Annotated in this window: 107 protein-coding genes, 2 tRNA genes and 1 riboswitch (2 of these 110 running past the window's edge); of the genes, 47 read left to right on the plus strand and 62 right to left on the minus strand. The window is 71.2% G+C overall.

The window, feature by feature from the left end; translation table 11 throughout:
- The 10 genes from OH804_RS27400 to OH804_RS27445 form a co-directional block, all read right to left on the minus strand.
- On the minus strand, positions 1-158 hold the 5' end (the start) of the coding sequence (locus OH804_RS27400) for a DUF4178 domain-containing protein (protein WP_406060405.1). The gene continues 427 nt to the left of window position 1, outside the view; the window shows 158 of its 585 coding nt (coding positions 1-158); the start codon lies at positions 156-158; its stop codon lies beyond the left edge, outside the window.
- A gap of 82 nt (positions 159-240) precedes the next feature.
- Positions 241-1,095 carry a hypothetical protein gene (locus tag OH804_RS27405; protein ID WP_406060407.1) on the minus strand — a complete coding sequence of 285 codons (855 nt, stop codon included), beginning with the start codon at positions 1,093-1,095 and terminating at the stop codon, positions 241-243.
- Positions 1,096-1,164: 69 nt separating this feature from the next.
- Positions 1,165-1,545, minus strand: coding sequence for a hypothetical protein (locus OH804_RS27410; protein WP_196920484.1), 381 nt, complete (start codon positions 1,543-1,545; stop codon positions 1,165-1,167).
- 113 nt (positions 1,546-1,658) lie between these two features.
- On the minus strand, positions 1,659-3,251 hold the full coding sequence (locus OH804_RS27415) for a polyamine aminopropyltransferase (RefSeq protein ID WP_196920483.1): 1,593 nt from the start codon (positions 3,249-3,251) through the stop codon (positions 1,659-1,661).
- A gap of 52 nt (positions 3,252-3,303) precedes the next feature.
- Positions 3,304-3,726 carry a DUF350 domain-containing protein gene (locus OH804_RS27420; protein ID WP_196920482.1) on the minus strand — a complete coding sequence of 141 codons (423 nt, stop codon included), beginning with the start codon at positions 3,724-3,726 and terminating at the stop codon, positions 3,304-3,306.
- Positions 3,727-3,759: 33 nt separating this feature from the next.
- Entirely contained in the window at positions 3,760-4,185 is a 426-nt protein-coding gene (locus OH804_RS27425) for a DUF4247 domain-containing protein (protein ID WP_196920481.1), read from the minus strand.
- Positions 4,182-4,694: a DUF2617 family protein gene (locus OH804_RS27430; protein WP_196920480.1), complete on the minus strand. Its 513-nt coding sequence runs from the start codon at positions 4,692-4,694 to the stop codon at positions 4,182-4,184. The genes OH804_RS27425 and OH804_RS27430 overlap by 4 nt, the downstream gene beginning before the upstream one ends.
- A 1-nt stretch (position 4,695) precedes the next feature.
- Positions 4,696-5,322, minus strand: coding sequence for a DUF4178 domain-containing protein (locus tag OH804_RS27435; protein ID WP_406060410.1), 627 nt, complete (start codon positions 5,320-5,322; stop codon positions 4,696-4,698).
- A gap of 174 nt (positions 5,323-5,496) precedes the next feature.
- Entirely contained in the window at positions 5,497-8,088 is a 2,592-nt protein-coding gene (gene clpB / locus OH804_RS27440) for an ATP-dependent chaperone ClpB (protein ID WP_196920478.1), read from the minus strand.
- A gap of 85 nt (positions 8,089-8,173) precedes the next feature.
- Positions 8,174-8,818: a TetR/AcrR family transcriptional regulator gene (locus OH804_RS27445; protein WP_196920477.1), complete on the minus strand. Its 645-nt coding sequence runs from the start codon at positions 8,816-8,818 to the stop codon at positions 8,174-8,176.
- A gap of 85 nt (positions 8,819-8,903) precedes the next feature.
- On the opposite strand from OH804_RS27445, the gene OH804_RS27450 reads away from it, so the two are divergent.
- The 3 genes from OH804_RS27450 to OH804_RS27460 all read left to right on the plus strand — a co-directional run bounded on the left by OH804_RS27450 (position 8,904) and on the right by OH804_RS27460 (position 11,987).
- The gene (locus OH804_RS27450; protein ID WP_196920476.1) at positions 8,904-10,040 is read left to right on the plus strand and encodes an epoxide hydrolase family protein; all 1,137 of its coding nucleotides are present in this window, start codon (positions 8,904-8,906) and stop codon (positions 10,038-10,040) included.
- A 226-nt stretch (positions 10,041-10,266) separates the two neighbouring features.
- Positions 10,267-10,767, plus strand: coding sequence for a cation:proton antiporter regulatory subunit (locus OH804_RS27455; RefSeq protein WP_030332098.1), 501 nt, complete (start codon positions 10,267-10,269; stop codon positions 10,765-10,767).
- 5 nt (positions 10,768-10,772) lie between these two features.
- The gene (locus OH804_RS27460; protein ID WP_196920475.1) at positions 10,773-11,987 is read left to right on the plus strand and encodes a cation:proton antiporter; all 1,215 of its coding nucleotides are present in this window, start codon (positions 10,773-10,775) and stop codon (positions 11,985-11,987) included.
- On the opposite strand, the gene OH804_RS27465 is transcribed toward OH804_RS27460, so the two are convergent.
- Complete coding sequence (locus OH804_RS27465; RefSeq protein WP_196920474.1) at positions 11,976-12,434, minus strand: GNAT family N-acetyltransferase; 459 nt, start codon at positions 12,432-12,434, stop codon at positions 11,976-11,978. The genes OH804_RS27460 and OH804_RS27465 overlap by 12 nt on opposite strands.
- 172 nt (positions 12,435-12,606) lie before the next feature.
- Between OH804_RS27465 and OH804_RS27470 the strand changes: the two genes are divergently transcribed.
- The gene (locus OH804_RS27470) at positions 12,607-13,038 is read left to right on the plus strand and encodes a hypothetical protein (RefSeq protein WP_196920473.1); all 432 of its coding nucleotides are present in this window, start codon (positions 12,607-12,609) and stop codon (positions 13,036-13,038) included.
- Between the two features lie 152 nt (positions 13,039-13,190).
- On the opposite strand, the gene OH804_RS27475 is transcribed toward OH804_RS27470, so the two are convergent.
- From OH804_RS27475 to dnaK, 5 genes are all read right to left on the minus strand, one after another.
- Positions 13,191-13,385 (minus strand): hypothetical protein, encoded by a 195-nt coding sequence (locus OH804_RS27475; protein ID WP_406060414.1) that lies wholly within the window; start codon positions 13,383-13,385, stop codon positions 13,191-13,193.
- A 136-nt stretch (positions 13,386-13,521) separates the two neighbouring features.
- The gene (locus tag OH804_RS27480; RefSeq protein WP_030332087.1) at positions 13,522-13,962 is read right to left on the minus strand and encodes a heat shock protein transcriptional repressor HspR; all 441 of its coding nucleotides are present in this window, start codon (positions 13,960-13,962) and stop codon (positions 13,522-13,524) included.
- Between the two features lie 30 nt (positions 13,963-13,992).
- Positions 13,993-15,174: a molecular chaperone DnaJ gene (gene dnaJ, locus OH804_RS27485; RefSeq protein WP_406060417.1), complete on the minus strand. Its 1,182-nt coding sequence runs from the start codon at positions 15,172-15,174 to the stop codon at positions 13,993-13,995.
- A gap of 85 nt (positions 15,175-15,259) precedes the next feature.
- Entirely contained in the window at positions 15,260-16,018 is a 759-nt protein-coding gene (gene grpE / locus OH804_RS27490; RefSeq protein WP_406060419.1) for a nucleotide exchange factor GrpE, read from the minus strand.
- A gap of 48 nt (positions 16,019-16,066) precedes the next feature.
- The gene (gene dnaK, locus OH804_RS27495) at positions 16,067-17,944 is read right to left on the minus strand and encodes a molecular chaperone DnaK (protein WP_406060421.1); all 1,878 of its coding nucleotides are present in this window, start codon (positions 17,942-17,944) and stop codon (positions 16,067-16,069) included.
- A 220-nt stretch (positions 17,945-18,164) separates the two neighbouring features.
- Here dnaK and OH804_RS27500 point away from each other — a divergent pair, with 220 nt between their 5' ends.
- Genes OH804_RS27500 through OH804_RS27510 form a run of 3 tightly spaced genes read left to right on the plus strand, consistent with a single transcriptional unit; the run spans position 18,165 to position 22,948 of the window.
- Positions 18,165-19,985 carry an ABC transporter gene (locus OH804_RS27500; RefSeq protein ID WP_406060423.1) on the plus strand — a complete coding sequence of 607 codons (1,821 nt, stop codon included), beginning with the start codon at positions 18,165-18,167 and terminating at the stop codon, positions 19,983-19,985.
- A complete protein-coding gene (locus tag OH804_RS27505; protein ID WP_406060425.1) occupies positions 19,982-21,667 on the plus strand; it encodes a GTPase in 1,686 nt (561 codons plus the stop codon). The genes OH804_RS27500 and OH804_RS27505 overlap by 4 nt, the downstream gene beginning before the upstream one ends.
- A 57-nt stretch (positions 21,668-21,724) precedes the next feature.
- Positions 21,725-22,948 (plus strand): hypothetical protein, encoded by a 1,224-nt coding sequence (locus OH804_RS27510; protein ID WP_196920466.1) that lies wholly within the window; start codon positions 21,725-21,727, stop codon positions 22,946-22,948.
- Between the two features lie 123 nt (positions 22,949-23,071).
- On the opposite strand, the gene OH804_RS27515 is transcribed toward OH804_RS27510, so the two are convergent.
- Positions 23,072-23,695 carry a phosphatase PAP2 family protein gene (locus OH804_RS27515; RefSeq protein ID WP_196920465.1) on the minus strand — a complete coding sequence of 208 codons (624 nt, stop codon included), beginning with the start codon at positions 23,693-23,695 and terminating at the stop codon, positions 23,072-23,074.
- Positions 23,696-23,760: 65 nt separating this feature from the next.
- On the minus strand, positions 23,761-24,600 hold the full coding sequence (locus OH804_RS27520; protein WP_406060428.1) for a hypothetical protein: 840 nt from the start codon (positions 24,598-24,600) through the stop codon (positions 23,761-23,763).
- Positions 24,601-25,196: 596 nt separating this feature from the next.
- Between OH804_RS27520 and pdhA the strand changes: the two genes are divergently transcribed.
- The 6 genes from pdhA to OH804_RS27550 all read left to right on the plus strand — a co-directional run bounded on the left by pdhA (position 25,197) and on the right by OH804_RS27550 (position 34,259).
- Complete coding sequence (pdhA, locus tag OH804_RS27525; RefSeq protein WP_196920463.1) at positions 25,197-26,372, plus strand: pyruvate dehydrogenase (acetyl-transferring) E1 component subunit alpha; 1,176 nt, start codon at positions 25,197-25,199, stop codon at positions 26,370-26,372.
- Positions 26,372-27,361: an alpha-ketoacid dehydrogenase subunit beta gene (locus OH804_RS27530; protein WP_406060430.1), complete on the plus strand. Its 990-nt coding sequence runs from the start codon at positions 26,372-26,374 to the stop codon at positions 27,359-27,361. Before pdhA ends, OH804_RS27530 begins: the two co-directional genes overlap by 1 nt.
- 5 nt (positions 27,362-27,366) lie before the next feature.
- A complete protein-coding gene (locus OH804_RS27535; protein WP_406066690.1) occupies positions 27,367-28,863 on the plus strand; it encodes a dihydrolipoamide acetyltransferase family protein in 1,497 nt (498 codons plus the stop codon).
- A 218-nt stretch (positions 28,864-29,081) separates the two neighbouring features.
- A complete protein-coding gene (locus tag OH804_RS27540) occupies positions 29,082-29,219 on the plus strand; it encodes a hypothetical protein (RefSeq protein ID WP_165435866.1) in 138 nt (45 codons plus the stop codon).
- A gap of 344 nt (positions 29,220-29,563) precedes the next feature.
- Positions 29,564-32,299, plus strand: a complete 2,736-nt coding sequence (locus OH804_RS27545; RefSeq protein WP_406060432.1) for a hypothetical protein — start codon at positions 29,564-29,566, stop codon at positions 32,297-32,299.
- Between the two features lie 127 nt (positions 32,300-32,426).
- Complete coding sequence (locus OH804_RS27550; RefSeq protein ID WP_406060434.1) at positions 32,427-34,259, plus strand: NHL domain-containing thioredoxin family protein; 1,833 nt, start codon at positions 32,427-32,429, stop codon at positions 34,257-34,259.
- Between the two features lie 60 nt (positions 34,260-34,319).
- Here OH804_RS27550 and OH804_RS27555 read toward each other — a convergent pair whose 3' ends face one another.
- Genes OH804_RS27555 through OH804_RS27565 form a run of 3 tightly spaced genes read right to left on the minus strand, consistent with a single transcriptional unit; the run spans position 34,320 to position 36,587 of the window.
- A complete protein-coding gene (locus tag OH804_RS27555; protein ID WP_196920459.1) occupies positions 34,320-35,069 on the minus strand; it encodes a LamB/YcsF family protein in 750 nt (249 codons plus the stop codon).
- Positions 35,053-36,015, minus strand: coding sequence for a biotin-dependent carboxyltransferase family protein (locus tag OH804_RS27560; protein WP_372433035.1), 963 nt, complete (start codon positions 36,013-36,015; stop codon positions 35,053-35,055). The genes OH804_RS27555 and OH804_RS27560 overlap by 17 nt, the downstream gene beginning before the upstream one ends.
- The gene (locus OH804_RS27565; RefSeq protein WP_406060436.1) at positions 35,913-36,587 is read right to left on the minus strand and encodes an allophanate hydrolase subunit 1; all 675 of its coding nucleotides are present in this window, start codon (positions 36,585-36,587) and stop codon (positions 35,913-35,915) included. Before OH804_RS27565 ends, OH804_RS27560 begins: the two co-directional genes overlap by 103 nt.
- 107 nt (positions 36,588-36,694) lie before the next feature.
- On the opposite strand from OH804_RS27565, the gene OH804_RS27570 reads away from it, so the two are divergent.
- Positions 36,695-37,372 carry a hemolysin III family protein gene (locus OH804_RS27570; protein ID WP_406060438.1) on the plus strand — a complete coding sequence of 226 codons (678 nt, stop codon included), beginning with the start codon at positions 36,695-36,697 and terminating at the stop codon, positions 37,370-37,372.
- 587 nt (positions 37,373-37,959) lie between these two features.
- Here OH804_RS27570 and OH804_RS27575 read toward each other — a convergent pair.
- Positions 37,960-38,247, minus strand: coding sequence for a DUF6458 family protein (locus tag OH804_RS27575; protein WP_196920455.1), 288 nt, complete (start codon positions 38,245-38,247; stop codon positions 37,960-37,962).
- Positions 38,248-38,359: 112 nt separating this feature from the next.
- Between OH804_RS27575 and OH804_RS27580 the strand changes: the two genes are divergently transcribed.
- A complete protein-coding gene (locus OH804_RS27580) occupies positions 38,360-38,917 on the plus strand; it encodes a SixA phosphatase family protein (protein ID WP_406060440.1) in 558 nt (185 codons plus the stop codon).
- 56 nt (positions 38,918-38,973) lie between these two features.
- Here the strand turns inward: OH804_RS27580 and OH804_RS27585 are convergent, their stop codons facing one another.
- The 4 genes from OH804_RS27585 to OH804_RS27600 all read right to left on the minus strand — a co-directional run bounded on the left by OH804_RS27585 (position 38,974) and on the right by OH804_RS27600 (position 43,293).
- The gene (locus OH804_RS27585) at positions 38,974-39,243 is read right to left on the minus strand and encodes a DUF6458 family protein (RefSeq protein ID WP_030487564.1); all 270 of its coding nucleotides are present in this window, start codon (positions 39,241-39,243) and stop codon (positions 38,974-38,976) included.
- A gap of 211 nt (positions 39,244-39,454) precedes the next feature.
- Positions 39,455-41,311, minus strand: coding sequence for an acyl-CoA dehydrogenase (locus tag OH804_RS27590; protein ID WP_406060442.1), 1,857 nt, complete (start codon positions 41,309-41,311; stop codon positions 39,455-39,457).
- A 129-nt stretch (positions 41,312-41,440) separates the two neighbouring features.
- Positions 41,441-42,565, minus strand: coding sequence for a PP2C family protein-serine/threonine phosphatase (locus tag OH804_RS27595; protein WP_196924717.1), 1,125 nt, complete (start codon positions 42,563-42,565; stop codon positions 41,441-41,443).
- Positions 42,566-42,669: 104 nt separating this feature from the next.
- Entirely contained in the window at positions 42,670-43,293 is a 624-nt protein-coding gene (locus OH804_RS27600; RefSeq protein WP_406060444.1) for a septal ring lytic transglycosylase RlpA family protein, read from the minus strand.
- A 188-nt stretch (positions 43,294-43,481) separates the two neighbouring features.
- On the opposite strand from OH804_RS27600, the gene OH804_RS27605 reads away from it, so the two are divergent.
- The 3 genes from OH804_RS27605 to OH804_RS27615 are packed head-to-tail and all read left to right on the plus strand — an operon-like array spanning position 43,482 to position 45,602.
- Positions 43,482-44,033, plus strand: a complete 552-nt coding sequence (locus OH804_RS27605) for a phosphoribosyltransferase family protein (RefSeq protein ID WP_406060446.1) — start codon at positions 43,482-43,484, stop codon at positions 44,031-44,033.
- A 33-nt stretch (positions 44,034-44,066) separates the two neighbouring features.
- Positions 44,067-45,113 carry a questin oxidase family protein gene (locus OH804_RS27610; protein ID WP_196920450.1) on the plus strand — a complete coding sequence of 349 codons (1,047 nt, stop codon included), beginning with the start codon at positions 44,067-44,069 and terminating at the stop codon, positions 45,111-45,113.
- A 57-nt stretch (positions 45,114-45,170) separates the two neighbouring features.
- Complete coding sequence (locus OH804_RS27615) at positions 45,171-45,602, plus strand: ASCH domain-containing protein (protein ID WP_196920449.1); 432 nt, start codon at positions 45,171-45,173, stop codon at positions 45,600-45,602.
- 14 nt (positions 45,603-45,616) lie between these two features.
- On the opposite strand, the gene OH804_RS27620 is transcribed toward OH804_RS27615, so the two are convergent.
- A complete protein-coding gene (locus tag OH804_RS27620; protein WP_196920448.1) occupies positions 45,617-46,498 on the minus strand; it encodes an LLM class flavin-dependent oxidoreductase in 882 nt (293 codons plus the stop codon).
- 113 nt (positions 46,499-46,611) lie between these two features.
- Here OH804_RS27620 and OH804_RS27625 point away from each other — a divergent pair, with 113 nt between their 5' ends.
- The 4 genes from OH804_RS27625 (at position 46,612) to OH804_RS27640 (ending at position 48,659) form a co-directional block, all read left to right on the plus strand.
- On the plus strand, positions 46,612-46,749 hold the full coding sequence (locus tag OH804_RS27625) for a hypothetical protein (RefSeq protein WP_196925108.1): 138 nt from the start codon (positions 46,612-46,614) through the stop codon (positions 46,747-46,749).
- 34 nt (positions 46,750-46,783) lie between these two features.
- Positions 46,784-47,203 carry a hypothetical protein gene (locus OH804_RS27630; RefSeq protein WP_196920447.1) on the plus strand — a complete coding sequence of 140 codons (420 nt, stop codon included), beginning with the start codon at positions 46,784-46,786 and terminating at the stop codon, positions 47,201-47,203.
- 76 nt (positions 47,204-47,279) lie between these two features.
- Positions 47,280-47,984 (plus strand): dihydrofolate reductase family protein, encoded by a 705-nt coding sequence (locus tag OH804_RS27635; protein ID WP_196920446.1) that lies wholly within the window; start codon positions 47,280-47,282, stop codon positions 47,982-47,984.
- 30 nt (positions 47,985-48,014) lie between these two features.
- Positions 48,015-48,659 (plus strand): dihydrofolate reductase family protein, encoded by a 645-nt coding sequence (locus tag OH804_RS27640; protein WP_406060449.1) that lies wholly within the window; start codon positions 48,015-48,017, stop codon positions 48,657-48,659.
- A gap of 14 nt (positions 48,660-48,673) precedes the next feature.
- On the opposite strand, the gene OH804_RS27645 is transcribed toward OH804_RS27640, so the two are convergent.
- Positions 48,674-49,015, minus strand: a complete 342-nt coding sequence (locus OH804_RS27645) for a VOC family protein (protein ID WP_307788556.1) — start codon at positions 49,013-49,015, stop codon at positions 48,674-48,676.
- Between the two features lie 143 nt (positions 49,016-49,158).
- Here OH804_RS27645 and OH804_RS27650 point away from each other — a divergent pair, with 143 nt between their 5' ends.
- The 4 genes from OH804_RS27650 to OH804_RS27665 all read left to right on the plus strand — a co-directional run bounded on the left by OH804_RS27650 (position 49,159) and on the right by OH804_RS27665 (position 52,819).
- A complete protein-coding gene (locus tag OH804_RS27650; protein WP_196920443.1) occupies positions 49,159-49,662 on the plus strand; it encodes a SigE family RNA polymerase sigma factor in 504 nt (167 codons plus the stop codon).
- Positions 49,659-51,041 carry a WD40 repeat domain-containing protein gene (locus tag OH804_RS27655; RefSeq protein WP_406060452.1) on the plus strand — a complete coding sequence of 461 codons (1,383 nt, stop codon included), beginning with the start codon at positions 49,659-49,661 and terminating at the stop codon, positions 51,039-51,041. Before OH804_RS27650 ends, OH804_RS27655 begins: the two co-directional genes overlap by 4 nt.
- An 87-nt stretch (positions 51,042-51,128) precedes the next feature.
- Positions 51,129-52,073, plus strand: coding sequence for an ATP-binding cassette domain-containing protein (locus tag OH804_RS27660; RefSeq protein WP_112586048.1), 945 nt, complete (start codon positions 51,129-51,131; stop codon positions 52,071-52,073).
- Positions 52,070-52,819: an ABC transporter permease gene (locus tag OH804_RS27665; RefSeq protein WP_196920440.1), complete on the plus strand. Its 750-nt coding sequence runs from the start codon at positions 52,070-52,072 to the stop codon at positions 52,817-52,819. Before OH804_RS27660 ends, OH804_RS27665 begins: the two co-directional genes overlap by 4 nt.
- Here OH804_RS27665 and OH804_RS27670 read toward each other — a convergent pair.
- On the minus strand, positions 52,803-55,940 hold the full coding sequence (locus tag OH804_RS27670; RefSeq protein ID WP_406060455.1) for a BTAD domain-containing putative transcriptional regulator: 3,138 nt from the start codon (positions 55,938-55,940) through the stop codon (positions 52,803-52,805). The genes OH804_RS27665 and OH804_RS27670 overlap by 17 nt on opposite strands.
- A 121-nt stretch (positions 55,941-56,061) precedes the next feature.
- On the minus strand, positions 56,062-56,448 hold the full coding sequence (locus OH804_RS27675; RefSeq protein WP_231392467.1) for a helix-turn-helix domain-containing protein: 387 nt from the start codon (positions 56,446-56,448) through the stop codon (positions 56,062-56,064).
- A gap of 102 nt (positions 56,449-56,550) precedes the next feature.
- Here OH804_RS27675 and OH804_RS27680 point away from each other — a divergent pair, with 102 nt between their 5' ends.
- The 6 genes from OH804_RS27680 to OH804_RS27705 all read left to right on the plus strand — a co-directional run bounded on the left by OH804_RS27680 (position 56,551) and on the right by OH804_RS27705 (position 60,692).
- Positions 56,551-57,174 (plus strand): NAD(P)-dependent oxidoreductase, encoded by a 624-nt coding sequence (locus OH804_RS27680; RefSeq protein WP_406060457.1) that lies wholly within the window; start codon positions 56,551-56,553, stop codon positions 57,172-57,174.
- Positions 57,174-57,596 carry a nitroreductase family deazaflavin-dependent oxidoreductase gene (locus tag OH804_RS27685; protein WP_406060459.1) on the plus strand — a complete coding sequence of 141 codons (423 nt, stop codon included), beginning with the start codon at positions 57,174-57,176 and terminating at the stop codon, positions 57,594-57,596. Before OH804_RS27680 ends, OH804_RS27685 begins: the two co-directional genes overlap by 1 nt.
- Positions 57,597-57,632: 36 nt before the next feature.
- Positions 57,633-58,682, plus strand: coding sequence for a S66 peptidase family protein (locus tag OH804_RS27690; protein ID WP_406060461.1), 1,050 nt, complete (start codon positions 57,633-57,635; stop codon positions 58,680-58,682).
- 97 nt (positions 58,683-58,779) lie between these two features.
- Positions 58,780-59,469, plus strand: a complete 690-nt coding sequence (locus OH804_RS27695; RefSeq protein ID WP_406060463.1) for a class I SAM-dependent methyltransferase — start codon at positions 58,780-58,782, stop codon at positions 59,467-59,469.
- 61 nt (positions 59,470-59,530) lie between these two features.
- Positions 59,531-60,136, plus strand: a complete 606-nt coding sequence (locus OH804_RS27700) for a 2'-5' RNA ligase family protein (protein WP_406060465.1) — start codon at positions 59,531-59,533, stop codon at positions 60,134-60,136.
- Positions 60,137-60,245: 109 nt separating this feature from the next.
- A complete protein-coding gene (locus tag OH804_RS27705; protein WP_406060467.1) occupies positions 60,246-60,692 on the plus strand; it encodes a hypothetical protein in 447 nt (148 codons plus the stop codon).
- A 127-nt stretch (positions 60,693-60,819) separates the two neighbouring features.
- Here OH804_RS27705 and OH804_RS27710 read toward each other — a convergent pair whose 3' ends face one another.
- The 3 genes from OH804_RS27710 to OH804_RS27720 all read right to left on the minus strand — a co-directional run bounded on the left by OH804_RS27710 (position 60,820) and on the right by OH804_RS27720 (position 62,670).
- Entirely contained in the window at positions 60,820-61,638 is an 819-nt protein-coding gene (locus OH804_RS27710; protein WP_406060469.1) for a HEAT repeat domain-containing protein, read from the minus strand.
- Between the two features lie 175 nt (positions 61,639-61,813).
- Positions 61,814-61,887, minus strand: a tRNA-Gly gene (locus tag OH804_RS27715).
- Between the two features lie 222 nt (positions 61,888-62,109).
- Entirely contained in the window at positions 62,110-62,670 is a 561-nt protein-coding gene (locus OH804_RS27720; protein WP_406060471.1) for a pyridoxamine 5'-phosphate oxidase family protein, read from the minus strand.
- On the opposite strand from OH804_RS27720, the gene dcd reads away from it, so the two are divergent.
- Positions 62,671-63,348: a dCTP deaminase gene (dcd, locus tag OH804_RS27725; RefSeq protein WP_406060473.1), complete on the plus strand. Its 678-nt coding sequence runs from the start codon at positions 62,671-62,673 to the stop codon at positions 63,346-63,348.
- A gap of 74 nt (positions 63,349-63,422) precedes the next feature.
- Here dcd and OH804_RS27730 read toward each other — a convergent pair whose 3' ends face one another.
- A complete protein-coding gene (locus tag OH804_RS27730) occupies positions 63,423-64,463 on the minus strand; it encodes a C40 family peptidase (RefSeq protein WP_196920431.1) in 1,041 nt (346 codons plus the stop codon).
- 13 nt (positions 64,464-64,476) lie between these two features.
- Positions 64,477-64,612, minus strand: a riboswitch (cyclic di-AMP (ydaO/yuaA leader).
- 235 nt (positions 64,613-64,847) lie between these two features.
- Here OH804_RS27730 and OH804_RS27735 point away from each other — a divergent pair.
- Positions 64,848-66,830 (plus strand): N-acetylmuramoyl-L-alanine amidase, encoded by a 1,983-nt coding sequence (locus tag OH804_RS27735; protein WP_406060476.1) that lies wholly within the window; start codon positions 64,848-64,850, stop codon positions 66,828-66,830.
- Positions 66,831-66,885: 55 nt separating this feature from the next.
- Here OH804_RS27735 and OH804_RS27740 read toward each other — a convergent pair whose 3' ends face one another.
- The 5 genes from OH804_RS27740 to OH804_RS27760 all read right to left on the minus strand — a co-directional run bounded on the left by OH804_RS27740 (position 66,886) and on the right by OH804_RS27760 (position 73,159).
- The gene (locus tag OH804_RS27740; protein WP_406060478.1) at positions 66,886-67,899 is read right to left on the minus strand and encodes a C40 family peptidase; all 1,014 of its coding nucleotides are present in this window, start codon (positions 67,897-67,899) and stop codon (positions 66,886-66,888) included.
- Positions 67,900-68,066: 167 nt separating this feature from the next.
- Positions 68,067-69,068 carry a hemolysin family protein gene (locus tag OH804_RS27745; protein ID WP_112586035.1) on the minus strand — a complete coding sequence of 334 codons (1,002 nt, stop codon included), beginning with the start codon at positions 69,066-69,068 and terminating at the stop codon, positions 68,067-68,069.
- Positions 69,061-70,386 carry a hemolysin family protein gene (locus OH804_RS27750; protein WP_231392466.1) on the minus strand — a complete coding sequence of 442 codons (1,326 nt, stop codon included), beginning with the start codon at positions 70,384-70,386 and terminating at the stop codon, positions 69,061-69,063. Before OH804_RS27750 ends, OH804_RS27745 begins: the two co-directional genes overlap by 8 nt.
- A 104-nt stretch (positions 70,387-70,490) precedes the next feature.
- Complete coding sequence (locus OH804_RS27755) at positions 70,491-72,689, minus strand: (Fe-S)-binding protein (RefSeq protein ID WP_196924713.1); 2,199 nt, start codon at positions 72,687-72,689, stop codon at positions 70,491-70,493.
- Between the two features lie 206 nt (positions 72,690-72,895).
- Positions 72,896-73,159 carry a cell division protein CrgA gene (locus OH804_RS27760; protein ID WP_030331997.1) on the minus strand — a complete coding sequence of 88 codons (264 nt, stop codon included), beginning with the start codon at positions 73,157-73,159 and terminating at the stop codon, positions 72,896-72,898.
- Between the two features lie 221 nt (positions 73,160-73,380).
- Between OH804_RS27760 and OH804_RS27765 the strand changes: the two genes are divergently transcribed.
- Genes OH804_RS27765 through OH804_RS27780 form a run of 4 tightly spaced genes read left to right on the plus strand, consistent with a single transcriptional unit; the run spans position 73,381 to position 76,811 of the window.
- Positions 73,381-74,181 carry a DUF881 domain-containing protein gene (locus tag OH804_RS27765; protein WP_196920427.1) on the plus strand — a complete coding sequence of 267 codons (801 nt, stop codon included), beginning with the start codon at positions 73,381-73,383 and terminating at the stop codon, positions 74,179-74,181.
- Complete coding sequence (locus OH804_RS27770) at positions 74,178-75,872, plus strand: class E sortase (RefSeq protein WP_406060482.1); 1,695 nt, start codon at positions 74,178-74,180, stop codon at positions 75,870-75,872. Before OH804_RS27765 ends, OH804_RS27770 begins: the two co-directional genes overlap by 4 nt.
- 4 nt (positions 75,873-75,876) lie before the next feature.
- The gene (locus OH804_RS27775) at positions 75,877-76,158 is read left to right on the plus strand and encodes a hypothetical protein (RefSeq protein WP_196920425.1); all 282 of its coding nucleotides are present in this window, start codon (positions 75,877-75,879) and stop codon (positions 76,156-76,158) included.
- A 2-nt stretch (positions 76,159-76,160) separates the two neighbouring features.
- The gene (locus OH804_RS27780; RefSeq protein WP_406060484.1) at positions 76,161-76,811 is read left to right on the plus strand and encodes an aminodeoxychorismate/anthranilate synthase component II; all 651 of its coding nucleotides are present in this window, start codon (positions 76,161-76,163) and stop codon (positions 76,809-76,811) included.
- A gap of 49 nt (positions 76,812-76,860) precedes the next feature.
- Here the strand turns inward: OH804_RS27780 and OH804_RS27785 are convergent, their stop codons facing one another.
- The 8 genes from OH804_RS27785 to OH804_RS27820 are packed head-to-tail and all read right to left on the minus strand — an operon-like array spanning position 76,861 to position 86,582.
- Positions 76,861-77,556 carry a vancomycin high temperature exclusion protein gene (locus OH804_RS27785; RefSeq protein ID WP_406060486.1) on the minus strand — a complete coding sequence of 232 codons (696 nt, stop codon included), beginning with the start codon at positions 77,554-77,556 and terminating at the stop codon, positions 76,861-76,863.
- A gap of 19 nt (positions 77,557-77,575) precedes the next feature.
- Positions 77,576-79,390, minus strand: a complete 1,815-nt coding sequence (gene pknB, locus OH804_RS27790) for a Stk1 family PASTA domain-containing Ser/Thr kinase (RefSeq protein ID WP_406060489.1) — start codon at positions 79,388-79,390, stop codon at positions 77,576-77,578.
- Entirely contained in the window at positions 79,387-80,796 is a 1,410-nt protein-coding gene (locus tag OH804_RS27795; RefSeq protein ID WP_406060491.1) for a protein kinase domain-containing protein, read from the minus strand. Before OH804_RS27795 ends, pknB begins: the two co-directional genes overlap by 4 nt.
- 1 nt (position 80,797) lies before the next feature.
- Positions 80,798-82,303: a peptidoglycan D,D-transpeptidase FtsI family protein gene (locus OH804_RS27800; protein WP_406060493.1), complete on the minus strand. Its 1,506-nt coding sequence runs from the start codon at positions 82,301-82,303 to the stop codon at positions 80,798-80,800.
- Positions 82,300-83,793 (minus strand): FtsW/RodA/SpoVE family cell cycle protein, encoded by a 1,494-nt coding sequence (locus tag OH804_RS27805; protein ID WP_406060495.1) that lies wholly within the window; start codon positions 83,791-83,793, stop codon positions 82,300-82,302. The genes OH804_RS27800 and OH804_RS27805 overlap by 4 nt, the downstream gene beginning before the upstream one ends.
- Before the next feature lie 30 nt (positions 83,794-83,823).
- Positions 83,824-85,305: a PP2C family protein-serine/threonine phosphatase gene (locus tag OH804_RS27810; RefSeq protein ID WP_406060497.1), complete on the minus strand. Its 1,482-nt coding sequence runs from the start codon at positions 85,303-85,305 to the stop codon at positions 83,824-83,826.
- Positions 85,302-85,787, minus strand: a complete 486-nt coding sequence (locus OH804_RS27815) for an FHA domain-containing protein (protein ID WP_030487599.1) — start codon at positions 85,785-85,787, stop codon at positions 85,302-85,304. The genes OH804_RS27810 and OH804_RS27815 overlap by 4 nt, the downstream gene beginning before the upstream one ends.
- Before the next feature lie 6 nt (positions 85,788-85,793).
- The gene (locus OH804_RS27820; protein ID WP_007454122.1) at positions 85,794-86,582 is read right to left on the minus strand and encodes a DUF3662 and FHA domain-containing protein; all 789 of its coding nucleotides are present in this window, start codon (positions 86,580-86,582) and stop codon (positions 85,794-85,796) included.
- A 206-nt stretch (positions 86,583-86,788) separates the two neighbouring features.
- On the opposite strand from OH804_RS27820, the gene OH804_RS27825 reads away from it, so the two are divergent.
- The 3 genes from OH804_RS27825 to OH804_RS27835 all read left to right on the plus strand — a co-directional run bounded on the left by OH804_RS27825 (position 86,789) and on the right by OH804_RS27835 (position 88,857).
- Positions 86,789-86,874 (plus strand) — tRNA-Leu (locus OH804_RS27825).
- Positions 86,875-86,938: 64 nt separating this feature from the next.
- Complete coding sequence (locus tag OH804_RS27830) at positions 86,939-88,054, plus strand: NAD-dependent epimerase/dehydratase family protein (RefSeq protein WP_406060500.1); 1,116 nt, start codon at positions 86,939-86,941, stop codon at positions 88,052-88,054.
- Positions 88,051-88,857: a WecB/TagA/CpsF family glycosyltransferase gene (locus OH804_RS27835; protein WP_196920416.1), complete on the plus strand. Its 807-nt coding sequence runs from the start codon at positions 88,051-88,053 to the stop codon at positions 88,855-88,857. Before OH804_RS27830 ends, OH804_RS27835 begins: the two co-directional genes overlap by 4 nt.
- A gap of 69 nt (positions 88,858-88,926) precedes the next feature.
- On the opposite strand, the gene OH804_RS27840 is transcribed toward OH804_RS27835, so the two are convergent.
- On the minus strand, positions 88,927-90,483 hold the full coding sequence (locus OH804_RS27840) for a S8 family serine peptidase (RefSeq protein WP_196920415.1): 1,557 nt from the start codon (positions 90,481-90,483) through the stop codon (positions 88,927-88,929).
- 216 nt (positions 90,484-90,699) lie between these two features.
- On the opposite strand from OH804_RS27840, the gene OH804_RS27845 reads away from it, so the two are divergent.
- On the plus strand, positions 90,700-91,299 hold the full coding sequence (locus OH804_RS27845) for a hypothetical protein (protein WP_406060503.1): 600 nt from the start codon (positions 90,700-90,702) through the stop codon (positions 91,297-91,299).
- On the opposite strand, the gene OH804_RS27850 is transcribed toward OH804_RS27845, so the two are convergent.
- The 3 genes from OH804_RS27850 to OH804_RS27860 all read right to left on the minus strand — a co-directional run bounded on the left by OH804_RS27850 (position 91,267) and on the right by OH804_RS27860 (position 92,943).
- Complete coding sequence (locus OH804_RS27850; protein WP_196920413.1) at positions 91,267-91,665, minus strand: hypothetical protein; 399 nt, start codon at positions 91,663-91,665, stop codon at positions 91,267-91,269. The genes OH804_RS27845 and OH804_RS27850 overlap by 33 nt on opposite strands.
- 205 nt (positions 91,666-91,870) lie before the next feature.
- Positions 91,871-92,092 carry a DUF397 domain-containing protein gene (locus OH804_RS27855; protein ID WP_130405931.1) on the minus strand — a complete coding sequence of 74 codons (222 nt, stop codon included), beginning with the start codon at positions 92,090-92,092 and terminating at the stop codon, positions 91,871-91,873.
- Positions 92,062-92,943, minus strand: a complete 882-nt coding sequence (locus tag OH804_RS27860) for a helix-turn-helix transcriptional regulator (RefSeq protein ID WP_091396372.1) — start codon at positions 92,941-92,943, stop codon at positions 92,062-92,064. The genes OH804_RS27855 and OH804_RS27860 overlap by 31 nt, the downstream gene beginning before the upstream one ends.
- A gap of 624 nt (positions 92,944-93,567) precedes the next feature.
- Between OH804_RS27860 and OH804_RS27865 the strand changes: the two genes are divergently transcribed.
- Entirely contained in the window at positions 93,568-93,852 is a 285-nt protein-coding gene (locus OH804_RS27865) for a hypothetical protein (protein WP_091396374.1), read from the plus strand.
- A 98-nt stretch (positions 93,853-93,950) separates the two neighbouring features.
- Positions 93,951-94,412 carry a hypothetical protein gene (locus OH804_RS27870; protein ID WP_196920411.1) on the plus strand — a complete coding sequence of 154 codons (462 nt, stop codon included), beginning with the start codon at positions 93,951-93,953 and terminating at the stop codon, positions 94,410-94,412.
- Between the two features lie 7 nt (positions 94,413-94,419).
- On the opposite strand, the gene OH804_RS27875 is transcribed toward OH804_RS27870, so the two are convergent.
- Together OH804_RS27875 and OH804_RS27880 are read right to left on the minus strand one after the other, a co-directional pair.
- A complete protein-coding gene (locus tag OH804_RS27875) occupies positions 94,420-95,292 on the minus strand; it encodes a PASTA domain-containing protein (RefSeq protein WP_406060506.1) in 873 nt (290 codons plus the stop codon).
- A gap of 148 nt (positions 95,293-95,440) precedes the next feature.
- Positions 95,441-96,127 carry a PASTA domain-containing protein gene (locus OH804_RS27880; RefSeq protein ID WP_406060509.1) on the minus strand — a complete coding sequence of 229 codons (687 nt, stop codon included), beginning with the start codon at positions 96,125-96,127 and terminating at the stop codon, positions 95,441-95,443.
- Between the two features lie 123 nt (positions 96,128-96,250).
- Between OH804_RS27880 and OH804_RS27885 the strand changes: the two genes are divergently transcribed.
- Positions 96,251-97,702, plus strand: a complete 1,452-nt coding sequence (locus OH804_RS27885) for a hypothetical protein (protein WP_406060511.1) — start codon at positions 96,251-96,253, stop codon at positions 97,700-97,702.
- A gap of 53 nt (positions 97,703-97,755) precedes the next feature.
- On the opposite strand, the gene OH804_RS27890 is transcribed toward OH804_RS27885, so the two are convergent.
- Both OH804_RS27890 and OH804_RS27895 read right to left on the minus strand, forming a co-directional pair.
- The gene (locus OH804_RS27890) at positions 97,756-99,234 is read right to left on the minus strand and encodes a glutamate--cysteine ligase (RefSeq protein WP_406060513.1); all 1,479 of its coding nucleotides are present in this window, start codon (positions 99,232-99,234) and stop codon (positions 97,756-97,758) included.
- 310 nt (positions 99,235-99,544) lie between these two features.
- Positions 99,545-100,126 carry a YceI family protein gene (locus OH804_RS27895; protein WP_091396394.1) on the minus strand — a complete coding sequence of 194 codons (582 nt, stop codon included), beginning with the start codon at positions 100,124-100,126 and terminating at the stop codon, positions 99,545-99,547.
- Positions 100,127-100,225: 99 nt separating this feature from the next.
- Between OH804_RS27895 and OH804_RS27900 the strand changes: the two genes are divergently transcribed.
- Complete coding sequence (locus OH804_RS27900; RefSeq protein ID WP_196920406.1) at positions 100,226-100,744, plus strand: MarR family winged helix-turn-helix transcriptional regulator; 519 nt, start codon at positions 100,226-100,228, stop codon at positions 100,742-100,744.
- 224 nt (positions 100,745-100,968) lie between these two features.
- Here OH804_RS27900 and OH804_RS27905 read toward each other — a convergent pair whose 3' ends face one another.
- From OH804_RS27905 to OH804_RS27915, 3 genes are all read right to left on the minus strand, one after another.
- Positions 100,969-103,623, minus strand: coding sequence for an ATP-binding protein (locus OH804_RS27905; RefSeq protein WP_406060515.1), 2,655 nt, complete (start codon positions 103,621-103,623; stop codon positions 100,969-100,971).
- Positions 103,624-103,756: 133 nt separating this feature from the next.
- Entirely contained in the window at positions 103,757-104,905 is a 1,149-nt protein-coding gene (locus tag OH804_RS27910) for an acyl-CoA dehydrogenase family protein (protein WP_406060517.1), read from the minus strand.
- 78 nt (positions 104,906-104,983) lie between these two features.
- Positions 104,984-106,516, minus strand: a complete 1,533-nt coding sequence (locus OH804_RS27915) for an acyl-CoA carboxylase subunit beta (protein ID WP_406060519.1) — start codon at positions 106,514-106,516, stop codon at positions 104,984-104,986.
- Positions 106,517-106,684: 168 nt separating this feature from the next.
- Between OH804_RS27915 and OH804_RS27920 the strand changes: the two genes are divergently transcribed.
- Positions 106,685-107,245: a snapalysin family zinc-dependent metalloprotease gene (locus tag OH804_RS27920; RefSeq protein ID WP_406060521.1), complete on the plus strand. Its 561-nt coding sequence runs from the start codon at positions 106,685-106,687 to the stop codon at positions 107,243-107,245.
- Positions 107,246-107,299: 54 nt separating this feature from the next.
- On the opposite strand, the gene OH804_RS27925 is transcribed toward OH804_RS27920, so the two are convergent.
- The 4 genes from OH804_RS27925 to OH804_RS27940 all read right to left on the minus strand — a co-directional run.
- Entirely contained in the window at positions 107,300-108,220 is a 921-nt protein-coding gene (locus OH804_RS27925) for a hydroxymethylglutaryl-CoA lyase (protein WP_406060523.1), read from the minus strand.
- A gap of 179 nt (positions 108,221-108,399) precedes the next feature.
- Positions 108,400-109,737 carry an acetyl/propionyl/methylcrotonyl-CoA carboxylase subunit alpha gene (locus OH804_RS27930; RefSeq protein WP_406060524.1) on the minus strand — a complete coding sequence of 446 codons (1,338 nt, stop codon included), beginning with the start codon at positions 109,735-109,737 and terminating at the stop codon, positions 108,400-108,402.
- Between the two features lie 71 nt (positions 109,738-109,808).
- A complete protein-coding gene (locus OH804_RS27935) occupies positions 109,809-110,408 on the minus strand; it encodes a TetR/AcrR family transcriptional regulator (protein ID WP_030331931.1) in 600 nt (199 codons plus the stop codon).
- Positions 110,409-110,509: 101 nt separating this feature from the next.
- On the minus strand, positions 110,510-112,697 hold the 3' portion of the coding sequence (locus tag OH804_RS27940) for a hypothetical protein (protein WP_406060527.1). 689 nt of this gene lie beyond the right edge of the window; 2,188 of the gene's 2,877 nt are visible here — the last part of the coding sequence; its start codon lies off the right edge, out of view; its stop codon occupies positions 110,510-110,512.

A 112,697-nucleotide genomic window follows, 5' to 3' on the forward strand; every position in this document is an offset into this window, starting at 1 on the left:
ACGCGGTCGCCCGGGGTCAGGCGGAGCGGGCCGCCGCGCGGCGACTCCGCCGGCTGGCCGGCGGCCCGGCTCGTCACCCGCCGGCGGGCCCGCACGACGATCACGGCCACCGCGAGTACGACAACAGCCGCCACCAGGCTCGTCACCAGCGCGTCCACCCGACCACCTCCCCAGGTACGTCGGCGCAGACGGTAACAACCCTCGGCACCAGGAAGGCCCGAGCTGTGGCCGACAGCTCAGCTAGCGACTGTGGTCGGGTGCGTCCTCCGGAGGCGTCGCCGGCGGTCCGGTCGGCCCTGGTGAGGTGCCCGACGCGCCCGGTGTCAGGTGCGCGGCCGGGTCGGGGCAGATCAGGTAGCCGGGTGGGAGCGGCTGGTTCGGCGGCAGGAAGCCCGGCACGAGTGGAGCTGTCGGGTATCCGTAACCGGTTGGGGCGTAGGTGGGAACGGGCATCACCCAGGCCGGGCCGGGCAGGGCCTCGTTCGCTGTACGCGGCACGAACCAGCGGTTCGCCGGCGGCAGCGCCAGCAGCAGGACCATTGTTGCGGAGAGGGCCAGGACGGTGAGCACACCCAGCGCCGCCACGGGGAAGAACAGGTCGTCCCAGGGATCGGTGCCGGCGTAGAGCGTGTCGAGGAACGTCGAGGTCTCCCACTCTTCGTCCCAATCCGGTGGCGGCTCCGCCGCGATCTCCGGCATGGCCAGCAGCGGCACGAGAAACCCTCCGGAACAGCACTGCGCGACGCAGACCAGCAGCTGTGCGCCACTGGCCACGAAGACCAGGATCCGCGCGACGTTGCCGCCCCGCCGGACCGGGGCAGCGGTGACCGCCAGCCAGACTGCGAGCAGCACCGCCGGTACGCCGAAGATCACCGCCATCGCGACGTTGCCCTGCCGCTCGCCTGTCACCTCGTCCGGGTCGGCGTCCGGCACCAGTCGAACCGCGCGGTCGATCTGGCCGTCGAAGTGCACCGCCTGGGCCACCGTCAGCGCGGCCAGGCCGAGCAGCACCAGCACCACTGCCAGTTGCAGCCAGAAGGCGATGGTCACGGTGGCCGGGCGGGGCGGACGCGGCGCGGTGGCGGGCGGGCTCATGGCTCGCAACGTACGGCGCGGCGTCGGCGACCGGCAGAACCAATCGGGCAGCACCGACCGGCGAATGGATCATGCTGCGGCGAGCCGCCGGCTGGCGTACGTGCCAAGGGTTTCCCGGTCCATCACGCAGCCGACGAAGGTGGTGAACTCGCTGGGATCGTCCCGCAGCGACGTCCAGGCCGCCCGGGCCGCCTCCGGGTCGACGCGCTCCAGCAGCGTGGCCGCGTACGCCCGGCCGGCGGGCGTGCCGTCGGCCAGCACCCGGTCGAGTTGGCGGCGTACCTCCTCGGGGTGGTCGTCGAGAGCGGCCGAGACCCGCTCGTACGCCTCCGTCACCGGCAACAGCGTGCCCGCGATCCCCACCCCACCAAAGGCGAGCGTGTCAGCTGCCACCAACTCGTCGACGGCGGCGCCCAATTCGCGCTCCCAAGCCTTGCGCATCCCAAACATGCCTCCACCCTTTCCCCGTCCGCCCCCACTCCACCCCGTTAATCAAGAGGTTTGCGCCATGAGCGGACACTCTCCTGACACAACCGCCTCGTTCAGGCGCCAGATGGTGGGGGTCAGTAGCCGCGCCACTCTGTGCGGGCGTAGTCGAGGACCCTCGGTTGGAGGATGGTGCTGGGGGGCATGTTCAGGCGGGCGCGGTCGGCGGGAAAGGCCGCCGCCGCCCGCAGCACGCCCGGGTCGAGGAAACGCAGCCGGGGGGCGTCGGCCGGCAGTTCCAGCACCGGCGGGACGGTTCCCGCCGTGGCGAGCAGGAAACCCCAGTCGCCGAAGGACGGCACGTCGACGTGGTACGGCACTGTGGCGAAGCCGGCTTCCCGCACCGACGCATCGATCGACCAGTATGAGCGGGGCGCGAAGTACGGCGAGCCGGACTGCACCACCAGCCGTCCCTGCTCGGCGAGCACCGACCTGATCAGCGCGTAGAACTCGACTGTGTAGAGCTTGGCGGTGGCCGTCTCGTCCGGGTCGGGCAGGTCGGCGACCACCACGTCGAAGCGCTCGGCGGCGGTACGCAGCCAGCCGAACGCGTCAGTGTTCAGCACCCGTACGCGGGGGTCGTCGAGCGAGCCGCCGTTGAGCGCCCGCAGCTGCGGCACGCTGCTGGCCAGCGCCACCACCGCCGGGTCGAGGTCGACCACTGTCACCCGGCGAACGTCCGGGTACCGCAGGATCTCCCGGACGGCGAGGCCGTCGCCGGCACCGAGAACCAGTACGTCGCCGCGCGGGCCGCGCATCGCCGGATGCACCAGCGCCTCGTGGTAGCGGTACTCGTCGACCGAGCTGAACTGGAGATCACCGTTGAGGAACAACCGCAGGTCGGTGTCGGCGTGGCCGACCTCCCGCACCGACCGGGTCAGCACGATCTCCTGGTAACGGGAGCGTTCGGCGTACACCACGGGGTCCCGGTAGAGCTGCTGCCGGGCGGTCACCTCGAAGTCGGCGGCGGTCACCCAGGCGTACCCCAGGCAGAGCGCGACCACGACGGAGCCGGCGCCGAGGACGAGCCGGGCCCGGCGGCTCAGCTCTCTCCGGAACACCGTGCAGACCAGGGCGAGACCGGCCACCGCGTTCACGGCGCCGACCACCAGGGCACCCTTGAGCTGGCCGAAGACGGGGATCAACAGGAACGGGAAGGCGAGCCCGCCGAGCAGCGCGCCGACGTAGTCGGCGGCGAACAGGTCGGCCACCGCGCTGCCGGCGGACTGCTCGCGGATGCGCTGCAGCATCACCATCAGCAGCGGAATCTCCGCGCCGATCAGCAGGCCCAGCACGAAGGCGGTGCCGACCAGCGCCGGGCCGTACAGGTCGAGCCAGGCGAAGGCGGCGTAGAGGCCGAGTACGGACAGACCACCGAGCAGGGCCAGGGTCAGTTCGATCACCGCGAACGCGGCGGCGGCCCGGGGCTGCAACGGTTTCGCGACCAGCGCGCCTACCCCCATCGCGAAGACCATCACGCCGAGCACGATCGACGCCTGCCCGACGGTGTCGCCGATCAGGTAGCTGCCGAGCGCGACGAGGGCCAGCTCGTAGACCAGCCCGCAGGCGGCGCAGACGAAGACCGCCACCAGCACCGCCGCGCGGGCCAGCCGCCAGTGCGGCCGGGCCTCGGTGCCGCCGTCGACCACCAGCGGCGCCGCGGTGCTCATGGCTGCCCCGGGTACGGCCGGCCGGCAACACCCGGTCGCGGTCCCCCGGTCATCAGAGGATCGCGGCGGCGATGATCGCGCCGGTGGACAGGTGCACCACGGCCGACACCCACACGGCGGGGTGCGGCTCCGGGTCGACCAGCAGCTCGCCGAGCCGACCCGGGGTCACCGCGTCGAGCAGCAGGAACGCGGCGGCCATGATGACCAGGCCGACGATCCCGTACGCCGCCGCGCCGACCAGCCCCAGGGCGAGGTCGTCGTCGCTGGCGACGATCGCCGCGACCACGATCGTGCCGACGCCGAGCAGGTTGGACGCGAGCAGCAGCGCCGCGTTGCGGTTGCGCTCGGTCCAGATCAGTTCGTGGAGCTTGCCAGGAGTGGTCAGGTCGACCAGCCCGTAGCCGATGCCCATGAGGACGACGCCGACCGCGCCGAAGGCGAGGGTGGCCAGCAGATCGGTGACGAGGTTCTGCACGGAGGGCTCCAGGTGAAGGGGTCGGGCGTCGGGCTACTTGCCGGTGCCGGGGCCGCCGCCCCGAACGCTGCTGCCGCGTCCCCAGCCCCAGTACGACCCGACGGTCGAGTGGTAGCGGGGGTGAGCGGTGTCCATGTCTTCGAGCAGGATCACCGAGCCTGCGGCGATCGGCAGGATCACCACCGAGTCGTCGTCGTAGCGCAGGTAGACCCCGCTGCCGTCGGCGTACCGGTCGGACGGCTTCCACGCGTCGGTCAGTTCCTTGGCGACACTGGTCGGTGACTTGGACGAGGTGTACGCGGTCGCTTGCCGGCCGATGTCCCGGCTGGCCGCTCGCGAGTACCTGTCCTGCACGTAGCCGCGCGGGGAGAAGGTGCCGTTGACGAGCGCGAAGGCCGCCACCAGCACGCCGACCACGGCCGCCGCCGCGCCCACCACGAACCAGCGTCGGTACGTCATCGCAGTGCCACCACCGTCTCGGTCAGGACCAGCTCATTGGTCTGGGGGTACGCGTGCCAGGTACGCCAGCCGACCGACAGGTGCGGCAGGTCGGTGCGCACGGCCAGCGCGGTGACCGCGTCCGGGTCACCGGGAAAGACTCCGACGAGGGCGTAGGGGTCGTCGGCCAGGTCGGCGCGGAGCCCGGCGATCCGGGTGTGCAACTCACCGTCGGCGGGGCGCAGCACATTGGCGGTGAAGCGGTAGCCGCCCGCCTCGTCGTGCAGGGCGCCGGGCAGGTGTGGCGGCCGACCAGGCAGGCAGGCGACCGTCTCGGTGAGTCCGGCCGCACCGCCGGGTTCGGCCAGCACGACCTGGTGGGACGCCCCGAGCAGGCGCAGCCGTAGCCGGACGTCCCCGGGCAGCGTGAGATCGCGGACGTGCAGCGCGGGCCGCTCCGGGCCACCGAGCGCCAGGCTCAGGTCGGCGGCACAGGTGTCGACGTACGGGGTGTGGAGGCTCACCAACACGTCAGCTGGCCTCCGGCCCGGCCTGCGGGTACACCATCACGTCGGCACGGTGCAACTGCTCGCCCCGGGCGACCTCCCAGCCGGCCTGGCCGTACGCCTCGAAGGAAAGCCGTTCGCCACCCTGGGCCCGGTAGTCGTGGTATCGAAGGGTGCCACTGGGGTCGAGGCCGGTGCTGCCGGTGGCCGTGAAGCGGGCCTGACCGGACTCCTCCGAGGCGTAGTGGCGGCCGGCGAAGTCGACGGTGGACGCACCGGGGGTGATCGTGGCGGCCGGCTCGGCGGTCCAGAGCACCAGCTCCAGGTCCGGGTCCTCCTCCACGGAGAGCCAGCGCTTGTCGCCCTCGACGGTGTCCAACAGGTGCTCGGCCCAGCTCCAGCCGCCCTCGTTCAGGTGCACCGAGCCTCGGACCGCGTACGACACCCGGCGGATCTCGACGATGTCACCGGGCTTGAGCGTGCGCGGGTCGCCGCGGAGCGCGTCGCTGTCGGTGTCCCGGAACGGGTCCGCGGGTGCCGCCGGCCGGGCGGCCTTGCGGCCCTTGCGCAGCGCCACCACCGCCACCACGACCCCGGCGACTCCGATCAGACACCCCAGCGTCGTCACCAGGTACGCCACGGGACCGTTCATGCCGACCACCTCCCCAAGTGCGTCGGCGGGAACGGTAACAACCCCGCGCACCTGGGGAAATTCATCATTGTCTGGTGATACGGCAGCTACGGAGCGTCCCGGTGGGCCGCCGTTGGGGGAGAACGGGTCGGGCCGACCCCGCCTGTGAGGCGGGATCGGCCCGGGTGCGACGGATCAGGCGGCGGTGACGGCCAACCCTTCCTTCGCGTCGGCCAGGTCGACAGTGACGGTGTCACCGTCTCGGATCGTCCCGGAGAGCAGTGCCCTGGCCAGTTGGTCTCCGATTGCCGTCTGGACCAGGCGACGGAGCGGGCGGGCGCCGTAGATCGGGTCGTAGCCGTGCTCGGCCAGCCACTGCCGGGCGGACTCGGTGATGTCCAGTGCCAGTCGGCGGTCCGCAAGACGGTTTCGCATCCGGTTCAGCTGGATGTCGACGATGGAGCGCAGGTCGTCCCCGCGTAGCGAGGCGAAGACCACGATGTCGTCCAGCCGGTTGAGGAACTCCGGCTTGAAGTGCGACCGGACCACCGCCAGCACGCCCTCCCGGCGCTGCTCGTCGGCGAGCGTCAGGTCGCTGATCACCGACGACCCGAGGTTGGACGTGAGGATCAGGATGGCGTTCCGGAAGTCCACGGTGCGGCCCTGGCCGTCGGTGAGCCGGCCGTCGTCGAGCACCTGGAGCAGCACGTCGAAGACGTCCGGGTGGGCCTTCTCCACCTCGTCCAGCAGCACCACCGAGTACGGCCGGCGGCGCACCGCCTCGGTGAGCTGACCGCCCTCGTTGTAGCCGACGTAGCCGGGCGGCGCACCGACCAGCCGGGCGACCGAGTGCTTCTCGCCGTACTCGCTCATGTCGATGCGGACCATGGCCCGCTCGTCGTCGAAGAGGAACTCGGCGAGGGCCTTGGCCAGCTCGGTCTTGCCGACGCCGGTGGGGCCGAGGAAGAGGAAGCTGCCCGTCGGGCGATCCGGGTCGGCGATACCGGCCCGGGCGCGGCGTACCGCGTCGGAGACGGCGCCGACCGCTTCGGCCTGGCCGACCACCCGGCCGCCCAGCGACTCCTCCATCCGCAGCAGCTTGGCCGTCTCACCCTCCAGCAGACGGCCGGCGGGGATGCCGGTCCAGGAGGCGACCACCGCGGCGATGTCGTCCGCGCCGACCTCCTCCTTGAGCATCGCGCCGTCGGCCTGGAGCTGGGCCAGCTCCTCCTCGGCCTGCTTCAGCTCGACCTTCAGGGCGGGGATCCGGCCGTAGCGCAGCTCGGCGGCGCGTTCCAGTTCGCCGTCCCGCTCGGCCCGCTCGGCCTCACCGCCGAGGCGTTCCAACTCCTCCTTGGCGGTGGAGAGCTTGGTGATGTGGCTCTTCTCCGTCTGCCAGCGCTCGGAGAGCACTGTGAGCTGCTCGCGCTTGTCGGCCAACTCCTTGCGGAGCCGCTCCAACCGCTCGGCCGAGGCGGCGTCCGGCTCCTTGGCCAGCGCCATCTCCTCGATCTCCAACCGGCGGACCGCCCGCTCGATCTCGTCCACCTCGACCGGACGGGAGTCGATCTCCATCCGGAGCCGGGACGCCGACTCGTCGACCAGGTCGATCGCCTTGTCCGGCAGGAACCGGTCGGTGATGTAGCGGTCGGACAGCGTCGCGGCGGCGACCAGCGCGGCGTCGGTGATCCGTACGCCGTGGTGCACCTCGTAGCGCTCCTTGAGCCCGCGCAGGATGCCGATGGTGTCCTCGATGGTCGGCTCACCGACCAGCACCGGCTGGAAACGACGCTCCAGCGCCGGGTCCTTCTCGATGTGCTCGCGGTACTCGTCCAGCGTGGTGGCGCCCACCATCCGCAGCTCACCACGGGCCAGCATCGGCTTGAGCATGTTGCCGGCGTCCATCGAGCCTTCGCCCTTGCCGGCGCCGACGACCGTGTGCAGCTCGTCGAGGAACGTGATGACCTGCCCGTTGGAGTTCTTGATCTCCTCAAGGACGGACTTCAGCCGCTCCTCGAACTGGCCTCGGTACTGCGCGCCGGCAACCATCGCGCCGAGGTCCAGCGAGATCAGCTTCTTGTCCCGCAGCGACTCGGGTACGTCGCCGGTGACGATCCGCTGGGCCAGGCCCTCGACGATCGCGGTCTTGCCGACGCCGGGCTCGCCGATCAGTACCGGGTTGTTCTTGGTACGCCGGGAGAGCACCTGGATGACCCGACGGATCTCGGAGTCCCGGCCGATGACCGGGTCGATCTTGCCGTCCCGGGCGCTGGCGGTCAGGTCCACGCCGTACTTGGTGAGGGCCTGGTAGGTCTGCTCCGGGTCGGCGGTGGTGACTCGGCGGTCCCCACCGCGAACGGTCGGGAAGGCGGCGACCAGGGCTTCCTCGGTGGCACCGGCGGTCTTCAGCGCGCCGGACACCGCGCCGCCCACCCGGGCCAGGCCGGCGAGCAGGTGCTCGGTGGAGGTGTATTCGTCGCCCAACGGCCGGGCGATCTGCTCGGCGGCGCCGATGGCGTTGACGAACTCCCGAGCCAACGTCGGCTCGGCGATGCTGGAACCACGTGCGGCCGGCAGGTTGTCGACAGCACGCTGGGTGGCCTGGCGCAGCTCGGTCGGGTCGGCCCCGACGGCGCGCAGCAGACCGGTGGCGGTCGAGCCGTCGGTGTCCAGGAGTGACAGGAGCAGGTGCCAGGGCTCCACGGTGGCGTGACCACGCTGGTTGGCCAGCGCGACAGCGCCCGTGATGGTTTCGCGGCTCTTGGTGGTGAGTCTTTCGGTGTTCATGGGCTCCCCCGGATCGGCGTTGTCCACTGGGTTGGACACAACCAGAGTTGAGCGTATTCCGCTCAACCTTAGCGCGTGACGCCCATCACTCCCGGCGCCGCCACCGCCAGTCGAACTCGCCGGCCGCCGGGGGCGGGCCGGGCAGCGGGTCCGTGCCCGGCACCGACGACAGGCCGGCCAGCAGGACCGCGAGCTGCCTGCGGCGCAGTTGGCGGGTCCGCTCCGGATCGGGTACGCGAACCGCGGCGCACGCCTCCAACAACAACCCCAGATCGTGGACGACCGCGTCGGGGCGCAGCCGACCGCTGGCGTGGGCTCGGTCGACCAGAGCTGAGGCCAACTCGCCGGCGCGCACCGCGTCCCGACCCATCTCCTCGGTCGGGGTGAAGGTGCCGGCCAGGTGGACGGTGAGCGAGTGCACGTCGGCGTCGACCACCCGGCTCAAGAAGCCGGTGAATGCGGCCCAGTCGTCCGGCTCGGCGAGGGCGGCCTCGGCCTCCGCCACGTACCGGCGCAGCCCGTCGTGGCAGAGCTGACGCAGCAGGTCCTCCTTGCCCGCGTACCGCCGGTAGAGCGCGCTGATTCCGACGCCGGCGCGCTCGGCGACGGCGGCGATCGGGGCCTTCGGGTCGTCGAGGAAGACGGCGCGGGCGGCTTCGAGGATCACCTCGTCGTTGCGGGCGGCCTGGGCGCGGCGACCGCCCAGCGTCTTGCCGGAAGTCGTTGACATGCCCTCAGCCTAGCAGTGGAACGGATCGTTCCGCTCTGCTATGGTGATTGCAGAACGAAACATTCCGTTCCGAAGGAGTCCCGCCATGAGCGACACCGCGATCCGTCCGTTCCGCGTCGAGATCCCGCAGACCGCCCTCGACGACCTGGCCGACCGGCTCGGCCGCACCGTCTGGCCCGCCGACCTGCCCGGCGCCGGCGACTCGTACGGGATGAGCACAGACCGGGTGCGCGCCCTCGTCGACCATTGGCGGGGCGAGTTCGACTGGCGTGCCGTCGAGGCCCGCCTGAACGCTCACCCCCAGTTCGTCACCGAGATCGACGGCGAGCGGATCCACTTCCTGCACGTCCGGTCCTCCCGGCCGGACGCCACAGCGCTGGTGCTCACCCACGGCTGGCCCGGCTCGGTGCTGGAGTACCTCGACGTGATCGCCCCGCTCACCGAGCCGACCGACCCGGACGCGCCGGCCTTCCACCTGGTCATCCCGTCGCTGCCCGGCTACGGCTTCTCCGGCCCGACCCGCAACGCCGGCTGGAACCGGTTCCGCACCGCTCGCGCCTGGGCCGAGCTGATGAACCGCCTGGGGTACGACAGCTACGGCGCTGTCGGCAACGACGCCGGCTCGATGATTGCGCCGGAGCTGGGCCGGATCGCTCCGGAGCGGGTGCTCGGCGTACACGTCACCCAGCTCTTCTCGTTCCCCTCGGGCGACCCGGCCGAGTTCGCCGGGCTCTCCGAGGCCGACCAGGCGGCGCTCGGGCACCTCCAGTGGTTCTACGAGAACAAGTTCTCCTTCAACCAGGTGCACAGCCAGCAGCCGCAGACCCTGGCGTTCGCACTGGCCGACTCGCCGGTGGGGCTGCTCGCCTGGAACGCCCAACTCTTCGACGAGGGCCTGGACGCCGACTTCGTCCTGGCCAACGTGGCGCTCTACTGGTTCACCGGCACGGCCGCCTCGGCGATCCGGCTCTACTGGGAGGACGCGCACGCCGGCGAGCCGCCAACCGCGCCGACCACCGCTCCGACCGCGCTGGCCATGTTCCCCGGCGACTTCCAGTCCATCCGCCGCTTCGCCGAACGGGACCACGCGAACATCGTCCGGTGGACGGCGTACGAGGCCGACGTCGAGGGCCGGGGCGACGTCGGCGGCCACTACGCGGCCCACCAGGCCACCGACGTTCTGGTCACCGACATCCGCGAGTTCTTCGCCAGCCTCCGCTGACCACGGCGTTCCGGTGCGATTGATCCGGGCCCGCTCCGCTCGACCGGGGCGGGCCCCAACCGCTTGATCCACTCGACTTTCAGAAAGTCGGGGTGTCCCGCCACGCCGGATACCCCGACTTCACTGAATCCGAGTGGATCAAGGCGCTGAGGTGCGTCGGGGTCGGTCCGAGGGGCCCTGCCCGTCCAAGATCTGCGCTTTGTTTACGAAGCGGTAGCCTTGCAGAGTGCGAGTACGTGTCGAGCAGACCGCCTTACCCGGGATCGGGGTACGTCACGATCTGGTGACGGAGTCCGGACGCCGCCTGGGCGTCGTGTCCCACCGCAACGGCCGCCGTGATCTCGTTCTCTACGATCCCGACGACCCCGACGCCTGCCAGTCGGACATTCCGCTGACCGACGACGAGGCCGAGGCCCTGGCCGACATCCTCGGCGCGTCGCTGATGCTCGGTCAACTCTCCGGGCTCCGCGAGCAGGCCGCCGGTCTGCTCACCGAGCAGATCGCCATCACGGCCGGTTCGCCGTACGTGAATCGCAAGCTCGGCGACACCAAGGCGCGTACCCGCACCAGCGCCTCAATCGTGGCAGTGCTGCGCGAAGGCGAAGTGATCGTTTCGCCACTCCCCTCCTTCCGCTTCGCGGCCGGCGACGTGGTGGTCGTTGTCGGGACCCGTAGAGGTCTCGACGGCGTGTCCGCCATCCTCGCCGACAGTGACCCGGACGGCTGAGGCGGATGCACGATTCCACAACTCTGCTCGTCGAAGTCGGCGCGCTGCTGCTACTGCTTGGCGTCCTCGGTCGGCTCAGCCGCCGGGTAGGCCTGTCACCCATCCCTCTCTACCTGCTCGCCGGGCTGGCCTTCGGGCACGGCGGGCTACTTCCGCTCGCCGCCAGCGAGGAGTTCTTCGCGGTGGGCGCCGAGATCGGCGTCATCCTGCTGCTGGTGATGCTCGGCCTGGAGTACTCGGCAAACGAACTGGTCGGCAACCTCCGGTCGGCGGCCCCGGCAGGGCTGATCGACGGCGTGTTCAACGCGCTGCCCGGCGCGGCCTTCGCGCTGCTGCTCGGCTGGGACTGGGTCGCCGCCCTGGTACTCGGCGGCATCACCTGGGTCTCCTCCTCCGGCGTGATCGCCAAGGTCCTCGCCGACCTGGGACGACTCGGTAACCGGGAAACCCCGGTGATCCTCTCGGTCCTCGTGATCGAGGACCTGGCGATGGCGCTGTACCTGCCGCTGGTCACCGCCGTGCTGGCCGGCACCGGCCTGCTCGGTGGCGGCATCGCACTCGCCGTCGCGGTGGGCACGGTGCTGCTCGTGCTGGTGGTCGCCATCCGGTACGGCCACCTCATCTCCTCTGCCCTGTCGGCGAAGGACCCGGAAGCGCTGCTTCTCGGCGTACTCGGTCTGACCCTGCTGATCGCCGGGCTCGCGGCGAAGCTCCAGGTGTCGGCGGCGGTCGGCGCGTTCCTGGTCGGCATCGCGCTCTCCGGCCCGGTGGCGCACCACGCGACCGAACTGCTCTCGCCACTGCGGGACCTGTTCGCGGCGGTGTTCTTCGTCTTCTTCGGCCTGGTCACCGACCCACGGGACATTCCGCCGGTGCTGCTGCCGGCGCTCGCGTTGGCAGTGGTCACCATGGCGACGAAGACGCTCACCGGTTACCTCGCCGCCCGCCGGGTCGGCATCGCGGAACCCGGTCGATGGCGGGCCGGCCTGGCACTCGTACCCCGAGGTGAGTTCTCCATCGTCATCGCCGGGCTCGCGGTGGCCGCCGGGAGTGTCGAGCCGCGGTTGGCTGCGCTGGCCGCGACGTACGTCCTGATCACCGTGGTGACCGGGCCGATCCTGGCCCGACTGCCCGACTTCCCGTGGTTCAAGCGGTGGCTGCGCAACCGCGCGGCGGCCCAGCGGCAGGAGCGGATCCCGGTCGCCGACTCACTTCACTGACGTCCACCTGAACGCTGCGGCTGCGTGGGTCGCGCCCTCGCGAAGGTAGAAGCGGTGCGCCTCGGTTCGGGCCAGACCGGACTCTAGGAAGACGTAGTCGGCGCCCTGTTCGTGCGCCCACGCCCTGGCGGCCACCAGGAGGTTCGAGCCGACACCCCGGGAGCGCCAGTCGGGGTGCACGGCGAGGTCCTCGATCGAAGCCCGACGGCCGAAGCGCACCGAGAGGATGTCCAGGTAGACGCTGGCCACGCCGACCAACTGGTCCCCATCCGATCGCGCCTCGAAGAGTGCGACGTCTTCGTGGGTCAGCAATTGCGCGGTCCGCTCGACGGCGCGATCGCGGTCCCAATCCGCGGGAGGGCTGCCGGGAGGGGCGAAAAGCCACTCCAGTCCCGAGACGAACTGGGCCTCGGCGCCCCGGCGGAACCGTCGAACATGGATCGTCATAGGGGCATCATCGGCGGCCCCGTCGATGCAGTGGAAGCGCCAATGCCAACGGTTGCGGAATTGCTCCCGACGGGGACTACCGCAGCACCCGGCGGCGGGTTAACGTTTCGCCCCAGCAGCCACGGTCCGCAGGCAGCGTTGCCAGACGCGGGCGAGAGCGGAAGGTTGGCCGGTGAGCGTGCAGGAGTCGACGTTCCACGGCTTCGCCAACCCCGTCGATCCGACTCCGGCGGAGTTGCGAGCTTGGGCGTACAAGCCCGATTCGGTGCCGTTGGCCTCGATGCCACCCGACTGGGACCTGCTGGTCTCCGGCGACCGACTGGTGTTGACGCTCTTCGAGTTAGCAATGGATCCCACCTGCCCGGCCCGACGTTTCGCGCTGCACTGCCTCTACATCTACGCGGCCGACGGCATCCGGACGAACTTCCGCGCCCACCCCAAGCGCCGCTTCCGCAAGCTCGTCGAACAGGCCGAGCGGGACGGCGACGACCTGATGAGGATCTGGGCGCACAACGGCCGGGTGCTGCTGGCCCGACCCGAGCTCTTCGTCTACCGGGACTGGTGCGAGGGCGGCCTGGTCCGCGAAAACCGCCGCCTCGGCTGAACTGGATCGACCCGTTCATTGCGTCGATCTTGCACTTTCTGTCCCGACCTATTCCGCGAAGCTACCCATTTCGCCATCGCTAAATGCAAGATCGCCGCGCGGCGAACGGGCCGGGACCCCCCGTGGGTCCCGGCCCGCACGTCGGTCACCGGTCAGTCCTGCTTGCGTTCCGTCTCGGCTCGGCCCTGTTCGCCTGCGTGGTCGCCGTCTTCGGCGAACCGGCCGGCGATGATCCGGTCCCGGTAGGTCCCCTCGGTCACCTTGTCGAACTTCTTGCGGACGGTCTCGGCCAGGTCCTCCAACCGGTCTTCCGTCTGCTGGGCCACCTTCTTCGCCGGCTCCGCCATCGCTCCCCCTCGCCATGCCGGTAGGTCCAGATTAAGCCGATTGGACCCATATCGACAGGCTAACCGAAGCGGCCCGGACCGCGCCGGGAATCCAGCGCGATCCGGGCCGAGAAGACAGATCCGGGTGAGCGGTAGGTCAGCGATCAGGCGTGCGGCGGGGACGCCACACCACCAGGGCGGTGGACGTGCGGTTGGTCGGCACCAGATCCCGGCCCGGGAAGCGGGCCAACGACTCCAGCTCGGCCACCCGGCGGTACGCGGCGTCCAACTCCGCCTCCAACCGGGCCACCCGCTGCTGCGCCTGCTCCAGCAGCCGCTCCAGCCCGATGATCCGCTTGACGCCGGCCAGGTTGATTCCGTCGTCCTGGCTGAGCCGCTGCACCTCGCGCAGCAGCACCACGTCGCGGACGCTGTAGCGGCGCCCGCCACCAGCGGCCCGGCCGGGCTGCACCAGCCCCAGCCGGTCGTACTGGCGCAGGGTCTGCGGGTGCATGCCCGCCATCCGCGCCGCTACCGAGATCATCAACACCTTGGCCTCGTAGGCAGGGTCGCCCGAACCGAGGAACTCGCCCGACATCCCGCTCACCTCCGCGTCCATTCCACAGGACTAACCGACCCGACGCACCCGTGCGTCGAGATGTTCCCGGGCCGCCGGCGGGGTCTGCTCGGCGAACGACTCCAGCGCCGTGCGCGCCTCGTCCGACAACCGGGCCGGCACCACCACGTCCAGCGTGACCAGCAGGTCACCGGCCTGCCCGTCGCGGCGGACCACACCCTTGCCCCGGGCCCGCAGCACCCGCCCGCTCGGCGTCCCCGGCGGCACCCGCAGGGTCACCGCGCCGTCGAGCGTGGGCACCCGAAGGTCCGTGCCGAGCACGGCCTCCGCGAAGGTGACCGGCACGGTCAGCGTCAGGTCGTCTCCGGTACGCCCGAACAGCTCGTCCGGCCGAACCTTGACGTGCACGAAGAGGTCACCGGCTGGGCCACCGCGCTCGCCCGGCTCGCCGCGCCCGGCCAACCGGATGCGTTGCCCGTCGGCCACGCCGGCCGGGAAGCGCACGTTCATGGTGCGGGTCTTGGTGACACCGCCGCTGCCGTGGCACTCCGGGCACTTCTCCTCGACCACTGTGCCGACGCCCTGGCAGTTGCGGCACGGCTCGGAGAAGCTGAACGACCCCTGGTTGCGGGTGGTCACGCCGGCACCGTGACAGACCGGGCAGGTACGCGGCTGGGTGCCGGGCTTGGCCCCGTTGCCATGGCAGGTGTCACAGACTCCCGGCGCGCGCAGCGTCAGGGGCAGCGTCACCCCACGCACCGCGTCGCCGAAGTCCAGTGCCACCTCGGTCTCCACGTCCCGACCACGGGCCGGACCGCGTGGCGCGGCCTGCCCACCGGCCTGCCCACCGCTGAAGATCGAGCTGAACAGGTCCTGGAAGCCGGCGCCTCCGAAGCGGCGATCGCCGCCTCCGCCGCCGCCGAACATGTCGGAGACGTCGAACGGCATGCCGCCCGGCTGACCCCCGCCGCGGGCGTTGCGCCGGAACGCGCCCGAGCCGAAGAGCGAACGCATCTCGTCGTACTCGCGACGGCGACCGCTGTCCGACAGCACGTTGTACGCCTCGGACGCGGCCTTGAACCGCTCCTCGGCCTTCGGGTCGCCCGGGTTGTGGTCCGGGTGCGACTCCCGGGCCACCTTGCGGTACGCCTTCTTGATGTCATCCGCGGAGGCGGCCTTGTCCACGCCGAGCACGGCGTAGAAGTCCTTCTCGATCCAGTCCTTCGAACTCACCGGTCCACCTCCTTCCGACCCTGGTGGCCCGGCCGTCCCGCCCACCGCTGCGCGGTGGGCGGGACGGCCCGGTCACTGTCTGGCACTATTCCGGATCCGCGACCGCGACCAGCGCGGGGCGCAGCAGCCGCTCACCGAGCTGGTAGCCGCGTCGCATGACCTGCACGCAGGTCGGCTCGCTGACGTCGGCCGAGGTCTGGTGCGCGACCGCCTCGTGCCGGGTCGGGTCGAACGGGTCGCCCTGCTCGCCGAAGGCGTTCAGGCCGAACTTGCCCAGCGCGGTGGTGAGCTGTTCCGCCACCGTGCCGAACGGCCCGACCAGGTCGCCATGTTCCCGGGCCCGGTCCAGGTCGTCCAGGATCGGCAGCAGCGCGGCCAGCACCGAGCCGGTCGCCTGCTCCTGCACGAGGCTGCGGTCACGGTCGACCCGCTTGCGGTAGTTGGCGTACTCCGCCGACACCCGCTGCAGGTCCCTGGTCCGCTCGTCGAGCTCGGCCCGGAGCGCCTCCAGCTCGGCGCCGAGCGAGGTGCCCGTGCCGCCGCCGTCCACCGGCTGCGCCGGGGCGTCCACCACCGGCGGACCGGACGGCTCCGGCCCGTCGGTGGAGTTGACCTCGACCTCGATCTCGTCGACCACGACCTCGGCGTCTTCGACCAGGCCCTCGGCCGGTACACCGCTCTCCGCGTCGGCGGCGGTCCCCTCCGGCTCGGAGGTGTCGACGAGCTTGCGGTTGTTGCGGATGACGACCCGCTCGCCGTCGCCGGTGGTCGGCTCCGTGGTCGCGGAGCCACCCGGCGTCGACCCGGTGTCGTCCGGGTCGGCGGCTCGTGGCTTCTGCGTCATACGGCTACCTCATCCCCTTCGCGGTGGAAACGTGTCGGAGGCCGACGGTCACTTCTTGCCGTCCTCGTCCACGATTTCCGCGTCGACCACATCGTCGGCGCCGCCGGCCTGCGGGCCGGTCGCACCGGTCGCGCCGGTCGCACCGGTCGCACCGGGGCCGGGCTCGCCACCCGGCTGCTGACCCTGCTCGGCCTGCTGCGAGTAGAGCAGCGAGCCGGCCTGCTGGGAGACCTGCGCCAGCTTCTCGTGCGCGGACTTGATCTTCTCGATGTCCTGACCGCCGAGGGCACCACGCAGCTCGCCGAGCGCCTCGTTGAGCTGCTCGCGGTTCTCGCTGGGCAGCTTGTCGCCGCTCTCGGCGAGGAACTTCTCGGTCTGCCACTGGAGCGCCTCGGCCACGTTACGGGTCTCGGCGTCGTCGCGGCGGCGCTTGTCCTCCTCCGCGTGCTCCTCGGCGTCCCGGCGCATCCGCTCGATGTCGTCCTTCGGCAGCGAGGAGCCGCCGGTGATCGTCATCTTCTGTTCCTTGCCGGTGCCCAGGTCCTTGGCGTGCACGTTGACGATGCCGTTGGCGTCGATGTCGAAGGCGACCTCGATCTGCGGCACGCCGCGCGGCGCCGGCGGGAGGCCGGTCAGCTCGAAGGTGCCGAGCTTCTTGTTGTAGGCCGCGATCTCCCGCTCACCCTGGAACACCTGGATCAGCACCGACGGCTGGTTGTCGTCCGCCGTGGTGAAGACCTCGGAACGCTTGGTCGGGATGGTGGTGTTGCGCTCGATCAGCTTGGTGAAGATGCCGCCCTTGGTCTCGATGCCCAGGCTGAGCGGGGTCACATCGAGCAGCAGGACGTCCTTGACCTCACCCTTGAGCACACCGGCCTGGAGGGCGGCGCCGACGGCGACCACCTCGTCCGGGTTGACGCCCTTGTTGGGGTCACGACCGGTGAGCTGCTTGACCAGGTCCGTCACGGCGGGCATCCGGGTCGAACCGCCGACCAGGATGACGTGCTCGACGTCGGAGATCTTGATCCCGGCGTCCTTCACGGCCTGCTCGAACGGGCCCTTGCACCGGTCCAGCAGGTCCTGCGTCATCCGCTGGAACTCGGCGCGGCTGAGCGTCACGTCGAGGTGCAGCGGGCCGGCCGCGCCGGCGGTGATGTACGGCAGGTTGATGTTGGTGGTGGTGGCGGCGGACAGCTCGATCTTGGCCTTCTCGGCGGCCTCGCGGAGCCGCTGGAGGGCCATCTTGTCCTGAGCCAGGTCGATGCCGTGCTCACCGCGGAACGTCTTGACCAGGTGGTCGATGATCCGCTGGTCCCAGTCGTCGCCACCGAGCTGGTTGTCACCGCTCGTCGACTTGACCTCGACGACGCCCTCGGCCAACTCCAGCAGCGACACGTCGAAGGTGCCGCCGCCGAGGTCGAAGACCAGGACGGTCTGCTCCTTGGAGCCCTTGTCCAGCCCGTACGCCAGGGCGGCCGCGGTCGGCTCGTTGACGATCCGCAGCACGTTGAAGCCGGCGATCTCACCGGCCTCCTTGGTGGCCTGGCGCTGGCTGTCGTTGAAGTAGGCCGGAACGGTGATCACCGCGTCGGTGATCTGCTCACCCAGGTACGCCTCGGCGTCCCGCTTGAGCTTCATCAGCGTCCGGGCCGAGATCTCCTGCGGGGTGTACTTCTTGCCGTCGATGTCGACGGACCAGTTCGTACCAACCTCGCGCTTGACCGACCGGATCGTCCGGTCCGGGTTGGTCACTGCCTGGCGCTTGGCGACCTCACCGACGAGCACCTCGCCGTTGCGGGCGAACGCGACGATCGAAGGAGTCGTCCGCGACCCCTCAGCGTTGGCGATGACGGTGGGCTCACCGCCCTCGAGAACGCTGACGCAGGAGTTCGTCGTGCCGAGGTCGATACCGACCGCACGTGCCATCTTCGCTTCCTCGCTTCGTAAGGTTGTGCAGGTGACGGGCGTCGCCCGTGGGCTGCTGGCGAGCACCGCCCGCAGCGGGCCCCACCACAAGTTGAGTGAACTTGACTCAATAGTGCCACGCGTTGGCCAATCGTCAAGTTGACTTGAGTCAACCCGACGCAACCCAGCCGTTATTACCGTCCGGTTGTCTTCCCTTGCATCGGTCGGGCACGCTTTAGCGGTGACGACGCACGGCGATCCCGCCACCCGTTCCGGTGCGCCCGCCGTCGCAGCCCGCACCGACCCGCCGGACGCCGCGGAGGAGCCGCCCGCCACCACCGGGGACGACAGCCTCCCCGGCGCCCTGACGGGCCTCCGGGAGGCGATCGGCGCGACCCGGTATCCCCTCGCGCTGCCCTCTGCCGCCTCCGCCCGGCACACCACCACCTCCCTCACCGACCAGCTCGACGACTACCTGCTGCCCCGGCTCGCCCGGCTGGACGCCCCACTGCTCGTGGTGGTCGGCGGCTCCACAGGCGCCGGCAAGTCAACCCTTGTCAACAGCCTGGTCAAGGCCCGGGTCAGCGCGGCCGGCGTGCTCCGGCCGACCACCCGCTCCCCGGTGCTGGTCTGCAACCCGTCCGACGCGGCCTGGTTCCGGCAGGGTGACCTCCTGCCCGGGCTGACCCGCACCACCGAGCCGAGCGACGATCCGCGCGCCCTGCACCTCGTCACCGCCCCGGCCCTGCCCGCCGGGCTGGCCTTCCTCGACGCGCCCGACATCGACTCGGTCGTCGACGCCAACCGGGCGCTCGCCACCCAACTGCTGGCCGCCGCCGACCTGTGGCTCTTCGTCACCACCGCCGCCCGGTACGCCGACGCGGTGCCCTGGGAGCTGCTGCGCAGCGCCCGGGCGCGCGGCGCGGTGATCGCCATGGTGCTGGACCGGGTGCCCGCCGAGGCCACCGACGAGATCGCCGCGCACCTGACCGAGATGCTCGCCGAGCAGGACCTCGGCCGGGCGCCGCTGTTCGTGTTGCCCGAGACCTGGGTTGACGGCCAGGGGCTGCTGCCCGAGGGGGTGACAGCACCGCTGGCCGACTGGTTCGCCCGGTTGGCCGCCGACGTGGACGCCCGGGCTGCGGTGGTCCGCCAGACCCTCGACGGGGCGCTGGCCGCGCTCCACCCCGCAGTGGAGGATCTGGCCGACGCCGCCGACGAGCAGCTCGCCGCCGCCGACGGGCTGGACGAACGGGTCCGGGCCGCGTACCGGGGTGCCGAGCGCACCGTCGAGCAGGGGCTCCAGGACGGCCGGCTGCTCCGCGGTGAGGTGCTCGCCCGCTGGCAGGAGTTCGTCGGCACCGGTGAGCTGTTCCGCACGCTGGAGGCACGGATCGGCCGCCTCCGGGACCGGGTCGTGGCTGCCGTCACCGGCCGGCCGGCACCGGCCGTCGAGCTGCGCAACGCCATCGAGTCCCAGCTGGTGACGTTGCTGCGCGGGGTGGCCTCGGAGGCCGCCGAGTCCGCGTACACCGGGTGGAAGGCACACCCGGCCGGCGCCGGGCTGCTCGACCCGGCACTTGCGCACCCGAGCGCCGATCTACCCGAGCGTGCCGAGCGCATGGTCCGGGACTGGCAGCGGGGAGTGCTGGAACTGGTCCGGGTCGAGGGCGGCGACAAACGGTTCGTGGCCCGCACCGCCGCGTACGCGGTGAACGCCACCGGGCTGGCCGTGATGATCGCCGTCTTCGCCTCCACCGCGTTCATCCCGACCGGGCTGGAGTTGGCCACCGGGGCCGGGACCACTGTCGCCGCGCAGGCCGTCCTCCAGGCGATCTTCGGCGACCAGGCGGTGCGTACCCTCGCCGCCAAGGCCCGCACCGACCTGCTGGCCCGGGTACGCACGCTGCTCGACGTGGAGGCCGACCGCTTCCTGAGCCGCACCGCCGACGCCCGCCCCGCCGCGGACGCCGGCGACGGGCTGCGCCGGGCCGCCGGCCGGGTCGAACTGGCCCGGCATCGCAGTGGCCTGTCAGCCCGCGACGAGGAGGGTTTCCGGTGAGCAACATCGCCGGCCGGGTCCGCGAGGCGTTCCGTGGGGACCAGCGGGTCGACGCCGACGCGCTGATCGCCCGACTGGACGCGGTCCGCCGGTTCCTGACCGCCGTGGACGGTCTGCTGCCGGACTCCGACCTGGTGCCCGCGCACACCCTTGTCGAGCGGGCCGGCACCCGGCTCGCGCTGTCCCGGGACCACACGGTGGTCGCCCTGGCCGGTGCCACCGGCAGCGGCAAGTCCAGCCTCTTCAACGCGCTGGCCCAACTGGAGCTGTCGCCGGTCGGGGTCCGCCGACCGACCACCGGCGTCACCCACGCCTGCGTGTGGGGGCCGTTGGAGGGCGCCAACCATCTGCTCGACTGGATCGGCGTACTGCCCCGACACCGTTTCGTCCGGGAGAGCGCCCTGGACGCGGACGACGAGACCGCCCTGCACGGGCTGATCCTGCTCGACCTGCCCGACTTCGACTCGGTGCAGCGATCCCACCGGCTCGAGGTGGACCGACTCCTCGGCCTGGTCGACCAGGTGGTCTGGGTGGTCGACCCGCAGAAGTACGCCGACCGGGTCATCCACGACAGCTACCTGCGCGAGTTCCACAGGCACCGCGACGTCACACTGGTCGTGCTCAACCAGGCCGACCGGCTGCCCCCGGTCGAGGTGCCCCGGGTCCTCGACGACCTGCGTCGGCTGCTCGACACGGACGGGCTGACCGGTGTGCCCCTGCTGGCCACCACCGCCCTCGATCCAGCCGGGATGGTCGGGCTGCGCGACGCCCTGGAGCGCACTGTCGCCGAGCGGCAGGCCGCGTTGCGTCGACTCGCGGGTGACGTCGACACTGTCGTCGCCGGCCTGGACGAACTGGTCGGCTCGGCCCGGCCGGCGGGTGGGCCTGACGACGCCGCCATCAACGGGCTGAACCGGGCGTTGGCCGGGGCGGCCGGGGTGCCCGCGGTGACCGAGGCCGTCGAGCGGGCGTACCGGCACCGGGCCGGCGCGGCCACCGGCTGGCCCGTGGTCCGGGGCTGGCGGCGGTTGCGACCCGACCCGCTGCGTCGGCTGCACCTGCCCGGCCCGGCCGGCGACCAGGCCGACCCGGCGGAGAGTCTGGTCGCGGCCACCTCGGTACCGGACCCGACGGCCGCCCAGCGCTCGGCGCTCGGCCTCGCCATCCGCGCGGTGGCCGACCGGGCCGCCGCCGACCTGCCCGCCGCCTGGCCCGGCGCGGTGACCTCCGCCGCCCGGTCCCGCCTCGGCGACCTGCCGGACGCCCTGGACCGCACGATCGCCGGCACCGACCTCGGCCTCGACCGCCGACCGGTGTGGTGGCGGCTCGTCGGCGGTGTGCAGTGGTTGGTCACCCTCGCCGCAGTGGTCGGGCTGGGCTGGCTGGTGCTCGGCTACGCGCTGCGGGCGCTCGGCCTGCCCGCGCTGGACAACCCGATGGTCGGCCAGGTGCCGCTGCCGACAGTGCTGCTGCTCGGCGGCCTGCTGGCCGGCCTGCTGGTGGCGGCGCTGACCCGCCCGGTGGTGCGCTGGGCCGCCCGGCGTGCCCGGGCCCGCGCCGACCAGCGGCTGACGGCGCGGGTCGCCCAGGTGGGCGACGAGTACGTGCTGACACCGGTACGGATCGTGCTCGGCTCGTACGCGCAGGCACGAGATGCGCTGCGGGACGCCGCACGCCGCTGACGCTCCGCACGGCTCGCTACCGCTCTGCGTACGCCTCGGGCGGCGTAGGGTCGGAGCATGGCCACGCCTCAGACCCCCTACGACGCGGTGCTGCACGCCGCACGCGACGTGACCAAGCTGGAGTCCGCCCTCGACGCCGAGATGCTCGGCAGCGCCCTGCTGGGCAGTGTCTACGCGATCGCGGAGACCGACCGCGACGCCGCCGTACGGGAGTTCGTCACCGGCTTCCTCGCCGCCACCACCCGCCGCAGGGTAGCGGCGGCGACCACCATCCGGCAGGTCTTCGCCACGCTCGTCCCGACCGCCGAGGGCACCGAGCGGGTGCGTCCGGGCAGCCAGGCGCCCACCTGGACGGCCCAGCTCGGCCGGGTGCACCTCACCGGCACCTGGGCGTACGGCGACGTGTACGGCGACCAGACCTCATACCTCGCGACCTTCGCCTACGACGACGAATCCGGCGGCTCGGAGCACGCGCTGGTGGCCCTGGTGGACCACAACATCGGGATCACCAAGGACATCTTCGTCGGCGGGCCGGCCGAACGGATCCTGGACCAGGTCCGGCAGATGTGCGCCGACGACGAGCTGACCTGGTTCCGGACCGAAGATCCGGCCCGACTCCGGGGTGAGGTGGCTCGCCACCTGGCCGTCACCGACGACCTGGGCGAGTTGCCCGGCGAGGGGTCACTCGCCACCGACCGGGCGTTGGTCGGTGCCCGGCTCGCGATGCTGCCCACCGCGGCCGACCCGACCGGTCCGGCGGAGGTCGAGCCGCTCTCCGCGGCCGAGCGCACCGACCTGGTCCGCCGGTTCCTCGCCGCGCCGGAGGCCGTCCGCTTCGGGCTGGACGCCGTCGACGGCCCCGAGTTGGCATCCCTGCACTTCTGCCTGAGCCTGCTGCTGGACCACTCGGCGAGCTTCCCGGACGCCGATCCGATGCGCTGGAGCCCTGCGGTGTCCGGGCTCTTCCTGCTCGACTGGGTGCACCGCCGGGCCGTGCTGGACATGGACGACGCGGCGATGCTGCCCCGGGTGCTGCGGGCCTGGGCGCGGTACGCGTCACGCCAGCGCGGGCTGCCTGAGGCGGCGACGACCCGCACCGACGAGGCGATCGAGGAGATGGTGCCGGAGTTCGCCCGCCTCTACTCGACCGGTGAGCGGCGCAGCGCGGCCACCGCCGCGGTGGCGCAGCTGATGGCCGACGGGGTGGACCCGGACGACCCGGCCGCACTGGACGCGTGGATCGAGGCGAACCGGCACCGCCTCGCCGACGACGGCGCCTGACCGCGTCCGAGGGTGGGCGGGCTCCGCGCCGCGCCCACCCTCGGGACACGGCCCAACGCGCCGCCCGCCTCGGGCCAGCCAGCGCAGCGGCCTGAGCCGGCTAGCGCAGCGGGCCTGAGCCGGCTAGCGCAGCGGGCCGAAGACCACAGCGGCGACCAGGGCGCCGAGCGCTCCTCCGGCCAGCACCTGCGCCACCGTGTGGTCTCTCAGCCGTACCCGGGACCAGCCGACCACCGCCAGCAGCGGGGCGGTGACGAGCAGCCACGTCCCGAAGGTCAGCATCAGGATGACCAGCGTGCCGGCGGCCACCGCCGAGTGGATCGACATCTTCCACCAGTGGCTGACCGACACGGCGACGACGAGGCCGACGAGGCCCGCCACCGCCAGCGCCAGCACCGGGCGGGGCGCGCCGAACACGGCCAGCAGGGCGAGCCCCGCCGCGACCGAGCCGAGGCCGACCAGCAGCGGTGCCCGGCGCTGCTCCCGACGGCCGACGTGGTGGTCGGTGAGCCGACCACGGCGTACCCCGCCGACGATGTAGGCGAACGGAATGCCGGTGACGAAGAGAGTGGCGAGCAGACCCCAGACGAGGCCCTGACCGGGGCGGCGGGCGCTGTGCCAGCTCACGGTGAGGATCAGCAGCGACACGAGCACCGCCGGGGCGGTCACCTCGGTGACGAGCCGGGCGATCCGCAGCCCCGGACCAGGTCGGGTGGTGACCGGGCGGAGTTCCGCACCGCCGCCCACGCCACCCCCTCCGGTACGCGCCTACCGCCGAACACCGCCGGCGCCGGACGGGCCGCGCCTGATCGTCACCGTACCGCCGGTGACACCGCCGGGTGCGTCGGTCCGGCCAGCGGCAGCGGGCTGACGCTGGGCGGCCAGGCGACGGCCGACGGCGACGGGATCGCCGGTCTGGGTCGGCGGGTCGGTACAGCGGGCGGCGTGGGTGTGGGGGCCGGCACGGACCGGGTGCTGGTCGGCACGGCGGTCGCTGTCGCATCGTCGGTCGGCGTGGGTGTCGGCCCCAGCGTCGGGTCCAGTGAGGGCGTCGGGTCCACCGTCAGGGTCGGCGTCGGATCGGGATCGGCCGAGCCGGTCGGGTCCGGGTCGGTGGGGTCCGGGTCGGTGGGGTCCGGGTCCGGGTCCGGGTCGGTGGGGTCCGGGTCCGGCGAGTCGGTCGGGTCGGGGTCGGTCGGGTCCGGGTCCGGCGGATCGGTCGGGTCGGGGCCGGTCGACGGTGGCGGAACGACGGGCGGGGGTACCGGCGGCGAGGTGCTCCGCGTGGGTTTCGGTGCGACCGGCGGGGCTGTCGTCCACCGGGCGGGCCCGGGATCGGCAGCGGCGGGCCCTTCCCGTGGACGCGACGGGGCGGCCGGCAGCCAGCCGCTGGTGGGGCCGACGCTGGGTGTGCCGAGCGGCGAAAGCGGCGGTTGGCTGGTCATCGGCAGCGGGATCACCACCGGCCCGACGGACGGGGTCGGCATGAACGGAGTGCTGCTGTCCGGGAGGGCGGTGCTGCCCGGGGTGGCCGAGCCGGCGCTGATCGCCGCGAGGATGGGCATCGACGCGGTGCCGGCCAGCAGCGCGACGGTGAGCAGGTAGCCCCGGGTCGGGCTACCAGCGCCGGGGGCACGGTGAACGCCGACCATCCGGCGATAGCCGCCTGCTGACCGGTGTCGGCCAAGCGCTGGCGTGCCGGGACCGTCACCTGGCTCGTACACCGCACACCCCTTGTCGTCGACCGTCGGAGGACAGGGATGGACGCCGGCGGGGGCAAAAACCCGACAATTAACCCGATAGGCGCGATCCTGCGGGAATCAGCCTGGCGTAGTCACGGTGCGTCAGCCAACCTCCACCGCGTGTCGACACGCAGTGCTGGCCGAACGGTGACGAATCGTGCCGCAACGCATGGGAAACGCGGGCCGGCATGATGGCGACAAACGGCGTCAAAGCAGGGGCGGTCGAAGCGCGGGGGCAGGCGTACTGTGGGCGCGCTCACCTGCTCTGCGAATATGGAGCACGACGGCAACGCAGCCGTGACCTCCGCGCACCCTCGCGGCAGGCGCGGTTGAACGCCGGCGCTCCCGATCCGGGTTCGGCCAGAACCCGGATCACGCCGTGCGGCAACCCCCACCGGGGCTAGGCGCGGCCGCCAGGAACCGGTCCGGCAGCAGCCGGGCAGGCGCACGAGTTGCGCGGCCGGGTGACCCCCCGGTGCCGACGCAGACACGACAGGGAGAGACCGATGGCAAAGGGCGACCCCGGGGGCACCACCCGCGGCAGGCGGGCCGCACCCCGCTCCAAGAAGGGCGCGGCCGGCGACCCCGCGCTGGTGCAGCTGCTCACCCCCGAAGGCGAGCGGATCGACAGCGCCACCGGGCCGGACGGCACCGAGTACCGCGTCGACTTCACCGACGAGGAATACCGCGGTCTCTACCGCGACCTGGTGCTGGTCCGGAAGCTGGACGCCGAGGCGACCGCTCTCCAGCGCCAGGGCGAGCTTGGCCTCTGGGCCAGCCTGCTCGGCCAGGAAGCCGCCCAGGTCGGCTCCGGCCGGGCGCTGCGTACCCAGGACATGGCCTTCCCGACCTACCGGGAGCACGGCGTCCTCTACTGCCGGGGCATCGACCCGATCATGCCGCTCGGCCTGTTCCGCGGTGTCGACCAGGGCGGCTGGGACCCGAACGAGTTCAAGTTCAACATGTACACGATCGTCATCGGCGCGCAGACCCTGCACGCGACCGGCTACGCGATGGGCATCACCATCGACGGCAAGACCGGCACCGACGACGGCGAGGCGGCGATCGCCTACTTCGGCGACGGCGCCACCAGCCAGGGCGACGTGAACGAGGCGTTCGTCTGGGCCAGCGTGTTCAACGCGCCGCTGGTCTTCTTCTGCCAGAACAACCAGTACGCGATCTCCGAGCCGCTGGAGCGGCAGACCCGGGTCCCGCTCTACCAGCGGGCCGCCGGCTTCGGCTTCCCCGGCGTACGGGTGGACGGCAACGACGTCCTCGCGACGTACGCCGTCACCCGCACCGCACTGGACAACGCCCGCCTCGGCCAGGGGCCGAGCCTCATCGAGGCATACACCTACCGGATGGGCGCGCACACCACCTCCGACGACCCAACCCGCTACCGCATCGCCAGCGAGGTCGAGGCGTGGCAGGCCAAGGACCCGATCGCCCGGGTCAAGGCCTTCCTGGAGAAGCAGCAGATCGCCGACGCGGGCTTCTTCGCCGAGGTCGACGAGCAGGCCCGCCGTGAGTCGGTGCACCTGCGCGAGCGGGTGCTCGAGATGCCGAACCCGGAGCCGGTGACGATGTTCGACAACGTCTACCCCAACGGGTCTCCGCTGCTCGACGAGCAGCGCGCGAAGTTCAGCCGCTACATGGAGTCGTTCGAGGGGAGCGCCCACTGATGGCCACGGAGACGCTCACCATCGGCAAGGCCCTCAACACCGGTCTGCGCCGCGCCCTGGAGAACGACCCCAAGGTCATCATCATGGGCGAGGACGTCGGCAAGCTCGGCGGCGTCTTCCGGATCACCGACGGTCTCCAGAAGGACTTCGGCGACCAGCGGGTGATCGACACCCCGTTGGCCGAGTCCGGCATCATCGGCACCGCTGTCGGTCTGGCCATCCGCGGCTACCGACCGGTCTGCGAGATCCAGTTCGACGGCTTCGTCTACCCCGCGTACGACCAGATCGTGTCGCAGGTGGCGAAGATGCACTACCGCTCGGGCGGCAGGCTGAGCATCCCCATGGTGATCCGGATCCCGTTCGGCGGCGGCATCGGCGCGGTCGAGCACCACTCCGAGTCGCCGGAGGCGTACTTCGCGCACACCGCCGGCCTGAAGGTGGTGACCTGCGCCAACCCGCAGGACGCGTACGTGATGATCCAGCAGGCCATCTACTCGGACGACCCGATCGTCTTCCTGGAGCCCAAGCGGCGCTACTGGGAGAAGGGCCAGGTCGACCTGGACGCGCCGCTGTCCGACGCGTACCCCCTGCACTCGGCCCGGGTCGTGCGGCCCGGCACCGACGTCACCGTGCTGGCCTACGGCCCGATGGTGCGGACCTGCCTCGAGGCGGCGACCGCCGCCGCCGAGGACGGCCGGGAGCTGGAGGTCATCGACCTGCGCTCGCTCTCGCCGCTGGACCTGACAGCGGCGTACGAGTCGGTGAAGCGCACCGGCCGCGTGGTCGTCGTGCACGAGGCGCCGTCCAACATCGGCCTCGGCGCCGAGTTGGCCGCCCGGATCACCGAGGAGTGCTTCTACTCCCTGGAGTCGCCCGTGCTGCGGGTGACCGGCTTCGACACCCCCTACCCGGCCTCCCGGGTGGAGGAGGAGTACCTGCCCGACCTCGACCGGGTGCTCGACGCCGTCGACCGCACCTTCGGCTGGTGAGCGACATGTCCCGGATCAAGACGTTCAACCTGCCCGACCTGGGCGAAGGGCTGACCGAGGGCGAGATCCTGGCCTGGCTGGTCAAGGTCGGCGACACCATCGAGCTGAACCAGCCGATCGTCGAGGTGGAGACGGCCAAGGCGGCAGTGGAGATCCCGGCGAAGTGGGCCGGGCAGGTGCAGGCGATCCACCACCCGGAGGGCACCACTGTCGAGGTCGGTACGCCGATCATCGCGATCGACACCGATCCGGGCGCCGGCCCGTTGGAGGCGCCGTCGACCACTGCCACGCCCAGCGGTGACCTGCCCACCCCGTCGGCGGCCTCGCTGGCGGCGGTGGAGGTGGCACCGGCCGAGGGGATGATCGAGCCCGGCCTGATCGGCGGTGCGGCCCCGGGTGGGCGCACCGCGGTGCTGGTCGGCTACGGCCCGCGGACGACCGCCGCGAAGCGCCGCCCCCGCAAGGGCGCAGTCCCCGCGCAGGCCGTGTCAGCTCCCGTCACCCCCGCTGGGGTCGATCATGGAGTTGTGGTGGGTGACGAACCAGCCCCAACCGCCATGATTCCGGCACCACAAGTCCATGATCGACGCGGCGGGGCGGGCGGCGGGGCGAGCGGCGGGCTGGTACTGGCCAAGCCTCCGGTGCGCAAGCTCGCCAAGGATCTCGGGGTCGACCTCGGCACGCTGACCGGGTCGGGACCGCTCGGCTCGATCACCCGGGAGGACGTGCAGCAGGCGGCGAACGGCGCGAGCACTGTGGTTGCCGAGCCGATCGCGGCGACGACCGCGCCCAGCTTCGGCGCCGACCGGGAGCAGCGCATCCCGGTCAAGGGGGTCCGCAAGCTCACCGCCGAGAACATGTCCCGCTCGGCGTTCACCGCCCCGCACGTGACGGAGTTCCTGACCGTCGACGTGACCCGGGCGATGAAGGCCCTGGACCGGCTGCGTGGCCGGCGGGAGTGGAGGGACGTACGGGTCTCGCCGCTGCTGCTGGTGGCGAAGGCGGTGCTGCTGGCGGTGCAACGGCACCCGATGGTCAACTCGACCTGGGCGGGCGACGAGATCGTGGTCAAGGAGTACGTCAACCTCGGCATCGCGGCAGCCACCGAGCGCGGTCTGATCGTGCCGAACGTCAAGGACGCCGGCCGGCTCTCGCTGCGGGAGTTGGCGGACGCCCTGACCGACCTGGTACAGACGGCGAAGTCCGGTCGCACGTCGCCGGCGGCGATGTCCGGCGGCACCCTGACCATCACCAACGTCGGGGTGTTCGGGGTGGACACCGGCACACCGATCCTGCCGCCGGGTGAGTCCGCGATCCTGGCCTTCGGCGCGGTGCGGGAAATGCCCTGGGTGCACAAGGGCAAGGTCAAGGTTCGCCAGGTCACCACGCTGGGGCTGAGCTTCGATCACCGGATCATCGACGGTGAGCTGGGCTCGAAGTTCCTGCGGGACATCGGCGACTTCCTCACCGATCCGGAGGCGGCCCTGCTCGCCTGGACCTGATCGTTCGAAACGCCAGCCACGGCCGGTGTGCCACGGGTTAACGCCCGGCACACCGGCCGTGTCCGTTGGGCGACGGAACCGTGGGTCAGGGAGCCTCTTGACCTTTGATTGTTAGGCGGGTGTCCCAGCTCACCTAATAATCGATGGAATTTCGCCGGCTTCTGCTGTTGAATAGACACATCAGGGGCTGACAACCGAATAGCTAGGGGGACCCACCAATGAGCATGATCGAGCGAATCCGCAACCACCGCGACGCCACCCGCCGCGCCCGTGCCATCGAGCACGCGCTGCGCTCGGCGAACTCGCCGGCAGTTCGCGAGGAGATCCTCGTCATCGCCCAGCGTCACATGAGCTGACGCTCCACGACATTCCTCATCTCCTCCAGATCGATGGCCCACCCGGCCCACCGGGTGGGCCATCGGCGTTTCCCAGCCACCCACCACCGGGATTCCGCCCTGCCGCAGCGCCCGGTACGGTGGGCTTCGGTCGCCGCCCGCCGACCCGGCAGAGGCCGAGCCGACAGAAGCTGCTCGACACCAACCGGACACGGTGAGTGACGGCCAGTGCTCCTTGGACGTGTCGTGCCAACACCCGATACCGTGCGGGGAGCCGGCACAGCGGTACGCCGGTGACGCCGGCAGCCACGCCGAGGAGACCGATCGGCGCCGGCGAGCCGACATGTGATGGAGGAGGCGCACCCATGACGTCCGAGGGCCCGCACCGCCCCGGCCAAGAGCCGGACGAGGTGTCACCGGGCGCCGGCGGACCGGCGCCGTACGGCGACCGCCCGGCGCAGCCGGACAACGGCCAGAACGCCGCCGGCCCCGACCTGGGCTGGGCACCCCCGCCCCCGACGCGGCCCAACCCGTCGACGCCGGCATGGGCGACCCAGTCCGAGCAGCCGCCGGCCCCCGCCTGGGGTGCCGCCGCCGCTCCGCAGCCCAACGACCCGGCGCAGCCCGCCTGGGCCGCGGGCGGTGGCGCGAGCGAGCCGCCGCAGCAGCAGCCCGGCGCGTGGCCCGGCAACGATGGCGCGCCGGCTCCGGCGCAGCCCGACCCCTGGGCCGCTCAGCAGCAGGGCTGGACGCCCGCCGAGCAGAGCCCGCCCACGCCGACCTGGACCCCGAACGCCCCTGCCGAGCAGCCGGACTGGGTGCAGGCCCAGCCGGCCGCGCGGGGCGCCGCGCAGGTTCCCCCGGCCACCGCCGCCTGGCCCGCCCAGGAGGACCCGGCCAGCGGCTGGGGCGGCGCGGCGCAGGCCAACCCGCCCGCCGCTGACTGGCGCGGGGCCGAGTCTCCGCAGTCCGACGCACCGCAGGCCGCCGGCTGGTCCGGCGGCGCGCAGCAGGACCAGGCCGCCGGCAACGGCGGCTGGCCCGCCAGCGGCGCCGCCCAGGACGACCAGCCGGTGTGGACGCCGGCGGAGCAGTCGCCGCCGGCCTGGGGCCAGCCCGCCGAAGCAACCGAACAGCCCGCCCCCGGCTGGGGTCAGGCCGCCCAGCCGAACGCGGCCCGTGGCGCCGCCCAGGTCCCGGCCCCGACGACGAACTGGCCCGCGCAGGACGACCCGGCCAACTCCGGCGGGTGGGCCGCGCAGCAGCAGCAGGCGCAGCCCGCTATGTGGAACGACGGCAGCGACGCGCGGCAGGACCAGCCCGCGCAGCCGGCCGCCTGGGGCGGCGCCGAGAGCCGTCCCCAGCAGCCCGACTGGGTGCTCGCCCAACCCGAGCAGCCGACCGAGCGGCCGGAGCAGGCGGGGTGGACCCCTGCCGAGCCGAGCAACCTCCCCGCCCGGGCCAGCGCCAGCGTGCCCACCAGCGGCGGCGCGCCCAACCGGGCAGCCAGCCCGGACAATGCCGTGCAGGGCAACTCCGGCGGCACTCCGGAGGTCGAGCCGTGGGCGCCCGGTGAGGTGTGGGGTCGCGCGGAGGCCGAGGCTTCCGCCCAGTCCCGTGGGGGCTGGGAGGCGGACCGGGGCGAAGAGGCACCCGCCTACCAGCCCGGGCCCGCGCCGGGCATCTCCCCGGCCAACGCGGTGCCACTGCCTCCGCAGGAGCAGCGCGTCCCGGGTGCCAGCCTGGCTGCCGCCCCGCCGGCCGACTACGCGCCCCAGGCCCAGTTCGCACCGATCCCCGAGCAGCCCGCCTACGCCGAGCGGGAGACCCCGGACGCCGCCGCCCAGTACGGTGGCCGCCCCGAGGACGTCTCAGTGAGTGGCGCTGTGGTGCCCGCCCCGCGTACCTCTCCGGAGTCCGGAGCGGGCCGCGCGGTCGTACCGGTGGCGGACGCCGAATCGGCAGCCGGCGCGGCGGCCCGGGCCACGGCGAGCGCTTCGGTGCCGCTGGCCAGCCGGGTGATGCCCCCGACCGACCAGGCGATCCGTCCGACCGGCACGGCCACCCCGCAACCCCGGGTGTACGGCCGCCCGGCTCGACCGGAGCCGGAGGCCGAGCCGGAGCCGGAGGCGTTCCAGGGCGACCCGGGCGCCGACCGTCAGGGTGCTCCGGACTGGCAGAACGACGCGCCACGGCAGGCCGCACCCGACTGGCAGAACGAGGGCCAGCGGCAGGCCGCACCGGACTGGCAGAACGAGGGCCAGCGGCAGATCGCCCCGGACTGGCAGAACGACGCGCAGCGGCAGGTTGGGCCCGGCTGGGGCGGCGAGTCCCCTGCCGATCCGCGCTTCGACGATCGGCAGCCCGCGCCGAACGCGTTCAACGAGGCCCCGTCGGCACCGCCGGCGTTCCCACCCGGTGTGCCGTCCTTCGTCGACGCCCCGGGCAACAACAGGCCGGTGAACGGCACCCGGCCGCACGCCGGCGCCGAGCCACCGGCGGACCAGTTCGGCGGCCCCGGGTCCCCTGCCGCCGGTGCCGCCAGCGTGAACGGGACGGCGACCTTCGGTGCGCCGAACTTCGGTGGCCCGGGCTCCGGCGGGCCGGGCTCCGGCGGGCCGGGCTTCGGCGAGCCGGCGCCGGGCGGCGGCTTCCCGCCGTCGTTCCCGCCACCGTCGCACCCCGCGCCGTCCTGGGGCCAGGACGCCGGCCCGACGGACCAGGGCCGGTTCGACGCGTTCAAGCCGGACGCCGACGAGCCGAAGGTGGAGGCACCGACGCCGAAGGTACGCAACGGCCGGGTGCTGGCTGCGGTGCTGATCGCCGCAGTGCTCATCCTGGCGGTGCCGCTCGGCCTGCTGCTGCTGCTCGGCAAGGTCGGCAAGGATGACGCGCCGTCCTTCGACCCGGCGGTCGGCACCTGCGTGAAGCAGTCCGGGCAGGGCGGCGCCTCAGCGGCGGACTGCGGCGAGGCGGGCGCGTTCACGATCGTCTCGAAGGTCGACGCCAAGGAGAAGTGCACCGACACGACGCAGCCCCACGTGGTGCTGCCGGGTGAGGGCACCAACCGGGTGCTCTGCCTGAAGCCGGCCACGAAGTAGCTCCACCGACGGCGGGGTCACGGGCAACCGTGGCTCCGCCGTCGTCGTACCCGCAGGTGGTGTCGGCCACCACCAAATCTCGCCCCCTCCGGCCGGACGCGGGCCGATGGTCAGGCACGATGGGTGCATGAGCGCACGAGTACGGGCTCCCGAACTGCGCGGTCGGGGCTGGCTGAACACCGGTGGACGCGACCTCAAGCTCGCCGACCTTCGCGGCAAGATCGTCATCGCAGACTTTTGGACGTTCTGCTGTATCAACTGCCTGCACGTGCTCGACGAGTTGCGCCCGTTGGAGGAGAAGTACGGCGACGTGCTCGTCGTGATCGGCGTGCACTCGCCGAAGTTCGAGCACGAGAAGGACGCCGACGCGCTCGCCGCCGCCGTGGAGCGGTACGGGGTGCACCACCCCGTACTCGACGATCCCGAGCTGGAGATGTGGCAGCAGTACGCGGCCCGGGCCTGGCCGACCCTGTCGGTGATCGACCCCGAGGGTTACGTGGTGGCGACCATGGCCGGCGAGGGGCACGCCGAGGGGCTGGCCCGCCTCATCGACGAGTTGGTCGCCACCCACGAGGCCAAGGGCACCCTGCACCGGGGGGACGGCCCGTACGTTCCGCCGCCGCCACCGGAGACGGCGCTGCGCTTCCCGGGTAAGGCGCTGCTGCTGCCGAACGGCAACCTGCTGGTCTCGGACTCGGCCCGGCATTCCCTGGTCGAGGTCGACCCGGACGGCGAGACGCCGGTGCGTCGGATCGGCTCGGGTGAGCGGGGTCGGGTGGACGGCCCTGCCGCCGCGGCGACGTTCTCCGAACCGCAGGGGGTGTGCCTGCTGCCCACGCACGTCGCCGAGGTGGCCGGTTACGACCTGGTGGTGGCCGACACTGTCAACCACCTGCTGCGCGGCGTACGACTGGAGTCCGGCGAGGTGGTCACCGTGGCCGGCAGTGGGCGGCAGTGGCGCGCCTCGGTCGACGACCACGCCCACGACGCGCTCGCCGTCGACCTCTCCTCGCCGTGGGACCTGGCCTGGTACGACGACAAGCTGATCATCGCGATGGCCGGTATCCACCAGCTCTGGTGGTTCGACCCGATCAAGCGGACCGCCGGGATGTACGCCGGCACCACCGTGGAGGCGCTGCGCGACGGCCCGCTGGCCGAGGCGTGGATGGCCCAGCCGTCAGGGCTCTCCGTCTCCGCCGACGGCACCCGGCTCTGGGTGGCCGACAGCGAGACCAGTTCGATCCGGTACGTCGAGAACGGTGTACTGGGCACCGCCGTCGGGCAGGGCCTGTTCGACTTCGGGCACGTGGACGGTCCGGCGGAGACCGCGCTGCTCCAGCACCCGCTGGGTGTGTGCGCGTTGCCGGACGGCTCGGTGCTGATCGCGGACACGTACAACGGCGCGGTGCGCCGCTTCGACCCGGCCAGCAACCAGGTCTCCACAGTCGCCGACGGGTTGGCGGAGCCGAGCGACCTGGTGCTCACCCCGTCCGGTGAGGTGCTGGTGGTGGAGTCCGCCGCGCACCGGTTGACCCGGCTCGCGCCGGGTGCCCTGTCGGCGGCGGGTGCCAGCACTGTGGACGGGCCCCGGCACCGCACCGAGCGCAAGCCGACCGACGTCGCGGCCGGCGAGGTCACCCTGGACATCGTCTTCACCCCGGCGCCGGGGCAGAAGCTGGACGAGACGTACGGGCCGTCGACCCGCCTGGTGGTTTCCGCGTCCCCGCCGGAGCTGCTGGTGGACGGCGCCGGAACGGGCACCGAGTTGTCCCGCCGGCTGGTGCTCAACGGTGAGGTCACCGGAGGGGTGCTCCAGGTGACCGCCCAGGCGGCGACCTGTGACGCGGACGTCGAGCACGCGGCGTGCCACCTGACCCGGCAGGACTGGGGCGTACCGGTCCGGGTGGTCGACGGCGCCGTGACCCGACTGCCGCTGGTGCTCCGCGGCCTGGACGCGTGACGCGTGCTCCGCGGCCTGGACGCGTGACGTGATCGGAGGGGCCCGCCGGGGCCCCTCCGATCAGGCGAACGGGGCCAGTGTGATGTCGGCGTCGATCAGGGAGGCGCGGACGAGTTCGGCGGCGGAGACCGCGCCCGGGGTGTCCCCGTGCACGCAGATCGAGTCGACCGAGCAGGGGATCACGGTGCCGTCGACAGCCACCACGCTGCGTTCGGTGGCCATCCGCGCCGCCCGTTCGGCCACCTGCTCCGGGTCGGTGATCACCGCGCCGGGGGTGCCGCGCGGCATCAGAGCCCCGTTGGGCAGGTAGGCGCGGTCGGCGAAGGCCTCGGCGACCACCGGCAGACCCGCGCCGACGGCCAGTTGGGCGAGCGTCGAGCCGGGCAGGCAGAGCACGGGCAGCTCGGGGTCGTAATCGGTGACTGCGGCGACCACCGCCGCTGCCTGGGACTCGTCGGTGCTGGCCGCGTGGTACAGCGCGCCGTGCGGCTTCAGGTAGCGGACCCGGGTGCGGAACAGCCGGCAGAACGCGTCCAGCGCCCCCAACTGGTAGGTCACCTCGTCGCGTAGCTCGGCGAAGTCGTACGCGATGTGCCGCCGGCCGAAGCCGGCCAGGTCGCGGTAGCCGACCTGCGCGCCCACCGCGACCCCGCGTCGCGCGGCGCCCTCGCAGACCCGCCGCATGGTGGACGGGTCGCCGCCGTGGAAGCCGCAGGCGACGTTGGCGGAGGTGACGAGGCTCAGCAGCGCCTCGTCGTCGCCGAGTCGCCAGATGCCGAATCCCTCGCCGAGGTCAGCGTTGAGGTCCATGGAATCTGACGGTAGTACCTGGCCGGGCCTGCGCGAGCGCTGTCACGTCGGTGACCACCCCGATGACGGGGTATCCACCGGTGGTCGGGTGGTCGGCGAGGAAGATCAGGGGTTGTCCGTCGGCGGGCACCTGCACCGCGCCGAGCACGATGCCCTCGCTGGGGAGTTCGCCGGCGACCGCGCGGGGCAGGGCCGCGCCGGCGAGCCGCGCGCCGACCCGGTTGCTCACCGGGCTGATGGTGTACGCGCTGCCGAAGAGCCTGTCGAACGCGATCGGCGTGAACCAGTCCTCGCGAGGACCGGGGCCCAGCAGCAGACGCAGCTCCTCAGGCGGCGTGGGGCTCACGGTCAGGTCCACCGGTGCGGGTGAGTCGACCGGCTCGCCGAGCGGCAGTTGGTCGCCGTCGCGCAACGGAGCCGGGCCGAGCCCGGAGAGGGTGTCGGTGGACCGGCTGCCGAGCACCGGTGACACGTCGATACCGCCCGCCACCGCCAGCCAACTCCGTACGCCCCGCCGGGCGGGACCGATCCGCAGCACCGTCCCGGCCGGCACGCTGAGCGGACGACCGGTGTCACCGGGCCGAACGCCCGCCTGGATCGGGACCTCGGCGCCGGTGACCGCCACCGTGGTGGCCCGGGTCAGCCGCAGCGTGCAACCGGTCAGGGTGATCTCCAGGCCGGCCGCGTGCTCCGGATTGCCGACCAGTCGGTTGGCCAGCCGCAGGGCGGCCGGGTCGAGGGCACCGGACCGGGGTACGCCCAGGTGCGCGCAGCCGGGCCGGCCCAGGTCCTGCACTGTGGTGAGCGCGCCGGCGCGGAGCACCTCGATGGTGGCCGGGTGGGTCACGCCGCCACCATCCGGACCGTACGGCCCGGGCCGAGTCGGGCCGGCGGGTCGGCGGTCACGTCGAACAGCACCAGGTCGGTCCGACCGACCAGCTGCCAGCCGCCCGGCGACGCGCCCGGATAGATGCCGGCGTACGGGCCGGCCAGCGCGACCGAGCCGGCCGGCACCCGGGGGCGGGGCGTGGCCAGCCGGGGCAGCGCCAACTCGGCGGGCAATCCGGTCAGGTAGGGGAAGCCGGGGGCGAAGCCGCAGAAGGCGACCCGGAAGCGGGTGCTGGTCAACCGGTGCCGCACCGCCGCCGCGTCCACGCCCCAGTGCTCCGCCACCGCCGGCAGGTCGGGCCCGTCGAAGGTGACCGGTACGACCACGTCGGCTCCGCGGTCGGTGTCGTCCTGGGTTTTGGCTTCGTCGTTGGCGTCAGCGTGGGTGGTTGCGGCGGCGACGGCGGGCGCCCACCGGCTCAGCTGCCGGGCGGTGGTGGTCGGGTCGGGCAGGCCGTCGAGCAGCACGGTCCGGGCCGCCGGCACGATCTCGACGGCGATCAGGTCGCCGTGCTCCCGGCGCCGCCACAGCTCGGCCCGCCACGCTTCGACAAGCTCGGCCTCGGGGATGTCGGCGGGGGCGGTGCAGTCGAGTAGCAGGGCGTGCGCCCCGACGGGTCGGATCCGCATCCGCTCATCCTCGCCGATGTCGTCGTGATCCGGTGTTCACGATGACGGTGCCGGGTGTCACCAACGCCACTACTTACAAGTAACCTACGGTGCCGTAACCTGACTGGGTGACCACCTCCGCCCCGCTTCGCCTGAAGCCGGTCGACATCGGTAAGCCCCGGATGCGCGGCTGGCTACACACGTACGCCTTCTTCGTCGCAGTGGTGTGCGGCATCGTGCTCTGCTCGATCGCCGCCACCCGACCGGGGTGGGCACCCCTGGTGAGCTGTGTCATCTACAGCCTGACGGTCTGCGGGCTCTTCGGCACGAGCGCGCTGTACCACCGTCGAGTGTGGTCAGAGCGCGGCTACCAGGTGATGCGCCGGATGGACCACTCGATGATCTTCTTGTTCATCGCCGGCACCTACACACCGCTCTGCGTGATGCTGCTCGCGCCCCGGCCGGCCACAGTGATGCTGGCCCTGGTCTGGGGCGGTGCGCTGGCCGGCGTGGCCGTCAAGGTGGTCTGGCCGCACGCGCCGCGCTGGGTGTCCGCGCCGCTCTACCTGGCGCTGGGCTGGGTGGCGGTGGCCATGCTGCCGGAGATCCTGCACGGTGGCGGCGTCGCGGCGCTGGTGCTGCTGATCGTCGGCGGCGCGATCTACAGCATCGGTGCGGTCTTCTACGCGTTGCGCCGGCCCAATCCGTGGCCGACCGTCTTCGGCCACCACGAGTTCTTCCACGCCTGCACGCTGCTGGCGGCGCTCTGCCACCACATCGCGATCTACTTCGCGCTGTTCGCCTGACCCCACCAGCCGGGGCGTGGGTGCGGCCCACAGCGGCCGGCACGCAGGCGCGGCCCCAAAACAGCCCAGGGCGCGGGCGCGGCCCAAAACGGCCGAGGCGCGGGCGCGCCCACAACGGCCAGGACGAGGACGCGGCCCACAGCCGGCACGCAGGCGCGGCCAACGCACGCAGCGCGGCGCGAACCCACCCCGGCCACCTGGTCCGGAACGCCGCTCGGCGAGAGACCCAACGCCGGCAGCCGCCTTGATCGTGCTCGATCAAGGATGTAGTGCCCTCGCTCGCACCCCGGGACCCCTATTTCCTGGATCGAGCACGATCTTCGCCAATCGCCGTCCCGAGACCGGACCGGCACCTCAAGATCCGCGCAACTTCGGGGAAACTGCTGCCTCAACGCGCCTTCAGGCAGCAGTTTCCCCGAAAGTGCGCGGATCTTGACGGGGTGGCGGGGTGGCGGGGTGGTGTCGCGCACGCGCCAGACCAAGGCACACGAGCCGGGCGCACACGCACGGCGCGCACACGCGAGCTGGGTACAGACGCGAGCCGGGGCCCCGCGACGCTGCGGGACCCCGGAGTCGGTAAGCGAGGATCAGACCGGTCGGCCCGGCCGACGCACCTCGCGGTACTCCTGCATGACCTGGTTGTCCTGGACCGGCACGACCCGGTCGGCCACCACGCGCTCCTCGCGTACCGGCGCGGCGACCACGGTGCGCCGGCGACTGTTCCAGAAGTAGAGGGTGGTGATGAGGCCGGCGACGCCCGCCAGCATCAGCACCCAGCCGACCACGGCCAGGTCCAGCCAGCCCAGGTCCGCCTCCACTGCGAACGCGAAGATCGCGCCTAACGCGATCAAGAAGATGCTGCCACCAATGCCCATGTCTCGCTCCTCGGCTCTAACCTGGCGTACGTCGCGCCGCGGCCGTCGGTAGGGGTGCGGCATCCATCGACTTACCCAGGCACGGAGATCGCCAATCGGGCAAGCTGGGGGCATGACGGACGCCGACCCCGACACACGGACACTGGTGTTGCTGCGGCACGCCAAGGCCGAGCAGGGCAGCGACGCGGCGGACGACGCCGAGCGGCCGCTGAGCGCACGCGGGAACGCCGACGCGGCTGCGGCGGGGGCCTGGTTGGCGCATCACGGGCTGCTGCCCGACGTGGTGATCTGCTCGACGGCCCGTCGCACCCGGCAGACCTGGCACGGCGTGGCGATGGGGATGACCGGTTCACCCCCGGAGGGCGGGCCGACCGGTCCTCGCCCGACCGTCCGTTACGAGCCGGGCGCGTACGACGCCCACCCCGAGGAGTTGTTGTCGCTGGTCCGCACCGTGGACCCGGCGGCCCGCACCGCGTTGCTCATCGCCCACAACCCGGGCATATCGCTGCTCTCCGCGCTCCTCGATCCCGACGGAGCCAACGATGAGGGACTGCGTACCGACGAGGGGTTGCGCACCGCCGAGCTGGCGGTACACCGCTGCCCACTCGGCTGGGCGGAGTTGAGCAGGGCGGGAGCGCCGCTCACGGCCCGACACACCGCACGCGACTGAGCCACCCGCCGACGAGCGGCGGGTGGCTCAGGGGTACGCGTCCAGGTCGTGTGAGATCAGGACGGCGGCGCTGTCGGTGGCGGCGGGTCCGGCGGTGGCGGCATCATCGCCGTCGGATGAGACAGCCGGTTCTCCTCCACGATGAGGGTTCGGGCCCGCTTGCGCCGGTCCTGCCAGAACCAGACAGTGGTCAGCAGTACGGCAAGCCCGGCCAGGATGAACACCCAGCCGACGGCGCGTACGTCGATCCACCAGACGTTGGCTCTCAGCGCGAAGGTCAGGATCGCGCCGATCGCGATGAGAAAAATGCCGCTTCCTACACCCATGTGCGCTGCACTCCCCCGTGCGGTGGCTCTGGGCGTTCCCTTTCGAGGTCATGCGACGGTTACCCGCCACGTCAGCGGCATACCCGGCCGGGCTCGGCCAATACGTGTCGTCGCCACTGTGGGACGGCGACGGCCGGTGGGGCGGAGGCCCCACCGGCCGTCACGGTGCCGGGTGGTGCGACCCGGAACCGTCAAAGTCGCCGTGACAGCCTCAGAAGGCCTCCTCCGGGAGGTCCATGATGTCGAGGTCGGCACCCTCGATGATCCGCCGGTCGGCGCCGATGCGGGGCAGCACCTCACGGGCGAAGAAGCGGGCGGCGGCCACCTTGCCGGTGTAGAACGCCTTGTCGCTGGCGGAGACCTCGCCGGCCAGCGCCTTCAGCGCCACCTCGGCCTGCCGCTGGAGCAGCCAGCCGACCACCAGGTCGCCGATGGCCAGCAGGAACCGCCGGCTGCTCAGCCCAACCTTGTAGAGGGCGCGGGTGTCGCCGCCCTGCGCCTCGCCCAGCCAGCCGGTCATCACACCGAGGATGTTCTGCACCTCGCCGAGCGCCTTGCCGAGCGCCTGCCGCTCCTCCTTGAGCTGGCCGTTGCCCGCCTCGGAGGAGATGAACTCCTGGATCTCCCCGGCGACCGCCATGAGGGCCTTGCCGTTGTCCCGAACGATCTTGCGGAAGATCAGGTCCAGGCTCTGGATGGCGGTGGTGCCCTCGTACAGGGTGTCGATCTTGGCGTCCCGGACGTACTGCTCCAGCGGGTAGTCCTGGAGGAAGCCGGAGCCGCCGAAGGTCTGCAGGGCCTCGTGCCCGAGCATCTCGTACGCCCGCTCCGAACCGACGCCCTTGACCAGCGGCAGCAGCAGGTCGTTGACCCGCTTGGCCAGCTTGGTGGCCTTCTCGTCGCCGGCCGCCTCGGCGATGGCGACCTTGTCCTGCCAGGTGGCCGTGTAGAGGACCAGGGCACGCAGGCCCTCGGCGTACGACTTCTGCAGCAGCAGCGAGCGGCGGACGTCCGGGTGGTGGGTGATGGTGACCCGGGGCGCGGTCTTGTCCGCCTGCTGGATCAGGTCGGCGCCCTGCACCCGGTTCTTCGCGTACTCCAGGGCGTTGAGGTAGCCGGTGGAGAGGGTGGCGATGGCCTTGGTGCCGACCAGCATCCGGGCGTACTCGATGATCATGAACATCTGCCGGATGCCGTCGTGCTTGTCGCCCAGCAGCCAGCCCTTGGCCGGTACGCCGTGCTCGCCGAAGGTCAACTCGCAGGTGTTGGAGACCTTCAGGCCCATCTTGTGCTCGACGTTGGTGGTGTAGACGCCGTTGCGCTCACCCAGCTCGCCGGTGGTCTCGTCGAAGTGGAACTTCGGCACCACGAAGAGCGACAGACCCTTGGTGCCGGGGCCACCGACGCCCTCCACGCCCACCGGGCGGGCCAGCACGTAGTGCACGATGTTGTCGCTCAGGTCGTGCTCACCCGAGGTGATGAAGCGCTTGACGCCCTCGATGTGCCAGCTGCCGTCCGGCTGCTGGATGGCACGGGTGCGGCCGGCGCCCACGTCCGAGCCGGCGTCCGGCTCGGTGAGCACCATCGTGGAGCCCCACTGCTTGTCGATGAAGAGCTTGGCCCACCGCTTCTGTCGCTCGGTGCCCTCGACGTGCAGCACGTGCGCGAAGGACGGGCCGGACGCGTACATCCAGATCGGGGCGTTCGAGCCGAGCACCAGCTCGGCGAGGGCCCACCAGAGGGCGCGCGGCGCGTTGGTGCCGCCCAGGTGCGGGGGCAGATCCAGGCGCCAGAACTCGGAGTCCATGAATGCCTGGTAGGACTTCTTGAACGACTCCGGGAGCGGCGCGGTGTGCGTGGCCGGGTCGAACACCGGCGGGTTGCGGTCGCTGTCCGTGTAGCTGGCGGCCAGGTCCTCGCGAGCGAGGCGATCAAGCTCGGAGAGGAAACTGCGGGCGGTGTCGGCGTCGAGTTCGGAGTACGGTTCCTGGCCGAACGCCTGGTCCGCCCCGAAGACCTCGAACAGGTTGAACTCAAGGTCCCGCAGGTTGCTCTTGTAGTGGGTCATGCTCGCTGGCCCCGCTTCCGGACAGGTGTTACCGATCAGTAACCCCGACTGTATTACTCGCGGGTAGGCAGCGACAAGCGGATCACCCAAGTGACGGCGATTACACACCTGCGGGCGCAGCCCGGCGGCTCAGCTCTCGGCGGCACCGACCTCCCAGCTCGGGACGGCCACCGCGGCACCGGCACCGGCGCCGACGTACTCCATGAGAACCAGCGCGATGTCGTCGTCGAGCCGACCGTGCACCCACTCGACCAGGGCGGTCTCCAGCGACGCCAGCCCGTCGGCGACGGTGCCGTGGCCGAGCAGTCGCCAGGCCCGGTCGGCGGTGGGGAAGAACTCGCCGTCCCGCCGCGCCTCGCCGAGGCCGTCGGTGAACAACAGCAGCCGGTCCCCGGGCTCCAGGCGTTCGACCCGGGGGCGGACCACAGGCATGAACCCGAGCGGAGGTGCCGGGGCCGGCGGTTCCAGCGGGATCACCGCGCCCCGCCGCAGCAGCAGCGGCGGCGGATGCCCGCAGTTGACGATCGTGAGGGTGCCGCCACGCTCCTCGACCAGTGCCGCCGTGACGAAGTCCTCGTCGCCGACATTGCGGGCCACCGCGCGGTCCAGGTCGGCGACGACGGCCCGCAGGTCGGCCCGCTCGTACGCCACGTGCCGGTAGGAACCGAGGACGATGCTGGCCAACCGGACCGCGTCCAGGCCCTTGCCCCGCACATCACCGATGATCATGCGGACGCCGTAGGGGGTGTCGATCGCCTCGTACAGGTCGCCGCCGATCTCGGCCGTCGCTGTGGAGGAGATGTAGCGGCCGGCGACCGAGAGCGTGCCGACCTGCGGGCCGAGGGGGCGCAACACCGCCTGCTGGGCCACTGCGGCGAGCTTGGTCAGCTCGACGATCCGCTCGGCCTGCCGCTGCCGAACCCACGCCACCGCCACGGCCAACGCGGTGACGAGCGCGACCGCGACAACGTCGACCGAGGTGACCAACGAGACCTTCGGCGCGACCAGTGCGAAGCCGATGCCGATCACTGTCGCCGCGACGCCCACCCCCAGGACCACCAGCCAGGACGCCAGGGCGGCGGCGAGAACCGGCGCGGCCGCCAGGAGCGCGACGTAGTGCACCTTCCGGCCGTCCGCCGCCTCCACCGCCGACACGATCGCGAGCAGAACGAGGGCCGCGCCGAGGCCGGCGCGGGATCCGGGGCTCAGCGGGCGACGGCCCGACTGGAGGAGTCGCGTGGGTACGAGGGACAGTTTGCCTGATCCACGTGAACCGGTGAATGAACCTGACCCGTCGTCCGAGGAGGTTCTGTCCGGCCGGCCCAGTCGGCCGGCCGAATCGGCGTCGCCCGTCCCGCTCAGCCGAGGACCTCGTAGCGGACGGTGAGCGCGCCCACGTCGACCGAGGCGATGGTGGCGAAGGCGGCGCGGGAGAGGTCCAGGCAGCGGCCGTCGATGAACGGGCCCCGGTCGTTGATCCGCACCGTCACCGACTTGCCGTTGGCCGGGTTGGTCACCCGGACCTTGGTGTTGAACGGCAGGGTCTTGTGCGCGGCGGTCAGCGCATCCGGATTGAACGACTCGCCGTTGGCGGTGAGCTGCCCGTCGGAGTAGAACGAGGCGCCGCACGAGCCGCTCTCCAGCACCTTCGCCGCGGCCGTGGTCTTCCTGGCGGTCGGCTTCGGCGACGAGGTGCGCTCCTTGCCCCGGGAGGCGGCCTGCGGCGACCGGGTCGCCGACGGGCTGGCGGTCACGCTCGGCGAGGCGCTGACGCTCGGGGAGACGGCTGGGGAGCTGGGGGCGAGGCTGCTCGCAGTGGTCGGGGTGAGGTCGAGGGCCGTCTGCCCCGTCTGGTCGGAGCCGGAGACCAGCTGCACGGCACCGACAGTGCCCCCGACGGCGAGGGCGACGCCGACCGCCGCGGTGGCCACGATGCCCGCCGGGGAGGAGAAGATGCGGGTACGGGAGTGCTTGCCTGCCACCGGCCCGGTCCTTTCGTCGTCTGAACAAACCGGGTCGGACCGTAACGAGAGAAGTACTTCCGAAGTCAACGTGATCATGGTGGTATGCCCGTATTTGCACAGGTACGTGTAGCCGATCATCCGAGCCGGGGTGGGCCGGGTGGCCCGGGGTGCCGCCACTCCCACCGCACGTGCCGCAGGATGGGCGGATGCCCGCCGACCTGACCGAACGCCTGGCCACCCTGTTCCAGTGGATCGACCCCGGCCCGGACACCAGTCACCTGGTCAGCGACATCTCCGGTTGGTGGCGGGACCCGGCGGTGCTGGCCGAGCTGGGACCGGCCCTGGTGGCGCCGTACCGGGCCGCCCGACCGACTGTGGTGCTGGCCCCGGCCGTCACCGGGCTGCTACTCGGGCCGTTGGCCGCCACCGCCCTCGGGGTCGGTTTCGTGGCCGCCCACAAACACGGTGACGGGCGCCTGCCGGCCGGGCCGCTCACCTGGGCGCAGACCCCACCGGACTACCGGGGCCGGCGGGTCGACCTCGCCGTACGGGACCGGCACCTCGGCCCCGACGACCGGGTGCTGGTGGTGGACGACTGGGTGCGTACCGGCGCGCAGCTACGCGCCCTCTACGACATCTGCGCCGAACGCGGCGCCGAGGTGCTGGGCACCGCCGTGGTGGCCGTGGACTGCCCGCCCGACGTCGCCGCCGACCTCCGGATCACCGGCCTGATCGACGCCGCGGATCTGCCGACTTGACCTGAAGCAAGGTTCAACACCGACGATCGGCCGATGAGTGACGGAGTTCTCGACGAGGCGTACGAGCGGCTGCACCGCACCGGCCCCGAATATCAGGGCTGGCTCTCCAACCACGGACCGATGGCCGTCGAGGCGTTGGTCCGACACGGGCACCCACACCGGGTGCACCGCTGGCTCGACGACTACCTCGGCCGCCTCGACGAGCTGCCCCGAGGGCTGCACCCGATCGACGACTGGCGGGCGGCGCTGGGCGATCCGAAGCGCGCCGGTGACTGGCTGGCCTACTTCGACCGACAACTGCGCGAACACCCGTGGCGTGCTGTCCTCGGCACCTGGTGGCCCCGGCTGCTGCCGGGCATCGCCGCCGGCGCCACGCACGGTGTGATCCGGGTCGGGCACGCCGTCCGCGCACTCGAACCGGACGACGAGAACCGGCAGCGGCTCACCGAGCTGGGCCAGGCCCTCGGCTACTGGGCGGCCCGCTGGCAGCCGATCCCCGGTACCGACCAGCTGCTCGCCGGCGAGACGGACCGGTCGGACACCGACGACCTCGACGTGGCGGCCGCGCTGGCCGGGCTGCCCCGGATCGACGACCAGACCGGAGGCGTCCGGGATCGGCTAAACCAGCTGCCGGGCGTACCCCGATGGGAGCAGGCCCTCGCGACGCTGCGGCCCGTGCGGAGCCCGGCCGAGGCGGAGCGCGGGCTCACCACGCTGGTGCACCGGGCCGGCCTGGACTACCTGCGCTTCGGACACGCCGCACCGGTCATGCTGGTACACGCGGTCACCGCGCCGACCGCCGTCCTGCGTACCCTGCCGGCACTGGACCGGGATCTGTGGGCGCCGAGCCTCGCCGCGGCCTGGGCCGCGACGGCGGCCATGACCTCCGTGTACGCCCCAGCCGACGGCATCGCGCCACCGACAGTGACCCCCGCGACGCCGGCGGAGGTCTTCGCCCGCGCGGCCCGACACGGCGACGAGCACGTGGTCAAGCTGGCCGACGCGATCCTCGACGCGTACGCGGTCAGTGGTGACGACCGGCTCCTCACCGCACCCGGCTACGCCGGCCAGCTGATCTGAGCGCGGCGACGGGTATTGCGGCGGCGGCCCGGGCGGTGCTGGCCTAGCCTCGGCAGGATGTGGCCTCGGATCGGTGAACTGCGCGCCCTCGCCCTCGGCACCCCCGGCGAGTTGCGGGCAACCCTCAACACCCTGGTGCTGGCCGGTGTGAAGACAGCGACGGCCGGCCGGCTCGCCGAGTACGCGGAAGAAGGCGAGGAGCTGGAGCACGTCGGCGAACGCCTGGCCCTGGTCGACGACGACAACGCCCTCGCCGGCGTCGTGGAGATCACCGGAGTCGAGGTGGTCCGCTTCGCCGACGTGCCCTGGGACTTCGCCCACGCCGAGGGCGAGGGTGACCGCTCGATCGAGGAGTGGCGGGCCGGGCACTCGGCCTACTGGGCGCGGCTCGGCACGCCGGTAGACGGCGACACCCCGATCGTCTGCCTCCGCTTCCGGCTGGTCTCCGGCGGCGAGGGCGGTGTGGCCAGCGGCGACCTCGGCACCTGAGCGGGCGTGTCGGCTCAGCCGCGTAGCTCCGGCAGCAACCGCGTCGCCACGTCCACCAGGATGGCCTCGTCACCGGCGTACCAACTGCTGGCCCGCGGCCAGTGCGTCACCACGTCGGTGAAGCCCAGCTCGGCGGCCCGGCCGACCTGATCGGCGAAGAACTGTGCGCTGCTGAGCGAGAAGACCGGCGCCGCGTCCAGCGAGAGATAACGGTCCAGGCTGGCCGGATCGCGGCCGGCCTCGTCCAGGGTCCGGTCCATCCGCGCGGACAACGCCGACACGCTGGCCCACCAACCCGCCAGGTCGTTGTCGTCACCGGTGCCGGTGGTCACCCACCCCTGCCCGAAGCGGGCCACCAACCGCATCGACCGCGGCCCGTTGGCGGCAACCACGAACGGCACCCGAGGCTGCTGCACGCAGCCCGGGTTGTTGCGGGCGTCCACAGCGGCGAACCAGTCGCCACGCCAGGTGGTGCCGTCCTCCCGCAGGATCAGGTCCAACAATTCGGTGAACTCGGCGAACCGGTCGACCCGCTGACGCGGCGGCAGCGTCTCACCGCCCAGCACCGCCGAGTCGAAGCCGATGCCGCCCGCGCCCAGGCCGAGCAGCAGCCGGCCGGCGGAGACGTCGTCCACAGTGGTGATCTGCCGGGCGAACGCGGCCGGATGCCGGAAGTTCGGCGACGCCACGAGGGTGCCCAGCCGAATCCGCGAAGTCACCGTCGCGGCGGCCGTCAGCGTGGCCATCGAGTCGAACCACGGGCCGTCGACCAGGTCCCGCCAACCCAGGTGGTCGTACGTCCAGGCGTGGTCGAAGCCCCACTCGTCGACCTGCCGCCAGCGACGCTGCGACTCCGCCCACCGCTGGTCCGGCAGGATCACGATGCCAATCCGCATGATCGCCACCCTAGCCGGGGACACCAGCGGGGTCAGGTTCTCGCTATCGTTCGGCCGTGGACCTACCGGCGCAGCGAGTCGGCACCATACGAGCGTTTGGCACCGTGTCGCTGGTGGCCGGCTTCATGACGACACTGCTCAGCATGATGTCCGGCTACGACGGGCTCGAGCCGCACATCCTGGCCGCGTTCCTCATTCTGACCGGTCTCGGTCTACGGATCGAGGCGGCGATCGCCGACCGGAAGTCGTAGATCTACCGCTGCGGCCAGCCCGTACCCTCCGGGGATGCCCGCCGAAGCAGCTGCCGCCCGCGTATCCCCGGATCGCCGGGTGCGCATGATCCGCACGGTGGCGTTGCTGGTCGGGGTGATCGTCCCGTCCCTTGTCCTCCGCGAGCTGATCGAGGCCCGGTTCGGCCGCGGGCCGCTGGCCGACCTCAGCGCGGTCGCGGTGCCGATGGCGGCTACCGCGTGGCTCGCGCCGTACGCCTCCTATCGGCGGCGCGACGCTCTGCTCTGGCTGGTCGGCCCGGGCATCTACGTGTTCACTGTGGTCGCCTGGCGGGTGTCCCTCGCGCCCTACCGGGACTGGAGGCCCCGCCCGGAGGAGAAGCCCCGGCTGCGCTGGTCCCGCGACCCGGAACACGCCGGGCAGTGGCTCCTGAACGCGTCCTACGGTGACACACGTCACACTCCTTCCCGGTAGGGACATCGCGTTCGGCTCCGACCCCTCGGGGAGCGGCACCCAGGCGGGGTGTCGCCCGAGGAAAGGACCAGACGCGATGACGAAGGTGACCGCACAGCTGTCGGTGTCGATGGACGGCTTCTACGCCGGCCCACAGTTCGACGGGAACGGCAACTGGATGGATTCGGAAGAGAGCGCCAAGTTCTTCCGGGTCACCCGGTGGGCTACAGACGCGGCGGCCTGGCGCGAACGGCAGGGCTTTGCCGGCGGGGAGCAGGACACCAACTCCGAGGTGATCGCCGAGTCGTTCGGGGCGGCCGGCGCGTACGTGATGGGACGCCGGATGGCCGACGGGGGTGAGATCCCCTGGGGTGAGGAGCCGCCGTTTCGCGCACCGGTCTTCGTCGTCACCCACCGCCCCCGCCAGCGGCTGGTGAAGGGAGGGGGCACCAGCTTCACCTACGTCACCGATGGCGTGGCCAGTGCCGTGGAGCAGGCGCGCGCCGTGGCCGGTGGCAAGGATGTCGCCGTGGCCGGGGGCGGCAGCCTCGTGCGGCAGGTGCTCAAGGCCGGCCTGCTCGACGAGTTGGAGCTGCACGTCGTACCGGTGGTGCTCGGCACCGGTCTGCGGCTCTTCGACGCGGACCTCGACCTGGGTGACCGGGAGGGGATCGAGCTGACGCCGACCCGCGTCCTTGCCACCCCCCAGGTGACCCACATCCGGTACGCGGTGCGCGGTCGCGCCCCACTCGTGCTCGACGACCGGGGCCGCGGCGGCGGCCCGACGGTCACCGCGAACTGAATCCGCCCCGTAAACCTGAGAGGAGACGCCATGCCGCAACTGCTGCGGGTCCAGTGCTTCAACGTGTCGCGGGACGGGTTCGGCACCGGGGAGGGGCAGAGCCTCGAACGGCCCTTCGGCCACGCCGACCCCACCCCGTTCTTCTCCTGGCGCGCCGCCACGGCCAGCTTCGTGTACCGCACCGAGCCGGGCGGCACCCGTGGCCTGGACGACTACCTGACCCGCGACGCCGAGTGCAACATCGGCGCGGAGATCATGGGTCGCAACAAGTTCGGCCCCCAGCGTGGCCCCTGGGAGAACCATGACTGGCAGGGATGGTGGGGAGACAACCCGCCGTTCCACACCCCGGTCTTCGTGCTCACCCACCACGAACGCCCGTCGTTCACCCTGGCCGACACCACATTCCATTTCCTCGACGCCAGCCCGGCCGAGGCACTGGCGCAGGCGAAGCAGGCAGCCGCCGGTCGGGACGTACGCCTCGGTGGTGGGGTGGCGACCGTCCGCGAATTCATCGAGGCCGATCTGGTCGACACGATGCACTTCGCCGTCGCGCCCGTCGACCTCGAACGGGGTGAACGTTTGTGGGAGAGCCCCGACGAACTGCTCGACCGCTTCCACCTCGAGTCGGTGCCCAGCCCCAGCGGAGTCACCCATCTCCTGTTCTGGAGACGATGACCACGCTCGGTCGTCTAGAGCCGGGACAGCACCAGCAACCGGTTGCCGTCGGGGTCGGTGACCCGGGCGGAACGCTCACCCCAGGGCTGGTCGACCGGCTCCTCGGTGACCGTCGCCCCACCCGTGCGCAACGCGCCCACGGCCGCGTCGCAGTCGTCGGCGTAGACGCACAACTCCCAGCGGTGCGAGTCGGCCGGCTCGCCAGCCTCCGGGTTGGCGGCCAGGCCGAGTTCGCTGCTGCCCAGTCGCAGCGCGACGAACTCCGGGGCACCCTCGTCCGGGAACCGGTAGGTCAGCTCGAAGCCGACCACGTCCCGGTAGAACGCGATCAGTCGTGGCAGGTCGGGTGTCGTCACGATCGGAAAGGCTTCGGTGAACACGGACCACCTCCAAACCGGACATTAGCCGGTGCCGAGGCCCAGCAGGAACTATCAGAACCGGTGGCCCGGCCTCAACCATTTCCGGAACGGGTGGCGTTCTACCTGGCGAGGGGGTGGGGATGACCGAGACGTTCCACGAGTTCGTTGTGCACCGCACGCCGGCGCTGTCCCGGACGGCCTACCTGCTCACCGGCGACCACCAGCTCGCCGAGGATCTGTTGCAGAGCGCCCTGGCCCGGACGTACCGGCACTGGCGGCGGATTCGCGACGGCGACCCCGAGGCGTACGTGCGGCGAGTGATGTACCACCAGCAGGTCTCCTGGTGGCGGCGTCGCCGGCTGACCGAGCGCCTGGAGGCACAGCCCACCGAGCGGCCCGGCGACGACCACTCCGAGGCGACAGCGCTGCGGCTGAGTCTCGTGAACGCGCTGCGCGGGCTCACCCCTCGTCAGCGCGCCGTGATCGTGCTGCGCTTCTACGAGGACCTGACCGAGGCCCAGGCCGCCGCGGTGCTCGGCTGCTCGGTCGGCACCGTCAAACGGCACGGCCACGACGCCATCCGCCGGCTGCGCGCGACCGCCCTCGACCTGGTCGACCCGACTGTGGAGAGGAGCCAGCAGTGACCGCCCGACTCCGCGAGACGCTGCACGCCGCCGCGGCCGACGTCCCCGCCTACCCGGTCTACGAACGAGCGCTCGCCACCGCCCGCCGCTCCCGCCGCCGGACCGTCCTCGCCGCCGTGGTGGTGCTCGTGCTCGTCGCGCTGACCGGGGCTGTGCTCCCGCTGACGCGTACACCGGCCGTGGATCCGGCAGCCAGCGCGGACGCCGCGCTGCCCGACCGGATCGCGCTGCCACCGCTCGGGGCGCTGCACGCCACCGACCGACCCCGGCTCGGGCCGGCGTCGGTCATCTTCAGCGGTCAGGCGCCACGGCTTCAGGGCTGGGACGAGGACGGCATCGTCGGCGTGGTCGGCGCCGACTCCGACCGCTACCGGATCTTCTCGATGGGGTACGAGGCACCCGTCGGCGAGCAGGTGATCCTCTCCCCGGACGGCCGCTACGTGGCCCGGCCCGCCGGCCTCTCCGAGGACCGCCGCGTCGACATCATCGACCTCGTCACCGGCCGTACCCGACAACTGCGCAGCAAGGTCGCCGACAGCGTGGGGACGACCCCGTTGGCCTGGTCCCCGGACGGCAGGCAACTGGTGGTCGACGACAGCGTGCCGACCGACCCGATGCGCAGCAGCTACCGGCGGGTGCTGAGCATCGTCACCCTCGACGGCGAACGCTGGACCCAGCTGGCCGACGCTGCCCAACAGCCGATCTTCGGCTCACCCGTCGCCTTCGCCCCCGGGGGTGAGCGGGTCGCCTACCAGATCGGTCGGACCGTGACGGTCGCCGACCTGGACGGCCGCACGGTGTCCACCTTCGAGCCGCCCGCCGAGAGCTGGCTGGCCGGCAAGGGGGCATGGACGACGGACGGGGCGTTGACGCTGATCAGCCGGAAGGCCGGCACCACAGACTGGAGCCTGCGCCGGGTCGACCCCGCCACCGGCCGGGACACCGCACCGTTGCCCCTGCCCGGTGTCACCGGCGTGACCGCCATCCGACTGCTCGGCTGGGGCCCGGACGGGTCCGCGCTGGTGATCGCCTACCAGCCCGAACCTCTCAGCCCGGACCGGTTCGACCAGCCGCTGGAGCTGGACCAGCGCACCGCCTACCCCAACGTGCGCAGCGTACGGGTGCTGGCGCTGACGCCCGACGCCACCGCGCCACGAACCCTGATGACCGGCCCGGAGCAGATCCTCGCCGTCGACGTCGCCGACAACGTGATCAGCTCCGGCCGCACCCGCGAGGCGAACCCGCCCGGCGGGGTGGGTGGTCGATTCTGGGCCTGGGGGGTTCTGATCACCCTCGTGATCGCCGGCATCGCCGTCTACCGCTGTCGCAACGGGCTGGCGCTCTGGCTCGACGACCGGCGCGTCAAGCGGGCCCGTTGACACCGCCGACGGGGGTGGAACCCGGTGTCAGTGGCCGTGTCAGGGCCATGACAGGGGGGTGACAGCCCAGCCGCCGATGGTAGCTGCATGACGAGTTCAGCGATTGCAGTCTCCGGGCTGCGGAAGGCCTACAAGGACAAGGTCGTGCTCGACGGCATCGACCTGGATGTCCCTGCGGGCACGATCTTCTCCCTGCTCGGCCCGAACGGGGCGGGTAAGACGACGACGGTGAACGTGCTGACCACGTTGGTGAAGGCCGACGGTGGGACCGTACGCATCGCAGGGCACGACGCCGCCACCGAGGCCAAGGCGGTGCGCGCGGCGATCGGCGTCACCGGTCAGTTCGCGGCGGTGGACGAACTGCTGACCGGCCGGGAGAACCTGCAGCTGATGGTGGATCTCAGCCAGGTTCCCGGCAAGGACGGCAGGCGGGTCGTCACGGAGCTGCTGGAGCGGTTCGATCTGGTGGAGTCGGCACAGAAGCCGGTGTCGACCTATTCCGGTGGTATGCGCCGCAAGCTGGATCTGGCGATGACTCTCGTCGGCGACCCGCGGATCATCTTCCTCGACGAGCCGACGACGGGCCTGGATCCACGTAGCCGCCGCACGATGTGGTCGATCATCCGTGACCTGGTGGCCGACGGCGTGACGATCTTCCTCACCACCCAGTATCTGGAGGAGGCTGACCAGCTCGCCGACCGGATCGCCGTCCTCGACCAGGGGCGTCTGGTCGCCCAGGGCACGCCCGACGAGCTCAAGCGCCAGATCCCCGGCACTCACGTCCGGCTCCGGTTCACCACCGTCGCCGAACTCGACGCGGCCGCCCGGGTGCTCACCGACTCCACACGGGACGACGAGGCACTGGCGCTCCGGGTTCCCAGCGACGGCGGAACGGCCTCACTGCGGGCCCTGCTGGACCGCCTCGACGAGTACGCGATCAGCGCCGAAGGGTTCTCCGTGCAGACGCCCGACCTCGACGACGTTTTCCTCGCCCTGACGGGCAGCCGCACCCAGGAGGTTTCCGCGAAATGAGCACCAAGTCCCACTCGATCGTCATGCTGCGTCGCAACTTCAAGCACATCGCCCGAAACCCGACCTCCGTGTTCAACGCGGTCCTGATGCCCATCGTGATCATGTTGATGTTCGTGTACATGTTCGGTGACGCCTTCAACGTCGGTGTCGACTACATCGACTACGCGACTCCCGGGCTGATGCTGTTGGCGGTCTGTTACGGGCTGGGGGCCACCGCGACCGCTGTGAACTCCGACATGACGAAGGGCATCATCAACCGGTTCAAAGTCATGCACGTCTCCCGCGGTGCGGTGCTGACCGGTCACGTCGTCGCCAGCGTGCTGACCAACCTGGTCGCCATCGCCGCCCTTGTCGGGGTGGCCTTCCTGCTCGGATTCAGCCCGTCGGCGAGCCTCCTCGGCTGGCTCGGCGCGATCGGCATCATCGTGCTGCTCGGCTTCGCCGCCGGCTGGCTCACTGTCGCCCTGGGGCTGTCGGCGAAGTCTCCGGAAACGGCGGGGCTGGCCTCCGTACCGCTGGTCATGCTGCCGTTCTTCAGCAGCGCGATCGTACCGGCGGACAAGATGGGGCCCGGGCTGCGGGAGTTCGCGGAATACCAGCCCTTCACGCCGATCATCGAAACCCTGCGCGGGTTCCTCAACGGAACGCCGTCCAGCGGTGACGTGATCCCCGCCCTCGTCTGGTGCGTCGGCATCGCTCTCGTCGGCTACCTGTGGGCGCGTTCCACCTTCACGAAGCGAGCGTGACCGCGACCAACCCGTTCCAGTCCGTCCGACTGCCTTCCCGCGCCGCCTCTGCGAAGCTCACTTCGCCGAGGCGGCGCCGTACTTCCCGCTCGATCCGGGCCACGTCCGGCTGGGAATGATCCTGCCGTCCGCGCACACCGGTGCTCGCGGCGAGCAGCCGCGCGGCCTGCTCATACTGGTCACGGCGCAGCGCCAGGTCCGCGACGCCGACGAGCACCCGCGCGATCGAGGGTGCGTGCCCCGTCGCGGCTGCCGCCTCGCAGGCCAAGGAATGGTGTCTGCGCGCCTCACCAAGATCGTCAGCGACATAACCGAGCAGGTCGTGTGTCACCACGCGGATGTGCGCCTGCTCCGCCTCGTCGCGCAACACTGTCGTCGCGACACCGACCTGGCGGCCCACCTCTTCGGCATGGCCACGCCAGCGAGCGAGTTCCGCCTGTGACAGAGCCAGCACGGCCAACGCACCCGGCCACGTGACCCGCGCCGCGCATCGCCGCGCCTCGGCCATGGCAGCCGCGCTGGACTCCTCATCGCCAAGCAACCAGTACAGCTGAGCCTGCCGGGACCGTATCCGGATGATGTCCTCGACGGTGCCGACCTCGGTAACGACCGCGGCTGCCTCCTCGTAGTGCTCGCACGCACCGGCGAACTCACCGCGTACGGCAATCAACTCCGCCAGCTCGGTCAGGGCGAATGAGATCCCGAACCGTTCGCCGAGTGCCCGGAACTCGGCGAGCGCCGCCACGAGATACGCATCCACATCCCGACCGTCCTGGCCGAAGATGATCCGCATCTTGCCGAGTTGCAACCGGGCCAGTGCGCGTACCCAGGGATCCTCGTCGTTCAGCAGCGGTTCCCACGCGGGCAGGATCGCGTCCGGGGCTCGCAACATGCGTTCCAGCGGGACGACGAGCGCCACTCCCGGGTGGCTGCCGTGACTACGTTGGCTGAACTCGTACGCCTTGTGGATCCACTCCGCCGCATGGTGTTCGTCGCCCGGTCCCGAGTTCACGAAGAGCACGACGAGCGCGTACACAGTGGCTCGGATCTCGTCACTGACCTCGCCAGGCATCTCAGTGGCCGCCGTGATCAACTCCATGCCTTCGGTCCGGTGGCCACCGAGCCACCAGTACCAGCCGGCGCCCGCGGCCAATCGCATGGCCGGGTGCGCTTCACCGGCGGCGAGGGCACCGCGCATCGCGGAGACGATGTTGTCGTGCTCAACTTCGAGAGTGGCAAGCCATTTCACCTGGTCCGCGCGGCGAAGCTGCGGCTCGGCGGTCTCCGCCAGTTCGGTGAAGTACGTCAGATGCGCGTAGCGCGTCAGGTCCGATTCCCCCGCCTCGACGAGGCGGTGCGCGGCGTACTCCTTGATCGTGCCGAGCATCCGATAGCGCAGGGTCTCGTCGCCCTCGGCGACCAGCAGCGACTTCTCGGCCAACGCGGTGACCAGTTCGAGCACATCCTCCGGCTCGACCTCGTCGCCGGCGCAGACCCGTTCGGCCGCTTCCAGACTCACCCCGCCCGAGAACACCGAGAGCCGGCGCAGGACCGCCCGTTCCGCGTCGGTCAGCAGCTCCCAACTCCAGTCGACCACCGCGCGCAGCGTTCGGTGCCGTGGCAACGCGGTACGGCTGCCGCCGGTCAGCAGGCGGAACCGATCGTCGAGCCGCCTCGCGAGCTGGTCGATGGACATGGTGCGCAACCTGGCGGCGGCCAGTTCGATCGCCAGCGGCATCCCGTCCAGCGCCCGACAGATCCGCGCCATCGTCGACAACGTGAGATCGTCGACCGCCAGATCCCTCCGCACCGCGCCCGCTCGGTCCCGCAGCAAGCGGACAGCGGGAGAGGTTTCGATCTCGGCGGGGTCGGCGTCGACGTCCGGCAGGGCCAGTGGCGCGACCGGCCAGAGCGCCTCACCAGTGATGCCGAGCGGTTCCCTGCTCGTCGCGAGGATCCGCAGTCGCCGGCACTCCCCGAGCAGCCGGTCGGCGAGCACCGCCGCCGACTCGATCACGTGCTCGCAGTTGTCCAGGATCAGCAACGCCTCCCGCTCGCGGATCGCGGCGACGAGCCGGTCGATCAGCTCCATGCTCGGTGCCTCGCCGAGCAGAGCGTCCCGAAGTCCGAGCCCCGTGAGCGTCGCCTGCACCACGTCACCGTCCGCGCCGATGGCGGCGAACTCGACCAGCCAGGCACCGTCCGGGAGGTTGTCGAGCATTCTGCGCGCGGTTTCCGTGGCCAGCCGGGTCTTCCCGGAGCCACCCGGCCCGATCAGGGTCGTGAGCCGGTGTTCGGCGACGAGCGCGCCGACCTCGGCGACGGCCTCGTCCTTACCGATGAAGCTGCTCAACTCGGCACGAAGGTTGGTCTTCCGGTCATCGTCGCGCCGTTGCACCTCACCCCGTAGGAGCGCGACGTGCAACGCCGCGAGTTCCGGTGAGGGGTCGACGCCCAGCGCGTCGGCCAGGGCCTCGCTGGTGCGCTGATACACGACCAGCGCCTCGTTGTCTCGGCCGCTCGCGGCGAGGGCCCGCATCAACGCGAGAACAAGCCGTTCCCGCACCGGATGCGCAGCCACCAGATCGGTCAGCTCCGCGATCAACTCCGGCCCGTGGCCGAGGCTGACCTCCACGTCGAAGCGATCCTCCAGGGCGGTCAGACGCAGCCTGTCGAATCGGGTGACCGCCGCGTCGAGCGCGGTGCTGTCGACAAGACCGACGTCCTGCATCGCCGCACCGCGCCACAGGTCGAGGGCCTCGCGCAGCCGCCGTACCCGCTGCGGGCCCTCGTCATCGCGAGCCAGGCCGACGAGGCGTTCGAACCGTACGGCGTCGACGACGTCGGGTTCGACCAGCAACCGGTAGCCGTCCGTCTGTCCCTCGATCGACCCCTCCGGCAGCGCCTTCCGCAGCCGGGACACCAGGCGGTGCAGGGCATTCGCCGCATCGGAGGGCGGATGTTCGCCCCAGATCCAGTCGACGAGGGTCCCCTTCGGGACCACGTGGCCCGGGTTGAGCGCGAGGGCGGTCAACAGCCCGCGCAGCCGCGCGCCCGGCACGTCAATGAGGGTGCCGACGTCCGTGCGAACCTCGAATGGACCAAGCATCCCGACCTGCACCTGGCAGATCCTGCCATGAACATGAGAAGCATCCGCGTGGCCGTGGTGCTCCGCCAACGGCTCTCAGGCCCGAGGCCGACCACGCTTTCCTGGCTCTGTGCCACACCGGTGACACGCGGGGTCACCCAGCGCGGTTGCGCCGGGTGGCGTTGTCGTACGACTCGCGGGCGTCGAGCAACTGGTCCCAATGCTGCTCGGCCCAGGCGCAGGCAACCGCAATCGGTTCGAGCATGCTGCGGCCCACCGGCGTCAGCTCGTACTCCACGTGCGGGGTGACCTCGGGGAAGACGGTGCGCTTGATCAGCCCGTCCCGTTCGAGGGAGCGCAGCGACTGGGTGAGCACCTTGGGGGTGACGCGGCGCAGCGGCACGCGCAGCTCCGAGAACCGGCGAGGCCCCTGCTCAAGACAGCGGATGATGAGCGCCGCCCACTTGTCGCCGAATCGGATCGGATTGAGCGAGGACGGGCACAGCTCGTCGAACATGTCGGCGGGCAGAGGTTGCCTCATCACCAAACGATAACTGGTATCCCGGTGGTAACCACGACCCTCGATAGCGTCGGCAAATCGGCCGGACGCACGGGCTCCGGCCTCTGGTGAGAGGCGTAACTCATGAGGATCGTGGTCTTCGGCGCGGGCGGTCGAGCCGGACGGCAGGCCGTCGCCGAGGCGCGACGACGCGGCCACCAGGTCACCGCCCTGGTGCGCAACCCCGCTGACCACGGCGACCTGACCGACGCACGGGTGGTGGCAGGCGACGTGACCGACGCCGGGAGCATCGCGCAGGCAGCCGCCGAGCACGACGCCGCCATCAGCGCCGCCGTCGACCTATCCGTACCGCCGCACGACTTCTTCACCGCATCGTCGCGCGCCCTGGCCGCCGGCCTGACCAAGGCAGGTGTACGTCGCCTGGTGGTGGTCGGCCTCGCCTCGATCATGCCCGGGGCATCCGGTGCCGCCCTGATGGACCAGCCCGGCTACCCGAACGAGTACCGGCCCTTCTACCTGGGTCATGCAGCGGGCCTTGACGAGCTTCGGACCTCCGACCTCGACTGGGCCTACCTGGCCCCCGCCGGTGACTTCGACCACGGCGGCACACGCACCGGCCGCTACCGGGTTGCCGAACATGGCGACCCAGCCAGCCGGATCAGCTATGCGGACTTCGCGATCTCACTCGTCGACGAGATCGAGGCACCCCGCCACCACCGCGCCTCCGCGATTGTCCGGGAGGTGTGATGCCCGAGGTCCACGACAGCCCGAACGCTTGGGTCGCGGAGCACATCCACCGGTTCGAGGAAACCGGCGGCCGACCCCGGCCCGGCGTGAACGACCTGCTCCTGACGACCCGAGGCCGAAAGACCGGCGAACTGCGCCGCACCGCGCTCGTCTACGAACGCGACGGCGACCACTACGTGCTGGCCGCCTCCAACCGCGGCGCAGACCACCACCCCGCGTGGTACCTCAACCTGCTCGCCGACCCGTACGTCACGGTGCAGGTCGGTACGGAGACCTTCGGCGCGTACGCGCGCCCCGCCACGGCCGAGGAGCGTCCGCATCTGTGGCGCTTGATGGTTTCGGCCAGGTCGGAGTACGCCGCCTACCAACAACGGATCACCCGGGAGATCCCCGTGGTTCTCCTGGAACCTGTAACGAAATGAGATGCGTACGAACTGGCGTACCTGTTGGATCTCGGCATGGAGCATGAGCTTGTTCGTCCTCGGAAGGCCGGGCCCGGGGACAAGATCGCGGTTGTCTCGCCGTCCTTCGCCGCGGCCGGTGCCTTTCCCGAGATCCACGAGCAGGCCATGCGACGGCTTGCCGACCTGACCGGCCTCGTCCCGGTCGAATACCCCACCACCCGCCAGGTGGGTGCCAGCGCGGCAGCGCGGGCGGCGGACATCAACGCCGCCTTCGCGGACCCCCAGGTACGTGGCATTCTCGCCGTCATCGGCGGCGACGACCAGATCACTGTCATCCCCCACCTGGACGCCGACCTGGCCCGAGCCGACCCGAAGCCGTTCCTCGGCACCAGCGACAACACCAACCTGCACCACTGGCTCTGGGGCCTCGGCATCGCCAGCTTCTACGGCGGATCCTCCCAGGTTCACCTCGGCCCCGGGCCTGCCGTCGACGACATCCACGTCCGGTCGCTGCGAGCGGCGCTGCTCACCGGGGAGCGGCTGGAGATCACCGAACCGGGTGAGTCCGAGGACGTCGGCATCGACTGGGCAGACCCGCAGGCGTTGAAGTCCTTTGGAGAGCGCGAACCGACGGAGCCGTGGAGTTGGTACGGGCCGCCCCGCGCGGTCACCGGCCCCACCTGGGGTGGCTGCCTGGAGGTCATCCAGTGGATCCTGACGGCGGGACGCTTCCCGTTTTCCCCGGAGGTCCTGCAGGGTGGGGTTCTGCTCATCGAGACGTCGGAGGAGCTTCTCCCCGCCCGTGAGGTCGGCTGGATCGTCCGATCACTGGGTGAACGCGGTCTCCTCAGCGCCGTCGACGCGGTCCTGGTCGCCCGCCCGCCGGTCTCCGACCACACCCGCCGCCCCCCGGCCGCCGACCGGGAACGGCTACGCCAGCAGCAGCGCGACACGGTCATCGACGTGGTGAGCCGCTACAACCCCGAGGCAGTTATCTGCGTCGGCGTCCCATTCGGCCACACCAGACCGCAGTGGATCCTTCCCCACGGCGGCCCGGTCACCGTCGATGGCGTGGAACGCCGCATCTTCGCCAACTACCGATAGGGGCTCTCCGCCCGCTGGTGTGGGCGACGGCCGCTCGGAGGCGTGTCGTCGGGCAAAAACGGTTGCGGATCCCCTGAGCGGTCGGGATGGTGCTCGGATGCCGATCGGGACCGGGTACCACGACGAACTCGGCGAGTTCTTCGCACAGAACGCCAACACGAGCCCCTACAACGCGTACACCGATCGGCCCGCGATGCTGGCGCTCGCTGGTGACGTCGCCGGTTTGGACATCCTCGATCTCGGTTGCGGTGCCGGCCACTATGCGGCTGAACTGTTGGCGCGGGGCGCCCGGGTGACTGGCATCGACGCCAGCGCCACAATGCTCCGCCATGCGCGCTCACGTGCCGCTCAGGCGCAGTTGCGCCTGCACGACCTGGAGCAGCCACTGGACTTTGCCGCTGACGCGTCCTTCGACGGGGTCGTCTGCGCGCTGGTCATAGGCCATCTGACGAACCGGCGACAGTTACTCGCCGAGATGCGTCGGGTGCTACGTCCCGCCGGCTGGCTCGTCATCTCGACCACTCATCCGACGGCCGACTGGCGATACTTCGGCAGCTCCTACTACGACGAGTCCTGGGTCGACCTGCCGCACGGGCCGGGCGCCCTCCACTTCCAGCGGATGACGCTGGAGACGTTCCTCGGCGAACTCCTGGACGCCGGATTTCTCCTGGAGAAACTCGTCGAGCCACGGCCGTGCCTCGAACTTCGAGAGGTCGACGAAGACGCCTACGCCCGCCTCACCGAACGGCCGTCCTTCCTCGCCGCACGAACGCGGTCCCGAGACTGAGAACGCACCGCACCTATCTGGCTTGGCTGGCGCGGACCGCCTGTGGCGGGTGGTGAATACGGTGGACCGGCAACGACCTTGGTTGCAAACTTCGGGGATGGAACCGACACACACGGCCCTCATCGTGCCGATACCCGAGGCCGAGGAGGCGGTGGGCCGGTTCCGGGCATCGCTCGACCGGGCCGCCGGGTGGGGCGTGCCGGCGCACGTGACAGTCCTCTATCCGTTCCTGCCCCCGCAGCAGATCGATGAGCAGGTCTTGGTGGTGCTGCGCGACACCATTGCCGGGATACCGCAGTTCGACGTCGCACTGACGCATGTCGGCTGGTTCGGTGAAACTGTCGTCTGGCTTGCTCCGCAGCCAGATCGTCCGTTCCGGGAACTCACCACGGCGGTGTGGCAGCAGTTTCCCGAGGCACCCCCGTATGCCGGGGCGCACAGCGACGTGGTGCCGCACCTGACCATCGGTCACGACGCCGCCAAGCCCACTCTGAGCCACGCCGCGGAAACCATCTCCGCACACCTGCCGATCCACACAGCCATCGACAGGGTCCGGCTCATCGCCGGAACGCCGGACGTCAGCCCTTGGCGCACCGTCTGCGAGTTCCCGCTGGGCGCCACACCACAGGCACCGGCCGGTACGGGCTTCGAAGCGGCCACAGCCTGAGGTTGAGGCCTGACTATGCGAACCGCCCTGCGCCACCGCCTCATGGCGTGGGCTAGACGATCACCCGTGCAGGGCGCTCGCTTCCAACGACGTGGTGAGGGAGCTGGTAGTGGATATCGACGCGCTGCTCCCACGCGCACGGACACCGCGGGACTACCTGGACCTCGTTGCGGACCCGCGAATCGATCGGGACGGGCTGCACGCTCTTGCCCGTAGTCCTTGGTCGTTCGTGCGGCTGGCCGTCGCCATGGACATCCGCACAAGCGGGGCGACTCTGACCGAGCTGATTGATGGCGAGTTCGGCCAGTGGGATCGCAACCACCTGCTTCGGCTCGTCGCTCAACACCCAAGGGCGGACCGAGGTGTCCTGCTCAAGGTCCTCCAAGAGACCGAAGTCCTGCTACGTAAGGCCGAGACCAGACCGTATGCCGCAGCGATTGCGCTGGCCGGTCGCCAAGAACTGGAACCTCATGAGGTTCGCCGCTTGTACGGCCTACCGGGTGCGTCGCGACGGATGCGCCGAGGCGTGCAGCGGGCACTCGCGCGACGACCATGAAAGCCGGTCTGGCGGAGGTCGTCAGACTCCTGTTGCCTGCCCCGCCCGCGGCCGGTGTGTGGACCTCGCGGCGTGTTCCGTCCCAGCAGATGCTTGAGATCGGAATCCCGGTACCCGCTTGACGAGATCACGTGGTCCGCTCTCCGGCGCGTGCTTTTCGTTGGTGTTTGCGGATGTTTCGCAGCGTCTTCAGCGCCTTCTTGGCTGCGGTACTCACGTGCCCGCCGGTTCGCACCGTGGCGTGGTCGTCGACGGCGAGGCGCGTCAGTAGCTTCTCGGCTCGTTCGTCGCCGGTGGCGCCGAGCGCTCGTGCTGCCCAGAAGCGCACTTCGGGGTCGTGGTGTGAGGTCGCCTGGATCAGGCGGTCGAAGGTCTTGATTGCCGGGTGCGCCAGCGCGGCCGACAGGTAACCGGCACGCACTGGCCGACGGGGCGACTCCAGCGCGGTCCACAAGTGCTCGATCGCCTCGTCGTCGCCGATGTCGGCCAAGGCGTAGGCGGCAGTTGCTCTGACATGCTCGGCTGGGTCGTCGAGCACGTGCGCGAGAGGCGTGATCGCGGTGGGGGCGCCTATCTCTCCCAGAGCCTCGCAGGCGCTCTGGCGGGCGAGAGCATCTGGGTGGCGAAGTAGGTCGATCAACAGCGGGGCGGCCGTCTGAAGGCGCAGGATGCCGCAGCCGTTCGCCGCCCAACTCTGGCACCCGTACTCCTCGTCGGCAAGCGCAGCGAGGAGCGCTTCGGCCAGCGACTCATCACCGAACAACACGAGGAGATTCAACGCCCGGGAGTAGATCTCGGGGTCGAAGTTGCGGTACCCGATCACGATCTCCCTGAGAACCTGCTTCGCGACCACGTCCCCTCTCTCGGCTCCAGCCAACAGCGCACGCAGTGCCTCCAGCCGAACCTCAGGGTCGGGGTCTGTCAGCTCAGGGAGTCGGTCACGCATGGGAAACAACCTAGATCCGCCAGCCAGCCTGTGTCAGGTAGCCCATGGTCGCCGAGGCGTACCGGCTCCTGCGGGCCGTACTGGTGACGGGGGTCAACGAGGACGAACTGTCGCTGCAACGGCAGGACGTCGAAGGCCCTGACCTGGACTCACGTCCTGATCAGGGCCTTCGCAGTGGAGCGGGTGACGGGAATCGAACCCGCACTGTCAGCTTGGGAAGCTGATGTTCTGCCATTGAACTACACCCGCAAGCGGCACCACTGTACCCGAGTCGTCGAGCCTCTGCACCCAGGTACCCCCGCCGGCCGCAGGTGTCCGCGTACCCCTCCATCCGGGGTTGATCCACTCGGTTTCCTGGAAGTCGGGGCGTCCGAAGCGCCAGAACCCCGCGATATCCCTGAAACCGAGTTGATCACCGCGGGTGCCGGCTCCGATGCGACGGAGCCGGCGCCGGCGGTCTTCCGGTCACGGTCAGGCGGCGGCGGTGCACTGGACGTCACGGCTGAGGCGGGTCGGGCGGGTCTGCGGGACGGTCAGTGGGGCGGCGACCGCCGCCGGGGCGTTTGGGTCGAGCCAGACCCGAACGGCCGGCCGGCCCGGCGGGAGGCCCGGAATGCCCGCGACCTGTTGCTCACGGCGGGTGAGCATCGCCACGTCGACGGTGAACTCGAAGAGCCGCCAGTCGACCTGCGGCTCGGCCCGGGCGCTCTGCGCCAGGAGCGCCACCCGGACCGGATCGGTCACCGGACGGGCGCGCCCCGCCACGTACGCCTCGTCGTCGCTCTCCTCCGCGGGGAACGAGTGCAGCGCGTAACGGCCGTCACGTTCGAGGTCGCGGCGCTTGGGCGAGTCGATGATGAAGCAGAACAGCCCCTCGGCGGTGATGACCGGGGAGACCGGATGGACGCGGGGCCCGCCGTCGGCACGGACCGTGGCCAGATAGCCGAAGCCCGGCCCGTATTGCTGGAGGAGAACGCGGATCCCGTCGGCGAGTCGGGGCTCGTCGGCGGCGAATTCGGACCAGGAAGCCATGTGGGCATTCTATCGAACAAATGTACGAGCAGCGACCTCGACTCGCTGGTCACCGGCACCGAATCCGGCCACTTCCGCCAGCGCGGCTATGGTGGTCCGATGCTGCTCTCCGACCGCGACCTGGTCTCCGAGATCAAGGCCGGCACGCTGGGCCTGGAGCCGTTCGAGCCCACCCTGGTGCAACCGTCCAGCATCGACGTCCGACTCGACCGGCTGTTCCGGGTCTTCAACAACCACCTCTACACCCACATCGATCCCGCCATGCAGCAGGACGACCTGACGTCGGTGGTCGAGGTCCCCGATGGCGAGCCGTTCGTGCTGCACCCGGGGGAGTTCGTGCTCGCCTCGACGCTGGAGGTCATCTCGCTGGGTGACCAGCTCGCCGGCCGACTGGAGGGCAAGAGCTCCCTGGGCCGGCTCGGGCTGCTCACGCACTCCACAGCCGGTTTCATCGACCCGGGCTTCTCCGGTCACGTGACGCTGGAACTCTCGAACGTGGCGAACCTGCCGATCACCCTCTGGCCGGGCATGAAGATCGGGCAGCTCTGCATCTTCCGGCTCTCCTCGCCGGCCGAGCACCCGTACGGCTCGGTGGTCTACGGCTCGCGCTACCAGGGCCAGCGGGGGCCGACGCCCAGCCGCGCCTGGCAGCACTGGCGCACCTGGCCAACCCGCTGAGGCTCCGCTGCTAGAACCAGGACGACGAGGGCCCGCCGCGACGGATCGCGACGGGCCCTCTGGTCACCCTGGGGTCAGCCTGGGCGGCCGTAGCTGTGGATCGGGCCGTCGTCGACCTTCTTCATCTTCACCGGTTGACCGGCCTGGGAGGCGTGCACCACCCAGCCGCCGCCGACGTACATGCCGACGTGGTGGATGTCGCTGTAGTAGAAGACCAGGTCGCCGGGACGCAGGTCGCCCCTGCTGACGTTCTTGGTCACGCGGCTCTGCGCGGCGGCGTTGTGCGGCAGCGACACGCCGGCCTTCGCCCAGGCGGCCAGCATCAGCCCGGAGCAGTCGTACGAGTTCGGACCCTCGGCACCCCAGACGTAGGGCTTGCCGATCTGCGCGCAGGCGAACTTGACAGCGGTGCCCGCGGCGCCGCCGGGGTAGCTACCCGGGCAGGGCGCCGGGCGCAAAGGACCGCCGCCGCCGTTGCCGTACACCTTGAGGCGTAGCTTCTGCAGGCGGTCGATCTCTTCGTTGATCTGCTTCTTCTTCGCCGCCAGCTGGGCCTCGGTGCGGGTCAGCTGGGCCACCATCTCGTCCAGCGGCGCCTTCTGCGCGGCCAGCTGGTCGCGCAGGTCGGCCACCTGGCGTACGTCCTTCTGCTGGTTGTGCGCGAAGCGGTCGAGCATTTCGAGCTGGCCGACCACCTCGCTCGGCGACCGGCTGCCCAGCACCGCGTTGACTGTCGAGACGTTCTCGCCCTTGTAGGCGCGTACGGCCAGCGCGCTGACCTTGTCCATCGCGGCGTCGACCTGGCGCTCCAGCGGGGTGATCCGGGCGGCCAGCGCGTCGGCCTGCTTGCGCTTCGCGGCGAGGTCGGTGCGGGTGGCGTTGTGCCGTTCGATGATCGGTTCGAGCTTGTTCCAGTCGGCGTCGATCTGGCGCTCGATCTCGGCGACGGACGGGTCAGCGTGGGCCGCCGTGGCACTGCCGGTCAGAACGACGGCGACGCCGGCCAGCGCGGCGAGTGCGGTGGTGAAGCGGGACCAGCGTGGGCGCGGCACGATCGACGGCGGGCCGGCTGATGCCGACCGCTCGGACGACGGCCGCGGGGCATGGAGTGCCACCGGGGTTCCGTACTCCTTCTTCCTGACCGCCTACCGGGTTAGCTGACGGGTTCGGGCGGGAAGTCGGCGCCCTACCGCAGTGGTTGCGGATTCACCCCGAGGGACCTGGGTCCCCGGTTCGCTCGGAAACGACTCGGCGGTGTCGGTCCGTTACCGCCCGGGCTGGGCGGAGCTGCTGTCGGGCCGACAAATGACCAGAGTAGAGACGCCTGTTACCGATCCGCAACCCGTGCGGCCGTGACACTCCGTACCGATTGGACGAGGTCACCGACCGTGTGTGAAGAATTCTTTCCGCAGGCTTCGATAGATGGAAAGGTATTGACGCAACCTCCCGGACGGCGCGATGGTGACCTGACCTCACTCCGCGAGAATCTAGGGGGTTCGATGCACCATCCAACCCTGTCGACCGGCTGGCGTGCACTGCTCGCCGCCACCGTGGTCGCCGCCGCGACCACTGTGCCACTCTCCGTCGGCCCGGCCGCCGCCGCGCCCACCACCGACCGCCAGCAGCAGTACGCCGCCGCAGCCAGCGAGTACGGCGTGCCGGCCGTCGTGCTGCTCGGCGTCTCCTACCTGGAGTCGCGCTGGGACACCAACGCCGGCACACCGAGCACCAGTGGCGGCTACGGCCCGATGCACCTGACCGACGCCCGGCACGTGGCCGCCCTACCCGGGCGCGGTCACCACGACGCCGGTGCCGAGGACCCACGCGGTGACGACTCCCGACCCGCCCGGGTGCCCGTGCCCCGGCCGGTCGAGGCGCCCGCCCCGTCCACCGCCGCGTTGCAGACCGTGGACGCCGCCGCCGCGCTGACCGGCGCCGCCCCCGAGGCACTGCGCACCGACGTGGGCCTCAACATCCGTGGCGGGGCCGCGCTGCTGGGCGCGTACCAGAGGGATCTGGGCGCGCCGGTCGGCGCCGGCACCGACCCGGCGGCCTGGTACGGCGCGGTGGCCCGCTACTCGGGCGCGGACAGCGCCGACGCCGCGGCGGCCTTCGCCGACGAGGTCTTCACCACCATCGGCGCGGGCCAGTCCCGGGTGACCGACGACGGCCAGCGGGTCAGCCTGCCGGCCCGCGCGGTACGGCCCGAACGTTCCTGGTTGGACCGGCTGGGCCTGCGCCGGCTGGCCCGCCCGGACGGGGTGGAGTGCCCGCACACCATCTCCTGCGAGTGGATCCCGGCACCCTACGAGGCGTTCGGTGACGGGGACTACGGCAACCACGACCTCTCCGACCGGCCCGCGCGGCAGAAGATCGAGTACATCGTCATCCACGACACCGAGGCGAGTTGGGCGACGACCCTGCAACTCGTCCAGGATCCGACCTACGTGAGCTGGCACTATTCGCTGCGCTCGGTCGACGGGCACATCGCCCAGCACGTGAAGACCAAGGACGTCGGCTGGCACGCCGGCAACTGGTACGTCAACGCGAAGTCGATCGGGCTGGAACACGAGGGCTTCGCGGCGCAGGGCACCTGGTACACCGAGGCGATGTACCGGACCTCGGCGAAGCTGGTCCGGCACCTGGCGCTGCGGCTGGGCATCCCACTGGACCGCCAGCACATCATCGGCCACGACAACGTGCCCGGCACCATCGCCTCGACAGTGCGGGGAATGCACTGGGATCCGGGCCCGTACTGGGACTGGACGCACTACTTCGACCTGCTGCACGCGCCTCGACTGGACACCGGCACCCCGGCCACCGGGCTGGTCCGGATCGACCCGGACTACGCCACCAACCAGCCGGCGTTCGTCGGATGCGTCACCGCGGGCGTCCCCTGCGCACCGCGCGGCTCCTCGGCGGTGGTGTTGCGCAGCGCACCGTCCCTGGACGCGCCGCTGGTCAACGACATCGCGCTCCGCCCGGACGGCACACCGAACACGATGTCCGTGTCCGACCACGGGGCCCGGGCATCCGCCGGGCAGACGTACGCGTTGGCCGGGCGGCAGGGCGACTGGACGGCGATCTGGTACCTCGGGCAGCGGGCCTGGTTCCACAACCCGGCGTCCGCACCGACCGCCAGCTGGACCGTCGGCGTGGTGGCCACGCCGAAGCCCGGCCGAACCACCATTCCGGTCTACGGACGCGCCTACCCGGAACAGGCGGCGTACCCGGACGGGGTGCCCTACCAGACGATCTCGCCGCTTCAGTACACCCTGGCCGCCGGGCAGCGGTACGCCGTCGGCGCGGTACTGGCCGGCGAGTACTACCGGGCCAGCACGTTCGACGGCTCGTCACCCGGCGACTGGACGGTGATCCGCGGCAAGAACCGTTACGCGCAGATCCAGTTCGGCCACCGGATCATGTACGTCGACCTCGCCGACGTGCAGCTGTTGCCGTCCCCGGTGGGCGCGCCCCGCTGACAACCACGACGGCCCCCGGTCGGTGACCGGGGGCCGTCGTGTCGCGCGAGGTGGATCAGCCGGGTCTACGGAACCCGGCGACAGGCATGGTGTTGATGCTGGACACCTGCACCGGCTTGCCGGCACGTGGCGCGTGCACCATCTGGTTGTTGCCCAGATACAGCCCGACATGACTCAGGCCGGAGAAGAAGAAGACCAGGTCACCGGGGCGGGCATCGCCCCGCGAGATGGCCTTGCCCTCGTTCCACTGGTCACCGGTGTGGTGGGTGAGGTAGATCCCGGCCGCCTTGTAGGCGTACTGGGTCAGCCCCGAGCAGTCGAACGAGTTCGGGCCGGTGGCACCCCAGACGTACGGCTTGCCGACCTTGCCGCAGGCGGTCTTGATCGCGGTGCGGGCCGCCGCGCTGACCACTCCATTGATGGTCGGGCAGGCCGCGGTCACCACGGTGGTCTTCGGCATCGACGCCTCGAGCTTCTTGATCTCGCCGTCGATCTGCTTCTTCTTCGCCGCCAGGTCGTTCTGCTGCTTGGTCTGGGTGACGATCAGCGCGTCCAGCTTCTGCTTCTCGCCGTCGTACTTGGCCCGCACTGCCAGCACACCCTCGACCTCCTTGCGCTCCTGCGAAGCGAGCCGGTCGAGGATGGTGAGCTGCTCGGTGAGCGTGTCCGGCTTGGCACTGACCAGCAGCGCGCCGATGTCGTGCGACGGGCCGGAGATGTAGTAGCGGGAGGCGAGGTCGCCCACCCGGTTGAGCGCCAGCTCGCTCTGCAGCGCCAGCGGCTCGATCTTCTTCTGCAGGTTCGCCGACTTCTGTCGGTTGACCTTCAGCTGCGCCCGGACCTTGTTGTACTGCTCGATGGTGGGCTCCAACTGCTCCCACTTCTTGTCGATCTGCGCCTCGATCTCGTCGACCGAGGGCGCGGCGTGTGCCGGCGCGGTCAGAAGACCGGCACCGACCGCCGCAGCGGCGACCAGGACCAGCACCCGGTGCGCGGCGCGACGCAGACCACCAGAGCGAGCAGACGCGTTCAGGTCGTGACGATGAGGGGGCATGGTTGCCACCGGCACCGACTCCTTTGCAACCGACCGCCGGGCGCCTCGCGTGAGGGAAGGGCCGAGGCAGACGACCCACAGCGGTCGGTGCCCCACATTAGGGAAGCTCGGGGCGGTAATCAAGGCGAGCGCGGTAACCATCACTGTCGTGCAACAGCTTGCACACCAAGGGTATTGGTCCATCACCCAACGATTGCGGTCAATACATCGTCAAGAGTGACCACACCGAGAGGCCGACGCCCGTCGCTGACCAGCACCATGTGCCGCCGTTCGCGACGCATGGCCAGCAGCAGATCGGCCAGCGTACGCTCCGGCGGCACCACCGCCAGCGGACGGTAGACGTCGGCCGGCACCGGGGACCGACGGCCCTGCCCCGCGTACCCGAGCACGTCCTTGACGTGCACGAAGCCGAGCACGCGACGGGTGGACCGCTGCACCACCGGGAACCGGGACCGGCCGGTCCGGGTCGCCAGCACCTCCAGTGACGCCGGTGAGACGTCCTCGGCCACCGTCACCACAGTCGACCACGGTTGCAGCGCGTCCGCCGCCGTCCGCGCGTGCAGGGCCAACGCGCCCGTGATCCGCGCGTGCTGCTCCGCGTCGAGCAGTCCCTCGGTCCGCGCCTGAGAGACCAGCCCGGCCAACTCCTCGGCGGTGAACACCGTCTTCACCGACTCGGACGCCTCGATCCGCCAGAACGCGAGCACCCGTCGGGCCGCCCATTTCATCGCGAGCAACAACGGTTTGGTGGCCACACAGAACGCCAGCATCGCCGGGCCGAGCCAGAGCGCGGAGACCTCCGGTCCGGCCAGCGTGATGTTCTTCGGCACCATTTCACCGACGACCGTGTGCAGGAAGACCACCACGCCCAGCGCCAGCACGAACGCCACCGGGTGCACCGCCCGCTCTGGCAGACCCACCGCGTGGAACGGCGGCTCCAGCAGGTGAGCCAGCGCCGGTTCGGCGATCGCGCCCAGACCCAACGAGCAGACAGTGATGCCGAGCTGCGCACCGGCGATCATCAGCGGGATCTGGTTCATCGCCGACAACGCCCAGCGGGCGCGTTTCGACCCGGCGGCCAGCGGCTCGATCACCGTCCGGCGGGACGCGATGAGCGCGAACTCGCTGCCCACGAAGAACCCGTTGCCGAGCAGCAGCACCACTGTCACCAGCAGCTCAGTCATCGTCGTCCGGATCCGCCGGGCGCAGCACCCGGACCTGCTCGATCCGGTGCCGCTCCACCTCGACCACTGTGAACTCCCAGCCGTCCGTCTCGACCGTCTCGCCGGCGAGCGGGATGTGCCCGAGCTGCGCCATCAGGAACCCGGCCAACGTCTCGTACGGCCCCTCGGGCAGCCGGAAGCCGGTCTGCTCGGCCAACTCGTCGGAGCGGAGCACCCCGTCGACCAGGACTGTGCGCTCACCGCCCGGCACTGTCAGCTCGGCCGACCCGTGGTCGTCGACGCTCGCCGGATCGAACTCGTCGGCGATCTCGCCGACCAACTCCTCGACGAGATCCTCGACGGTCACCACGCCGTCCGTGCCGCCGTACTCGTCGACCACGATGGCCAGGTCGGCCCCGGCCGCCTTCAGCGCGGCCAGGACACCGTCCAGGTTCAGGCTCTCCGGCACGTACACCGGCTCGCGGGCCACCGAGCCGACAGTCGTCGACGCCCGGCCGGCCAGCGGCACCCCCAACGCGTCGGGCACCGCAGCAACCCCGGTCACCAGGTCCAGGGTCTCCTCGTACACGGGGAAGCGGGTCCGCCCGGTCCGCCGCGACTCCTCCAGCAGCTCGGCCACCGTGGCCGTGGCGCGCAGCGCGACCACGTCCACCCTGGGGGTCATCGCCTCCGCTGCCCGCTTGTCACCGAAGCGGATGGTGCGACGCAGCAGCATCGCGGTGTCAGTGGGCAGCGCACCGGCCCGCGCCGAGATGCCCGCCAGCAGTCCCAGCTCCTCCGGCGAGCGGGCGCTGGCCAACTCCTCCTGCGGCTCCACGCCGAGCGCCCGGACCAGTCGGTTCGCCGAGCCGTTCAACCCTCGGATCACCCAGCCGAACGTCCGGGAGAAGGTGTGCATCGGGCCGGCCGTGGCCAGCGCCGCCGGCATGGGCCGGGCCAGCGCAGCGTTCTTCGGCACCAACTCGCCGAAGAGCATGGAGATCAGCGTGGCCAGCGCCAACGCCAGGAACGGGGTGACCCGCTCGGTGCTGTCTCCGGCCAGCGGGCGCAACAGCGGGGTGAAGAGACGAGCCAGGGCCGGCTCGGCCAGGTAGCCGGTGAGCAGCGCGGTGATGGTGATGCCGAGCTGTGCGCCGGAGAGCTGGAAGGAGAGTTCGCGCAACGCGGTGCGTACCGTCAGGGCGGCCTGGTCGCCCGCGGCGGCCCGCCGGTCGATCTCCGCCCGGTCGACAGTGACCAGGGCGAACTCGGCCGCGACGAAGAACGCGTTGCCCGCGGTCAGGGCTACGAAGCCGACCAGGGGCAACAGCGTCGTCAAGAGTAGGCCGTCGATGTCGCCTCACCTCGGCGAGATTCTTGCACGACGGCGGCGGCCCCTGAGGGCCGCCGCCGTCGATGAAAAGATCCCAGGGGTACGCGGTCTCAGCCGCCGACCGGCGCGGTCTCCTTGCCGCCCTGCGGCTGCTCGGGCTTGACCGAACGGAGCAGCACGCTCGCCACGTCGATCACCTCGACCTGTTCGCCGGCGCCCTTGCCGTTGACCCCGTCGTTGAGCATCGTCGAGCAGAACGGGCAGCCGACCGCTACCGTCTTCGCCCCGGTGGCCATGGCCTCCTCGACCCGGTCCACGTTGATCCGCTTGCCGATCTTCTCTTCCATCCACATCCGGGCGCCGCCAGCACCGCAGCAGAAGGAGCGCTCGCTGTTCCGTGGCATCTCGGTCAGGTCGCCTTCGATGGCGTCGCCGAGGACCTCACGGGGGGCCGCGAAGATCCGGTTGTGCCGGCCCAGGTAGCAGGGGTCGTGGTAGGTGACGCCGCCGTCGACCGGCTGCACCGGCGTGAGCTTGCCCGTGGCGACCAGGTGCGCGAGCAGTTGGGTGTGGTGGACCACCTCGAACTCGCCGCCGAGCTGGCCGTACTCGTTGCCCAGGGTGTTGAAGCAGTGCGGGCAGGTCGCGACGATCTTGCGCTTGGCCTTGTCCCGGCCCTCGAACGCCTCGTTCAGCGTCTCCACGTTCTGCTGAGCGAGCATCTGGAAGACGAACTCGTTGCCGATCCGTCGCGCCGGGTCGCCGGAGCAGGTCTCGCCCTCGCCCAGGATCGCGAACTTCACGCCCGCCTCGTTGAGCAGCGTGGCCACCGCGCGGGTGGTCTTCTTGGCCCGGTCCTCGAACGCGCCGGCGCAGCCGACCCAGAACAGGTACTCGAAGTCGTCCACCTCGCCGACCCGGGGCACCTCGAAGTCCAGGCCCTTGGTCCAGTCCTCGCGGGTGTTCTGCGGGGCGCCCCACGGGTTGCCCTTGTTCTCCAGGTTGCGCAGCATCACCCCGGCCTCCGAGGGGAAGCTCGACTCGATCAACACCTGGTAGCGGCGCATGTCGACGATGTGGTCGACGTGTTCGATGTCCACCGGGCACTGCTCGACGCAGGCGCCGCAGGTGGTGCAGGACCAGAGCACGTCCGGGTCGATGACACCGCCCTCCTCGGCGGTGCCGATCAACGGCTTGTCGGCCTCGGCGAGGGCCAGCACGTCCAGGTGGGCGAGCTGCGCCTGGGTGGCCTTCTCCTCGCCGGTCAGGTCCTTGCCGCCGCCGGCCAGGAGGTAGGGCGCCTTCGCGTACGCGTGGTCGCGCAGGCTCAGCACCAGCAGCTTCGGCGACAGCGGCTTGCCGGTGTTCCAGGCCGGGCACTGCGACTGGCAGCGACCGCACTCGGTGCAGGTGCTGAAGTCCAGGAGGCCCTTCCAGCTGAACTGCTCGACGTGGGCGACGCCGAACTGGTCCTTCTCCGGGTCCGCCTCCTCGAAGTCGAGCGGCTTGCCCTGGCTGGTCATCGGGCGCAGCGCGCCGAGGCCGGAGCCGGCCGGCTTGGCCGGCTCACGCTTGAAGAAGATGTTGGGGAACGCCAGGAAGCGGTGCCAGGCGACACCCATCGTGACGTTCAGGGAGATGACGATCAGCCACGTCATCGAAATAATGATCTTGATGGCTGCGGCGACGCTGACGCCGTCCGCCCAGTCGGGCAGCACCGCACCGACCGCGTGGCTGACCGGGGTGGCCCAGAACGGGAACTCGAAGTGGTCGGTGGCGACCTTGAAGCCTCGGATCACGAAGCCGAAGATCAGGACCAGCAGCACGATCCACTCGACGAAGTAGCCCTGCCACATTGTCGAGCCGGTGAAGCGGGACCGCCCGCCGGGGCGGGTCGGCCGGTTGCGCAGCCGGATCGCCATCAGCACCAGGATGCCGACCAGACCCAGCACCCCGATGATCTCGGTGACCAGGCCGAAGATCGTCCAGTGCCCGATGATCGGCAGACCGCCATCGGTGGTGACCACCTCGAAGTACGCCTCGAGCACCAGCAGCGACAGCACGACGAAGCCGACCATCACGAACCAGTGCGCGGCGCCCACCACGCCCCACTTGAGCATCCGGGTGTGGCCGGCCGTCTCCACCAGCATCGTCCTGGCGCGGGCGACCTTGTCGGTGAACCGCTCCGGCGCGGGTTGCCCGAGCCGGATGACTGCCACCATCTTCAGGACCGCACGCACCGCAAGCCACACCGCCACGGCGGTGATGGCGGCCGCGAGGATCGTGGTGACGATCTGGACGCTGCCCATCGAGTCGGCCTCCCCGGTCTGCTGCCTGATGACCTCGCTCTGCTCGGTCATGCAATGCAGCCTACGCGAAGGTTACCCAGCGGTAACGTGAGTCATCTCGCAGTAGGCCGCGCTGCCTGCGCACACCATAGGGGGCCCCACCCGATCCTGCCGGGCAGGGGCTCGACGGGGTGACGTGTGACCGCCGACGCGGCGGTCTGCTCGGATCAGCGCCAGCGGGAGAGCAGAGCCAGCGAGGCGACCATCGCACCGAAGCCGACGGCGAGGTTCCAGTAACCCCACGCCATGACCGGGTACTCCTGCTCGGACAGGTAGTAGAGCACCAGCCAGCCGATGCCGACGACGATCAAGGCGACCGCGGTGACCGGCAACCACACCGGGCTAGGCTTGCGCGACGACGCCGTCGTCGTCGGACGAACGTCCGTCGGCGGGGTGTACACCTTCTTCTTACGGACCTGAGACTTGGGCACGGCGCTCTCCAGAGGGGTGACGACCTCGTCCGGCCTGACAACCGGGCGCGGGGGCGACGGTCCATGGCCAATAATGTTCGAGAGCTAGCGTAGTCCCGATTGCCCGCCCGGACCACGAATGGGGTCAGGCAGGTGCACGGAGTGACCGAAAGAGGCGGGACTGTTCGCATCACCGGCCCGGCCGGCACGAACCGATCCCCGACACGCGGAAGGAACGCTCGGTGGAGTACACATCCGGCGCAACCTCCTGGCAGAAGGTCCTCCGACGGGCCGCCGCCGGGCTGCTGCCCCGGCGACCGCGTCAACGCCGTCCGGGCTGGTCGATCGGGGTGCCCCTGATCGCCGCGGCGGCCGGCTTGCTCTTCACCACCACCGCGACCACAGCGGGCGGCACCGCGCTCCGGGAGGACCGGCGACCCCAGCTCAACCAGCTCATCGAGGACCGACGCGAGCAGGTGGCCGCCAGCGAACGGCGCGCCGCCACGCTGCGCGGCGAGGTCGAGCAGCGGACCAACACGCTGGCCGGCTCGGACGTCCCGATCAAGGATCAGCAGAATCGCGCCCGGGGCAGCCTCCAGGACGCCGGGTTCACCGCCCTCGCCGGGTCCGGGGTCACCGTCGAACTGAACGACGCCCCACAGCTCGACCAGACACAGTCGGACGCCAGCAACGACGACCTGGTGGTGCATCAGGGGGACGTGCAGGCGGTGGTCAACGCACTCTGGGCCGGCGGCGCCGAGGCCATGTCAATCATGAACGTCCGCGTGCTCAGCACCAGCGCGGTACGCTGCGTCGGTAACACCCTGCTACTCCACGGCCGGGTGTACTCCCCACCGTTCAAGATCGTAGCAATCGGCGATCCCGCTGCCCTCCAGCAGGCACTCGCCAGCTCTCAGGGAGTCCGGTTGTTCAAGGACGCGGTCGACGACTACCAGCTCGGCTACAACGAGACGGTCTCCACGGTGCGAGTTCCCGCATTCGAGGATTCCACCGCTCTGCGCTCGGCTACGGTGCCCAAGTGAGCGGGCCGGACGAGCGTCGCGACGGGCGACACCGGGACCAGACCGACGAGCCGACCGCCTTCCTGCCCAAGTTCGACAGGCCCGAGTCGACCCCCGGCCGACCTGCCCCGGCCGGCAACTGGCCCGAGCCGGTGCTGCACCCACCGCGAGCCGAGCAGCCGACGCGGCCGAGCGCCACTCGACCCGAGCCGACCGAGACCCCGGGCCGCCCGGGCGTCGAAGCGCCGCCGCCCTGGCCGGGCGCCGCAACTGCCGGGCAGGGCCCGCACGGCGGCGCCGGGGTTCCCCCCGCGACCACCCCCGGCCGTCCGACCGCCACCAACCAGGGTCCGATTCGGCCCGCTGTCCCCGGCAACGCCCCGACCCGACCCCCCGCGCCCAGCGCCGCGTCCACCCGACCGACCACGCCCAGCGCCGCCCCGACGCGACCGCCGACCACCGGCAACCCACCGGGTGCCGCGCCGAGCCGGCCGTCGACGGCCGGCAGCCCACCGGGTGCCGCGCCGACCCGACCCGCCGCGGCCGGCGGCATGCCGACCCGGCCGACGGCCTCCGGTGACCCCAGCCGGCCGGTCTCCTCCGGCCCCTCGACGCCGCCGCTGGCCGACTCGCCGACCGCGTACATTCCGCAGGTCACCGCCCGGCCCGCCCGGCCCGCCGGCTCCCCGGTCTCCCCGGCCGCCCCCGACCGTGTCGCAGCGGCCGGGCCGAGCCGCGTTCCGCCGACCGGGCCGAGTCGGGTCCCGCCAAGCGCTGGAGGGAACCCCCTCGCGGACCCGGCCGCCACCGCGCTGATTCCGGCAGTGCCCGCCACACCCGCCACCAGGCCGCCGACAATGGACTCGACCGCGTTGATGGGTGCCGTCCCCCGCACGGCGGTACCCGACGAGCCGACCGGCGGCAACCCGGCCGACCCTCCCCAACCCCGGCGCGGCGAGCGGGTGGTCCAACTCCGGCCCGAGCAGACCGGCGAGGGCTACAAGAGTGTCTACTCCGAGCTCACCCGCCCGTCGTTCGGCTCGCGCCTACGTACCGGTGTCCGGGTCACCGGCGAGGTCCTGATCACCTTCGGCCTGGTGGTCCTGCTCTTCGCCGGCTACGAGGTCTGGGGCAAGTCGGCCATCGTCGACGCCCACCAGAACGACCTCAACAACGAGCTGGCTCAGGCGTGGGGCCCCACCGACGACCCCACTGTCGCCCCGTCGGTGGGCCCGAGCGTCAAACCCTCCCCACCGGTACGCGGCAAGCCGCTCGCGGGCCTCTACATCCCCAAGCTCGACAAGAACTGGGTCGTCGTCGAGGGGGTCACCCAGCAGGACATCCGCTTCGCCCCCGGCCACTACCCGACCAGCGCGCTCCCCGGTCAGGTCGGCAACTTCTCCGTCGCAGGCCACCGCAACCGGGCCACCTTCTGGCGACTCGACGAGCTGGACGAGGGCGACCCGATCGTGGTCGAGAGCAAGACCGACTGGTACGTCTACCGGGTGTCGCAGTCCCGCATCGTCCGGCCGACCCAGGTCGAGGTGGTGGCGCCGGTGCCCGGCGAGCCGGACAAGAAGGCGACCAAGCGGATGCTCACCCTCACCACATGCAACCCGAAGTTCGACAACTACCAGCGGCTGATCATCCACGCCGAACTCGACCGTACCCAACCCAAGTCCGCTGGCCGCCCGGCGGAGCTGGGAGGCTGACCCGATGTACGCGTTCATCTGGCGCAAGCTGCCGTTCGGTGTGATCGGGAAGTTGACCGGCTCGGTGCTGCTGGTCGCCACCACTGTGGCCCTGCTCTGGTACGTCGCCTTCCCGTGGGCAGAGCCCCTGCTGCCCTTCGACGACGTGCAGGTCGAGTCCGGCGTACCCGCCGAGACTGGTGGCGGCGGCGACCCGGTGACCGGGGAGACCCCGGCCGGCGACGAGCACGAACTGCCGTACGACACTGACCAGAACAACCCCGCGCCTCCCTCCCCGAGCAGGTGACCATGCGCGTCCTGGTGATCGACAACTACGACTCGTTCGTCTTCAACCTGGTGCAGTATCTGGGCCAACTCGGCGTGGACTGCGAGGTCCGCCGCAACGACGAGATCGACGTCGCCGAGGTGGGCACTGTCGGCGCGGACGGCGTCCTGCTCTCACCCGGGCCGGGCAGCCCGGACCGGGCCGGCATCTGCCTGGACGTCATCCGGGAGTACGCGGGCCAACTGCCGATCTTCGGTGTCTGCCTCGGCCACCAGGCCATCGGTGAGGCGTTCGGGGCGACAGTGACGCGCGCCCCGGAGCTGCTGCACGGAAAGACCTCCGAGGTACGGCACCACTCGGCCGGCGTACTCGCTGGCCTGCCCGACCCGTTCACCGCCACCCGGTACCACTCCCTCGCGGTGCTGCCCGAGACCCTCCCGGACGAGCTGGAGGTCACCGGCTGGACCGGCTCCGGCGTGGTGATGGCGATGCGGCACCGGACGCTGCCCATTGAGGGCGTCCAGTTCCACCCGGAGTCGGTGCTCACCGAGGGCGGTCACCTCATGCTGGCCAACTGGCTGGCCAGTTGCGGTCACCCCGAGGCGCTGGAGCGCGCTCCCGCGCTGGCCGCCGAGGTCGACGCCCGTCGTCGCGCGGCCTTCGCCACCACCTGACCGGCGAGACGTCAGGGCCCGGTCACCGGAACGTCGGGTGCCGCGCGGGTCAGCCCCGCAGCGCGTTCTGGATCGCGGGGTCCGCTGGCGAGCGCACCGCTGGCGGCCGGCCGCGCACGGCGTCCCAGGCCGCCTTGCCGCTGGCGAAGTAGTCCCGAACCGACTTCTCGGCGAGCAGGGCGGCACCGCAACCGTCGCAGCGGGCGGTCACCCCGTCGACGTCCAGGCCCAGATGCCGGCACAGCGTCACGGCCCTGGACAGGTGGTAGGACTGGGTGACGATCAGGGCTCGCTCGACGCCGTACACCTCGCGGGCTCTCGCGCAGCTGTCGTAGGTGTCCAGGCCGAACGGGTCGGCCACCACCCGACGCCTGTCGACACCGCGCTCGGCAAGGTACGTCGTCATCACCGTCGGCTCGTCACCGGACGCGCCCCCGCCGTCGCCCGACACGAGGACGACAGTGGCCCGCCCGTTGGCCACCAGCTCGGCGGCGGTGTCCAGGCGGCCGGCGAGACGGTCACCCGGCCGCTGCCGATCGGCCGCCACCTCGGTGCCGAGCACGATCACCACGTCGGCGGCCGGCGCGTCGGTGGCGTCGTACAGGTGGCCGCGTGCCGCGAGGGTCGTCCACAGCCACGGGGAGCTGGCGAGCACCAGCAGGACGAGGCCTGCGAGGGCCAGGCGGCGGAGGCGTCGAGGCCACCGCCGTACCGCCCCGACCGGGGACGCTTCGGACTCGGTCATGCCGATGCCCGGCGGTGGCCTAGTCCTGGGGCCGGCTCGGCGGGGGCGGGAACGGCAGACCGATGCCGCCTCCGTTGCCGGGAGTTGTCGGCGTGCCCGTCGGCGTGACCGTCGGCGTCACGGTGGGCGTCGGGTCAGTCTCCGGCTCGGGAATGCCGATCTCGATGGTGACCGTCTTGTTCCTGGCCAGTTCGGTGCCCCCCACCGGGTTCTGCTTCTGGACCCGCCCGGCCTGATCGGCCGGCACTTCCTCTCCGTCCTTGAACGAGACCTTGTAGCCCGCCTCGCGGAGCTCCTCGGCGGCCTCGTCCCGAGTGGAATTGACCACGTTGGGCACCTTGTTGACGTTGCCCCGGGAGACCTCGACGACAACCTTGCTGTCCGGCGCCACAGTCGTCCCCGACGGCGGAGACACCTTGATGACGATCCCCTCCTGAGCGGGGTTGTCAACCGGCTTCTCTTCGACCCGCAACCCGAGGTCATCGAGTTGGCGCTTCACGTTCTCGATCTGGGAGTTGACCAGGCCAGGGGGGATCTTCACGTCCGGCTTGCCGTCGCAGATCTGGATGGTCACCGTGTCTGCCGGCTTCAGCTGGGTGCCCGGCGCAGGACTCTGCTTGGCGACGGTGCCCTTGGTGCAGTCGTTCGCCAAGACCGCCTCGCCGACCTGCGGCTTGAATCCGAGGTTGTTGATCTCGGTGACCGCGATGGCCTGGGTCTTGCCGGTGAGGGTGGGCACCGACTTCAGGTCCTTGCCCTGCATGTTCCAGAGCAGGGCGGCGACCAGGGCGATCACCGCCAGCACACCGACCGCGCTGAACATCGCGATCAGCCAGGAGGACGCCTTGCGCTGACGCGGATCGCCCACCCGGGCCGGGATCTGCCCGGTCTGCGGCCCACGGCCGGGAGCCGGATAGCCGCCCCCACCGCCGGCCGGGGCCATCGCCACCGTCTCCGCCTCGCGCAGCACCGGAGTGGCCAGCACGGGCCGGCCGGCGGCGGCGCGGAGCAGGTCGGCACGCATCTCGCCGGCGCTCTGGTAGCGGTTGAGCGGGTTCTTCGACAGCGCCTTGAGCACGATCGCGTCGACGGCCGGGGTGACGTCCGGGTTGATGTCGCTCGGCGTGGGCGGCGTCTCCCGTACGTGCTGGTAGGCAACGCTGACCGGGCTGTCCCCGACGAACGGCGGGTGCCCGCAGACCAGCTCGAAGAGCACGCAACCGGCCGCGTACACGTCGGAGCGGGCGTCGACGGCCTCGCCGCGTGCCTGCTCCGGTGAAAGGTATTGGGCCGTGCCGATGACCGCGCTGGTCTGGGTCATTGTGGTCGCACCGCTGGCCAGCGCCCGGGCGATGCCGAAGTCCATCACCTTGACCTGGCCGGTCTGGGTGAGCATCACGTTGCCGGGCTTGATGTCCCGGTGGATGATCCCGTGCCGGTGGCTGAACTCCAGGGCGGCGCACATGTCGGCGCAGATCTCCAGCGCACGACGCGGTTGCAGTCGCCCCTCGGCGCCGAGGACCTCCTTCAAGGTCCGCCCGTTCACGAACTCCATGACGATGAACGGCAGCGTCTCACCGGTCGGCGCGGTCTCCTCGCCGGTGTCGTAGACCGCCACGATGGCCGGGTGGTTGAGCGAGGCGGCGTTCTGCGCCTCCCGACGGAACCGCATCTGGAACGTCGCGTCCCGGGCGAGGTCGGTGCGGAGCATCTTGATCGCGACGTCCCGACCGAGCCGGAGGTCGCGACCACGGTGCACCTCGGCCATGCCGCCATAGCCGAGCAGCTCGCCGACCTGGTACCTGCCACCGAGCAGGCGGGCCTGCGCTGTCATCGCGTCTGTCGTCCTTCGCTCGTCGTCGTCCCGCCGTTGCCCGGCTGGAGTCGTACATCTCGACGGTACGACGTCCAGGTCGGATCGTCGCGTCGGTCGAGTCGTAGCGCGCCGGACGCCACGGTGCGCGGCGTCAGCCCGGCGGATACACCGGCCTGCGACTGCTTCCGTAGGTTGTAGGAAATCACGCCCGAGCAGAGCAGGACCAGCACGGCCAGCAGGATGGCGAGGAGCACCATTCCGGGCCGGGACCGCTGGGGCTGGGGCGACGGCGCCACCGGGCTGGCCGGTCGCGCGTACGCGGGCGGGTGTTCCTGCCGGGGCGGCCCGGACGGCACCGCTGCCGCGCCGCGCGGGTAGCCGTTCGGTGCGCCCTGCGGCCGGGCGGGCTGGACGGCCGGCGCGACGGCGGTGGGGCGTGGCTGTTGAGCGGGCGCGATCGCTGTGGGCCGCGGCCCGGCCGCCGGCGGGCGGGCGGTCGGCGGACGCATCTGGTGCGCCTGCGGCACCTGGGCCCGGCCGGGCGCGGCGGGTGAGGCGGGCGCCGCGGAGACCGGGCCGGAGTTGCCGGCGGCCCGGGCCTGCTGGGAGAGCGCGGCCTTGAGCTGACGGGCGACCCCGGCGAGTGCGGCGGCGCTCGGCCAGCGGGCGGCAGGGTCCTTGGCCAACGCCCGCTCCACCAGGGCGCGCACCTGCGGAGGGATGTCGGCCGGCAGTGGCCGGGGCGTCTCCCGGACGTGCCGCATCGCGATGTCGAGGGGGTTGTCGCCCTCGAACGGCCGCCGACCGGCCAGGCACTGGTAGGCGACCACGCCGAGGGCGTACACGTCGGACGCCGGGGTGGCCACGCCGCCGGTGGCCTGCTCCGGCGAGATGTACGAGGCGGTACCGAGCACCGAACCGGCGGCGGTGAGCTGGCCGACCATGTCGGAGCGGGCGATACCGAAGTCGGTGAGCACCAGCGTGCCGTTCGGCCGGACGAGAAGGTTGCCCGGCTTCACGTCGCGGTGCACGATGCCCTTCTCGTGCGCGGCGTGCAGCGCGTCGGCGGCCTGCGCGACGAGGGCCATCGTCCGGGCCGGGGTGAGTCGGCCGACCCGGCTCAACGTGGACGACAGGGCGTCACCCTCGACGTACTCCATGACCAGGAAGGCGATCTGCTGGTCGTTGCCGAAGTCGTAGACGTCCACCACGCCGGGGTGGTTGATGGTGGCCATGGTGCGGGCCTCGCCACGGAACCGCTCGCCGAAGTCCGGGTCGTCGAGCAGGGCGGGGAGCAGGCTCTTCACAGCGACCGTCCGGCCGAGCACCTGGTCGGTGCCGCGCCAGACGTCGCCCATGCCGCCGCTGGCGATCCGCTCGTCGAGACGGTAGCGGTTGCCGAGCTGCACGCCGGGGCTGAGCATGTCAGCGACCCCCTGGGTCGGCGATGGCGGCCTTCATGATCTGACCGGCGATCCGAGCGGCCTCGCTGCTGCCACCGGGGCCGGCCTGCTCCAGCATCACGCAGACCGCGGAGACCGGGTTGCCGTTCTTGTCCAGGGCGAAGCCGATGAACCAGCCGTGGTCGGGCCGGTCCGGGGCGGACTGGGCGGTGCCGGTCTTGCCGCCGACCGTGTAGCCGTTGATCGCGGCCTTCCCCCCGGTGCCGTTCCGGACCACGCTGACCATCATCTCGCGCAGGTCGGTGGCGACCTGCGGCTCGACGGGCTGGCGCAGCTCTCGCGCCTTCGCTGTGTAGTAGCTGGTGGTCCTGTCCGGGGCGAGCAGCTGCCGCACCAGATACGGCCGCATCTGGCTGCCGTTGTTGGCGATCGAGCCGGCGATCATTGCGCCTTCGAGCGGCGTCATCCGGACGTTGTTCTGGCCGATCGAGGACTGGGCCAGCGCGGCCGGGTCGGTGCTGCCGTCCGGGTTCTGCATTGTCCCGGTCCGACTGGCCGCCGTGGGCAGGCCGCCCTCGCCGAGCTGCCCGACGGTCAGGTCCTCCTGCTCGAAGCCGAACTGCCGGGCCTTCTCCTTGACGGTCTCCGCGCCGAGCCGCACTCCGAGCTGGGCGAAGCCCGTGTTGCACGACTCGGTGACCGCCTCCAGCAGGGTGACCTGCCGCTCCGGGCAGATCGAGGCGGCGGCGTTGCGGATCGGAGTGCCCGAGGTGGGCGCGGTGTAGCTGGGACCCGCCGGGATCTGGGTGCTCTTGGTGACGCCGTTCTCCAGCGCCGCCGCCGCCACCACGATCTTGAAGGTGGAGCCCGGCGGTAGCGTCTCGGAGAGCGCCCGGTTCTTCAGCGGCTCGGCCGGGTCCTTCTCCAGCTTGTTGTACGCCGCGGTTGCCTCGTTGGTGTCGTGGCTGGCCAGCGGGTTCGGGTCGAAGCTCGGCATGGAGACCAGCGCCTGGATCGCGCCGGTACGCGGATCGATGGCGATCGCCGCGCCCCTCTTCGCACCCACCTCGTTGTTGCGCAGCTGGTCGTACGCCGCGTCCTGCGCCTTCTTGGAGAGCGTGAGCAGCACGTTGCCGCCGCCGGTGTCGTCGCCGGTGAACATGTCCTTCAACCGGTCGCCGATCAGCTGGTCGCTGGTGCCGGCCAGGAAGTCGTTCTCCACCTGCTCGATGCCCTGGTCGGCCAGGTTGACCGGCTTGTAGCCGAGCACGTGGGCGTACTTGGCGCCGCTGGGATAGGTGCGCAGGAACTTCAGCTTGCCGGTCGTCTCCTTGCTGGTGGCCAACGCGGTGCCGCCCGCCTCGATGTTGCCGCGCTTGCGCTTGTAGTCGGCAACCTGGACCCGACCGTTGTAGTCGCTGGTGCGGTACTCGTCGGCCTTCTGGAACTGAATCCAGTTGAGGTTCGCGAAGAGCAGGCCGAACAGGACCATGACGACGACGCCGACGCGGCGCAGGGGTGCGTTCACGGCTTGATCACCTCCGTGGGAGCACCGTGCAACTGCTCGGGCGGGCCACCGCTGGGACGGGCCGCCTTGCCGCCGCCGCCGCCGGTCACCGGTCGGCGGGCGCCGTCGGAGACCCGCAGCAACACCGCGACGAGCAGCCAGTTGGCCATCAGCGACGACCCACCGGCGGACAGGAACGGGGTGGTCTGACCGGTCAGCGGGATGAGCTTGCTGATCCCACCGACGATCACGAAGACCTGGAGGCCGAGGGTGAACGCGAGGCCGCCAGCGAGCAGCTTGCCGAACGAGTCCCGCACCGCCAGCGCGGCGCGCAGCCCGCGCTCCACGATGAGCAGGTAGACGACAAGCAGCGCGGAGAGGCCGAAGAGGCCGATCTCCTCACCGATGCCGGCGAAGATGAAGTCGTTCTGCACCTCCGGCAGGATGTCCGGCTGACCGCCGCCCGGCCCCGCACCGAAGAGCCCACCCGTGCCCAGGGCCAGCAGGCCCTGCACGAGTTGGTAGCCCTTGTCGGTCGGGTCGGCGAACGGGTCGAGCCAGATCTCCGCCCGCACGTAGAAGTTGGCGAACGGCCCACCGACAGTCGAGCCGAGGACGTAGGCGAGGTACGCGCCGCCGAAGAAGAGGACCAGGCCGATCAGCAGCCAACTGACCCGTTCGGTGGCGATGTAGAGCGTCACCACGAACATGCCGAAGTAGAGCAGCGAGGTGCCCAGGTCCTTCTCGAAGACCAGCACCAGGACGCTGATCAGCCAGACGCCGACCACCGGGCCGAGGTCGCGGCCGCGCGGGAAGTCGATGCCGAGGAAGCGCCGGCTGGCCAACGACAGCACCTCACGCTTGCGCACCAGGTAGTAGGCGAAGAAGACCAGCAGCGCCAGCTTGGCGAACTCACCCGGTTGGATGGAGAAGCTGCCCACCCGGACCCACAGCTTCGCGCCGTTGATCTCGGAGATGCTCGACGGCAGCACCGCCGGGATCATCACCAGCACGATGCCGGCCAACCCCAGGGTGTACGCGTACCGCGAGATCGACCGGTGGTCGCGCATGATGGCGAGCAGGGCGGCGGCGAGGATCACCGCACCGAGCGTCCAGGCCAGCTGGCGCCCGCCCTGCCCCGCGAAGACGGCCAGGCTCTCCCGCTCGGCCACCGGGGCGTCGCCCAGGTCGATCCGGCGCAGGAAGCCCACCCCGAGCCCGTTGAGCAGGGCCACCGCCGGCAGCAGCGCCGGGTCGGCGAACGGCGCGAGGAACCGGATGACCAGGTGCAGGCCGAGGAAGACCGCGCCGAGCGCGGCGGCCGGCATCCAGAAGTCCGGGGTGACCGTGTCCAGCAGGTTCGCCTCGACGGTCGCCCCGTACGCGGCCACCAGCACCATCGCGAGCAACAGCAGGGACAGCTCGGCGTTGCGGCGCGACCGCGCCAGGCGTACGCCGGATTGCTCGCCCGCAGTGGCGGGCGAGGGTGCCGGTGTGGCCGCTACGGTCACGGGTGGAGTCCTCAGAATCTCAGCCGACGCTCACTCAGGAGACCGGCAACCGGCTGGGTCTAGCGCCGGCGGGGCCGAGTCGGAGGAGGTGACGTCGGGTGTGGTGGTCGCGCCGGCCCCACCGAGAGCGGTGGTGGCACCGACGGTCGGGCTCGCGCTGACGACCCTGCTGGGGGTCGGCGACACGTTGGCGCTCGGGCTGCCGTTCGGGGTCGGCGTCGAACCGATCGGGGTCGGTGTCGGCGTGGGCGTGGGCGTGTTGCCCCCGGTGACTGTCGGGTCGAGCGGGCAGAGCGGCTTCAGGTTGGGGTTGCTCGGCGTGTCACTGGTCAGCTCGGCGAGCTGACGCTCGGCGTCCGGCTCACTCTTGGCCCGGATACCGACCTTGACGGTGTCCTGTGCGGCGACCGTGAGGTCGTCCAGGCGGGTGCCGCTGCGGCGGTGCACGCTGGAGAGGTCCATCCCGGCGATCTGACCCTGGACACCGCGGAACACGGCGACCTGGCCCTCTTCGGTGGCTCCCACGTAGTACTGCCGCTGGGTGTACGTCCAACCACCGAACGCCGCACCGCCGACGATCACCAGCAGGGCCAGCGCCATGGCGGCCGTCCGGACCGGGCGTCTCTTCGGCCGGTCGGCGTCATCCTCGGCGGCCGCTGGCTCCTCGGGGGCGGCCGGGCGCGGCGCGGAGAGCGCCGAAGCCCGGGCGGCCGGAGTCGAGTCGTCTGCGGAGGTCGCCATGCCCCGGTCCCGGGCGGCGGCGCCACCCACGATCGGGGTCGCCTCGACGATGTCCTGATCCGTGGCGTCGGCGATGATCACCGTGATGTTGTCCGGCCCACCACCGCGCAGCGCGAGCTGCACCAGCCGCTCGACGCACTGCTGCGGGTCGGCGTACTCCCGCAGGGTCTCGCCGATGGTCTCGGCGCTGACCACGCCCGAGAGGCCGTCGCTGCAGATCAGGTACCGGTCGCCGGGCATGACCTGGCGGACCGAGTATTCCGGGTCGATGTCCCGACCGTCGAGGGCGCGGGTCAGCAGCGACCGCTGCGGGTGACTGCTCGCCTCCTCGGCGCTGATCCGGCCTTCGTCGACAAGCATCTGGACGTACGTGTCGTCCTTGGTGATCTGTGCGAACTCGCCGTTGCGCAGCAGATAGGCCCGCGAGTCACCAATGTGGACCATCCCCAGCTTGCTGCCGGTGAAGAGGGTCGCCGTCAGCGTGGTGCCCATCCCCTCCAACTGCGGGTTGGCGTCCACCGTGTCGCGGAGTTGTTGGTTGGCGGTGCCCACGGCCGAACGCAACGCATCGACGAGAGCGTCCCCCGGGACGTCCTCGTCGAGCGGCGCCATGGCACCGATGACGATGTTGCTGGCGACGTCACCGGCGGCCATACCGCCCATGCCGTCGGCAACGGCGAGTAACCGCGGCCCGGCGTAGACGGAGTCTTGATTGCCGTCTCGGATCAGACCGCGGTCGCTGTGGGCCGCATAGCGCAGGGTCAGAGTCATGGCCGTAATTCGAGGGAAGTGCGGCCGATCCGGATCGGCACGCCGAGGGGGACGGGGGTTGGTCCGGAGACCTTAGCGCGATCGAGGTACGTGCCGTTAGTCGAGCCGAGATCCTCGACGTACCACTGCCCTTCACGCGGCACGAGCCGGGCGTGTCGCGCGGAGGCGTAGTCGTCGGTGATGACCAGGGTGGAGTCTTCAGCCCGACCGATGGTGATCTGCGCTTCACCGAGAGTGATTTTGGTGCCGGCCAGCTGACCGGCCGTCACCACCAGTTGGTGCGCAGCTCTGCCCCGCTTCACCTTCGCTGGCTTGGCCGCCTGCCCCGTCGAGGCGCCCACCGCGCGCGGCGCGGCCACCAGGCGACCGGACCGGGCGCCCGCGAAGAGGTCCCGGCGGATCACGCCGACCACCGTGAACACGAAGATCCACAGCAGGATCAGGAACCCGAACCGGGCAACGGTGATGACCAGTTCCGGCAAGGCAGGTCAGCCGTCCACGCGGAAGGTCAGCGTCGTCGTACCGAGCTGGACCATGTCACCGGGGTTGAGCGCGACGGCGGAGACCCGCTGCCCGTTCACCATGGTGCCGTTGGTCGAACCCAGATCGGTCAGCACGACCTGGCCCCCGTCGAAATCCAGCCGGGCGTGTCGGCGGGAGATGCCGACGTCGGGCAGGCGCAGGTTGGCCTGGTCGCCACGACCGATCACCGTCGACCCCATCTGGAGGGGGTAGGTGCGACCGTCGCCGGAGACCAGCCGCACGTTGCGACCGCCACCGTGCCCGGGCGGCGGGCCGTAGCCACCGCCCTGGTCGTACGCGGGGTAGGCGGGCGGGCCGGCGTCGTAGCCGGGTGCCGACACCGGGGCGACCTCACCACCGGTGTAGACCTCGGCCGTGACACGGAACATGCCCGTGTCCAGGCCCTCGCCTCGCTCGATCTCGACGATCACGTCGCCGTAGACCGTCCACGCCTGCTCGCCGATGAACTCCGCCTGCGACTGGGCCAACTCCTGGGCCAGCGCGGCGGCGTACGGCGCCAGCCGACTGTGGTCGAACGGCGAGAGATCGATCACGTAGCGGTTGGGCACCAACGTGCGCCCACCGGCCAGGATCGCCTTGTGCGCCTCGGCCTCCCGCTGCATGGCGTTGAGGATCTCCACGGGGTGGACCACCCCTTTGAAGACCTTGGCGAAGGCCCCTTCGACCAGGCCTTCCAGACGCTTCTCGAAGCGTTGCAGCACGCTCACCGGCTCCTCCTCGGGTCCCGAGGACATGATGGTATCCGGCCGGCGCGCGCGCAGCTCACACGCCGCTCGGCCGGCTGCTCTCGACCCGTTCGGAAGGGCCGGGACTGTCGTGCTAATCTTTCGTCCGCCACGAACGGTAATCGCTCGTGGCGAGCGCCAGGGACAGCGTAGTATTCCCGGGGCCCGTTGGAGACAGCGGGGCCGGGCAGCTAGAGTGTTCCGTGTTGTGCCACGGGGATGTGGCGGAATGGCAGACGCGCACGGTTCAGGTCCGTGTGCCCGAAAGGGCGTGGGGGTTCAACTCCCCCCATCCCCACCACCGACGAGGGCTCCGCTTGATGCGGGGCCCTTCCGTCATATCGGGGCGTGCTGGACGTCACGCTATGCTCCGATGGATTCTGCCTCCGATGGACCAGGAGTGGCGTGTGAGTGTCGCGTTGGTGACAGGGTCGGGTGGTCTGATCGGCTCCGAGGCGGTCCGGCATTTCGCCGGCCTCGGTCTGGATGTCGTCGGCATCGACAACGACATGCGCCGGTACTTCTTCGGCGAGGACGGCTCCACCTCATGGAGTCTGGAACGGCTCGGCCGTGACCTGGGTAACGCGTACACCCACTTCGCGGTGGACATCCGGGACCGCGACGGCCTGGAGCAGGTGTTCAAGAAGTACGGCTCGGACATCGCCGTGGTGATCCACAGCGCTGCCCAGCCGAGCCACGACTGGGCAGCCAAGGAGCCGTACACGGACTTCGACGTGAACGCCGGTGGCACGCTCAACATCCTGGAGAACACCCGCCGGCACGCGATCGACGCGCCGTTCATCCACTGCTCGACAAACAAGGTCTACGGCGACCGGCCCAACAGCCTGCCGCTCACCGAGCTGGAGACCCGGTACGAGCTGCCCGAGGACCACCGCTGGTACCAGGGCATCACCGAAGAGATGTCGATCGACCACTCGCTGCACTCGGTCTTCGGCGCCTCGAAGGTCGCCGCGGACGTGATGGTCCAGGAGTACGGGCGCTACTTCGACATGAAGACCGCCTGCTTCCGGGGTGGCACCCTGACCGGCCCGGCGCACTCCGCGGCGGAGCTGCACGGGTTCCTGGCCTACCTGATGCGCTGCGTCATGGAGGGCCGGACGTACAACCTCTTCGGCTACAAGGGCAAGATGGTCCGGGACGCGATCCACTCGCACGACGTGTTGACAGCGTTCGAGGCGTTCTTCCGGGCTCCGCGGTCCGCGGAGGTCTACAACCTCGGTGGCGGCCGGCACTCCAACACCTCCCACATCGAGGCGTTCCGGATCGCCGAGGAGATCACCGGCCGCGAGGCGCAGATCAACTACGTCGAGCAGAACCGCACCGGCGACCACCAGTGGTACGTCAGCAGCATGGCCCGGTTCGAGGCGCAGTATCCGGACTGGAAGATCACATACGACGTGCCGATGATCCTGCGGGAAATCTACGAGGCCAACGTGGACAAGTGGGTGGCCCAGTCATGAGCGCCCGGACCAAGCGCAACGTGCTCGGCGTCCTGGTCGACGCCACCGACTACGCGACGGCGACCGACGCGGTGGTGACCGCCGCGCACGAGCGGCGTCCCCTCGCACTGACCGCGTTGGCAGTGCACGGTGTGATGACCGGGGTGCTCGACCCGGCGCACAACGCGCGGCTCAACTCCTTCGACGTGGTCACGCCGGACGGGCAGCCGGTGCGGTGGGCACTCAACCTGCTGCACCACGCCGGGCTCAACGACCGGGTGTACGGGCCGACCCTGACACTGCACGTGCTGTCGCGCTTCGCCGACGAGGGGCTGCCGGTCTACCTGTACGGCTCGACCGAGGAGACCCTCGCCCGGCTGATCCCGGCCCTGGAGCGGATGTTCCCCGCGCTGAAGATCGCCGGGGTGGAGCCGTCCAAGTTCCGTGCCGTCCAGCCCGGCGAGGACGCCGAGATCGCCGACCGGATCCGGTCCAGCGGTGCCCGGCTGGTCCTGGTCGGGCTCGGCTGCCCGCGCCAGGAGGTCTTCGCGTACGCCATGCGGCCGTTGCTCGACATGCCGCTGATGGCTGTCGGCGCGGCCTTCGACTACCACGCCGGGCTGCTGCGCCAGCCTCCGCCGTGGATGCAGCGTGCCGGCCTGGAGTGGTTCTGGCGTCTCGGTCTGGAGCCGAAGCGGCTCTGGCGCCGCTACGTCATCCTCAACCCGGCGTACCTGAGCCGGCTCGCCGCGCAGAAGGTCGGCCTGTGGAAGGCCCGTCCGCCGGCGCCGGCCACCGAGCGGCCGGCCACCTTCTCGGTCTGAAACCCGATCCGTACGACGCGAGGCCCCACCCGGCGATGCTTGGGTGGGGCCTCGGTCGTGGGAGACCGGTCAGACGGTCAGGGTCCAGGTGTTGATGTAGCCGGTGTCGACCGAGTAGGTGTCCCGCACCTGAAGCCGCCAGATGCCGTCGGCGGCCTCACCGGACACGTTGACCGTGTACGTGGCGTTCACGTTGTCGGCGCTGTCCGAGGTGCTGCTGTTCTTGAGCCGGTACGAGCTGCCGTCCGGGGCGAGCAGGTCGATGACCAGGTCGCCGCGGTAGGTGTGCACGATGTTCACCGCCACGGTGGAGGTCGAGGAGGCGTTGCGACCGCAGCCGGAGATGGTGATCGAGCTGGTCACCGCCGAGCCGGCGTCCGGGATCGACACGTCGGTGCCGTTGGTGCCGGTGCAGCCGGTGGGCGGCGGCGGGGTGGTGCCGGTGCCGACGTAGAGCAACAGGTTCGGCGAACCCGAGCCGGGGTTGCCCACCACGTTGGGGGTGGCGTTGGCCACCAGTTGGTTGCGGACCTGAGCCGGGGTCCAGCTCGGGTTGGCGCTGGCCACCAGGGCCGCCGCTCCGACCACGTGCGGGGTGGCCATCGAGGTGCCGCTGATCGTGTTGGTTGCGGTGTTGCTGTTGTACCAGGCCGAGGTGATCGACGAGCCGGGCGCGAAGATGTCCAGGCAGGTGCCGACGTTGGAGAACGACGACCGGGCGTCCGAGCTGGTCGTCGAGCCCACAGTGATGGCTTCCGTGGTACGCGCCGGCGAGGTGTTGCAGGCGTTCGCACCGTTGTCGTTGCCGGCCGCGAGGCCGTACGTGACGCCCGAGGCGATCGAGTTGCGGACGGCGTTGTCCAGTGAGGTGTTCGCGCCGCCGCCGAGGCTCATGTTCGCCACCGCCGGCTTGATCGCGTTGGCGGTGACCCAGTCGACGCCGGCGATCACACCGGCGTTGGTGCCACTGCCGGAGCAGTTCAGCACCCGTACGCCGACGAGCTGTACGGCCTTGGCCACGCCGTACGAGGACCCGCCGACGGTGCCGGCCACGTGCGTGCCGTGCCCGTTGCAGTCGTCGGCCGACCCGCCGTCGACAGCGTCGTAGCCGGAGGTGGCCCGGCCGCCGAAGTCGTTGTGGGAGAACCGGATGCCCGTGTCGATGATGTAGGCGTGCACGTTGCTCGCCGTGTTCGGGTAGGTGTAGGAGCTGTCCAACGGCAGGTTGCGCTGGTCGATCCGGTCGAGGCCCCAGGAGGGCGGGTTGGCCTGCGTGCCGGAGATCGAGACGGTGTGGTTCTGCTCGACGTACGCCACCGCCGGGTCGGCCGCGATCCGCGCCGCCGCGCTGGCGCTCACCTTGACCTCGAAGCCGCGCAGCGCGGCGCCGTAGGTGCGGGCCACAGTGCCGCCGTGACGGCCGGAGAGCCGCTTCGCGGTGTCGCCGACCCGGTCCCGGGCCACGGCGCTGTCCTTGAGTACGACGATGTAGCTGTCCGGCACGGCGGTGGCTCCGCCGGCGGCCCGAACCACACCCTCGGGTTCGGCGGCCAGGGCTGGGGTGCCGACGGCCAACATGGTCGCCGCGGCCACCCCGATCAGCACGGACCTTCGTGGAAGACCCATCTCCTACCTCCCTCTGACCGGCGGCGGAACGTGACCGCCAGTCCCAACATCAATCGACAATTGCCGATCTAGCTGAGGGTAGATCAGCGCTCCGGCAGTTGAACATGCCGAAACGTCCATACCTTCGAGTGATGACCCCCTACGGGCCCGGCGTCCGGGACGAACGGGGGACGGGCCCGGATTCGCCCCGCCGGGATTCGGGAAAGACTCTCGAACATGGAGAGTCAGCTCACCATCCTGCTTCCGGTCGCCGCCGTCTGGCTGGCCGCCGGCGTCGTTGCCGACGGCCTACCCCGACTGCGCAACACCCGCATGCTGCGCCGGCGTACCGGATGGTTGCTGGTGCTGGCCGTCACCGGCGTGGCGCTCACCGCGGCCGTGCTCGGCGGCGGGCTGTTCAGCACCGGTGCCACACCGGTCGACCGGGCCGCCACCGGGCTCACCCTGGCCGCCGGCCCGGCGCTCGTGGCGACGGTCTGCTCGGTACGGCGGATCCGCCGCCTGCGGGCCGGTGCGGGCGCGTTCGCCAGCGCCCCGGCCACCCCCGCGCCGCACGGCCTGCGCGCCGCCGCGGCCCACCCGCTCGTCGGGCTGCCACTTCAGGTCACCGCGTTGGCCACGGTGCCGGCGCTGATCGCGGCGGCAGGCGCCGACCTCGGAGCCGACCCCGGTGTCACCGGGCCGGCGATCACCGTCGGTGCGCTCGCCGTGGTCGCCATCGGGGTCCGGCACGCGCTCCGCCACAACCGCCTCGCCGAGCGGGTCCAGCCCGTCGCGGCGCCGTCAACGCGGACGGCTGGCGCCCTGCACGTATAGCAACTCCAGGATCGACCTGGTCGCCTCGAACCAGCGGTCCAGCCAGTCCTGCGAGGGCACGGTGCCCTTCGGCGGCAACTCCATCAGCAGACCACGCAGCAACGGGTGGTCGGCCAGGGACTGGGGCGGCTCCATCGGCCAGCCCGACGGCGGGAACGACGGCTCGATCAGCGGGTTCGGGTCCAGCGAGGGCAGCGAGAGCGGAGGATCCGTCGTCTCGGAAGCGCCATCCCGCCCACCCAACTCCTGGTCGGTCGAGACCACCTCGGTCAGAACCGTGTCCCGACGAGCGCCGCGGTACTTGCCACCGAACCGTTCCGGCTTCGCCGGACCGGTGGTGAGGTTGTCTGAGCCGATCGTCGTCATCCGTCTCGCCTACTCGCTCGGTTGCGGGTCGGTGCGGCGGGTCGTCGACAAGCGCCGTACCGACCGGTTCAACGAGACGGGGGCGCTCTGGCGACGGGAATCCCGGACGGAACCTCTCCGACCCCCGGCCGCGACGCGACCACTCCTGCGGACACGGCAGAGTCCCCGCCCGGCGAACCGGGCGGGGACTCCACTGACCAGTCGGTCAGACCGCGCCGAACACACCACCCCGGGTGCCGGCGACGAAGGCGTGCCAGTCACCCGGGGCGAAGACCAGGGCGGGGCCCGCCTTGTCCTTCGAGTCCCGCACTCCGACCGCCCCCGTCACGTACGCCACCTCCACGCAGTTGTCACAGTTCGGCCCGCTCTTCGAGCTCTTGAACCATGCTGCCTGCGTCAGGTCCACGGGGAACCTTTTGGTCGCCATTTCCACAACGGCTCCTCTGCCAGTTTTGCGATGTGTGCGACGGACTCCTCCGGACGTATGGCCGCAGCGCGGATGTGATCGAAGATGAAGCTGTACTTCTGTAGTTCGTCGCTCTTCTCGAGGAAGAGCCCACCCGTGGCGTTCTCCGCGTACACAACATCCGGATCACCGGGCTCAGGGAAGCTGAGGATCGTGAACGTGCCGTCCATGCCGGCATGCGCACCCACCTCGAAGGGCAGGATCTGCAGCGTCACGTTCGGCAACTCGGCCACCTCGACCAACCGCTTGAGTTGACCGCGCATCACCTCGTCCCCGCCCACCGGCCGACTTACCACCGCCTCATCGAGCACCACCCACAGATCGACCGGATCGTCCTGGGTCAATAACGACTGACGGCCCAGACGGACACGCACTCTTTGATGCACCTGATCGGCTGTGAAGTCCGGACGGGCGGCGCGGATCATGGCCCCGGCGTACTCCTCGGTCTCCAGAAGACCCGGAACGACCTGCTGTTCGTACGCCCGGATCGAACTCGCCGCCGCCTCCAGCCCGACGTACGCGCCGACGAGCACCGTGCTGTACGGATGCCACCAGCCCTTCTGGCGGGCCTCCCGGGCGATCTGCACCAGCTCGTCGCTCTCGGCGCCGACCACGCCGTAGATCCGCAGCATGTCCCGCACGTCGCGTGGGGTGGCCGTGGTGTGCCCGGTCTCGATCCGGGAGACCTTCGACGCCGAGCACTCCAACTGTTCGGCGACCACCTCGATGGTGATCCCGGCGGACTCCCGCTGCCGGCGCAGCTCGGCCCCGAGCCGCCGCCGTCTGATGGTGGGACTGCGCCGCTCACTCATCGCGCAACCCGTGAGTCACTGGTCCCCGCCGCTGGCTGCTCGACCCCACTCGGGCTACCTCCGGTAACGCGCCACTGGTGACACCCGCCGGGGGCGCGACCGTCGACCGGCGAGCGTTCGCGACGAGGGGGGTGGTGCCGGTCCTCGGCCGGCCGCGACGGGCGAAACCGCCCTCAGTGTGCCGCCCGGACGCGGATGGCTTCAATAGGCCTTTCGCGCGACACGCTCACGTATCGGCAAAAGTCGACGTGCAACTTGCATGAAGCACGTCCCTGATGCACTCTGTCCGTATGGCTCGGATCACTCAGCGTCTCCGTCCGGTCCCTCGGAGTGGTGACCCCACCGCTGCGGGGAAGCCGGGCACGGCGCGGGCCCGGCCCACGACAACGCGACCTGCTCCGGGGTAAGGACCCCGCCGCTGCAAGCCGGCAAGCTGCGGCGGCGGGCGCGGTTCCCGGAAGCAACCGGGTGGTGGTCGGGTGGCGGCACGTCACCAGCGGGGTACGGCCCGACCACCGCCATCCGCACCACCGGTTCACGAGGCACGACCCCGTCACCGGCCGAGACGTCCCCCGTTCAGGCACCGCCGGCGCAGCCGCCGGCCGATCCTCCCCAGGAGCCCATGTGCTTCCCCGCACCGGTGACGTACTGCACGTGACTCGCGCGGCGAGTGTCCAGTTCCTCAGGCCGATCAAGTTCCGGGTGATCCGGGTGCTCGACTGGCCGACCTATGACGGCTGGCTCTGGCTCGACGGCTACGAGTTGAACGCCGCGGGTGACGCTGTCACCCGACGTTCGATCTTCGTCCAGCGGGAAGGGCTGCAGCAACTGCAGGCCGCCCCCGAACCCCGCCCGCACACCGTGCGGGCCCGCCGCCCGGTCGCGCGTACCCCGCTCCGGGTGGGCTGACCGACCCGATCCGCCGCCGGTGGGCGTGCCGTCGCCATAGAATTGGTACGCCCACCCCGGCACCGTTCCACCCGCTCGTCCAGGACCCTGACCCTGGGATGGTCATGGTCAATCAGCCCGCCCTGCGGCGGCACCACCGCTCCCGTATCGCCTATGCCTTCGGACTCCTCGCCCTCCTCGGGGCGATGGCGACACTCCTGGTCCTCGTCCGCGACCCGGCGATGTCGTCCACCCGGCTGACCGCGCCGGTGCCCGCACCGGAGATCACAGTGCTCGACTCCGACCCACCGACCGGCGACGGCCAGTCGGTCTACGACGAACCGGGCTGGACCGACACTGACGCCCCGGCCGACCACGCCGATGGCGCCGACCCGACCGGATCGGTGTCCGGCCTGGGTGCCGGCGGCCAGTCCGACGGCCGTCAGGAACTCACCGAAGCAGCTCCGGCCGGGCACAGCGCCACTGACATCCGCCGCTCCCTCTTCTGGTCCGGCATCTTCGGCCTCGCCATCTCGCTGGCCGGCATCGGTCTCGTCGGCACCCGCCGCCGGATGTGGTGACCAGCTGTTACGGCGTGTTCGTCACAGTGGGGCTCGGCGTGGTCGGGCTCGCCCCGGTCGGCGGCTCGGCCTGCGAGACGATCAACAACACCTCGTCGTCGGTCGACACCGACGTGCCCGCCTCCGGCTCGGTGCCCACCACCGTCCCCGGCGGCAGCTCCGACGGGCGGTACACCACCCGGTAGGGCAGACCGAGCCGGGTCAACAGCCCTTCGGCGGTGGCCTGCGGCAGGCCGGCGAGCGGTGGCACCGGCAGTTCGTCCGGAGCGTCAGTGGTCGCCGAACTGCTCGGCGACTCGCTGGTGGGCGCCGCCGACGTGGGAGCCGCGCTGGTCGGCGGGGTGCCGGGGGCGCTGGTCGGCGGCAGCGAAGGGGTGGACCGCGGATCATCCGGGTCGTCATCCTGCTGGGAGCGCACCAACCAGAGCGCGCCTCCGAGCAGGGCGGCGAGCAACAGTGCCAGTACGCCCCAGAGAATCGGCAACCACCACCGCCGACCGCCCTGCTCCTCGACGTACCACTCGGCGTCGTCCGGCCTCGGCGAGCGCACCTCGGCCCGTCCGGACCACGGCGGCGGGATCGGCGCGGTCCGGTCGGCCGGCGGGCCCGGCCGGGTGCCGGCGGACCGATCGATCGGCATGGTCTGGTCGGGCGACAGGTCGGGGCGGGCCGGAACGGTCCGGTCGATCGGTGCCGTCTCGTCCGGGTCAGCGGCGGCTGGCGTCGGCTGCGTCGGCTCCGGGCCGTCGACGGCGGGGCCGGACGGGGCCGGGCCGTCGGCGGCGGGCCCGGACCCCGGCCGGTCAGCGGCGGGGGGCAGGGGGCGGGTCTGGTCGTCGTCGTGCTCGCCGGCGGGAGGCTCTTGGCGGTCGTCGCTCATCGCACGTCCTTTCCCGAACCCGGACGGGCGTCATGGCCCTCGACCGCCAACCTAGTCGCCCACACCGCCATCGGTGCGGATCAGCGTGCCGAGCCGCGCCGGCCGCCGGTGAGGCAGCGCGGCGGGCGGCTCGACCCGCCGGCCGGAATCAGGGAGTGGGTTTCGTGGTCGGCTGGTCGCCGGAGTCCGCCCCACACCAGATGCTGACCTGGTCGTTCCACCGGGCCGGTCCGTCCTCGGCCGGCTCCTGCCGGCTGACCTTCCCGGTGCGTCCGCTCACGTAGCGCGGGTAGAGGCCCTCGTCGACCAACTCGTCGGCGGCGTCGGCGCACCTCTCGCCGATCACGTCCGGCACCTCGGCGGCCGGCGCCGGGCCGGCGACCTGGAGCTGCACCGTCGTACCCCGGGCGACCTCGGTGCCCACGTCCGGTGTGGTGCTCTCGACCGTACGCCCGACGCCTCCACCGAAGACCAGCCGCCAACCCAGCCGCTGCTTGCGCAGGGTCTCCCGGGCCTGCTCGAAGTCGGCGCCGATCACCGGTGGCACGGTCAGGCCGGCCCCTTTCGTCGAGGTGGCGGAGGTCTGGGCCGCCGACGGTGTCGGCCGTCCGCTGCTCGGTCGGGGTGCGGTGGCCCGGCTGGTCGCCGCGCCAGCCGTGGTCGCGACGGCCAGCGGATCACCGGAGGGTGTGTCATCCCCGCCAGCCAGTAACCAGCCACCGGTCGCACCGACGGCGGCGAGCAGCACCGCCGCCAACCCACCACCGAGCACGACGCTGGCCCGGCCCGCACCGCCACCGGCGGCATTCTGCTGGCCCGTGTTCGTGTCCGTCATAACGCCCACCGCCTCATCACCGGCGACCGTACCGCCCGCCGCCCAATCCGCCCGCACCGGCGGTCCACACCGGCGGGTCGTTGCGACTCGCCGCGCCGACGACGGGACGTTACGCTGCCCCGCATGGCCAGACAGGGCTGGGGAGTGTCGATCGCAACGGCGATCGGGGTCGCTGCCGGTGCGGGTGCGGCACAACTGGGCTTCGGCTACGGGCTCGGCGTCATCACCTGGACGCCAACCGATGCCGGTGCGACCGACACGGCCTGGGCGGACGGCCTCGCCTGGGCCACCTGGCTCGCCGCCAGCTCGACGGTGCTCGGCGCGGTCTGCGCGCAACGGCTGCACCAGCGGAACGCCCCGGCGAGGACCGCGACCTCTCCGGCGACCGCGACCGACGGTGTTTCCCGCCACGAGGGCCCGCAGCTCGGCGACCGGGCGCCGGCGCACGAGACCCCGGATGAGGGGGATGCACCGGCCGTCGAAGCGACCCGGCCGGGGGTGGCGGCAACACCACCACCGGTGGCCGAACCGCCCGTCCACGACGCGGGCAGCCTGCTGCGGCGGGTGACCCTGGCGCTCGGCGCCGGGTTGGGCGGGCTGGTCACGGTGCTGTTGATCGCCGTACCCGCCCGGGTCGCCGCTGGCGGGGACACCGACGCACCGCAACGGACGGCCGCCGTGCAGGCCACGCTGGGCATCCTGATCGGCGTCCTCGTCGCCATCTGGGCACTTCGCTCCCGAGCCGCCGCGGCCAACGTGACAGCGACGGCCGCCTGGCTCTGGCTGCTCGCGGTGGTCTCGGTGATCGACGGGGTACGCGTCGGACGAGGGTTGACCGGCGCGCAACTCGGCACCTGGCAGTTCGACCCGGACCACGCCCGGTACTGGATCGGGGGCCAGCTCTACTGGCCCGGCGCGCTGCTGGCACTGGTGCCCGCGCTGCTGATCGGTGTGCTGGCCGCCCGTCGGTCCGCCCGCTCGGGCGGGCACCGCGTGGGTGCGGCGGCCTCCGGTGCGGCTGGCCCGGTGCTCGTCGCGCTCGCCTACCTGACCACCCTGCCGCACTGGTCGACGCTGGGCCCCGCACAGCTGTCCACCCAGCTCGTCGCCCCGTACGCAGTGCTCGCCGGTGTCGGCGGTTCGGTGCTGGCCGCCCTCCTCGCCGAGCGGGCCGAGCGGAACCACGCGGCCGACCGAAGCCGCCCGGCCGACCGGAGTGCGGTCGGCCGGGACACGGTGGCCGATCCGGCCCCGGTCGCCGAGACCGACCCCCGGTCAGCGGTCGGCGGCTCGGCGGCCGGAACCCCAGCCCCGACGGCCGGCTCCACGGCCTCGACGACCTCGACGGCCGGAACCGCAGCGCGGCGCCGGAGAGCCGACGCCTCACCGCAGACGCCTCGGACGGGACCCCTGCCGGGCGAGGCCACCGCCGCACCGCAGGTGCCCGCCCCGCGCAAGGACCCGGACCTCACTGACAAGGACCGTCCCACCGAAGCGGCAACAGCGGAGAACCCGGCCCCAACCAGCCGGCCCACCCGAGCATCCCGCCGCGCCCCCCGCCCCACCACCGACTAACCCCCAGGGCCACCCCCACCCCGGATGGGGACGCGGTGCGCGAGTGGGGTGGGTCAGGTGGTTGGCCAGGTGTGGACGGGTTCGTTGGTGCGCTGGAGTTCGGCGTAGCGCGTGACCATGTGGTGCAGCGCGGCCGTCCGGTCCATGCCGTGGTGCCGCTCCGCCGCCCAGACCGCCTCGGTCTGCCAGACGGCACCGTTGCGGCCGGTACGGCAGCGCTGCTCGATGATGCCGAGCAGCCGGTCCCGTTGCGCCGGGGCGACACCGAACCCGTCCAGGCCGGCGGCGGCGGTGGGCAGCAGTTGCTCCAGGACCAGTTTGGTGACCGGCACGTCGCCGAGCCCGGGCCAGTGCAGCGCGGCGTCGAGGCCACGTCGGGCGGCTGCGTGGAAGTTCTCCTCGGCGGAGCTGAAGGTGAGTTGACTCCAAATCGGACGGTCGGCCTCGGCCAGACCGCGTACCAACCCGAAGTAGAAGGCCGCGTTGGCCAGCATGTCCACCACCGTCGGACCGGCCGGCAGCACCCGGTTCTCCACCCGCAGATGGGGGCGGCCGTTCATGATGTCGTAGACCGGACGGTTCCACCGGTAGACAGTGCCGTTGTGCAGTCGCAGCTCCCCGAGCTGTGGCACACCGCCGGCGTGCAGCACCTCCACCGGGTCCTCGTCCTCGCAGATCGGCAGCAGCGGCGGGAAGTACCTGACGTTCTCCTCGAAGAGGTCGAAGATCGAGGTGATCCACCGTTCGCCGAACCACACCCGCGGCCGTACGCCCTGGGCCTTGAGCTCGTCCGGACGGGTGTCGGTGGCCTGCTGGAACAGGGCGATCCGCGTCTCGGCCCACAGTTGGCGGCCGTACAGGAAGGGGCTGTTCGCCCCGACCGCGACCTGCACCCCGGCGATGGCCTGGGATGCGTTCCAGTAGTCGGCGAAGCTGTCCGGGGCGACCTGGAGGTGGAACTGGAGGCTCGTGCAGGCGGCCTCGGGGGCGATCGAGTCGGTGTGTGTCCGCAACTGCTCGACGCCGCGGATGTCCAGCTCGATGTCCTCGCCCCGGGCGCCGACGATCTGGTCGTTGAGAACCCGGTAGCGCTCGTTGGTGGAGAGATTGTCCTCGACCAGGTGCCCCTCGGTGAGGGTGGGCAGGATGCCGACCAGGACGATCTTCGCGTCGGATCTGGCGGCACGTTCGTCGGCCCGGGAGAGGCTGCCGCGCAGGTCGTGCTCGTAGTCGGCGAAGCCGGTGCCCTCGATCAGTCGGGGCTCGGCGTTGAGTTCCAGGTTGAACTGCCCCAACTCGGTCTGGAAGAGGGGGTCCGCGATGTCGGCGAGGATCTCCTCGTTGCGCATCGCCGGCTCAGCGGCCGAGTCGACCAGGTTGAGTTCGATCTCCAGGCCGGTCATCGGCCGGTCGGCGTCGAAGCCGAAGTCGTCCAACATCAGGGCGAAGACGTCCAGACACCGCCGCACCTTCTGCCGATATCGGACGCGATCATCCCGGGTGAAGGCGCCCTCTGAGACGTCCCTGCCCATGTGTCCTCCCGACGGCCGGCGCGGTCGGGATCATGCCGTCCCGGAAGCGCTTTGTGAAGCATCCACGGTAAGAGCGCCCACCTGACCGGGGCCAGAGGCCGACGGCGGGGATCCGGTGTCGGCCGGCGCGGACGCGCTCGTGGCGCCATCTGTACCCCGTCGGCGACCGGCTGGACCCGATGGCGGTGCGAACAACCCGTGACAATTACCACGAGTGGGAACGGCGAAGGGCCCGCGCCGACGTACGGCGCGGGCCCTTCGTACCGGATCACCGGGAGGGTCCCCCTGACCCTCCGGCGATACTCGAAGATCAGGCCTGACGGACGGCCTCGCCCTCGATCTCAATCTTGATCTTGCGGCTGACCAGCACGCCCCCGGTCTCCAGGGCGACGTTCCAGGTCAGGCCGAACTCCTCGCGGTCGATCTCGGTGCTCGCGGAGAAGCCGAAGATGTCCTGGCCGAACGGGCTGCGGCCGACACCCTCGAACTCCACCTCCAGCTCGACCGGGCGGGTGACGTCCTTGATGGTCAGCTCACCGGTGAGGACGAACTCGCCGCCGCGACGGGACTTGACCCCGGTGCTGCGGAACTCGAGCGTCGGGAACTTCTCGGCGTCCAGGAACTCGGGGCTGCGCAGGTGCGCGTCCCGGTCGGCCTGGGTGGTGTCGACGCTGGCGGCCTGAATGGTGGCGACGACCGACGACTGCAGCGGGTCCTCGGCGACGGTGATGGTGGCGGTCGCCTCGTTGAACTCACCGCGGACCTTGCTCACCATCATGTGCCGGGCAACGAAGCCGACCCGCTTGTGCGCCACGTCGAGCGCGTAGGTGCCGGCCGCCGGGATGGTGAGGCCGTCCCAGTCGCGGGTAACCGCATCGATGCTGCTGGTCATGCTGCTGTCCTCCAGGAGATTGTTTAGTAGCCCAACGACTGCTTGAGCAACTATAACTGCAACAACATTCCCCGTGTCAAGCACTGGTATGATGAACCAGTGACCAACGTCTTCGACGATCCCCGGATCACCGCCGTCGGCCTGCTCTTCGAGGCACACGCCGGGCTGTCAGCCCGGTTCAACGCCCAACTCGAGGAGCACGGGCTCTCCGCGGTCGAGTTCGAGGTCATCACCCGACTGGCCCGCTCGCCGGGCAACCAACTACGCATGACCGACCTCGCGGCGCAGACCTCCCTGTCGACCAGTGGAGTGACCCGGGTGGTGGACCGGATGGAGCGCGACGGGCTGCTCACCCGCCGGGCCTGCCCGAACGACCGGCGCAGCTCGTACGCGGTGGTCACCGCCGCCGGAATGCAACGCCTGAACGAGACGCTGCCCGGGCACCTGCAGATGATCGAGCAGTGGTTCACCGGGCAACTCGACCCCGAGGCGCTGGCGGCCCTCCTCGACGGGTTGCGCCGCGTCCGCGACGCCGCGCATCCGTGCGCCACCGCCGGCAGTGACGACGTCAGTCCGGAGCAGGTCGCGGCCACCGACGGCGCCACCCGTCGGCCCTGAGCGGCACCCGCCGCCGAGCGATGGCAGCGGCAGAAAGACCGGCAGAACTGGCCCGGCCAAGCTGGATTATTGGGTCCAAGCCGACTTTCTGCCACCACACCGGTGGCAGGCTTCCTGCACCGGGGATCACCGGGGGGTGACGGCGCGGGCGATCAGCGAGGGGTAGCACCAAAGGGGGCTCTTCGCCCGCGCCACTCTCCCGTCGCGATCGGCGCGGGAGCAGGCTATTGAGCCGGTCCGCCCCGGGCGGCGATCAGCGCGTAGAGCAGGCCCGACTCCTGCGGCAACAGCCGGATGCCGTGCTCCGCACAGACCCGGTCCAGTCGATCGAGCACCGCCGGGTCCGCGGTGCTCGCGGCCAGTCCCACCAGCGCCTCCACCGCGTCGCGGCGATCCTGCCCCGCATTGTCGGCGGAGGCGGCGAACCACTCGGCAGCCAACTCCCGGTCACCCCGGTGCAGCGCCAGGTTCCCCTCGATCAGTGCACAGAGCCCGACCTCCGGCCCGCCCCAGGCCAGCGCCGCGTCGTCCCCGCGCGGTCGCGGCACTGTCGGTCGCGCCGGCACGGCCTCCCCGCCGCCGGCGCGCAGCTCGGTCAGCACCTCGGTCGCCTCCGCGACCCGCCCGTCCTGGGCGAGCGCCAGCCCGACGGTCCCGAGCACCCGACGGCGACGCCCGGGGTCACCCAGCTCGGACAGGGCGGCGATGGCCCGCCGGCCACGGTCGATGGCGTCCGCGTACCAGCCCTCCAGGCGGGCGACCTCGGCGCGATTGGCCCAGCCCAGCACCCGCAGTCGCTGCTCCCCACTCTCTGCGGCCAGCCGGTCCACCGCAGCGAGCCGCCGACGGGCCGCGGCCAGGTCGCCCGTGCGGATCTCGTGCCAGGCGAGGCTGTTCTGCGCCACCGCCAGGTCCCGGGTCCGACCGTTACGGGCGGCCAACCGCAGCAGCGCCTCGGCCTGCTCGCGAGCCTCGTCCTGCTGCCCGACCGAGATCAGCAGGGCGCCGAGCACGTTCCGCGCCTCCAACTCCCCTGTGACGTCGCCGGCCTGCCGGAAGGTGTCCAATGCCGCGCGGGCCGTCGACAGCTCTTCGGCGCCCGCACCGTGCTCAGCCGCGAGCCGGGCGACCCCGAGGGCGGCCCAGCCTCGCAGGAGAGGATCGGCATCGGCGGTCCTCGGGTCCGCCAGCAGCCGCCGCAGCCACTGCCGCCCGACCACATCACGTCCACGGAACCGCCACCAGCGGGTCAGGCAGGCCGCCAACCGCAGCGCGGTCAACGGGTCGTCGGTCGCCGCGTGGGCCAACGACGAGCTGATGTCACTGCTCATCTCGTCCAGCCGGTGCACCGCGTCGGGCAACCGTGGGCCAACCAGGTCGCTGGCGGTCCGGGCCACCAGGCGCGCGATGACCTCGGCATGTCGACGCCGGATGCAGGTCAGCTCACCCCCACCGGCTGCCTGCTCGATGGCGTAGTCACGAACCGCGTCGAGCAGCCGGAACCGGAACGACCCGGTTCCGCGTACGCTCAGCAGCCCCAACTCGACGAAGCGGTCCAACAGCGGAACCGGATCGATCGCCACAGTGCCGTCCCGGTCGGCCTCGTCGGCGAGCATCTCCTCGGCCAACTCCACCGACCAGCGGTTACCGAAGACCGCCAACTGCCGCAGCGCGGCCTGCTCGTCCGACGCCAACAGGCGGTAGCTGAACGCCACCGCGTCCCGCAGGGTGACCGCTACCGAGACCGCCGCACGGGTGTCGGGTCCGCTCGTGCGACCGGTGAGCGCCTCCGGTGCGTCCCAGCCCGGGTGGGCGGACGCGTCAGCGGGGGTGGCCAGGTCGAGCACCCGGTCGCCGTACCGGTCGAGCAGTTCGGTGAGGTCGAGGAGCCGGCCGCGGGCGGCCATCAGCTCGATGGCCAACGGCAGCCCGCCCAACCGGCGCACCAACGCGGCGAGCGCCGGCAGCTCAGCGGGGGTGGGCGGCTCCCGGCGGACCTGCGCGAGCCGGGCGGTGAACAACGCGACAGCCGGCCACGCGTCGAGCTCGGAGTGCTCGGCCTCCGGTGGTGGCACGTCGAGCGGCGCGACCGGCCAGACCCGCTCACCGGGCAACCCGACCGGATGCCGCCCGGTGACCAGCACCCGCAGCGAGGGCAGTGCGCCGATCAACCGGTGCACTGTCGCGGCCACCGGGCCCGGGGCGCGCTCCACAGCGTCCACCACCAGCAACGTCGGCCGCCCGGCGAGCAGCGCCACGAGTTCGGACAGGCGCGCCACGCCGAGCACGGACATCGAGGCGGCGAGCACGTCCGGGCCGTCCGCGCCCTCGCCGACCAGCACCCCGGCGACGCCGGCCGGGTGGGCCGAGGCCACCAGGTGCGCCACCGACGTGGCCAGGGCGGTCTTGCCGACGCCGGCCAGCCCGACGAGGCTCACCAACCGGGGCCCCCGCTCCGCGGTCAGCATCCCGGCCAGTTCGGTGAGGTCGCGCTCCCGGCCGATCAACGCGACCGGCGGCGGGAGCGCGACCGACGGGTCGGCGGGTGCGGCCGCCGAGGTGGCGTTGCCGCCGACCCCGAACGTCGTCGAGGTGGCGTCTGGCGGGGCCGGTTCGGCACCGACGCCACGGGCCGCAGCAAGGAACGCCGCCCGGCTGGTGCCGGTCAGCGCCAGCGCCCCGGCGAGCAGTTCGACAGTGGTGCGTTGGGGCCGGATCGACCGGCCACGCTCCAGGTCACGCACCGTCCGCACACCCACCCCGGCCCGGGACGCCAACTCGGCCTGGGTGAGGCCGGCGGCGCGTCGATGCCCGCGGAGCAGCTCCGGCAGCGTGGTCCGTCCAGCCGGGCTCCGCGACCGGTCATGATCCGGAGTCATGGGCACGAAGAGTACGGATTGACTCCGACCGTCGGCAGTCGAACGTCGGGCTACTGACGCCCGCTCGCCGAAACCCGACAGCCGTACGGACAGTCCATCCGGGACGACCGGCCGATCAGTCCGGCTGGACCAGTCAGAGACCCAGATCCCGAGCGATGATCATGCGCTGCACCTCACTGGTGCCCTCACCGATCTCCAGGATCTTGGAGTCCCGCCAGAACCGGGCCACCGGGTACTCGTTCATGAAGCCGTACCCGCCGTGGATCTGGGTGGCCTCCCGAGCGTTGTCCACAGCGATGGTGCTGGCGTGCAGTTTCGCGATGGCGGCCTGCCGCTTGAACGGCTCGCCGGCCAGCATCCGCGCGGCGGCGTCGTAGTAGGCCAGGCGAGCGGTGTGGGCCTTCAGCTCCATGTCGGCGATCTTGAATTGGATCGCCTGGTTGGCGCCGATCGGCTGGCCGAAGGCGTGCCGCTCCTTCGCGTACTTGATCGACTCGTCGACACAGCCCTGGGCGAGACCGACGGCCAGCGCGGCGATGGCGATCCGGCCCTCGTCGAGGATCCGCAGGAACTGCGCGAAACCCCGACCTCGGGCGCCGAGCAGGTTGGCGGCCGGCACCCGGCAGTCGTCGAAGGTCAGCTCGTGGGTGTCCGAGGCGGTCCAGCCCACCTTGGAGTAGCCGGGCGCGACGGTGAACCCGGGCGTGCCGGTCGGCACGATGATCGTCGACAGCTCCTTGGAGCCGTCCGGGTTCGTGCCGGTCACCGCGGTGACAGTGACCATGGCCGTGATGTCGGTCCCCGAGTTGGTGATGAACGCCTTCGAACCGTTGATCACCCACTCGTCGCCGTCCAGCACCGCCCGGGTCTGCGTGCCGGCGGCGTCCGAGCCGGTGCCCGGCTCGGTCAGACCGAAGCCGGCCAGCGCCTCACCGCTGAGCAGCCGGGGCAGCCAGGTCGCCTTCTGCTCCTCGGTGCCGAAGCGGTAGATCGGCATCGCGCCCAGCGAGACCGCCGCCTCCAGCGTGATGGCCACGCTGGAGTCGACCCGGGCCAACTCCTCCAAGGCCAGGCAGAGCGCGAAGTAGTCGCCGCCCATGCCGCCGTGCTCCTCGTCGAAGGGCAGGCCGAACAGGCCCATCTTGCCCATCTGCCGGATCACCTCGTACGGGAAGGTGTGCTGCTCGTAGTGCTCGGCGATGACCGGGGCGACCACCTCGCGGGCGAATTCCCGCACGCTCTCGCGCAGCGCCGCTTGTTCGTCGGTGAGCCGGAAGTCCATCTCATCCTCCTGTAAGGACGGTCCGCCTCGGCGCTCGTGACGCCGGGAGCGGGTCGCTGTGCGGGCCTGAGTCGATGATCAGACCGGGGTGACGCCGTGCCGACGGCGGGAGAAGTGCCGATCCTTGGTACGCGCCGCCGCGAAACGACGGACCAGCTCGGTACGCAGGTCGTGCGGCTCGACGATGGCGTCCACGACCAGTTCGCTGGCGAGCCGGACGACGTCGATGTCCTGCTCGTACTCGGCGCGCTTGGCGGCGACGAAGGCGGCCCGCTCGTCCTCGTCGGCGATGGCGGCGATCTTGTTGGCGTAGACAGCGTTCACGGCGGCCTCGGCGCCCATCACGGCGATCTTCGCGGTCGGCAGCGCGATCGTGGCGTCCGGCTCGAACCCGGGGCCTGCCATCGCGTAGAGGCCGGCGCCGTACGCCTTGCGGACCACCACGCAGATCTTCGGCACGGTCGCCTCGGAGATCGCGGTGATCATCTTGGCGCCGTGCCGGATGATGCCCTGCTTCTCCACCACGCTGCCGACCATGAAGCCGGGGACGTCGCTGAGGAACAGCAGCGGCACGTTGAACGCGTCGCAGAGCTGCACGAACCGGGTGGCCTTGTCGGCCGAGTCGACGAAGAGCACGCCGCCCTTGAACATCGAGTTGTTGCCGACCACGCCGACGACCTGACCGCCGAGACGGCCGAAGCCGATGGTCAGCTCCTTGGCCCAGAGCGCCTGGATCTCGAAGAACGAACCCTCGTCGAGCAGGCCCTTGACGTACCGCCGCATGTCGAACGCCTGCCGCTCGCTGGCCGGCACCAGCGCGGCCAGGTCGGCCTTTGCGGGCGCGGCGACCGCCGGCGCGGTCGGCGGCGCCTGCGTCCAGTTCGCCGGCAGGTACGACAGGTAGGTCTTCACGACGTCGAGCGCGTCGGCCTCGGTCTTGCAGAGGAAGTGCCCCACACCGGATTCGGTGGTGTGCACCTTGGCCCCGCCCATCGCCTCCAGGGTGGTCTTCTCACCGGTGACCATCTCGACCATGCGGTCGGAGCCGAGATACATGCTGGCGTTGCCGTCCACCAGCGCAACCACGTCGCAGAACGCCGGAATGTACGCCCCACCGGCGGCGCTCGGGCCGAACAGCGCGCAGACCTGCGGGATGGAGCCCGAGGCGCGGACCTGGTTCCAGAAGATCTTGCCGGCGCCGCGCCGGCCGGGGAAGAGGTCGACCTGGTCGGTGATCCGGGCACCGGCCGAGTCGACCAGGTAGACCATCGGCACGCCGGCGCCGTACGCCCGCTCGATGATCCTGATGATCTTCTCGACGGTGCGGGCGCCCCAGCTGCCGGCCTTGACGGTGGAGTCGTTGGCCATCAGACAGACCTGTCGACCGTCGATCGTGGCGGTGCCGGTCACCACGCCGTCGGCGGGCAACCCCTCGGCGAGCGCGTTGGCGTAGAGGCCGTCCTCGACGAACGAGCCCTCGTCGACCAGGAGCGCGACCCGCTCACGGGCGAAGAGCTTGCCCTTGGCCGCGTTGGCCGCGTGGTACTTGTCCGCGCCGCCGGACCGGGCCCGCTTGCGCAGCTGCTCCAGTGCCTCACCGTCGAGCGTCACGCCGACTCCTCCGCCATATGACCTGAACGATCGTTAGGCTAGCGCACTCGCACCACTGTCGGCGACCCACGAGCGAATCAGACAGTGGGGCCGAGAAGCAAGACATTGAATAACATGAATACTTGTCGCTAGGCTCCTGGCACCCCTCCTCCCAGATCGGAGTCAGCGATGACCTCACGACTCAATCGGCTCGCGGTCGCGTTCCTCGCGACGGCACTCGCCACCCTCGGCGTCACGGTCGCCAACCCCGCGCCCGCGTCCGCCGCCATGACCATCTGCTACAACACCAGCCAGGCGGGCAGCTACGCCAGCGTCGCCAACCAGGCCGCCTCGATCTGGAACAACGCCACGGTCAACCTGACGCTGTCGGCGAACTGCGGCTCCAACCTGCGGATCTACCGGATCACCGGCGGCGGCTCGTACGCCGTGCGGACCAGCCTCGGCAACGGCCGGGTCTACATCGACACCCAGCAGGCCGCCCAGTACAGCGTGCTACGGATCATGACGCACGAGATCGGGCACATCCTCGGCCTGCCGGACAACTACAACGGAAACTGCGCGCTGCTGATGTCCGGCGGCAGCGCCGGCACCAGCTGCACCAACCCGTACCCGAGCACCGCCGAGGCGAGCCGGGTCAGCAACCTCTTCGCCGGCACGTTCAGCGCCACCGACCGCAGCGCGGACATCTTCCGCGACAGCTGGCCGAGCGCGCTCACCCCGGTGAGCTGACCGACCTGGCAGGTGGAAGGGGCCGGCGCACGCGCCGGCCCCTTCGTCGCGTCCTCAGCTCGGCAACGGCGTCAACCGGGTGCGCGGGCCGGCCCGCAGCACACCGGACGGCAGCTTCTTGCCGAGCAACTCCTCCGCCAACTCCGCCACCTCGATGAGCGCCGCCAGGTCGATGCCGGTGTCGATGCCCATGTCGTGCAGCATGTGCACGGCCTCCTCGGTGGCCAGGTTGCCGCTCGCCCCCGGCGCGTACGGGCAGCCACCCAGACCGCCGACGCTGGCGTCGAACTCGGTCACCCCCAGCTCCAGCGCGGTCAACAGGTTGGCCAGCGCCGTACCCCGGGTGTTGTGGAAGTGCAGCAGGACCGGCACGTGCGCGTTGCGGTCGCGTACCGCTGTCAACAGCTCACGGACCCGGCGTGGGGTGCCCATGCCCGTGGTGTCGCCGAACGCGACCCGGTCCGCGCCGTCGCGGACGACCCGGTCCACGATCCCGGCCACCCGCTGCGGGTCGATGTCCCCCTCGTACGGGCAGCCGAAGCTGGTCGCCACGATCACCTCGACCCGCGCCGACGCACCGTGCAGCAGGTCGATCAGCTCGGCGATGTCGTCAAGCGACTCGTCGGTGGACCGGTTGACGTTGCACCGGTTGTGCGTGTCGCTGGCCGAGACCACCACCTCGATCTCGGTGAATCCGGCGGCGAGGGCCCGCTGGGCGCCCCGGGTGTTCGGCACCAGCGCGGAGTACCGCACCCCGTCGGCCTTCACCGCCCGCTGCCACACCTCGTCGGCGTCGGCCATCTGCGGAATCGCCCTGGGATGCACGAACGACACGGCCTCGATGCGGCGTACGCCGGTGCCGGAGAGGGCGTCGAGCAGCCGCACCTTGGCGTCGGTCGGGATCGGGTCCTCGTTCTGCAACCCGTCCCGCGGCCCAACCTCACGAATGGAGACGGAATCTGGCAGTTGACTCATCGGTCACCTCGCTGTGACGTCGGATCGGGACAGCATGTCGGCCGCTTTGCTCTGCTGCCTTATGTGCGACGGTAACTGTCCGTCACCGAATTACCGCTGGCGCGTATAGGTAAGCAGAGCAAAGGGCGCGCGAACCAGTCTTGCCTCCCCGCCGGCACGACTGTCGACGGCCTGGCCGGTCAGCGCATGCGGGAGACGATTCCCGTGTCGTAGGCACCGGAGAGGAACTCGTCGTTGGTCAGCAGCTCGGCGAAGAAGGGGACGTTGTTCTTCGGGCCCTCGATCTGGAAGGCCGCGACGGCTGCCTTCGCGCGATCGAGCGCCTCGTCGCGGGTCGCGCCGCTGACGATCAGCTTGGCCAGCAGGCTGTCGTAGAACGGAGTGACCGTGTTGCCGTCGGTGTAGCCGGAGTCCACCCGGACACCCTCGCCCGTCGGCTCGACCCACGTCCTGATCACACCGGGACCGGGCAGGAAGCGCTTCGGGTCCTCCGCGTTGATCCGCATCTCGATGGCGTGGCCACGCGGAGTCAACGCGTCCGGGTCGAACGTCGGCGCCAACCCGGAGGCCACCCGCAACTGCTCCTCGACCAGGTCGACGCCGTAGACGTACTCGGTCACCGGATGCTCCACCTGCAACCGCGTGTTCATCTCCAAGAAGAAGAACTCGTTCGTCTCAGGTTCGAGCAGGCACTCCACGGTGCCCGCGTTGCGGTAGCCGACCGCCTCGCCGGCCCGCACCGCCGCGGCCAGGAGCCGGGACCGCAGCTCCGGCGAGACCGCCGGCGACGGGGACTCCTCGACCAGCTTCTGGTTGCGCCGCTGCACCGAGCACTCCCGCTCGCCGAGAGCCACCACCCGGCCATCGGCCAGGCCGAGGATCTGCACCTCGACGTGCCGTACCCGGGGAAAGTACCGCTCGATCAACACCGAACCGTCGCCGAACATCCGCTCGGCGAACGCGCGCACCTTGTCGTACTCGGTGCGCAGCGCGGCCTCGTCGGCGGCCACCCCCATGCCCATGCCGCCACCGCCAGCGGCGGCCTTGACCATCACCGGGTAGCCGATCTCGGCGGCGGCCGTCACCGCCGCGTCCAGGTCGGCGGCCGGGTCGGTGGTGCCGGGCGCGACCGGAACACCGGCCGCCGCCATCAGGTTCCGGGCGTTGATCTTGTCGCCCATCGCGGTGATCGCGTCCGCGCCCGGTCCGACCCAGATCAGGCCGCTCGCCTCGACGGTACGGGCGAACTCGGCGTTCTCCGACAGAAAGCCGTACCCGGGGTGGATGGCCTGCGCACCGGTCTTCTTCGCGGCGGCGAGGATCGCCTCGGTGTTGCGGTAGCTCAGCGCCGGGTTCGGCGGGCCGATGAGGACCGCCTCGTCCGCCTCCGCGACGAACGGCAGGTCGGCGTCGGCCTCCGAGTGCACAGCGATCGCGCGGATGCCGAGCCGCTTGGCGGTCCGGATGATCCGGCGGGCGATCTCGCCCCGATTGGCGACCAGCAGTGACTCGATCATGTTTCCTCCCGGCGTCCGGATGGTGGGACGATGTCAGGGAATCATGACCGACACGGTTCTGACGAGTCGGCTCAGGCGAGCAGCGCGGCCAGGGTCGCGCCGCGCAGCAACTCGGCCCGGCGTCGCCGGTCCACCTCACCACCGAGGAACGGCGTCGAGTTCATCAGACCGAACGCGGCGTGCGCCAGCACCCGCGCCTCACCGTCGGGCATCCCCGGGTGCAGCGCGGTGAGCACCGTCACCCATTCCTCGACGTAGAGCCGTTGCAGGCGACGGATCCGCCGCCGCGGCTCCTCGGGCAGGCGGTCCAGCTCGTGCAGGTGCAACGCGATCACCGCCGGGTTGGCCAGCGCGAACTCGACGTGGAAGTCGATCAGCGACTCCAGCACCCCACGCGGGTCGTCCGAGCGCCCGGCGGCGCGTTCCCGCCCGCCGGCCAGCAACCCCTCACTGACCGGGATCAGCGCGGCGGCCAGCATGGCCTCCTTGCCGGCGAAGTGGTGGTAGAGCGCCGGACCGGTGACCCCGGCGGCGGCGCCGATGTCGTCCATCGACACGCCGTGGTAGCCACGCGCCGCGAACAGACCTACCGCGATCTCCAGGATCTCGTCCTTGCGGGACCTGCGCCGGCCCGCACCCGCCGCACCCCGTGCCTGCTGCTCCACCGTCACCGGGCAAGCCTAGACCGCGAGGAGCCCGCGATGGTTGCCGGTCAGATCCGCCCACCCCGGGCCGGGCCGCCCCTGACCTGGCCAGGGGCGGCCAGCGAGGGTCAGTCGTCCTGGTCCAGGTCGTGCTCGGCACGTAACGCGGCAGCCTCCGCGGGCCGATCGAGCAGATCCAGCGCCCGAGCCAGCAGCCAGGCAGTCTGGCGGACCTGCCGCGATCCGGCCGGCAGCCCACCGACCACGCGGCGCAGCAGCGGTTCCGCCTCGGCCGGCCGGTCCAGGCGCAGCAGCAACTCACCGATGAGGGCCTCCACCTGGGCGGCCTCGCCGAACGCCTCGATCGACCGCAACCGGTCCGGCACCCCGGTGAGCCGGCCCAGCGCCTCGTCCAGCCGTTCCTCCCCGGTGAGAACCCGCGCTCCGGCCTCGGCCGCCATCGCCAGCTCGTACGTCACCTGCGGCTCGGCCTGCCCGGCCAGCTTCGCCGCCAACCCGTCCACCACCTCGACGGCACGCAACGCCGCGTCCCGGTCGTCGGCCCAGAACCAGGCGTACGCCTCCCGTCGGCGGGCGCGCAGCTCGTCCACCGGCAGGTCACCGAGCCGGTACGCCTCGGCGGCGGCGGCGAACCGCTCACCCGCCGCCGCGTCCCGGTCGGCGTCGTAGAGGATCCCGCCGGCCTCCTCCAGCACCTGCGCCCGGTGCGGAAGGTTGTCCGGCCCATCCAGGTTGCTGGCCAGCTGCTGCAACAGGGCCAACGCCGCGTCGGTCTCACCAAGCCCGGCGTAGACGCCGGCCAGCAGGTGCCGGCAGCGGTCGGCCTCCGCCTGGGCGCCCAACCGATCCAGACCGAGCACGGCCTCCTCGGCGACCTCGGCGGCCTCGGCGAGCCGGCCCACGATCCGGTACGCGTTCGCCAGCTCCCACCGCAGGAACGCGTCCCCCTCGGCGCCCCGCTCCACGCACAGCGTCACCGCCTCGACGAAGTCGTCCACCGCGTCGACGGCCCGGCCGGCCGACAACAACGCGCGGGCGCGAGCGACCCGGACCGGCAACTCCGCCTCCACCGGTGCCGCCTCCAACGCCTCGTCGCAGGCGGCCACCGCGTCCGCCGGATCGTCGACCAGCCGCGCGTAGGCCAGGCACGCGCCAGTGACCAGCTCGTCGACGCCCAACTCCCGACCGATCCGGCGTGCCTCGTCGACGGCGGCGCGGGCCTCCTCGACGCGGTCGGACTCCTCCAGCAGGTGCCCCCGGTGCAGCGCGATCCGGGCCGCCAGGTGCCGGTCGCCGCCCGCGTCGGCCGGCGCCCGGTCGAGCGCGGCGAGCGCGTCCGCCCACCGCTCGCGGTACAGCAGCGTCAACGCCACCCGCTCGTGTCCGGCCGCCCGCTGCCGGGCGTCGCCGAGCCGGTCCAGGACCTCGGCCGCCTCTCGGGCCAGCCGTAGCCCTTCCTCGCTGTCCTCGTCGGAGCGGGTCAACAGCACACCGAGCCGCCCGGCGACCGTCTGGGCGGGCACCTCCGCGCCCGCCTCCCGGTACAACTCCAGCGCAGCCCGGTTCAGCGTGATCGCACCCTCGATGTCGTTCTCCTCGCCACGTTCCGACGCCCGCAGCGCCAGCCGGTGCGCGGCAGTGCGGGCGGGCAGCTCGGCGGAGCCGAACCGGTCGTCGAAGGCGACCAGCGCCGCCCGGAAGGTGGCCCGGTCGTGCCGGCCCCAACCCTGCTCCGCGAGGTCCAGCAGATCGTCCGGGCCGGCGTCGGCGGGCACGGTCACGGCGGGTCGTTCACCCTTACCGGCTCGCACGCGACCGGTGGACGACGCCTGTGTGCCCGGCCCGGCGACCGGTTCGCCCCCGACCAGGCGGGCCGGGCGGCGGCGGACGCTCGCCGACAACGGCACATGGTCCCCGCTCGCCTGCACGGCGAGCCGACGGGCAATCCACTCCGACTGGTGGCTGGTGCCGTTACGGGCGTCGAAGCGGGCGGCCAGGCCGGTGGCGGTCTCGGCCAGCTCGTCCGCCAACGACGCCGCCGACACCTCAGCGGCCGGCCGGCCCTCGGCGGCCCGGCGGTACACGCTCGACGCGCCGGCCTGACGCAGCGCCGCGGCAGCCGCCGCCGCGAAGTGCATGGCGGCGGCCGGCGACGGCGGCCGGTCCAGCCAGTCCAGGTGCCGTTCGACCAGCTCCACCGCCCGCGCCTCGTTGCCGGTCAACGTGCAGAACTCGACGTGGTCGCCGATGTCCCACAGGTTGGCGAGGTTGCCGCGCAGCCGGCGGTACGCCTCC

The organism is Micromonospora sp. NBC_00860 (genome assembly GCF_045207375.1).
Lineage (GTDB): Bacteria > Actinomycetota > Actinomycetes > Mycobacteriales > Micromonosporaceae > Micromonospora > Micromonospora vinacea.

What these genes read in the sequence shown, in the direction of transcription:
- OH804_RS27855 (WP_130405931.1), bottom strand. Translation starts at nt 92,092, where the DNA reads ATGGCGACCAAAAGGTTCCCCGTGGACCTGACGCAGGCAGCATGGTTC.
- pknB (WP_406060489.1), bottom strand. Translation starts at nt 79,390, where the DNA reads ATGACAGCGCAGGCCCGCCTGCTCGGTGGCAGGTACCAGGTCGGCGAG.
- OH804_RS27905 (WP_406060515.1), bottom strand. Translation starts at nt 103,623, where the DNA reads ATGACTCCGGATCATGACCGGTCGCGGAGCCCGGCTGGACGGACCACG.
- OH804_RS27775 (WP_196920425.1), top strand. Translation starts at nt 75,877, where the DNA reads ATGTACGCGTTCATCTGGCGCAAGCTGCCGTTCGGTGTGATCGGGAAG.
- OH804_RS27860 (WP_091396372.1), bottom strand. Translation starts at nt 92,943, where the DNA reads ATGAGTGAGCGGCGCAGTCCCACCATCAGACGGCGGCGGCTCGGGGCC.
- OH804_RS27605 (WP_406060446.1), top strand. Translation starts at nt 43,482, where the DNA reads ATGCCCGCCGACCTGACCGAACGCCTGGCCACCCTGTTCCAGTGGATC.
- OH804_RS27475 (WP_406060414.1), bottom strand. Translation starts at nt 13,385, where the DNA reads ATGGCGGAGCCGGCGAAGAAGGTGGCCCAGCAGACGGAAGACCGGTTG.
- OH804_RS27720 (WP_406060471.1), bottom strand. Translation starts at nt 62,670, where the DNA reads ATGGCTTCCTGGTCCGAATTCGCCGCCGACGAGCCCCGACTCGCCGAC.
- OH804_RS27695 (WP_406060463.1), top strand. Translation starts at nt 58,780, where the DNA reads ATGCCGATCGGGACCGGGTACCACGACGAACTCGGCGAGTTCTTCGCA.
- OH804_RS27735 (WP_406060476.1), top strand. Translation starts at nt 64,848, where the DNA reads ATGCACCATCCAACCCTGTCGACCGGCTGGCGTGCACTGCTCGCCGCC.
- OH804_RS27460 (WP_196920475.1), top strand. Translation starts at nt 10,773, where the DNA reads ATGCACGATTCCACAACTCTGCTCGTCGAAGTCGGCGCGCTGCTGCTA.
- OH804_RS27755 (WP_196924713.1), bottom strand. Translation starts at nt 72,689, where the DNA reads ATGGGCAGCGTCCAGATCGTCACCACGATCCTCGCGGCCGCCATCACC.
- OH804_RS27545 (WP_406060432.1), top strand. Translation starts at nt 29,564, where the DNA reads ATGACGTCCGAGGGCCCGCACCGCCCCGGCCAAGAGCCGGACGAGGTG.
- OH804_RS27405 (WP_406060407.1), bottom strand. Translation starts at nt 1,095, where the DNA reads ATGAGCCCGCCCGCCACCGCGCCGCGTCCGCCCCGCCCGGCCACCGTG.
- OH804_RS27885 (WP_406060511.1), top strand. Translation starts at nt 96,251, where the DNA reads ATGGCCAGACAGGGCTGGGGAGTGTCGATCGCAACGGCGATCGGGGTC.
- OH804_RS27565 (WP_406060436.1), bottom strand. Translation starts at nt 36,587, where the DNA reads ATGCGGATCCGACCCGTCGGGGCGCACGCCCTGCTACTCGACTGCACC.
- OH804_RS27910 (WP_406060517.1), bottom strand. Translation starts at nt 104,905, where the DNA reads ATGGACTTCCGGCTCACCGACGAACAAGCGGCGCTGCGCGAGAGCGTG.
- OH804_RS27830 (WP_406060500.1), top strand. Translation starts at nt 86,939, where the DNA reads ATGCTCCGATGGATTCTGCCTCCGATGGACCAGGAGTGGCGTGTGAGT.
- OH804_RS27890 (WP_406060513.1), bottom strand. Translation starts at nt 99,234, where the DNA reads ATGGGCAGGGACGTCTCAGAGGGCGCCTTCACCCGGGATGATCGCGTC.
- OH804_RS27785 (WP_406060486.1), bottom strand. Translation starts at nt 77,556, where the DNA reads ATGACCGAGTCCGAAGCGTCCCCGGTCGGGGCGGTACGGCGGTGGCCT.
- OH804_RS27615 (WP_196920449.1), top strand. Translation starts at nt 45,171, where the DNA reads ATGTGGCCTCGGATCGGTGAACTGCGCGCCCTCGCCCTCGGCACCCCC.
- OH804_RS27820 (WP_007454122.1), bottom strand. Translation starts at nt 86,582, where the DNA reads ATGTCCTCGGGACCCGAGGAGGAGCCGGTGAGCGTGCTGCAACGCTTC.
- OH804_RS27835 (WP_196920416.1), top strand. Translation starts at nt 88,051, where the DNA reads ATGAGCGCCCGGACCAAGCGCAACGTGCTCGGCGTCCTGGTCGACGCC.
- OH804_RS27535 (WP_406066690.1), top strand. Translation starts at nt 27,367, where the DNA reads ATGTCCCGGATCAAGACGTTCAACCTGCCCGACCTGGGCGAAGGGCTG.
- OH804_RS27465 (WP_196920474.1), bottom strand. Translation starts at nt 12,434, where the DNA reads ATGACGATCCATGTTCGACGGTTCCGCCGGGGCGCCGAGGCCCAGTTC.
- OH804_RS27540 (WP_165435866.1), top strand. Translation starts at nt 29,082, where the DNA reads ATGAGCATGATCGAGCGAATCCGCAACCACCGCGACGCCACCCGCCGC.
- OH804_RS27895 (WP_091396394.1), bottom strand. Translation starts at nt 100,126, where the DNA reads ATGACCAGCAGCATCGATGCGGTTACCCGCGACTGGGACGGCCTCACC.
- OH804_RS27435 (WP_406060410.1), bottom strand. Translation starts at nt 5,322, where the DNA reads ATGAACGGTCCCGTGGCGTACCTGGTGACGACGCTGGGGTGTCTGATC.
- OH804_RS27630 (WP_196920447.1), top strand. Translation starts at nt 46,784, where the DNA reads ATGCCCGCCGAAGCAGCTGCCGCCCGCGTATCCCCGGATCGCCGGGTG.
- OH804_RS27575 (WP_196920455.1), bottom strand. Translation starts at nt 38,247, where the DNA reads ATGGGCATTGGTGGCAGCATCTTCTTGATCGCGTTAGGCGCGATCTTC.
- clpB (WP_196920478.1), bottom strand. Translation starts at nt 8,088, where the DNA reads ATGAACACCGAAAGACTCACCACCAAGAGCCGCGAAACCATCACGGGC.
- OH804_RS27620 (WP_196920448.1), bottom strand. Translation starts at nt 46,498, where the DNA reads ATGCGGATTGGCATCGTGATCCTGCCGGACCAGCGGTGGGCGGAGTCG.
- OH804_RS27510 (WP_196920466.1), top strand. Translation starts at nt 21,725, where the DNA reads ATGGCCACGCCTCAGACCCCCTACGACGCGGTGCTGCACGCCGCACGC.
- OH804_RS27585 (WP_030487564.1), bottom strand. Translation starts at nt 39,243, where the DNA reads ATGGGTGTAGGAAGCGGCATTTTTCTCATCGCGATCGGCGCGATCCTG.
- OH804_RS27680 (WP_406060457.1), top strand. Translation starts at nt 56,551, where the DNA reads ATGAGGATCGTGGTCTTCGGCGCGGGCGGTCGAGCCGGACGGCAGGCC.
- OH804_RS27425 (WP_196920481.1), bottom strand. Translation starts at nt 4,185, where the DNA reads ATGACGTACCGACGCTGGTTCGTGGTGGGCGCGGCGGCGGCCGTGGTC.
- OH804_RS27640 (WP_406060449.1), top strand. Translation starts at nt 48,015, where the DNA reads ATGCCGCAACTGCTGCGGGTCCAGTGCTTCAACGTGTCGCGGGACGGG.
- grpE (WP_406060419.1), bottom strand. Translation starts at nt 16,018, where the DNA reads ATGACGCAGAAGCCACGAGCCGCCGACCCGGACGACACCGGGTCGACG.
- OH804_RS27880 (WP_406060509.1), bottom strand. Translation starts at nt 96,127, where the DNA reads ATGACGGACACGAACACGGGCCAGCAGAATGCCGCCGGTGGCGGTGCG.
- OH804_RS27590 (WP_406060442.1), bottom strand. Translation starts at nt 41,311, where the DNA reads ATGACCCACTACAAGAGCAACCTGCGGGACCTTGAGTTCAACCTGTTC.
- OH804_RS27635 (WP_196920446.1), top strand. Translation starts at nt 47,280, where the DNA reads ATGACGAAGGTGACCGCACAGCTGTCGGTGTCGATGGACGGCTTCTAC.
- OH804_RS27780 (WP_406060484.1), top strand. Translation starts at nt 76,161, where the DNA reads ATGCGCGTCCTGGTGATCGACAACTACGACTCGTTCGTCTTCAACCTG.
- OH804_RS27850 (WP_196920413.1), bottom strand. Translation starts at nt 91,665, where the DNA reads ATGACGACGATCGGCTCAGACAACCTCACCACCGGTCCGGCGAAGCCG.
- OH804_RS27920 (WP_406060521.1), top strand. Translation starts at nt 106,685, where the DNA reads ATGACCTCACGACTCAATCGGCTCGCGGTCGCGTTCCTCGCGACGGCA.
- OH804_RS27450 (WP_196920476.1), top strand. Translation starts at nt 8,904, where the DNA reads ATGAGCGACACCGCGATCCGTCCGTTCCGCGTCGAGATCCCGCAGACC.
- OH804_RS27810 (WP_406060497.1), bottom strand. Translation starts at nt 85,305, where the DNA reads ATGACTCTGACCCTGCGCTATGCGGCCCACAGCGACCGCGGTCTGATC.
- OH804_RS27650 (WP_196920443.1), top strand. Translation starts at nt 49,159, where the DNA reads ATGACCGAGACGTTCCACGAGTTCGTTGTGCACCGCACGCCGGCGCTG.
- OH804_RS27845 (WP_406060503.1), top strand. Translation starts at nt 90,700, where the DNA reads ATGGAGAGTCAGCTCACCATCCTGCTTCCGGTCGCCGCCGTCTGGCTG.
- OH804_RS27660 (WP_112586048.1), top strand. Translation starts at nt 51,129, where the DNA reads ATGACGAGTTCAGCGATTGCAGTCTCCGGGCTGCGGAAGGCCTACAAG.
- OH804_RS27665 (WP_196920440.1), top strand. Translation starts at nt 52,070, where the DNA reads ATGAGCACCAAGTCCCACTCGATCGTCATGCTGCGTCGCAACTTCAAG.
- OH804_RS27795 (WP_406060491.1), bottom strand. Translation starts at nt 80,796, where the DNA reads ATGCTCAGCCCCGGCGTGCAGCTCGGCAACCGCTACCGTCTCGACGAG.
- OH804_RS27840 (WP_196920415.1), bottom strand. Translation starts at nt 90,483, where the DNA reads ATGGGTCTTCCACGAAGGTCCGTGCTGATCGGGGTGGCCGCGGCGACC.
- pdhA (WP_196920463.1), top strand. Translation starts at nt 25,197, where the DNA reads ATGGCAAAGGGCGACCCCGGGGGCACCACCCGCGGCAGGCGGGCCGCA.
- OH804_RS27710 (WP_406060469.1), bottom strand. Translation starts at nt 61,638, where the DNA reads ATGCGTGACCGACTCCCTGAGCTGACAGACCCCGACCCTGAGGTTCGG.
- OH804_RS27415 (WP_196920483.1), bottom strand. Translation starts at nt 3,251, where the DNA reads ATGAGCACCGCGGCGCCGCTGGTGGTCGACGGCGGCACCGAGGCCCGG.
- OH804_RS27690 (WP_406060461.1), top strand. Translation starts at nt 57,633, where the DNA reads ATGGAGCATGAGCTTGTTCGTCCTCGGAAGGCCGGGCCCGGGGACAAG.
- OH804_RS27610 (WP_196920450.1), top strand. Translation starts at nt 44,067, where the DNA reads ATGAGTGACGGAGTTCTCGACGAGGCGTACGAGCGGCTGCACCGCACC.
- OH804_RS27410 (WP_196920484.1), bottom strand. Translation starts at nt 1,545, where the DNA reads ATGTTTGGGATGCGCAAGGCTTGGGAGCGCGAATTGGGCGCCGCCGTC.
- OH804_RS27685 (WP_406060459.1), top strand. Translation starts at nt 57,174, where the DNA reads ATGCCCGAGGTCCACGACAGCCCGAACGCTTGGGTCGCGGAGCACATC.
- OH804_RS27870 (WP_196920411.1), top strand. Translation starts at nt 93,951, where the DNA reads ATGGTCATGGTCAATCAGCCCGCCCTGCGGCGGCACCACCGCTCCCGT.
- OH804_RS27550 (WP_406060434.1), top strand. Translation starts at nt 32,427, where the DNA reads ATGAGCGCACGAGTACGGGCTCCCGAACTGCGCGGTCGGGGCTGGCTG.
- OH804_RS27745 (WP_112586035.1), bottom strand. Translation starts at nt 69,068, where the DNA reads ATGACTGAGCTGCTGGTGACAGTGGTGCTGCTGCTCGGCAACGGGTTC.
- OH804_RS27480 (WP_030332087.1), bottom strand. Translation starts at nt 13,962, where the DNA reads ATGTCGGGCGAGTTCCTCGGTTCGGGCGACCCTGCCTACGAGGCCAAG.
- OH804_RS27875 (WP_406060506.1), bottom strand. Translation starts at nt 95,292, where the DNA reads ATGAGCGACGACCGCCAAGAGCCTCCCGCCGGCGAGCACGACGACGAC.
- OH804_RS27580 (WP_406060440.1), top strand. Translation starts at nt 38,360, where the DNA reads ATGACGGACGCCGACCCCGACACACGGACACTGGTGTTGCTGCGGCAC.
- OH804_RS27530 (WP_406060430.1), top strand. Translation starts at nt 26,372, where the DNA reads ATGGCCACGGAGACGCTCACCATCGGCAAGGCCCTCAACACCGGTCTG.
- OH804_RS27520 (WP_406060428.1), bottom strand. Translation starts at nt 24,600, where the DNA reads ATGGTCGGCGTTCACCGTGCCCCCGGCGCTGGTAGCCCGACCCGGGGC.
- OH804_RS27930 (WP_406060524.1), bottom strand. Translation starts at nt 109,737, where the DNA reads ATGATCGAGTCACTGCTGGTCGCCAATCGGGGCGAGATCGCCCGCCGG.
- OH804_RS27555 (WP_196920459.1), bottom strand. Translation starts at nt 35,069, where the DNA reads ATGGACCTCAACGCTGACCTCGGCGAGGGATTCGGCATCTGGCGACTC.
- OH804_RS27675 (WP_231392467.1), bottom strand. Translation starts at nt 56,448, where the DNA reads ATGAGGCAACCTCTGCCCGCCGACATGTTCGACGAGCTGTGCCCGTCC.
- OH804_RS27925 (WP_406060523.1), bottom strand. Translation starts at nt 108,220, where the DNA reads ATGAGTCAACTGCCAGATTCCGTCTCCATTCGTGAGGTTGGGCCGCGG.
- OH804_RS27445 (WP_196920477.1), bottom strand. Translation starts at nt 8,818, where the DNA reads ATGTCAACGACTTCCGGCAAGACGCTGGGCGGTCGCCGCGCCCAGGCC.
- dnaK (WP_406060421.1), bottom strand. Translation starts at nt 17,944, where the DNA reads ATGGCACGTGCGGTCGGTATCGACCTCGGCACGACGAACTCCTGCGTC.